This window comes from Adlercreutzia aquisgranensis (assembly GCF_943193145.1).
GTDB lineage: Bacteria > Actinomycetota > Coriobacteriia > Coriobacteriales > Eggerthellaceae > Xiamenia > Xiamenia aquisgranensis.
Window position 1 is genome coordinate 57672 of sequence record NZ_CALPDA010000001.1, and the last position, 115343, is coordinate 173014.

The 115343-nt window shown below is 64.1% G+C and carries 85 protein-coding genes and 3 tRNA genes (2 of these 88 cut by a window edge); 64 read left to right on the plus strand and 24 right to left on the minus strand.

Going from position 1 to position 115343, the window contains the following annotated elements; all coding sequences use genetic code 11:
• The 3 genes from NFR41_RS00190 to NFR41_RS00200 form a co-directional block, all read left to right on the plus strand.
• Positions 1-539, plus strand: partial view of a molybdopterin-dependent oxidoreductase gene (locus tag NFR41_RS00190; protein WP_251230212.1) — the 3' portion only. It extends 2182 nt beyond the left edge of the window; the window shows 539 of its 2721 coding nt (coding positions 2183-2721); its start codon lies beyond the left edge, outside the window; its stop codon occupies positions 537-539.
• Between the two features lie 12 nt (positions 540-551).
• Positions 552-1190, plus strand: a complete 639-nt coding sequence (locus NFR41_RS00195; RefSeq protein WP_251230213.1) for a 4Fe-4S dicluster domain-containing protein — start codon at positions 552-554, stop codon at positions 1188-1190.
• A gap of 101 nt (positions 1191-1291) precedes the next feature.
• Complete coding sequence (locus tag NFR41_RS00200; protein ID WP_251230214.1) at positions 1292-2041, plus strand: TorD/DmsD family molecular chaperone; 750 nt, start codon at positions 1292-1294, stop codon at positions 2039-2041.
• A 51-nt stretch (positions 2042-2092) separates the two neighbouring features.
• Here NFR41_RS00200 and NFR41_RS00205 read toward each other — a convergent pair whose 3' ends face one another.
• Positions 2093-3346: an ATP-binding protein gene (locus tag NFR41_RS00205; protein ID WP_251230215.1), complete on the minus strand. Its 1254-nt coding sequence runs from the start codon at positions 3344-3346 to the stop codon at positions 2093-2095.
• A 458-nt stretch (positions 3347-3804) separates the two neighbouring features.
• Between NFR41_RS00205 and NFR41_RS10560 the strand changes: the two genes are divergently transcribed.
• Positions 3805-3918, plus strand: a complete 114-nt coding sequence (locus NFR41_RS10560) for a ribbon-helix-helix protein, CopG family (protein ID WP_432762678.1) — start codon at positions 3805-3807, stop codon at positions 3916-3918.
• A 130-nt stretch (positions 3919-4048) separates the two neighbouring features.
• On the opposite strand, the gene NFR41_RS00210 is transcribed toward NFR41_RS10560, so the two are convergent.
• From NFR41_RS00210 to NFR41_RS00220, 3 genes are all read right to left on the minus strand, one after another.
• Positions 4049-4513, minus strand: a complete 465-nt coding sequence (locus NFR41_RS00210) for a zinc ribbon domain-containing protein (protein ID WP_251230216.1) — start codon at positions 4511-4513, stop codon at positions 4049-4051.
• Between the two features lie 658 nt (positions 4514-5171).
• Positions 5172-6665 (minus strand): helix-turn-helix transcriptional regulator, encoded by a 1494-nt coding sequence (locus NFR41_RS00215; RefSeq protein ID WP_251230217.1) that lies wholly within the window; start codon positions 6663-6665, stop codon positions 5172-5174.
• 216 nt (positions 6666-6881) lie between these two features.
• Positions 6882-8591, minus strand: coding sequence for an FAD-dependent oxidoreductase (locus NFR41_RS00220; protein WP_251230218.1), 1710 nt, complete (start codon positions 8589-8591; stop codon positions 6882-6884).
• Positions 8592-9544: 953 nt separating this feature from the next.
• Between NFR41_RS00220 and NFR41_RS00225 the strand changes: the two genes are divergently transcribed.
• The gene (locus NFR41_RS00225) at positions 9545-10081 is read left to right on the plus strand and encodes a PH domain-containing protein (protein ID WP_251230219.1); all 537 of its coding nucleotides are present in this window, start codon (positions 9545-9547) and stop codon (positions 10079-10081) included.
• A gap of 202 nt (positions 10082-10283) precedes the next feature.
• On the opposite strand, the gene NFR41_RS00230 is transcribed toward NFR41_RS00225, so the two are convergent.
• Positions 10284-12041 carry an FAD-dependent oxidoreductase gene (locus tag NFR41_RS00230; RefSeq protein WP_251230220.1) on the minus strand — a complete coding sequence of 586 codons (1758 nt, stop codon included), beginning with the start codon at positions 12039-12041 and terminating at the stop codon, positions 10284-10286.
• A 298-nt stretch (positions 12042-12339) separates the two neighbouring features.
• On the opposite strand from NFR41_RS00230, the gene NFR41_RS00235 reads away from it, so the two are divergent.
• The 5 genes from NFR41_RS00235 to NFR41_RS00255 all read left to right on the plus strand — a co-directional run bounded on the left by NFR41_RS00235 (position 12340) and on the right by NFR41_RS00255 (position 20393).
• Positions 12340-13890, plus strand: a complete 1551-nt coding sequence (locus NFR41_RS00235; protein ID WP_251230221.1) for a helix-turn-helix transcriptional regulator — start codon at positions 12340-12342, stop codon at positions 13888-13890.
• 913 nt (positions 13891-14803) lie between these two features.
• The gene (locus NFR41_RS00240) at positions 14804-15970 is read left to right on the plus strand and encodes an acyl-CoA dehydratase activase-related protein (RefSeq protein ID WP_251230222.1); all 1167 of its coding nucleotides are present in this window, start codon (positions 14804-14806) and stop codon (positions 15968-15970) included.
• The gene (locus NFR41_RS00245; RefSeq protein ID WP_251230223.1) at positions 15963-17192 is read left to right on the plus strand and encodes a 2-hydroxyacyl-CoA dehydratase; all 1230 of its coding nucleotides are present in this window, start codon (positions 15963-15965) and stop codon (positions 17190-17192) included. The genes NFR41_RS00240 and NFR41_RS00245 overlap by 8 nt, the downstream gene beginning before the upstream one ends.
• Positions 17189-18184 carry an acyl-CoA dehydratase activase gene (locus NFR41_RS00250; RefSeq protein ID WP_160213754.1) on the plus strand — a complete coding sequence of 332 codons (996 nt, stop codon included), beginning with the start codon at positions 17189-17191 and terminating at the stop codon, positions 18182-18184. The genes NFR41_RS00245 and NFR41_RS00250 overlap by 4 nt, the downstream gene beginning before the upstream one ends.
• Positions 18185-18446: 262 nt before the next feature.
• Positions 18447-20393: an MDR family MFS transporter gene (locus NFR41_RS00255; protein ID WP_251230224.1), complete on the plus strand. Its 1947-nt coding sequence runs from the start codon at positions 18447-18449 to the stop codon at positions 20391-20393.
• A gap of 713 nt (positions 20394-21106) precedes the next feature.
• On the opposite strand, the gene NFR41_RS00260 is transcribed toward NFR41_RS00255, so the two are convergent.
• The gene (locus NFR41_RS00260; protein WP_160213761.1) at positions 21107-21409 is read right to left on the minus strand and encodes a CDP-alcohol phosphatidyltransferase; all 303 of its coding nucleotides are present in this window, start codon (positions 21407-21409) and stop codon (positions 21107-21109) included.
• Positions 21410-22186: 777 nt separating this feature from the next.
• Positions 22187-24055 (minus strand): flavocytochrome c, encoded by a 1869-nt coding sequence (locus tag NFR41_RS00265; protein ID WP_251230225.1) that lies wholly within the window; start codon positions 24053-24055, stop codon positions 22187-22189.
• Between the two features lie 988 nt (positions 24056-25043).
• On the opposite strand from NFR41_RS00265, the gene NFR41_RS00270 reads away from it, so the two are divergent.
• The 8 genes from NFR41_RS00270 (at position 25044) to NFR41_RS00305 (ending at position 34801) form a co-directional block, all read left to right on the plus strand.
• Complete coding sequence (locus NFR41_RS00270) at positions 25044-25868, plus strand: MerR family transcriptional regulator (protein ID WP_251230226.1); 825 nt, start codon at positions 25044-25046, stop codon at positions 25866-25868.
• 127 nt (positions 25869-25995) lie between these two features.
• The gene (nirJ2, locus tag NFR41_RS00275; protein WP_251230227.1) at positions 25996-27000 is read left to right on the plus strand and encodes a putative heme d1 biosynthesis radical SAM protein NirJ2; all 1005 of its coding nucleotides are present in this window, start codon (positions 25996-25998) and stop codon (positions 26998-27000) included.
• A gap of 301 nt (positions 27001-27301) precedes the next feature.
• Positions 27302-28366 carry an ABC transporter substrate-binding protein gene (locus NFR41_RS00280; protein ID WP_251230228.1) on the plus strand — a complete coding sequence of 355 codons (1065 nt, stop codon included), beginning with the start codon at positions 27302-27304 and terminating at the stop codon, positions 28364-28366.
• A gap of 120 nt (positions 28367-28486) precedes the next feature.
• The gene (locus NFR41_RS00285; protein ID WP_160213769.1) at positions 28487-29485 is read left to right on the plus strand and encodes a FecCD family ABC transporter permease; all 999 of its coding nucleotides are present in this window, start codon (positions 28487-28489) and stop codon (positions 29483-29485) included.
• A gap of 19 nt (positions 29486-29504) precedes the next feature.
• Complete coding sequence (locus NFR41_RS00290) at positions 29505-30392, plus strand: ABC transporter ATP-binding protein (protein WP_251230229.1); 888 nt, start codon at positions 29505-29507, stop codon at positions 30390-30392.
• A 483-nt stretch (positions 30393-30875) separates the two neighbouring features.
• On the plus strand, positions 30876-31982 hold the full coding sequence (locus tag NFR41_RS00295) for a hypothetical protein (RefSeq protein ID WP_251230230.1): 1107 nt from the start codon (positions 30876-30878) through the stop codon (positions 31980-31982).
• A 252-nt stretch (positions 31983-32234) separates the two neighbouring features.
• On the plus strand, positions 32235-33410 hold the full coding sequence (locus NFR41_RS00300) for a GNAT family N-acetyltransferase (protein WP_251230231.1): 1176 nt from the start codon (positions 32235-32237) through the stop codon (positions 33408-33410).
• Between the two features lie 632 nt (positions 33411-34042).
• Positions 34043-34801 (plus strand): hypothetical protein, encoded by a 759-nt coding sequence (locus tag NFR41_RS00305; RefSeq protein WP_251230232.1) that lies wholly within the window; start codon positions 34043-34045, stop codon positions 34799-34801.
• Positions 34802-35537: 736 nt separating this feature from the next.
• Here the strand turns inward: NFR41_RS00305 and NFR41_RS00310 are convergent.
• The 3 genes from NFR41_RS00310 to NFR41_RS00320 form a co-directional block, all read right to left on the minus strand.
• On the minus strand, positions 35538-37847 hold the full coding sequence (locus NFR41_RS00310) for an ATP-dependent helicase (RefSeq protein ID WP_251230233.1): 2310 nt from the start codon (positions 37845-37847) through the stop codon (positions 35538-35540).
• A 221-nt stretch (positions 37848-38068) separates the two neighbouring features.
• Complete coding sequence (locus tag NFR41_RS00315; protein ID WP_251230234.1) at positions 38069-39313, minus strand: DUF4190 domain-containing protein; 1245 nt, start codon at positions 39311-39313, stop codon at positions 38069-38071.
• A 155-nt stretch (positions 39314-39468) separates the two neighbouring features.
• Positions 39469-39912 (minus strand): GatB/YqeY domain-containing protein, encoded by a 444-nt coding sequence (locus NFR41_RS00320; RefSeq protein WP_160213243.1) that lies wholly within the window; start codon positions 39910-39912, stop codon positions 39469-39471.
• A gap of 699 nt (positions 39913-40611) precedes the next feature.
• On the opposite strand from NFR41_RS00320, the gene NFR41_RS00325 reads away from it, so the two are divergent.
• From NFR41_RS00325 to NFR41_RS00340, 3 genes are all read left to right on the plus strand, one after another.
• The gene (locus tag NFR41_RS00325) at positions 40612-41058 is read left to right on the plus strand and encodes a GNAT family N-acetyltransferase (protein WP_160213244.1); all 447 of its coding nucleotides are present in this window, start codon (positions 40612-40614) and stop codon (positions 41056-41058) included.
• Between the two features lie 238 nt (positions 41059-41296).
• Entirely contained in the window at positions 41297-42850 is a 1554-nt protein-coding gene (locus tag NFR41_RS10535; RefSeq protein ID WP_349665459.1) for a cyclodeaminase/cyclohydrolase family protein, read from the plus strand.
• 229 nt (positions 42851-43079) lie between these two features.
• Positions 43080-44588 carry a sodium-dependent transporter gene (locus NFR41_RS00340; RefSeq protein WP_160213246.1) on the plus strand — a complete coding sequence of 503 codons (1509 nt, stop codon included), beginning with the start codon at positions 43080-43082 and terminating at the stop codon, positions 44586-44588.
• A 197-nt stretch (positions 44589-44785) separates the two neighbouring features.
• On the opposite strand, the gene NFR41_RS00345 is transcribed toward NFR41_RS00340, so the two are convergent.
• Positions 44786-47035 (minus strand): oxidoreductase, encoded by a 2250-nt coding sequence (locus NFR41_RS00345; RefSeq protein ID WP_251230235.1) that lies wholly within the window; start codon positions 47033-47035, stop codon positions 44786-44788.
• Positions 47036-47248: 213 nt separating this feature from the next.
• Between NFR41_RS00345 and NFR41_RS00350 the strand changes: the two genes are divergently transcribed.
• A complete protein-coding gene (locus NFR41_RS00350) occupies positions 47249-48679 on the plus strand; it encodes a response regulator transcription factor (protein ID WP_251230236.1) in 1431 nt (476 codons plus the stop codon).
• A 116-nt stretch (positions 48680-48795) separates the two neighbouring features.
• Here NFR41_RS00350 and NFR41_RS00355 read toward each other — a convergent pair whose 3' ends face one another.
• Both NFR41_RS00355 and NFR41_RS00360 read right to left on the minus strand, forming a co-directional pair.
• Positions 48796-49191 (minus strand): DUF488 domain-containing protein, encoded by a 396-nt coding sequence (locus NFR41_RS00355; RefSeq protein WP_251230237.1) that lies wholly within the window; start codon positions 49189-49191, stop codon positions 48796-48798.
• 131 nt (positions 49192-49322) lie between these two features.
• Entirely contained in the window at positions 49323-52280 is a 2958-nt protein-coding gene (locus tag NFR41_RS00360; protein WP_251230238.1) for an excinuclease ABC subunit UvrA, read from the minus strand.
• Between the two features lie 87 nt (positions 52281-52367).
• On the opposite strand from NFR41_RS00360, the gene NFR41_RS10465 reads away from it, so the two are divergent.
• A complete protein-coding gene (locus NFR41_RS10465) occupies positions 52368-52502 on the plus strand; it encodes a hypothetical protein (RefSeq protein ID WP_285833831.1) in 135 nt (44 codons plus the stop codon).
• 105 nt (positions 52503-52607) lie between these two features.
• On the opposite strand, the gene NFR41_RS00365 is transcribed toward NFR41_RS10465, so the two are convergent.
• Both NFR41_RS00365 and NFR41_RS10470 read right to left on the minus strand, forming a co-directional pair.
• Complete coding sequence (locus NFR41_RS00365) at positions 52608-53735, minus strand: Fic family protein (RefSeq protein ID WP_160213250.1); 1128 nt, start codon at positions 53733-53735, stop codon at positions 52608-52610.
• A gap of 127 nt (positions 53736-53862) precedes the next feature.
• On the minus strand, positions 53863-55392 hold the full coding sequence (locus tag NFR41_RS10470; protein ID WP_285833832.1) for a helix-turn-helix domain-containing protein: 1530 nt from the start codon (positions 55390-55392) through the stop codon (positions 53863-53865).
• A 264-nt stretch (positions 55393-55656) separates the two neighbouring features.
• Here NFR41_RS10470 and NFR41_RS00375 point away from each other — a divergent pair, with 264 nt between their 5' ends.
• The 5 genes from NFR41_RS00375 to NFR41_RS00395 all read left to right on the plus strand — a co-directional run bounded on the left by NFR41_RS00375 (position 55657) and on the right by NFR41_RS00395 (position 59895).
• Complete coding sequence (locus tag NFR41_RS00375) at positions 55657-57246, plus strand: molybdopterin-dependent oxidoreductase (RefSeq protein WP_251230239.1); 1590 nt, start codon at positions 55657-55659, stop codon at positions 57244-57246.
• 16 nt (positions 57247-57262) lie between these two features.
• Complete coding sequence (locus tag NFR41_RS00380) at positions 57263-57757, plus strand: hypothetical protein (protein WP_251230240.1); 495 nt, start codon at positions 57263-57265, stop codon at positions 57755-57757.
• Between the two features lie 253 nt (positions 57758-58010).
• Positions 58011-58724: a TlpA disulfide reductase family protein gene (locus NFR41_RS00385; protein ID WP_251230241.1), complete on the plus strand. Its 714-nt coding sequence runs from the start codon at positions 58011-58013 to the stop codon at positions 58722-58724.
• 1 nt (position 58725) lies between these two features.
• Positions 58726-58869, plus strand: a complete 144-nt coding sequence (locus NFR41_RS00390; RefSeq protein WP_251230242.1) for a CD1871A family CXXC motif-containing protein — start codon at positions 58726-58728, stop codon at positions 58867-58869.
• Positions 58870-58944: 75 nt separating this feature from the next.
• Positions 58945-59895: a 4Fe-4S binding protein gene (locus tag NFR41_RS00395; protein ID WP_251230243.1), complete on the plus strand. Its 951-nt coding sequence runs from the start codon at positions 58945-58947 to the stop codon at positions 59893-59895.
• 146 nt (positions 59896-60041) lie between these two features.
• On the opposite strand, the gene NFR41_RS00400 is transcribed toward NFR41_RS00395, so the two are convergent.
• Positions 60042-60305, minus strand: a complete 264-nt coding sequence (locus NFR41_RS00400) for a hypothetical protein (RefSeq protein WP_251230244.1) — start codon at positions 60303-60305, stop codon at positions 60042-60044.
• Between the two features lie 374 nt (positions 60306-60679).
• On the opposite strand from NFR41_RS00400, the gene NFR41_RS00405 reads away from it, so the two are divergent.
• Positions 60680-61009 carry a hypothetical protein gene (locus NFR41_RS00405; protein WP_251230245.1) on the plus strand — a complete coding sequence of 110 codons (330 nt, stop codon included), beginning with the start codon at positions 60680-60682 and terminating at the stop codon, positions 61007-61009.
• A gap of 184 nt (positions 61010-61193) precedes the next feature.
• Here NFR41_RS00405 and NFR41_RS00410 read toward each other — a convergent pair.
• Positions 61194-61269: transfer RNA gene (locus NFR41_RS00410), tRNA-Thr, on the minus strand.
• A 369-nt stretch (positions 61270-61638) separates the two neighbouring features.
• On the opposite strand from NFR41_RS00410, the gene NFR41_RS00415 reads away from it, so the two are divergent.
• The 4 genes from NFR41_RS00415 (at position 61639) to NFR41_RS00430 (ending at position 66885) form a co-directional block, all read left to right on the plus strand.
• Entirely contained in the window at positions 61639-61974 is a 336-nt protein-coding gene (locus tag NFR41_RS00415; RefSeq protein ID WP_160213257.1) for a FitA-like ribbon-helix-helix domain-containing protein, read from the plus strand.
• A complete protein-coding gene (locus tag NFR41_RS00420; RefSeq protein WP_160213258.1) occupies positions 61971-62399 on the plus strand; it encodes a type II toxin-antitoxin system VapC family toxin in 429 nt (142 codons plus the stop codon). The genes NFR41_RS00415 and NFR41_RS00420 overlap by 4 nt, the downstream gene beginning before the upstream one ends.
• A 364-nt stretch (positions 62400-62763) precedes the next feature.
• Complete coding sequence (gene menB / locus NFR41_RS00425) at positions 62764-63633, plus strand: 1,4-dihydroxy-2-naphthoyl-CoA synthase (RefSeq protein ID WP_251230246.1); 870 nt, start codon at positions 62764-62766, stop codon at positions 63631-63633.
• A 141-nt stretch (positions 63634-63774) separates the two neighbouring features.
• The gene (locus tag NFR41_RS00430) at positions 63775-66885 is read left to right on the plus strand and encodes an AMP-binding protein (RefSeq protein WP_285833833.1); all 3111 of its coding nucleotides are present in this window, start codon (positions 63775-63777) and stop codon (positions 66883-66885) included.
• Positions 66886-67047: 162 nt separating this feature from the next.
• Here the strand turns inward: NFR41_RS00430 and NFR41_RS00435 are convergent, their stop codons facing one another.
• Positions 67048-67563: a PDDEXK family nuclease gene (locus NFR41_RS00435; RefSeq protein ID WP_251230247.1), complete on the minus strand. Its 516-nt coding sequence runs from the start codon at positions 67561-67563 to the stop codon at positions 67048-67050.
• A 1082-nt stretch (positions 67564-68645) separates the two neighbouring features.
• Here NFR41_RS00435 and NFR41_RS00440 point away from each other — a divergent pair.
• Positions 68646-70124, plus strand: coding sequence for a basic amino acid/polyamine antiporter (locus tag NFR41_RS00440; protein ID WP_251230380.1), 1479 nt, complete (start codon positions 68646-68648; stop codon positions 70122-70124).
• 133 nt (positions 70125-70257) lie between these two features.
• On the opposite strand, the gene NFR41_RS00445 is transcribed toward NFR41_RS00440, so the two are convergent.
• Together NFR41_RS00445 and NFR41_RS00450 are read right to left on the minus strand one after the other, a co-directional pair.
• Positions 70258-71130 (minus strand): PfkB family carbohydrate kinase, encoded by an 873-nt coding sequence (locus NFR41_RS00445; protein WP_160213262.1) that lies wholly within the window; start codon positions 71128-71130, stop codon positions 70258-70260.
• A 147-nt stretch (positions 71131-71277) separates the two neighbouring features.
• Complete coding sequence (locus tag NFR41_RS00450) at positions 71278-71493, minus strand: DUF6724 family protein (RefSeq protein ID WP_251230248.1); 216 nt, start codon at positions 71491-71493, stop codon at positions 71278-71280.
• A 265-nt stretch (positions 71494-71758) separates the two neighbouring features.
• On the opposite strand from NFR41_RS00450, the gene NFR41_RS00455 reads away from it, so the two are divergent.
• The 14 genes from NFR41_RS00455 (at position 71759) to purD (ending at position 87397) form a co-directional block, all read left to right on the plus strand.
• Complete coding sequence (locus NFR41_RS00455; protein WP_251230249.1) at positions 71759-74440, plus strand: ATP-binding protein; 2682 nt, start codon at positions 71759-71761, stop codon at positions 74438-74440.
• A 244-nt stretch (positions 74441-74684) separates the two neighbouring features.
• Positions 74685-75224, plus strand: a complete 540-nt coding sequence (locus NFR41_RS00460) for a rubrerythrin family protein (protein ID WP_251230250.1) — start codon at positions 74685-74687, stop codon at positions 75222-75224.
• 628 nt (positions 75225-75852) lie between these two features.
• A tRNA-Ser gene (locus tag NFR41_RS00465) sits at positions 75853-75944 on the plus strand.
• A 29-nt stretch (positions 75945-75973) separates the two neighbouring features.
• A tRNA-Ser gene (locus tag NFR41_RS00470) sits at positions 75974-76066 on the plus strand.
• 515 nt (positions 76067-76581) lie between these two features.
• Positions 76582-77115 (plus strand): hypothetical protein, encoded by a 534-nt coding sequence (locus NFR41_RS00475; protein ID WP_251230251.1) that lies wholly within the window; start codon positions 76582-76584, stop codon positions 77113-77115.
• 539 nt (positions 77116-77654) lie between these two features.
• Entirely contained in the window at positions 77655-77948 is a 294-nt protein-coding gene (rpsF, locus tag NFR41_RS00480; RefSeq protein WP_160213267.1) for a 30S ribosomal protein S6, read from the plus strand.
• 56 nt (positions 77949-78004) lie between these two features.
• Complete coding sequence (locus NFR41_RS00485) at positions 78005-78568, plus strand: single-stranded DNA-binding protein (RefSeq protein WP_160213268.1); 564 nt, start codon at positions 78005-78007, stop codon at positions 78566-78568.
• 21 nt (positions 78569-78589) lie between these two features.
• Positions 78590-78850, plus strand: coding sequence for a 30S ribosomal protein S18 (rpsR, locus tag NFR41_RS00490; RefSeq protein ID WP_160213269.1), 261 nt, complete (start codon positions 78590-78592; stop codon positions 78848-78850).
• Positions 78851-78864: 14 nt separating this feature from the next.
• Positions 78865-79398 (plus strand): 50S ribosomal protein L9, encoded by a 534-nt coding sequence (gene rplI / locus NFR41_RS00495; protein ID WP_251230252.1) that lies wholly within the window; start codon positions 78865-78867, stop codon positions 79396-79398.
• 260 nt (positions 79399-79658) lie between these two features.
• Complete coding sequence (gene dnaB, locus NFR41_RS00500) at positions 79659-81068, plus strand: replicative DNA helicase (RefSeq protein WP_251230253.1); 1410 nt, start codon at positions 79659-79661, stop codon at positions 81066-81068.
• A 49-nt stretch (positions 81069-81117) separates the two neighbouring features.
• Entirely contained in the window at positions 81118-82395 is a 1278-nt protein-coding gene (locus tag NFR41_RS00505) for a metallophosphoesterase family protein (protein ID WP_251230254.1), read from the plus strand.
• Positions 82392-84590: an ATP-binding protein gene (locus tag NFR41_RS00510; protein WP_251230255.1), complete on the plus strand. Its 2199-nt coding sequence runs from the start codon at positions 82392-82394 to the stop codon at positions 84588-84590. Before NFR41_RS00505 ends, NFR41_RS00510 begins: the two co-directional genes overlap by 4 nt.
• Before the next feature lie 201 nt (positions 84591-84791).
• Positions 84792-86108 carry an adenylosuccinate synthase gene (locus NFR41_RS00515; protein WP_160213273.1) on the plus strand — a complete coding sequence of 439 codons (1317 nt, stop codon included), beginning with the start codon at positions 84792-84794 and terminating at the stop codon, positions 86106-86108.
• Positions 86108-87397, plus strand: a complete 1290-nt coding sequence (gene purD, locus NFR41_RS00520; protein ID WP_251230256.1) for a phosphoribosylamine--glycine ligase — start codon at positions 86108-86110, stop codon at positions 87395-87397. The genes NFR41_RS00515 and purD overlap by 1 nt, the downstream gene beginning before the upstream one ends.
• 153 nt (positions 87398-87550) lie before the next feature.
• Here the strand turns inward: purD and NFR41_RS00525 are convergent, their stop codons facing one another.
• Positions 87551-88720, minus strand: coding sequence for a DUF8462 domain-containing protein (locus NFR41_RS00525; RefSeq protein WP_251230257.1), 1170 nt, complete (start codon positions 88718-88720; stop codon positions 87551-87553).
• A 199-nt stretch (positions 88721-88919) separates the two neighbouring features.
• On the opposite strand from NFR41_RS00525, the gene NFR41_RS00530 reads away from it, so the two are divergent.
• The 7 genes from NFR41_RS00530 (at position 88920) to NFR41_RS00560 (ending at position 98731) form a co-directional block, all read left to right on the plus strand.
• Positions 88920-90440, plus strand: a complete 1521-nt coding sequence (locus NFR41_RS00530) for a radical SAM protein (protein ID WP_251230258.1) — start codon at positions 88920-88922, stop codon at positions 90438-90440.
• Positions 90441-90651: 211 nt separating this feature from the next.
• Positions 90652-90912, plus strand: coding sequence for a hypothetical protein (locus NFR41_RS00535; protein ID WP_160213276.1), 261 nt, complete (start codon positions 90652-90654; stop codon positions 90910-90912).
• Between the two features lie 538 nt (positions 90913-91450).
• The gene (locus NFR41_RS00540) at positions 91451-92650 is read left to right on the plus strand and encodes an ATP-binding protein (RefSeq protein ID WP_251230259.1); all 1200 of its coding nucleotides are present in this window, start codon (positions 91451-91453) and stop codon (positions 92648-92650) included.
• 335 nt (positions 92651-92985) lie between these two features.
• Positions 92986-94404: a helix-turn-helix transcriptional regulator gene (locus tag NFR41_RS00545; protein ID WP_251230260.1), complete on the plus strand. Its 1419-nt coding sequence runs from the start codon at positions 92986-92988 to the stop codon at positions 94402-94404.
• 170 nt (positions 94405-94574) lie between these two features.
• On the plus strand, positions 94575-97379 hold the full coding sequence (locus NFR41_RS00550) for a molybdopterin-dependent oxidoreductase (RefSeq protein WP_251230261.1): 2805 nt from the start codon (positions 94575-94577) through the stop codon (positions 97377-97379).
• Between the two features lie 13 nt (positions 97380-97392).
• A complete protein-coding gene (locus NFR41_RS00555; protein WP_251230262.1) occupies positions 97393-97971 on the plus strand; it encodes a 4Fe-4S dicluster domain-containing protein in 579 nt (192 codons plus the stop codon).
• Between the two features lie 61 nt (positions 97972-98032).
• On the plus strand, positions 98033-98731 hold the full coding sequence (locus NFR41_RS00560; protein ID WP_251230263.1) for a TorD/DmsD family molecular chaperone: 699 nt from the start codon (positions 98033-98035) through the stop codon (positions 98729-98731).
• A gap of 145 nt (positions 98732-98876) precedes the next feature.
• Here the strand turns inward: NFR41_RS00560 and NFR41_RS00565 are convergent, their stop codons facing one another.
• The 3 genes from NFR41_RS00565 to NFR41_RS00575 all read right to left on the minus strand — a co-directional run bounded on the left by NFR41_RS00565 (position 98877) and on the right by NFR41_RS00575 (position 103431).
• Complete coding sequence (locus NFR41_RS00565; RefSeq protein WP_251230264.1) at positions 98877-100292, minus strand: helix-turn-helix domain-containing protein; 1416 nt, start codon at positions 100290-100292, stop codon at positions 98877-98879.
• Between the two features lie 152 nt (positions 100293-100444).
• A complete protein-coding gene (locus NFR41_RS00570) occupies positions 100445-103000 on the minus strand; it encodes an oxidoreductase (protein WP_251230265.1) in 2556 nt (851 codons plus the stop codon).
• Between the two features lie 257 nt (positions 103001-103257).
• Complete coding sequence (locus NFR41_RS00575) at positions 103258-103431, minus strand: rubredoxin-like domain-containing protein (protein WP_160304710.1); 174 nt, start codon at positions 103429-103431, stop codon at positions 103258-103260.
• A gap of 375 nt (positions 103432-103806) precedes the next feature.
• Here NFR41_RS00575 and NFR41_RS00580 point away from each other — a divergent pair, with 375 nt between their 5' ends.
• The 9 genes from NFR41_RS00580 to NFR41_RS00620 all read left to right on the plus strand — a co-directional run.
• Positions 103807-104985, plus strand: a complete 1179-nt coding sequence (locus NFR41_RS00580; protein ID WP_251230266.1) for an FprA family A-type flavoprotein — start codon at positions 103807-103809, stop codon at positions 104983-104985.
• A gap of 504 nt (positions 104986-105489) precedes the next feature.
• A complete protein-coding gene (locus tag NFR41_RS00585; protein WP_251230267.1) occupies positions 105490-106584 on the plus strand; it encodes an S-methyl thiohydantoin desulfurase family protein in 1095 nt (364 codons plus the stop codon).
• 60 nt (positions 106585-106644) lie between these two features.
• The gene (locus NFR41_RS00590; protein WP_160213286.1) at positions 106645-107787 is read left to right on the plus strand and encodes an S-methyl thiohydantoin desulfurase family protein; all 1143 of its coding nucleotides are present in this window, start codon (positions 106645-106647) and stop codon (positions 107785-107787) included.
• Entirely contained in the window at positions 107787-109370 is a 1584-nt protein-coding gene (locus tag NFR41_RS00595; RefSeq protein WP_160213287.1) for a hydantoinase/oxoprolinase N-terminal domain-containing protein, read from the plus strand. The genes NFR41_RS00590 and NFR41_RS00595 overlap by 1 nt, the downstream gene beginning before the upstream one ends.
• Before the next feature lie 133 nt (positions 109371-109503).
• Positions 109504-110721, plus strand: a complete 1218-nt coding sequence (locus tag NFR41_RS00600; protein ID WP_251230268.1) for an acetate/propionate family kinase — start codon at positions 109504-109506, stop codon at positions 110719-110721.
• A gap of 48 nt (positions 110722-110769) precedes the next feature.
• Positions 110770-112197 carry a Sapep family Mn(2+)-dependent dipeptidase gene (locus tag NFR41_RS00605; protein ID WP_251230269.1) on the plus strand — a complete coding sequence of 476 codons (1428 nt, stop codon included), beginning with the start codon at positions 110770-110772 and terminating at the stop codon, positions 112195-112197.
• Between the two features lie 58 nt (positions 112198-112255).
• On the plus strand, positions 112256-113137 hold the full coding sequence (locus NFR41_RS00610) for an energy-coupling factor transporter transmembrane component T (protein ID WP_251230270.1): 882 nt from the start codon (positions 112256-112258) through the stop codon (positions 113135-113137).
• Positions 113110-114825, plus strand: coding sequence for an ABC transporter ATP-binding protein (locus tag NFR41_RS00615; RefSeq protein WP_251230271.1), 1716 nt, complete (start codon positions 113110-113112; stop codon positions 114823-114825). The genes NFR41_RS00610 and NFR41_RS00615 overlap by 28 nt, the downstream gene beginning before the upstream one ends.
• Positions 114810-115343, plus strand: the 5' portion of a protein-coding gene (locus tag NFR41_RS00620) for an ECF transporter S component (protein ID WP_251230272.1). The gene runs 306 nt beyond the window's last position; 534 of the gene's 840 nt are visible here — the first part of the coding sequence; its start codon is at positions 114810-114812; the stop codon falls past the right edge of the window. The genes NFR41_RS00615 and NFR41_RS00620 overlap by 16 nt, the downstream gene beginning before the upstream one ends.

Consider the following 115343-nt stretch of genomic DNA (forward strand, 5'->3'; position numbering starts at 1 on the left):
ACTGCCAGTCGCTGAAGGACTATTACGACCGCGCGTGCTTCAACGACATCGACGCGCTTCCGAAGTACAAGGCCTGCCCCGAAGGCTACGAGCGCGCCAAGACCGAGGACGAGTACTGCTTCCAGCTGATCACCGCCCATGTGATTCGCCATTCCCACAGCTCGTTCGCCCATGTGAAGCAGCTGGACGAGATCTTCGCGAACGACCTGCTCATGAGCGCTTACGACGCGAAGCAGGCGGGCTTCAAGAAGGGTGACTGGGTGCTGGTGACCACGAAGGAGGGCGGTGCGGTGGCGCGGCGCGTCAACCCGATGCCGCACCTGATGCCCGGGGTGGTCATATTGGGGCAGGGCAACTGGCGCAAGATCGACCAGCAGACCGGTGTGGACGTGGGCGCCAACGCCAACACGCTGTGCAAGAGCGATCTGCTGGGCGACGGGTACCAGTCGTACAACTCGAACTTGGTGAAGATCGAGCGCTACGTTGGCGAGGAGCTGCTGCCCGAGTACAAGCGCGCGCCGCTGACCGCGGGGCTGTAAGGAGGACCGACCATGACCCAAATGGGCTTTTACCACAACACCGACATCTGCATCGGGTGCAAGGCGTGCATCATCTCCTGCAAGGACAAGAACGACCTGCCCCTGGGCGAGAAGTTCCGCCGCGTGTACGATTACGCCAACTGCGACTGGGAGGTGGACGAGAGCGGGGCGTGCACTCCCAGCAACACCTTCGCGTACTCGGTGTCGGTGTCCTGCAACCATTGCACCGAGCCTGCGTGCGAAGCGGTGTGCCCCACCGGATCTATCGTGAAGCGCGACAAGGACGGCGTGGTGCTGCGCGACGAATCCACGTGCATCGGGTGCGGCAGCTGCGTGCAGGCCTGCCCCTACGGCGCCTCGTACGTGAGCGATGCCACGAACACCGCCCGCAAGTGCGATTTCTGTGCTGACCTGCTGGACCAGGGCGAGAAGCCCTACTGCGTGGCGTCGTGCTCCATGCGCTGCCTGGACTTCGGCGACATCGATGAGCTGCGAGCCAAGTACGGCGACGTGGCCACCATCGCGCCGCTGCCGGAGGATACCAGCACCGGGCCGAACGTGGTGTTCTCGCCGTCGCGCCTGAACCCCGACGGCGCCTTGGAGGGCGTGCTGCTGAACGAGGAGCAGGAGCTCATCTCCGAGACGGTGTAGGTTCTCGCGGCCGCCCGGCCCTGGCCCCGCCCCCTGTTGGCCGGAGCCGGGCGGCCGCTTTTCAGCTTTCAGCTTTCCACTTCCCGACGAAAGGGGTTTTCATGGACGAACGCGAAACCGTTGCGCTGGGGCTTTCGGCGCGCACGGCGGTCTACAGCCTTATGCAGGCCCTTTTTGGCCGCGAGCCGCAGGAGTCGGTGGTGGCGTCGCTGGCATCGCCGGAGCTCCTGCAGGTGACAAGCTTGTTTTTCGACGGCCAGCCGCTGGGCGGACTTGCTGGTGGCTGCTGCGCCGATGCGGCGGGCGGCGGGAGCGAGCGGGCGGCGGGCGAGCTGCTGCGGGCGCGTGTCGGCGAGCTGCAGGCAGCGGCCCAGCGGTGTGCGGACGGGGGTGCGGAGGCGCTCGATGCGCTGAGCAGCGCCTATGCGCGCTTGTTCGTGGGGCCGCGGCGTCCGGAAGCGGCTCCGTGGGAGTCGGCGCATCGCGGCGAGGACGACACGCTGTTCCAGCCCTCCACGCTGGAGGTGCGCAAGGCCTATGTCGCTCACGGGCTGATCCCGTCGCGCTACCCGCGCATCGCCGACGACCACCTGGCTATAGAGCTGGGCTTTCTGGCGTCGCTCGGGCAGCGGGCCGCGCAGGCTTTCGAGCAGGGCGACGCCGAGGCGTGGAAGGTCAACGTGTCTGCGTCCCGGGAGTTTCTGCGCGATCACGTGCGACCGTGGCTGCCCTCGTTCTGCCAGGCGCTTGACCAGGCAAGCTGCGGCGATCTCTACCGCGAAGCAGCTCGGGCGCTTGAATCGTTCACCCAGGTAGATATCTCGTTTTTGGAGACTGCTTCTTTATCGTAGCCGCTTTCGCCGTTGCTTCGTAGTTGAGAAGACGATTGTGCGTGCGAAGCGCTAAAACTGCAGAGAAGCGGGGTTGAGCAGGAAGTCGAAGACGTTCATCATGAGTATCCCCTCCTCGTTGTAGTGGGGAGCAAGGCCGTCCTTGGTGACGATAACCTTCTTGAACGAATCGTCTATCCTGACGAGGGACGCCTCCTCCTGCTTCACCTTTTCTGGCGTCGGGAGCGCGAATGCGGACTGGATGTAGTAGCGCTGGCTGCCCTGGTTGCAGACGAAGTCGACCTCGTAGTTCACCCTCTCCGTCTTCCCGGCGCCGTTTCTCCTGTAGGATGTGACGACGCCGACATCGACCGTATACCCACGCCCTCGAAGTTCGTTGTAAACGACGTTCTCAAGCATATGCGTTTCCTCAAGCTGCCGGAAGCTTAGCCTGGCATTGCGTAACCCAAGGTCAATCGCGTAGTACTTCGCATTCGCCCCAATGTATCGCCTTCCCTTCACGTCGTAGCGCACTGCCTTCTCGAAGAGGAACGACTCCTCCAGGTGCCTGATGTACTGCTCCACCGTGCGTGGGGAAAGGGTGGAGTGCTTCTCGCTTTTGAAGGTGTTCGCTATCTTCGTGGGGTTCGTCAGGGTGCCGATGTTGGAGGACAGCACGTCCACCAAGTCGCCCAAATCACCTTCGTTGCGGATTCCGTAGCGCTCGACCAAGTCGCGGATATACGTTTCGTCGAGCACGCTTTTCAGGTACGCAGCTTTGCGCTCGTCTCCTTCCCGCAGCGTCACGGGGGGAAGGCCGCCGTAGGTCACGTACTCCGCATACCCGTTACGGACGTCGCCTTCGTACTGCTCCATAAACTCCGAGAAGCTCAGCGGCCTCATGGGAATCTCTTCGCCTCGGCCCCTGAACTCGGTTGCGACGTCCCGCGAGAGAAGGCGGGCATTGCTTCCGGTAACGTAGACGTCCAGAGAGCAGGAGCGGGTCAGGTCGTTGAGAACGTCGGAGAAGGAGTCGAGCATCTGGACCTCGTCGACGAGGAGGAAGTGCTTCTCTCCGTCCCGAACACGGGAGTCAACGTAGTCGAGAAAAGCGTTCGGGTCGCGTAAGGGCCGATTCCGGAACCCGTCGAGGTCGATTTCGATGACGTGGTCCGGTCTTACTCCCCCTTCCAGCAGCTGGCGCTTGAAGAGCGTTCCCAGCAGATAGGACTTCCCGCACCGCCTGATTCCCGTGACGATCTTTATCTGGCCCGACCCGATGCTTTCCAAAAGCTTGCGTACATAGGTTTCGCGAGAATACTCCATGGTGTTCCCCAGTTCCATTTTCTGTGTATTAACACACTTTTTTGACCAGAAACGAAGTATAGCCTCTTCGCGAGGGGATGGGAAGCCGGAATGATGCGCCAGCCTGGGCTGTTGGCTACGTCAGGTCGGCTGTTCGTGAATCCGTTCTTCCGGGCGACAGCCCTCATGCTACCAGGGATTCACGCATGCAATAATCTCCTAACGTGGAGAACGAATTGCGCGCTTGTCAGGTTCTCTGAGGTGAGAGCGCATCCCCCTTGAGTTTTGGGCAATGAGACTGGCTTCGGCTCAATATGAGGCAGTTCATGGTGTTCGAGCTGATCATAGCCTTGGCTCAAAGCTTCTGCATCATGCGGGGCGGCCGTTTCTCGCTGTTCGGTCCAGACAAGGAAAAATCTGAAGCTTCGTAGATCGAGGGGCAAAATGAAAGTAGCAATCTCCAACACAAAGCGAGGAGTATCTCGGCTACGGTTTCGAGGGAATTGTACGGTCAGGTTGCAGCTTGCGCCAAAGTTAAAGATAGGTCGATGTCCTGGGTCGTTCGTGAGGCGTTGAAGGCTCATCTTGGTTAGAATCCCGATAAAGACGTCGGGAAACGCCAGCGTCGAACTGCGGGAGTGTTGGCACCTGGGCAGCTTAGAGGCGGCTAAGCAGGGGCTCGTCGGAGATGAGCGCGCCTCTGTCGGGCCCCTGTCATTTCGCCTACTGCTGCTCGGCTTCGCGCCAGCGCTTCAGGTGGGGCAGCAGCGTGGCCATGAGCGAGACGGCCTCTTCGCGCGAGATTCCCATGGCGTCGGCTTCCAGCTGGGCCGTGGCCTCGATGAACTCGTCCATGTCCACACCCTTCGCCGTGAAGTCGCCCTGCTGGTAGCAGTACTTGCAGTAGCTTTCGCTGGAGCTGCCGTCGGCTTCGGTGCCGTGCAGCGCTGGGTCGGGGATGGGCATCGAGCAGCACTGGCAGTAGTATTCCATGGGCATGTCGAAGAATCGCTCCAGCGGCACGCCGTAGGTGGTGCAGATGAGCTTCACCATGTCGATGCCCGGCTGCGTTTCGCCGGTTTCCCAGCGCGATACCGCCTGGCGAGTGACGTACAGGTCGTGGGCCATCTGCTCTTGGGTGAGCCCCTTCTCGGTGCGGATGGAAGAGATGGTGTCGCTCATAGCCATGGGGGGAGTCCTTTCGTAGGGGTGATTGTGCTGCGGCACCGTTTCATTATGAAGCTTCGCCGCGCACGCGCAAGCAACAGCCCGTTGCGGAAGCATCGGTTTGGGCGCCGGAAAAAGCAGCAGGTGCCCGCTTCCCCATGCAGCCGATGGCGTTTGTGGCACACTCCGGCCGCCCCCATGCAGTCGATGACGTTTATGGCACTTCGCCGCCCCCCATGTAACGGAAGACGGTTATGGCAGAAAACGCTGTAACGGAAGACGATTATGTACGATTTTCTGTAACGAAAGACGTTTATGGCAGGTTTCGATTGCCATAAACGTCATCGGTTACACGGGGCGTCGGCGGCGGTCTGTTACGGTTGTCGCCCGCTTCCGCGCCCTTTCGCTGCAACCTGCCTCAACCGTCGTCTGCTTCTGCCCACTCGCGCCGCAGCCTGCTCCTGCCTGCTCGCGCCGCAGTCTGCTCCCGCACCCTCGCGCTGCGGCGATCTTGAGGGAGGTCAGCGGATTGCCTTCGATGTTGAGGCGAGTCGCTTCGGCTCAGGCAAGCATCGAAGGCGAAGTCGTGGCCGGGAAAGTCGATCGCGTCGCATTCTGCAATCTCGTAGCGAATCGATTTACTGCGACATTGCAGCTTTGCGCAGCCGTTGAGCAAGGGCTAGGCTCTTTCCACGAAATCCAGCAGCTCTTGGCGGTTGTGGACGTCTAGCTTGCGGTAGAGGCCGCGCACATGGGTGGTCACGGTGCTGTTGGCCAGCACCAGCTCGTCGGCGATGCGGGGAATGGTGCGGCCTTTCGCCAGCAGAAGGAAGATCTCGGTTTCGCGCGGGGACAGGCCGCGGGCTTGCGCGATGGCCTGGATGCGGGTTTGGGCGGCCGACGCCTCGTCTTCCGGGCCGCAGGCGCGAGCGTTCGTCGAGCCGCCTTCGACGGTCGGGCTGTCGGCTGCTATGCGGTTCTTGAGCGCAGCGGTCGATCCCAGCAGCGTCACCAACACCAGAAACGCCAGCGCCGTGGGAAGCAGCAGCGATTCCACGGCGAAGGACGCGACCAGCCAGCGAGCAACCAGCAAGCCCGCCAGAACACCGATTTGCGCGGTCAGCTTTCCCAGGGCGAACACGGCAACGGGGCTGCGTCGGGAAGCGCGGGCAACGTTGGCGAAGATCATCCACATGATGAGGTCGGCAACGCGAACGGCCGCCACGATGATGGCCCACACGAACGCCCGGTCTCCGAAGTCTACGACGGAAAGCACCAGCGACGCGGCTGCAATCAAGGGAAGAGCCAGGTAAAAGACGGAATCCCAGCCCAGCGAAATCGAAAACGCCATAATGATGGCCAGCATCACGAAGGCCATGGCAGCGCTACAGAGCATTACGAGGCCCATGTCGTGGCTGCTTGGGCCGTCGGGCGATAGCAGCACGCGAAACAGCCCGAAAGCGAAGGAGAACACCAGGATGAGCGCCACCACGCTGGCGGGGAACGGCCGGTGTGGAGAGGCCTTGGCTGCGGACGTGCAGAGAGTCGGCTGACCGGGGCTTATCGTGCGGCCTTCGCCGGCAATCGTGGAAGGTGTCCCTTTGTCGCGGGCTGCGATGCCCTTCGACGCGCCGGCGGGCACAAGCAGGGCGGCTCCTAGAGGAATGACGATGGCGGCAAGCGAGGTCAGCACGCCGCGATCGAGCACAAGCGACGCCAGCACGATGGCAAGCAGGAACGAGACCACGGTGCAGGGCGCAACGTGCTTGGGTTCCAGGCTTGCGTAAAACACGCCCCATTGCAGGTAGATGACTGAAATACCCATGCCGGCCACCAGGCTTCCGCCGATGAAAACCGTATTGCCCGCGCTGCCGAACAGGCCGCTGAACGCCATGGCGGCCGTGGCCGCCGCCGCAACTACCCCGGCGCCGACCGCTGCGCTGCGTCGCTGCAGCAGCCCCGGCTTTGCCCAGGCCAGGGGAATGGCGGCGGCGTAGATGACGGCACCGGATGCGATGGTGAGGAAGCTGAGCGACGCGCCGCCCATGGGCTGGGCGGCAAAGGGCGATTGCGCGAACGTGGGGCTGAGCACGGCCAGGTAGATCCACATCCACCAAAGGCCGAACCCGAAGGCTCGCGGTGGAAGCTTTGCTATCTTCTGGAATAGAGCCATTCTGCTGCCCCTTGATGCATTCGATTCCCCTATGTCTGGTGCACGCGTGCTCTGTGCAGGTCGGCGCGCAGGTTGCACTTTCCCATTGTAGAGGTTCCGCCCTCCTACGACGAGACCCCCTTGCGACAGTCCCGTCGGGGTATCGCAAGGGGGTGGAGGGCGGTTCGGTTGCCGCCTTGCCGATGCATTCGCTTCGGCGGTTGGTTACACGCGGGTTTACAGGGTTTCGCCCTTCGCCAGCGCCTGGCCCAGCAAGCGGCCGAAGGTGACGCAGCGGCCGTGGCTGATGCCGGGGATGAGGATGGGGTAGCTGTCGGTGACGAAGTTGCCCTGGGCGTTGCCGATGGCGTACAGGCCGGGGATGGCTACGTCGTTTTGGTTGCACACCTGGGACTTCGCGTTCACGTTCAGGCCGTACATGACCACCAGCACGCCGCAGCGGTTGCGCGATGCGTAGAACGGGGGCGTGTCGATGGCGAACAGCTGCTCGGCCGGCATGGAGAACTCTTCGTCGTTGCCGGAAGCGCAGTAGCCGTTGTAGCGATCCACTTGGGCTTTGAACGCCTCGGCAGGCATGCCCATGGCTTCGGCAAGCCCTTCCAAGGTGTCGGCCTTGTACATGAGGCCCTTCTTGGTGTCCTCTTCGAAGGAGGCCTTGCGCTTGTCGCTGACCAGGTCCTCGCCGCGGAAGTCCTTGCCCGAGGGCATCATCTTCAGGATGTTGGTCTCCCAGTTGGCGTCGAAGATGGACCAGCCTTCGCTTGCCGGCTGGGGCAGCGTGGCGTGGCACAGGTTCGGGCCGGGCGAGTTTTCCTTCACGTAGCGCTCGCCGTTCAGGTTCACGGTCATCCAGGTGATGCCGCGGCCGTCGTCGGAGAGCTGGCCGCCCGCCGCTGCGCTGGAGGGCAGAGCCATGGTGGCCTGGTTGGTCTTCTGGTGTCCCGCGCCGATCCACATGCCCATGTTCAGGCCGTCGCCGGTGTTGCCGTCGATGGGGGTGTACAGGATCTGGTCGGTCTGGGCTGCCGGGGGCGCCCACATGCGTAGCATCTGCTCGTTCTGGGTGATGCCGCCGGTGGCTATGATGACGCCGTTCTTGGCGTTGAAGTGTACATATCCATTGTCGGTGGAGGCGATGCAGCCGGTCACCGGGCCGTCGCCCTCGCGGATGAGCTGCTCGGCCTTGGTGTTGTAGCGGATGTCGGCGCCGTCTTCGCGAGCGTAGCCTTCGATATAACGCACCATCAGGTGGTTCGTGTACTCGCCGTCGGCGGTCTTCTGTTCCATGCCGAACTGGATGGCCGTGGGAAACTCCTTGGTGCAGGGGTTCGTGGACTTGGCCGCCGCTTCGCCGAGCGAGCCAGCGTTGCAGGGCAGGCCGTCGGCGGTCAGGCGGTCGATGTAGTAGTCCATGACCTCGCCGCTTTTGTTCATCCAGATGTTGAACAGGCCCATGTCGGTTTTGTTGCAGGTGATCTGGCAGTAGTACTCGCGCATGAGCGCCTTGTCTATGGTTACGCCGCTGTCGCGCTGCACCTTGCAGTCCACCACGCCCACGTCGTGGCCGCGGGCGCTGAATTCGGCGCACTTCTCGATGAGCACGGTGTTCGCGCCTGCCTCGGCGGCAGATTGGGCTGCCACCACGCCTGCGGTGCCGGCGCCTATGATGAGCACGTCGCAGTCCACGGTTTCCACGATCTGGTCGGCCGGGATGGGCGCCGGCGGGTTCTGCCAGCTGTTGACGACGGCGTCACTGCTGACCGCATTGCCGTTAGCGCTGCCGTTGGAGCCGCTCCCGTTGCCGGTTGCGCTGCCCGAGCCGGGATTTCCTGCGCACCCTGCCAACCCCATCAGGCCGGCAGCCGCGAGAGCGGTGGCACCGCCGGCCAGAAAGCCGCGACGGTCCATAGTGAGTTTCTTGTCCATAGGTTCCCTCCTTTTGGCTGGATGCTCCGACGCCAGGCGACGGGTGCCGTCGCGCCGGCGCATCCAACCTTACGCGACGCGTGCAGCCAGCGATTCCACCCAAGTAGACGAAATTTCGGCAAATCGCTTATCCCCTGAAACCGATGAAGCCGCCGAACAGGGATGTTCCAGTCTTCTCGCGTGGAAGTCCGTTGCGTTTGCGGGAGAAACCCGGGTTCGCTTGCCTTTAGCGGTGGCAGGCGCCCCGAGTCCTTTCGCGGGGCGGTGCTGGGAAGCGGCAGTCGTTTAGCGCCGCCGCCGACGAGGTTGCGGGTTTCCTGCGTTCCCGCAGCGACGATCTTGCTGGCGATGCAGCTGAAGGTCGTGGCGACGCTGTAATCCGAGCGCTCACCAGCGTCGCCCAGGTCGTGGGTATGATTGCGACTTCTCGACCGGCGCAGGCTGTTCGGGAGAGCAGCGCGAAGGCTTGCCAAGAGGGGGCGTGATGGTTGCGCGCCGTCGTTGATTCGTGCGCCAAGGGCGGCTGCGGGTGGCGACCTACGTGGGGTCATCGGTTGTGACGGGCTCTGGTCGCTGCCCATGCAACGAGCGGCGTTTGTGGCACACCCGGCCGCCCCCCATGTAACCGATGACGTTTGCGGCACGCCTCAGCCGCCCCATGCAACCAATGCGTTTGTGGCGCTTTGCGGGCCTCCGGTGTAACGGGAGACGTTTGTGGCAGAAAAACCTGTAACGAACGACGGTTATGTACGATTTTCTGTAACGAAAGACGTTTATGGCAGGTTTCGATTGCCATAAACGTCTCCCGTTACATCGAACATCGGCGGCGGTCTGTTACGGTTGTTGCCCGCTTCCGCGCCCATGCGCTGCGACCTGGCACAACCGCCGCCTGCTCCTGTCTACGCCCTGAGCTAAGGTGAGGATTTCTGTAATCTGGTAAGGTTTCGTTCGCCATGATGAACGATGGCCGGGTGTTTAACGGGCTGTTCCAGGAGAGAAAGGGTTTGGTTGTGGCTTTGGGTATGAAGGACATGCTTGGCGGGATGAAGAACGCGGCAAGCGGGGTGGTGCAGGGCGGTCTTGGCAACTACAGCGAGATGTCTGTGGACCAGATGCGCAAAGAGTATGGCATGTATCTCATGGAGGGCGAGGAGATACAGGTGGGCTTCAAGCTCATCAGGGACGCGCTCATTTTCACGGATAAGAGAATTATTTTCACAGACAAGCAGGGGGCCACTGGTTCCAAGATGTCTGTGAAGTCAATCAACCTGTTCTCAATCGTCGAGGTTTCGATGGAGACGGCCGGCTTCGGATTCGACGATAGTGAGCTGACGTTTACCTATATCCAGACCGCCGATATGAAGGCCCATTCCCTTACGTACGTGTCGCACAAGCTGGAATTCCCGAAGAAGTACGATGTTCAGCCGCTTTACCGGCTCCTCCAGGAGCTGGCCTACGCAAATTGCGTTCGACTGAATGGGCTGGAATAGACGGGAGTCGCATAAAGCACGGATGTCTTCTGTTGGGGGTACGTTCTTGCTAGGCTATAGCGAAATGCACCCCCAACAGCGATAAAGGGGCTGCGAAGTCCTCGCGAGTTCTCCGCAGCCCAATCTTTGTGCGCTGACTCTTTTTTTTTCGCTGCTGACGCTTACTCGCGCCTTTTGCTCGCGGGGCCGAAGCCTGCCTCGCCTACTTTCCCGCGGCGGCGTTCTTGCCGGCGATGTAGCCGAAGGTCATGGCCATGGCGATGCTGTGGCCCTGCAGCACTTCGGGATACACCACGCTGAAACGGTTGCCCTGCACGTTGCCGGCCGCGTACAGGCCGGGAATGACATCCAGGTTCTCGTTGTACACGTGGCATTCCTCATCGCTTTCGAGGCCCGACATGGTCACCAGATTGCCAACGCCCTTCATAGACCCGTCGCCGATGTAGGTGTCGCAGAAGAACGGGGGCGTGGTCAGCCCGATCATGCGCTTCGATACCTTGCCGTAGTCCTCGTCATCGCCCTTTGCGCACAGTTCGTTGTAGCGCTTGATGCTGGCCAGCGCCGCATCCTTGTCGATGTCCATCTGGTCGACCAGCCCCTCGATCGTGTCCGAGGTCAGTAGCTTGCCCTCTTCGGCTTCTTTCTGCACCGTCTCGAACTTCACCTCAGGATGCTTGCCGTGGCCGTAGGGCATATCGTCCATGTGATCGAAGAAGCTGGCGTCGTACAGCTGGAAGACCGTCTTGTCCTTCTGCTCGTACAGGCGCTCCGTGAACTGCTGTCCTTGGATGTCCTCGTTCATAAAGCGCTGTCCGCGTTTGTTCAGCACCAGCGCGGGCAAAGTGCCCACGGTGTAGGTGCCGCCGCCGATTGCGTGGGTCATGTTGCAGCCGTCGAGCTGCATCATGGCACCTGCCCAGGCGCCCATGCGATGCCCGTCGCCTACGTTGCACTGGTTTCCCTGCGCGTCCATGACCGAGTAGATGTTCTTGATGCCGTCCTCGTCGAAGCGGCGCGACAGGAAGGCGTTGACCATGGCCAGGTTGCTGAAGAAGTCGCCCGTGGCGAGCACGACGCCCTTGCGCGCGGTGGCCTTGTAGAAGTTGCCGTCGGCATCCTGCGCTATGACGCCGGTTACGTGGCCGTTGTCGTGCAGCAGCTTTATTGCGGGCGTGAAGCGCATGATGCGCAGCTTGTCACCTGCGGCCTGCTCGGCTTTCGCGATGTTGGCCTCGAAGAACGGCGTGGCATTGGGGGCGACGCAGGCGGTGCCGGGGAAGCAGGGCCAGTATTCCTCCAGCGGGTTGTAGTTCGCGGGGTAGGGCCACGACGTTTCCTTAATGCCCGTCGCGTCCTTGGGCAGTTTGTTGCCCTCGGCCGACGACGTGAACACGACTTCGGGGTTCTCCAGCGCAGCGCCGAAGAACCAGTCGAAGGCTTCGCCGTTGGTGTTCAGCCACTTGCTCATGATGGCGTCGCTGTTTCGGTTCAGGCAGCCTTTCATGACTGCATTGATGATGGCGGTGCGGTCCCAGTACTTTTCGCTCTCGGGGTAGTGCTCAAGCCACAGCTTGCTGCCGAACGCATGGGCGTTCTTCGACGTCAGGCCGAAGTTCTCTCCCTTTTCGAAGACGACGACGGAAGCACCTTCCTCGCAGGCGGCGCGGGTGGCGCAGACGCCTGCCCAGCCTAGGCCGACCACCACCACGTCCACGTCCATTTCCTCGGCGAAGGTGTCGGGGGTTGCGGGCTCGGTGCCCAGCCAGTCATTGCTTGTGGCGGCCGGTGCGGCAGTGGGTTCGGCAGCGGCGTTCACATCTGGCTTGTCCTGTGACGGCGTGGGGCTTGCGGGGGCCTCGCTCTTCGGCGAGCAGCCGGCGGCGCCCATGGCTGCGGCAGCGCCCCCCAGCGCCATGGCCCCCAGAAAAGCGCGACGGCTCAACGATCCTTGTGCTTGCATCCCTCTCTCCTTTCCTCGCGGGTACGTTCGATACCCGGTTCATGGGGCGGATGGTAAGCTTCGAGAGCGATGACGCGGTATAGCGAAGGCAGGGTGATTTGCGATTCCCTATCGCCCATTCGTGGTGAAAACGGCCAAGCGGCACCATCGACGCGAAGAACCCCCTCTTTCGACGTGGGCCTTTCACGTACAATGGTGCCACACGCGTGCCGTCGCAGCAGAGGGCGGGCCGGAAGGTTTGCGGTTCGGGAGGAACCGCTGCGCCTGCCCGGGACGGTACGTTGGCAGAAGGGGATTTATGGGTAAACGAAAGAAACGGGAAGCGGGACGGGCGCTTGTGCTGCACCCGGCTTTCTTCGGTTTCGGGTTGCTTTTGGCTTGGAAGGCTTTCGTAGTGCCCTTTGCTGCGCCGAAAGTGTTCAGCTCGTCGCTGCAGATTCTGGTACCTGTGGTGGCGGTGCTGCTGTGGAAGCACCTACACCCCCTCGAGCGTCGTCCCGGTGTGCTGTGGGGCATCGGTGGCGCGGGAACGGCGGCAGCGCTGCTTCTGGGCTTCGCATCGGCGGGTCAGCCTTTTGCCGCGCTGCCCTTCGTCTTCGAGCTGGCCTCCTATGCTTCGTCAGCGGTCTACACGTTGTTTTTCTTGCTGTGGTGCGAGCTGTACGCAAAGCTGGACATTGCGAGCGCGGGCGTGGCCGTGGCGGGTTCGTACCTGCTGGGTTCGGCGCTGTACTTCGGGCTGGGGCCATTGGATGCCTCTATGCTATTGGGGATCGGGATGGCGCTTCCGCTGGCCAGCTCGGCCATGCTCTCTTGCGGATTAGGCTATCTGGTCCGGGCGGCAGGGTCCGGTGCCCCGAATCGCTGGCGCGGCGAGAGTCTTGCCTCGTTGTTGCACAGCCGCATCTTTCCTTGGCGCATCATCTTCGTTATAGGGGTGTTCTATTTCGCCGCAGGGGTGAGCCGAGCGGTGCTGTCCACGTCGCTCGACCTGCTGTCGGTCGGATGCGCTGGGGGGCTGGTGGTTGCGCTCGTGGCTCTTTCGTCCATGCGCTCGTCGGGCGTGTCGATTTACCGCATGATGGGCATTGCGCTGCCGGTGATGGCGGTGAGTCTTCTAGTGGGGGTTATCGCCGGCGACGGGGACGCTGCGGCCCGGGTACTCATCAGCGTCGCCCAGACCGTGGGCATGATCGTGCTGGTGATGCTTCTGTGCGACAGCTCGCACCGGTTCGGGCTGCCGGTGGTGGTGCTGGTAGCCGCCGCTCGCATCGTCACCACCGTGGCTTTTCTCGCTGGCGGGTACACGAGCGGCATGACCCTGGAGCTGGCGAACCGAACATTAGGGACGGAGCTGCTGTATGCGGTGGCCATTGTGGCTTTCGGGGTGGCGACGGCTTACTGGCTCTACGGCGTGAACGCGGCTAACGAGTTCGCCGTTCAGGAGGGCGACGCGCCGAGTAGCGCCCGTTCTCCCCTGAGGGGCGCCGTCGGATTCGGCGATTGCGAGGCGAAGGGGTCGGCTCGGGCCGAGGGCGTGCAGGAGGGGCAGCTCCCCCGGGCGCTCACCGGCGATCAGGCTTCCGAGGCGCTGCGGACCTATATCGAGCTGCGAAGCCATGCTCTTGCTGAAAGTTATGGGCTTTCTCCACGTGAGACCGATGTTCTAGTGCTGCTGGCCTGGGGAAAGAGCATTCATGCTGTGGAGGAGACCTTGGTGCTGTCGACCAACACCATTAAGACCCACGTGCGCCACATCTACTCCAAGCTGGGCATTCATTCCCGCGCCGAGCTAGATATGCTGCTCTACGACGACTCTTTGGTTGGTACGGGCTGTTCGGGAGAGTAGCGCGAAGGCTTGCCAGGGTGGCATGACGGTTGTGCGCAGCCGTTGGTTCGTGCGCCAAGGGCGGCTGCGGGTGGCTACCTGCGTGGGGCTATCGGTTGTGACGGGCTCTGGTCGCTGCCCATGTAACGAACGACGTTTGTGGCACGCCCCAACCGCCCCCCATGTAACCGATGGCGTTTGCGGCACGCCTCAGCCGCCCCATGCAACCAATGCGTTTGTGGCGCTTCGTCGGCCTCCGATGCAACGAATGACGTTTATGGCAGGAATCGCTGTAACGAACGACGGTTATGTACGATTTCCTGTAACGAAAGACGTTTATGGCATGCTCCAGCCATCCCCCGTGTAACGAACGACGTTTATGGCAGAAAACGCTGCAACCGATGACGGTTATGTACGATTTCCTGTAACGAAAGACGTTTATGGCAGGTTTCGGTTGCCATAAACGTCATCGATTACATGGGCGGTGGTTGGTGGGCGGCGTGCATCGCGATGGGGCTGCGGGCGTGGGTGGCGTGCATCGCGGTGGGGCCACGGGCGTGGGGCGCGTGCATCGCGATGGGGCCGCGGGCGCAGGAAGCGGGATGGGAGGGGTGGCTTGCTGCTGGTGAGACGGGAGTGCTAGCAGGCGGCGTGGAGGGGCGGATTGTGGGCCGCCGGTGCGGGTGGCGTGCATCACGGTGGGGTTGCGGGCGTGGGGCGCATGCATCGCGGTGGGGCCGCGGGCGGATGGCTGCGCTGGTATCGCGGGTGGATGCGATCGACGGCCCGGCGCCCTTGGGGGTGTGGCGGCGGGGTGGGGAGGCTGGGCCGACCGATGCGATGGAATGGCGGTGGAGCGAGGCGGGGGCGGCCGGCTCGGGAGGCAGGCTGTGCTAGGATGGTAAGTTGATTTGTCAACAAATGAGGAGGATTCGTGCCCCAACCCAAGGAATGGGCCGACGTCCGGGTAATCGGCATTCCCCGCGCGTTGCTCTACTATCGGTTCGGAGAGCTGTGGAAGACGTTCTTCGAACAGCTGGGCTACCAGGTGCAGCTCAGCGACCCCACAGACAAAGATATCGCCGACGAGGGCGACCGGCTTTCGGTGGACGAGTGCTGCCTGGCCTCGAAGGTGTTCATGGGCCACGTGGCGAACCTGGCGGGCCGCTGCGACGCGGTGTTCGTGCCCTGCTACTCGTCCGAACAGCCCCGCCACGGCTTCTGCACCAAGTTCCAGTCGGTGACCGACCTGGTGCGCAACACGTTCCGCGACCAGAAGCTGCGGGTGGTCTCGTGCCACATCACCGACGCGCGCAGCGAGAAGAACGTCCGCCGAGCCCTAGAGGAGATGGCGGTGCGCATGGGCGCTTCGGTCCGTGACGCGAAGAAGGCGTCGAAGGCGGCTTGGAACGCGCAGGCTGCCCACGACAAGGCGCTGGCAGATTCCCAGGAGCGCCTGGTCAAGGCCATAGAAGCCCAGCGCAAGTCGCTGCGCAAGACCGAGAAGGCCGCCATCGCCGCCAATGCCAAGGCGGAGAAGACCCTGGCCGCGGCCAACGCCAAGGCGCAGCGGGCGGCGCTTTCCGACCACAAGCTTCCCGAAGGGGCCATCTCGAAGGCTGCGAAGGCCGCCGTGGCCGCCGACGAGGCAACTGCCCAGGTCGACGCTGCTGCAGCCCCGCTCTCCATCTTGGTGGTGGCTCATCCCTACATCACGCGCGACGCGTACCTTTCTGGTGCGGTGCTGGAGGCGCTGGAATCCATGGACGTGACGGTGCTCTACGCCGAAGCCGTGGACCACGACAAGGCCTACAAGGAAAGCTTCGAGTTCTCCGACACCATGCCGTGGCTGATCAATCGCGAGCTTATCGGCGCCATCCTGCTGCTGGAGGACCAGGTGGACGGCATCGTGCTCATCAGCGCCTTCCCCTGCGGCCCCGACTCCATGACCAACGACGCCATCATGCGCTGCATCCAGGGCAAGCCCATTTTAAACCTGATGATCGACGCGCAAAGCGGCACGGCCGGCGTGGAAACCCGCGTTGAAAGCTTCGTCGACATCCTGCGCTTCCAGCAGAAGGGAGGCTACGTCCATGAGTAACGGCAATCCCGACCAGTCGCCCTCCGTGGAGCCCCAGGCCATGCTGGAACAGGTGCGCTCGTCCATTGCCTACCAGCACGAGCGCCTTCGCCCGCCCTCGCTGCACGCCGACCGCAAGGCGGCCAAGCAGGCGCGTCACAAGGCGAAGCACCACAAGTACACCAAGGCGGCGTTCTTCCGCTACTGCTACTACGAGCCGGCGTTCAAGTTCTTCTGTGAACAGGTGCTGGACGTTGACTACCTGCCACTGCCCGAAGCCACGCGCCTTACCGACGAGATGGGCGTGCAGAACTCCAGCGACTACGTGTGCACGCCGTTCAAGCACATCCTGGGCGACTTTATCGAAGCGCTCGACCGCGGCGCCGACATCCTCATCCAGTTCGGCGGCCCGTGCCGGCTGGGCTACTACGGCGAGCTGCAGGAATCCATCCTGCGCGACATGGGCTACGAGTTCATCATGCTCAACTTCTCCCACGGCATCGAGTTGGGCTACGTCGGCTGGGCGAAGGAATGCATCAAGCTGGTGAACCCCAAGATCGACATCCCCCACGGCGTGATGCAGCTGAAGGCCACGGGCAAGATGATCGAATGCCTTGACGAGCTGCGCGACTTCTACCTGGCCAACGCCGGTTTCGAAGTGGAGAAAGGGGTGTTCGACGCCGCCTGGGAGCGCGCCATGGACGCCTTCCGCACCTGCATGGACGAGCGCGACATCAACGCCGCCTTCCGTGACGCCATGGCCGAGCTGCGCGCCATCCCGCTGGACAAGCCGGCCGACCCCATCCGCATCGGCATCGTGGGCGAGCTGTTCACCGCCATCGACGAGCGGGCCAACCTGGAGCTGGACCACAAGCTGACGGCCATGGGCGTGGAAGTGCACCGCATGCTGAACTTCACGAACCGCTACCTGCGCTACAACGAGCCCAACCTGCGCGCGGGTGCCAAGGATTACCTCACCTACGACATGGGTCCCACCTCCACGATGACGGTGCTGGCGGCGAAGAAGTACGGCGAGGCTGGTTTCGACGGGGTGATACACGCGAAGTCCGCCGGCTGCACGCCCGAGATCGACTGCATCCCGGTGCTGCAGCGGGTGAGCGAGGACTTCCGCATGCCCATTCTGTACCTGACCTACGACTCCCAAACCTCCGACACCGGTTTGGACACGCGCCTCGAGGCGTTCTACGACATGCTTTCCATGAAGAAGGAGAAGAGAAAATGACGTTGGCGTATCTGGGAATCGACATCGGGTCCATCTCCACGAAGGGCGTGGTCATCGACGAGAACCGCAACATCATCGCCCGTTCCTACCTGTGGACCGAAGGCAACCCCACCGAGGCGTCGAAGAACGTGGTGCGCGAGCTGGAATCGCAGCTGGCCGAGTCGGGCGAGGAAGTGCAGATCGTGGGCGCCGGCACCACGGGAAGCGCGCGGCGGCTGGTGGGCGCGATGCTGGGCGCCTCGGTGATCAAGAACGAGATCACCGCGCATGCCGTGGGCACCACGCACCTGCATCCCAACGTGCGCACCATCCTTGAGATCGGCGGCCAGGATTCCAAGATCATCTGCGTGTCCGACGGCATTGCGGTGGACTACGCCATGAACACCCTGTGCGCGGCGGGCACCGGCTCGTTTCTGTCCAGCCAGGCGCACCGTTTGGGCGTGGAGGTAGAGGAATTCGGCGAGGTGGCCCTGACCTCGAAGAAGCCGGCGAACATCGCGGCCCGCTGCACCGTGTTCGCGGAAAGCGACCTGGTGCACAAGATTCAGGTGGGCTATGCGCGCGAGGACATTATCGCGGGGCTGTGCAACGCCGTGGCATCGAACTACCTGAACAACGTGGGCAAGGGCAAGAAGATTCTTGAGCCGGTGGTGTTCCAGGGCGGCGTGTCGAAGAACGCCGGCGTGGTGCATGCCTTCGAAGAGCAGCTGGGCATGCCGGTGGCGGTGGACCCGGACGGGCACCTGATGGGCGCTTTCGGCGTGGCATTGCTGGCGGCCGACGCGGGCCCGGTGACCAACGCCGCGGCCGGTCCCTTCGTCAGCGGCACGTTCGACTTCGACGCCATGCTGGACTTCGATTTCAAGACCCGCGAGATCGAGTGCAACAAGTGCGCCAACCACTGCGAGGTCATTTGCGTGTACCGCGACAAGGACATCATCGACAGCTGGGGCAACCGCTGCGACAAGGGAGCCGTGAAGACGGTAGCGTAAGCGGGGGAGGGCGACTCCCAAGCAAGCGACAAGGGCTGGTCTCGGGTGGCAAGGTGCCCGGGCCGGCCCTTGTTTCATAGGGGCAAGGAGCGTGCCGGAGCGCGCAAGGGTTGCCCCGGTTTTTACTAACGCCGCTTACCGATTGGCGGGTCTCAAAGGACGCATCTCCTGTAGCATAGAAACATTCGCATTTTTTCGACTTGAGAAGTGAAGAGAGGTTTGAATCGGTATGGTATTGGGTGTAGGGAAGAAGGAATTGGTCATGGTGGGCGTGCTGCTGGTGGGCGTGCTGCTGGCGGTGCTGAACCAGACGCTGCTGTCGCCGGCGCTGCCTGCCATCATGGCGGATTTGCAGGTGGACGCCACCACGGTGCAGTGGTTGACGTCGGGGTATTCGCTGGTCGAGGCGGTGGTCATTCCGCTGTCGGCCTACCTGATCGGACGCTTCAGCACCCGCCAGCTGTTCATCGCGGCGTTCGCGCTGTTCACGGCCGGCAGCTTGGCGGCCACTATCGCTCCGAACTTCTGGGTGCTGCTTCTGGGCCGCGTGCTGCAGGCGGCGTGCACCGGCATGTCCATGCCCATGGTGATGACGGTGATCCTGCTGGTGTTCCCGCGTGAGAAGCGCGGCACCGCCATGGGCGTCATCGGGCTCATCATCGGGTTCGCGCCGGCCGTGGGCCCCTCCGTTGCTGGCTTGCTGGTGGACTCCGTGGGCTGGCGTGCGCTGTTCGCCATCGTGACGGTGCTGTCCGTGGTGGTCATCGTGCTGGCGGTGGCCGTGCTGCGCAACTACGGCGACTTCGCCCGCGCTCCCTTCGACGTGCTGTCGGTGGTGCTTTCCACGGTGGGTTTGGTGTGCCTGCTCTACGGGCTTTCCACGTTCGCCTCTACCAGCAACATGGCGGTTACCGTGGGCTTGATGGCGGCTGGCCTGGTGCTGTGCGGGCTATACGTGCTGCGGCAGACGAAGCTGCCCGAACCCATGCTGCAGGTGGGCATCCTGCGTTCGCGCAAGTACGCGACGGCCGTCATCATCATCGTTGTCGTGCAGGCGGCGCTTATGGGCACCGGCGTCATCACGCCGCTCTACATCCAGGGCGTGCTGGGCTTCACGGCTACCATGTCCGGCGTGGCCATGCTGCCCGGTGCGCTCATCGGCGCGTTCATGGGCCTGGTGAGCGGGCGCCTGTTCGACCGTTTCGGCGTGCGGCGCGTGGTGGTGCCGGGCATCATCGTGGCGGTGCTGGGTGCGTCGGGCTTGGCGCGGCTGGGCATCGATAGCTCGTTCATCATGGTGACCATCACCTACACCGTGCTGATGCTGGGCCTGCAGTTCACCATGACCCCGCTGAACACCTGGGGCGTGAATTCGCTGGACAACAACGTGATCCAGCACGCTCAGGGCGTTTCCAACACGCTGAACCAGGTGGCGGCCTCGGTGGGTACGGCGGTGCTGGTGTCGGTTTCGGCGCTGGCCCCCGCTGTTGCTCCGAATGCAGCGCCCCTTGAGCAGTCTTATCTGGGCGACCACATGGCCTACATGACCACGTTCGCGCTGATGTGTGTGGCGGCGCTGGTGATCCTGTTCTTCGTGCGCGACAAGAAGCCCGCCGCGGCAACCGTCCCCAGCCAGGCCGGCGAGCTGACCGACTACGCGACCGGGCTCGATGGCGTGACCGTGAGTGCTACCCGCGTGGAGGACTTCATTTCCGCCGCCGACCCCAACCACGTGTACGTGGCCTCCGACGTCATGAACCGTCAGCCGCTGTGCGTGCGCGACAGCGCCACCATGGCCGAGGTCATCAAGCTGATGGCCTCCGACCAAACGAGCGGCCTGCCCGTGGTGAACGACGCCGGCGACCTGGTAGGGTTCGTGACCGACGGCGACGTGGCGTCCTACCTGGGCAAGACCGAGATCTCGCTGCTGGATTCCGCGCTGAACGGCTACCGCTACATCGACGACGAGACGTCGCTCACGCGCCTGCGCGAGCTGATGGCGCTGAACGTGATGGCCGTGGCCACCAAGCGCGTGGTGTCGGTGGACGTGAGCACGCCGGTGGACGAGGTGTGTACGCTGTTCGCCGCCAAGCGCATCAAGAAGGTGCCCGTGGTGAAGGACGGCAAGCTGGTGGGCGCCCTGTCGAGGCGCAACATCATGCGCTCGCTGGCCGAAACCGTGGAAGCGCTGGAGCGCCAGGAGGCGTAGCGGGTCGGCTGCAGAGCGTTTCTAGCCTGATTGGAATGCGGGCCGGCTTGCCAAGCGCGAGCCGACCCGCACCTGTGTTTACGAAGTTTTGTCCGCCCCCGACTAGCTGCATCCCGTGCACTCCGCATATCCCGCATACCCCGCGCCCACAATCTGCCGCACACCGCGCACCAGTCGCTGCATCCCGTGCGCTCCGCATATCCCGCGCCCCCTGCGACCCCGCTCTCTCACGCCCTGCACGTCTTGCATGCCCCTCTCTCGCGTTCCCCCGCGTCTTCCTACTCCATCTCTTCGCGCTTCCCGCGCCCCCAGCCTACTCCGCTCCCTCGCGTTCCCATGTGTCCCCATGCATCTTTCATCCCGCTCCCTCGCGCGTCTGCCTACTCCGCCCCCCATATTTCGAACCCTTGTATACCTTGCGTACCCTATGCCCCTTGTTTGTGTCCGGATTGCACGCTTTTGGGACTTCGACCCTGCCCGTAAGGGCGATTTCGGGCCGAATTGCACGGTTTTGGACACGTTGCCCGCGGCTAACAGTACCAAAACCGTGCGATCCGGACGCGAACAGGGCGCGGGAGCCGTGCGGAGGTGCCAAAACCGTGCGATCCGGACGCGAAGCTTCGTGGTGTTTGCAGCGCTTGCAAAAAAACCCGGCGGCCAAAACCGTCGGGCTGTTAGTGCGGGCGCATTGCCGACCGGGGCTGGCGGGCGCTCTATGCCACCTGCTTCTCGGAGGCGTAGAAGGTGGCGCTGTCGAACAGGTCGTAGACGGACTTGCCGTCGGCGAAGGGCAGGTCCAAAAATTCGCCCAAGGTGGGCACGAGTTCGGAGGCGTCGGTGTAGTGGCCCTTCTCGTTCAGGGCGTTCGTGTCCTGGGCTCGCCAGTAAGAATCGTTGGCGTCGGTGAGGTAGTACAGGGCACCGTCCACTTCCATGTAGGCAGAGTGGTTGGCGTGCAGGTAGGTCTTCAGTTCCTCGCGAGCGATTTCCAGAGCTTCCTCCGCTTTCATGCCCATAGCGAGTCCTTTCTCAAAGGGGCTGACCGATGGAATCATCATAGCAAGAAGCCGCCCCTGTTTGCGTGGGAATGGTAAACGGGTCCAGGGAATTCGGCGCGGCAGAGAGGGGACAGCGCATGAGAGTGGGGTTCCGTAGGAAATCGCGCAGAACCTCGCCCGCGTGCACTGTTGAGCCGCGGGACCGGATGTCCCCTCGATGCCTGCAGGGCGCTGGTATGCCTGCAGGGCGCTGGTATGTCTGCACGGCGCTGGTTGGTGGAAAAGAGCGACCCCCGGAGGGGAACCGGGGGTCAAAAGGAGGGGAGGATGCGATCTTCGAAAGATCGCTTCTGCTTTCTCAAGCAGTCATCGTTGGAGGGGATGGAACAACGATGATTCCTAAGTATAAATGTCGGCCTTGAATAACTCGTGATGGTAGCGTGGGCGTCTTATGGAAGCAGCCTTAAGGTTCTTTCAGGATTGCCCTTCGGCTGTTGGCCCGCCGCGAAACGAGGATTGCCCCCTCGAGCTGTCGGCTCGCCGCGATAGGAGGGGCGCGCGACACGAAGGCCGCTCCAACGCGTGGTCCGCCGCGACACGAGGGGTACTGCGACATGAGGACGCCCCCGCATCGTCGAGGGGGTTGGGACGATGCGGGGGCAGACCCGCCAAAATAATGCCGCGACGCTTGCTTGTCGTGCGATGTTTCCGCAGTTCGCACAGCCGCAGCGCCGGGTTCAAGGGGCGGCCGGGGCGGGGCAATGCGTCCGCCGTCCCGGCCGCAGTCAGCTTGCGCTAGGCCAAGGCGTACTCCGCGGCGTTGGTGCCGGCGTTGCGCCCGAAGGTCATGCAGTCGGCGATGGCGTTGCCGCCCAAGCGGTTCGAGCCGTGGATGCCGCCGGTGCATTCGCCGCAGGCGTACAGGCCGGGGATGGGGTTGCCGTCGGCGTCGCAGGCCTCGGATTCCACGTCCACGCGGATGCCGCCCATGGTGTGGTGCACGGTGGGAACCTTGCGGCATGCGTACCAGGGGCCATCCACCATTTCGGCGTCGGCGGTGTTGTTGGCCACGAAGCCGAACTCGTCCTCGGCACCGTTTACCACGGAATTGTAGGCGTCGATGGCGCCTTGCAACTTGTCCGGGTCCACGCTCATCTGGGCTGCCAGCTCGTCCACGGTGTCGGCGGCCACGATGTGCTGCAGCGCAAGCATGTTGTTGATGGTGGCACCGTTGGCGTCGGGCTCGTCGGGGTCGGGGTAGCGCAGCGAGTTCACCACCACCCAGTAGGTGCCGCCGGGCTGAGCGAAGATGGCCTTGCACAGCGTGTCGCGCTCGGCGCCTTCGTTCACGAAGCGGTTACCGTCGGTGTTCACGAAGATGCGGTTACGGCCGGAAGTACGTATGTCTTCCATGAGGCCCGTGCCCGGCGTGCCGCAGGGATGCAGCTGGATGTCGGACAGGCCGATGAGCTCGGCACCGGCGCCTTCCGCCAAGGCTAGGCCCTCGCCCTGGGCGCAGGGCTTAATATTGGTGCAGCCGATGCTGTCGTCCAAGGTGACTTCGGCCCATACGCCGTCGTTGACTTTCTGGCGGTACTCTACGTTGGCGCCGAAGCCGCCGGTGGCGATGATGACGGCGGGAGCGTCCACTTCCACTTCCTGGGTACCGTCGTAGAGGGCCTTTACGCCGGTGACCGCGCCGCCGTCGTCCACGATCAGCTCTTGGGCCTGCATGTCGTTCATGAGGGTGATCTTGTCGGCGTTATCCTCGATGAACTGCTGGAACGAGCGGATGTAGGTGTTGCCGGAAGGCGTGGCGGGGTAGTGGCTACGCTGGCCCAGCGAGCCGGTGGCCGAGCCGCATTCGTCCTTGAACTCCACGCCCAGGCTCTCCAGCCAGTGAACGGAATCCAGGGCGTTGTCGGTGAGGTAGTGCACCAGTTCCGGCGTGCCCTGCTGGTGGCCGCCTTCCATGGTGGTTTCGTAGAAGGTTTCGATGGAGTCGTCTATGCCTTGCTTCTCCTGGCGATCGGGGTCTACGGCGTTCAGCGCGCCCTCGGAGACGTTGGTGGAGCCGCCGGTGATGCCACATTTCTCCAGTACGATAACGTCGGCGCCCGCCTGAACTGCGGCGATAGCGGCAGCCAAGCCGGATCCGCCGCCGCCCACCACGCAGACGTCGCAGGTGTAAACGTATTCGGCTTCGGGCTTTTCGGGGGCCGGCTCGTCCTCCAGGTCGGCCAGGGCGCCTGCCTGCTCGGCGCAATCCTTCAGCGCTTCCTGCAGGCTCATGCTGGAAAGCGTTGCGCCCGTGACGGTGTCGATGTTGATGGTCTGGTACTCCATGGCCTCGTCAGCCAGCGCCTTCAGCGCGTCGGCGCCAACGCCCAGGGATTCCTGGTTGGCCGAGGTGTCGATGGCGGTGATGGCGTCGTCGGAGAAGGTGACTGCCACGGTGTAGGGTGCGTTATGGCCGGATACCTCGGCGGTGTAGGTTCCGGGGCACCAAGCCTCGACCACTTCCTCTTCCGGGGTACGGGGAGCGCAGCCCGCGAGCCCCAAGCCTGCGAAGCTCAGGGTGGCGCCGACGGCGGCGGCTCCCTTGATGAAAGAACGGCGACTTAGCGTCGGGCAACAGTTGGTGGGTGCGTTGGTGCGGGTCATGATGTCCTCCTTTAATGCGCGGGCGCGCGCCTTGTGCGCTTAGCAGCCGCTGCCTTAGTTCGGTTGCTCGCCCTCTTGGTTGCGCCATCGAGGGTGATCTCAGCGTTGTCAGGCCATCCTCTGCCTGGCTCGCCTGTGGTCCCGCCGCTTTCGGTTCCGGCCATCTGCGTTTCGCGCTACGTCCGTCGCGTCGCGTGTCGTCGCTGTCGACTTGCTGTCGACTTTCCTCCGAGGCGCCAGCCCGTCGTTTCTGCTTGGCGACTGTTGCCCGCGCGTTCGACTTCCGCGTGCCATCGCGTTCAGTTTCCGCGCTGCATTCAGCGTGTGGCCTGCGTTTTCCGCTTTTGAAAGGTGCGAGACCGGAGACGAATCCAACGTTGTGGGGTCATCCTTTCCGGATACTTGGATAGTAGGCGCTTGAGCATGCGGAAAACTGCATGAGAGCACGCTGTTAGAGTTGTGTAGAACTTGTGAAAAGAAAGGTAAACCACTCTGTAATCGTCGCGACAACTAGCGTTCAGAAGAGCCGCGGTAGAGGGTGGTTGTGAATCTGGGCGTCCTTCACCCGCCCCCGCCCGCCTCTGCCGTCCGCAGCTTGCAGCCTGCCCCTGATCGCCTCTGCCGTCCGCAGCCTGCCCTTAGCCCGCAGCTCTTCGGTTGCAGGCTAATCCCGCAGAATCGGAAGTTTGGTTAGGATTCGTTGATGAAGTGTACGATTTTGTGGGCATGCCTTTCGGCCCTGCTGACGCTTCCCGGCAATGCTGGCGAGTATGCGAGGTTTTCGGCGAGTGCGCGGGGGCGGCGTATCTTGCGTTTGCGCAATGCGTGTTCGGATATTATGGAGCGAATTGACGGTGACGTAGCGTCATTGACTATGCTCGAAATGTCGAGAAAGGCACTTGGCGAAAGCGGCGTGTTCGGTGCGGGGAAACACCGGGCGGGCGCTAAGAGAGACGAGCGTGCGGCTTCGGGCTGCAAAGGAGCGCATATGGCGGATGCGGAATACATGTCGGTGGGCGATTTGGCCCGGCGCGTGGGCGTTACGGTGCGCACGGTGCAGTACTACGACCAGCAGGGATTGTTGGCACCGTCGGCCAAAGGTCCCAACAACCAGCGCCTGTATTCCGAAGAGGACGCCGCGCTTCTGTACGGCATCCTCACGCTTAAGTACCTGGGCCAGTCGCTTACGGCCATCAAGGACCATCGGGCGTCCATGGGCGACGGAGAGAATCTGAAATCCCTGGTTGTTTCTCAGATTCAAGCCGTGGAAGACGATCTGCAAACGTTGCTTACCCGCATTTCCACCCTGCGGGCCCTCTACGACGATCTGGACGGCGCTGCAGACGCCCAGGTCGTCGATTGGGAGCATTTGGCCGCGCTCATCAAGGAGCGCCAGGGCGAGGATTCCCTGTTCTGGCAGCTCACCTGCATCCGCGACGAAGGCGACGGCCCGGCAGGCGCTGGGACGGACGGCCGCGGCGGCAGCAGCGCCGGCGAGTCGGCGCGGCGCAGCGAATCGGTTACCCAGTGGCATGGGCTCATTGCCGACGCCATTCGCCAGATGTCGGCTGACGAGCCGCCCACGAGCCCTCAGAACCGATCTTTGGCCGAGCGCTACCTGCGGCTTTCCGGCGAGCAGGGCTCGGCGCGCTTCGAAGAGAACCTCATCCTCATGGAAAGCAAATGTCCCCACGCCGGCCGCAAAGACGGTTCTTTTGACAAGCTGAGCCGGTCGGTCTTCGGCTTTTTGGAAACGCTGGCCCAGGCAAACGGCGACTTTGCCCGCTCGGCCGAGGAGCCGCCTGCCGTCTAGGGAGTGCGCCCGCAGGCGCCGGGGAAACCCGCGGATTTCGAATCGCAGAACCATGTTTGATAGCGGGGGAGTTGCTCCCCCTGGGACAGTGCGCTCTTCTTTCGGGGAAGGGCAGAAAGGGAAAACGATGCTCGTATCATGGATGACCACCAACCGCTGCAACCTGAAATGCGCCCATTGCTACCAGGACGCCGAAGAGGCCACGGACCAGGAGCTGACCACCAAGGAGGGTATGCGGCTCATCGACCAGATAGCTGCCGCCGGGTTCAAGGTGATGATCTTCTCTGGCGGGGAGCCGCTCATGCGCCCCGACATCTACGACTTGGTGGCCCACGCGCGCGAGGTGGGGTTGCGTCCGGTGTTCGGGAGCAACGGCACCCTCATCACGCCCGAGGTTGCTCGGCGTCTGAAGGATGCCGGCGCTTGCGCCATGGGTATTTCAGTCGACAGCCTGGACGCCGAAAAGCACGACCGCTTCCGCGGGCTGGACAACGCCTTCGAGCTGACCCGCGCCGGTATTGAGGCCTGCAAGAGCGCGGGGCTGCCGTTCCAGCTGCACACCACGGTGGTGGACTGGAACCGCGACGAGGTGTGCGCCATCACCGACTTCGCCGTGGAGGTGGGGGCCATGGCCCACTACATCTTCTTCCTCATTCCCGTGGGGCGCGGCAAGTTCATTCAGGAGACCAGCCTGGAGGTGGAGGAGAACGAGCGGCTGCTGCAGGACATCATGCGCAAGTCCGCCGAGGTGCCCATCGACGTGAAGCCCACCTGCGCGCCTCAGTTCACCCGCGTGGCGAAGCAGCTAGACGTGCCTACCCGCTTCGACCGCGGCTGCTTGGCGGGGCTGACCTACTGCGTCATCGGCTCCGAAGGCATCGTGCGCCCCTGCGCGTACATGACCGAGGAGGCGGGGGATGTGCGCCAGCAGCCTTTCGACGAGATCTGGCGCACCTCGCCGGTGTTCGAGCGCCTGCGCACCCGAGCCTACTCCGGAGCCTGCGGCACCTGCGACTTTGCCGAGGGCTGCGGCGGCTGCCGGGCGCGCGCGGCGTACTACCACGACGGCGACATCATGGCCCAGGACGACTATTGCGCCCATGGCCTGGGACTTTCCGTGGAGGCTTGTTAACCGGCCGGCTTCGCCGCGGCCGCGAACGCGCTTTGCCCGACCTCGACGCTTCCAGACGCGACGGCCCTCTGCCACGTCGTTCCAGCCCGCTGCCTCCTTGCTGCGTATCCCGCATAATCGGCAGTTTCGTGTGTTTTTCGGGCTCAAACTGTCGATTGTGCGGGATTCCGTCGCGCTTTTTTCCCAAAGAGGTTGCGCTGAGGTCGGCATGGCGGGGGTGGCGGCGCCGACGGCGTGGCGGAAGACGGCGTTCGCAGGGCGGGGAGCCTTGATGGTTTCGATGTACAGAAGGAGAAGAGACATGCGCAATCGTTGCATTTCAGTCGCAGGGGCGACGCTGTTGCTGGCAGGCACGCTGGCTTTGGCCGGCTGCACCTTGGGGCAGTCGAGTCCGAACGACTTGGTTCAGGACGAAGGTGGTGCGACCGAAGCGGCGCAGTCCGGAGGTTCCATGGAAGGGGCCGTTTCCGAGGGAGGCGCTCCCGCTGCGACGCCAGCGGGCCCTGTCACGTTCACCGACGACTCTGGCGCCGAGGTGACCGTGGAGGACCCCCGGCGCGTGGTGGCCTGCATGGGCAGCTTCGCCAGCATCTGGGAGCTGGCCGGTGGCACGCTGGTGGGCGCCTCCGACGACGCCTTCACGCTGTCCGATTACGACCTGGCATCCCGGGACGTGCAGAAGGTCGGCGACTTCTCCAGCTTGAATCTGGAGGCCATCCTGGCACTGGAGCCGGACTTCGTCATCATGACCAGCGGCACCGGCGGCCGCGGCGGCGACTCCAGCCAGACCGAGCTCAAGGAGGCCCTGGCCGCCTCGGGCATTCCCACAGCGTACTTCCAGGTGACCACCTTCGACGACTACCTGCGCATGCTGCGCATCTGCTGCGATATCACCGGTCGCGACGACCTGTACCAGCAAAACGGCCAGGCGACCGCCGACCGCATTCGGGCCATCGTGGACAAGGTTCCTGCCCCGGCCGGCGACGCCCCCACGGCGCTGGTGCTGACCACCTATTCCGGAGGAACCCGCGTGCAGGCATCGTCCACCATGACCGGTGCCATGCTGGCCGACCTGGGCGTCCACAACCTGGTGGACGACAATCCCAGCATGCTTAAGGACTTCAGCCTGGAGTCCGTCATCGAGCTGAACCCGGACTACATCTTCGTTATCCCCATGGGCAACGACGAGGAAGCGGCCCGCAAGGCGCTCGAGGACCAGACCGCCGACAACCCGGCCTGGGCCACGCTGGACGCGGTGCGAAACGGCAACTACCTGGTGCTGGACCCGCACCTGTTCCAGTACAAGCCCAACAACCGTTGGGACGAAAGCTACCAGGCGCTCTACGACGTGCTGTACGGGAACTAAAAGGTGCGCGGGCGCGGGCGCGCCAGCGGGTGCACAAGGACAAGCGCAAGCGCACCGACGGGTGCGCGACGGCAAGGCGAGCGCGTCGAATCGGGCGCGAGATTCGGAAGGGGGAGGCGAATGGTGCGGCGGATGAGCCCCGCGTTGGCGGCGGTGCTGTGTGCGGCAGCCTTGGTGATTGCCTCGGCGGCGGCCTTCCTGGTGGGGTCGTCGGCGGTGAGCGCGCCGGAGCTGGTGGCGTGGCTCACGGGCGGCGAGGTGTCCGACGCGGCGAAGAGCATCCTGGTGAACGTGCGACTGCCCCGGGTGCTGGCGGCGCTTCTGGCCGGATCGGGGCTTGCCGTGGCGGGCGCTATCATCCAAAGCGTGCTGGACAACCCGCTGGCCAGCCCCAACGTTATCGGCATCAACTCGGGGGCGGGGCTGGCTGTGCTGCTGGCCGCATCCCTGGCTCCCGGTGCGCTGTGGCTGGCTCCGTTGGCAGCCTTTGCGGGGGCCATGGTCACGGCGCTCGTCATCTTTGGCATCTCGCTGGGCGCGAACGCATCCCGGCTCACCGTGGTGCTGGCCGGCATCGCCATCACCACGGTGTTCGGGGCTGGCATGAACACCGTTCTCATCGTGGACCCGGACGCCTACGTGGGGTCGTCCTCGTTTCTGGTGGGCGGCCTTTCCGGCGTGCTCCTGGGCGACATCGGCTGGCCGGCGGCGTACCTGGTGGCGGGCATGGTGCTGGCGATGCTGCTCTCGCCGGTGCTCAACATCATGGCTCTTGGCGACGATTCCGCTCATAACCTGGGAATACATGTGGGAGCATGGCGGCTGGGGCTGCTGGCTTTGGCGGCGGTGCTGGCCGGCGCGGCGGTGAGCTTCGCGGGGCTTTTGGGCTTCGTGGGGCTGATCATCCCGCATCTGGTGCGCTTCTTCGTCGGCTACGACAACCGCTGGGTGCTGCCGCTTTCCGCTGTCGCAGGCGCGGTGTTCGTGGTGCTGTGCGACATGCTGGCCCGCGTGCTGTTCGCGCCCTACGAGGTGCCCGTGGGCATCCTCATGGCGTTTCTGGGCGGCCCCTTCTTCATCTACCTGATTTTGCGGAACAGGAGGGGCGGCCTTGACTAGGGAAGAGGAGGGGCGACGGGTGGACGTGCGAGCGCACGGGGCAGCGTTGGGGAGACGGGCCGACGTGTCGGAGGCAGCTGGCCGTTTGAACGCGGTTTCGGCTATCGTGGGGACGGAAGCCGAGGCGCATGACTCCCGGTTCGCAGCGGAGCTGAAGGACGTGGTGTTCTCCTACGGGAAGCAGCCTTTCATCCAGGGGCTTTCCGCGGGATTTCGGGCCGGCTGCATCACCAGCATCGTGGGGCCGAACGGCTGCGGAAAGTCCACGCTGGTGAAGCTGGTGAACGGGATGTTGCGCCCGTCGGCTGGCCAGGTGCTGGTGGGCGGGCGGCCCGCTGCGGGCTTCGCCCCCAAGCAGCGGGCGCTCATGGTGGCTACACTGGCCCAGTCCATGCGGCCGCCGGCTATGACCGTGGAGGCGCTGGTGGCCTGCGGGCGCTATCCCCATCAGGGGCTGCGAGGGCGCATGGGCGCCGAGGACCGGTGCCAGGTGGAGCAGGCTATGGAGCTGGCGGGCGTGGCGGATTTCCGCAACCACGACGTGCGCACCCTCTCCGGCGGCGAGCGCCAGCGGGCCTGCATCGCCATGACCCTTGCCCAGGACACGCCCACCATCATGCTGGACGAGCCCACTACCTACCTGGACATCGGCGCCTGCCACGAACTCATGGCGCTGGTGCGGCGCCTGAACCGGGAGCACAGCAAGACGGTGGTCATGGTCATCCACGACCTGGACCTGGCCCTTCGCTATTCCGATCGGCTGCTGGTCATGCAGCGGGGAAGCCGGCTGGGCGAAGGCGCCGTGGACGAGGTGCTGGCGTCGGGCTCCCTGGAGCAGGCCTTCGACGTGACCATCCGCGCCCACGACGACCCAGAGGGACGCGCCTACACGGTGTACCGGCGGTAAGGCGTGGCAGAGAGCAGTGAAGCGGCGGGCGTCTGCAAGGTGGGATAGCGAGACAGCCCCGATGCCGTGCGAGCTTCGCCTGCCCCCTCCCTATTACACGCTGTCGACTATCGGGTGCGTGGTTGTGGTGGAGAAGCTGAAAGCCCCGTTGACGGGCGTCCTTGCACAGTGCCTAGGGTTGCACGTTTTACCTGGGAACTTAGGAAGTTCAAGGTCCCCAAGTTCCCAAACAACTAGCAAAGGCTCCCAAGTAACCACCAAAACTTCTCTAGTCACTGCCGGAAGTTCCCAAGTTAGTTGGGAAACCTTTTGGAAGGCGGAGGGGGGGGTTGCGTTCGACATTTCGGCATCAGGGGAAGGTTGCATCTGCGCATCAGATTGTCGGTCGATCGCGGAGGTATGGTAGGCTCGTGCCACGTGTGCGAGGCGGGCCGAAACGGCGGTGGCGCCGCGCGCTAAGTACGAAGCGAGTCGAGGTATGTGATGGCTGAAGCGAAGAGTGACGAGAGCGCGCAGCGCAATGGGGAAGGGCGCGATGCGGATGCAGGGTCTTCGAGCGCGTCCAACGACCCTGCCAAGGAGGCGACAGTCTCGAAGAACGCCCGCAAGCGCCCCCGCTGGCCCAAGGTGCTGGGCATTGTCGCTGGCGTGCTGGTGGGCGTGGCGGTAGCGGTGATTGTCGGCGTGAACGTGTTCGTGCGCGTGGCCTACGCTCCCTTCTACCAGCAGGCCGAGGCGGCGTTTCCCATTCCGGGCATCAATTCCGGGTTCATCTGCCAGGACCTCGACTGGCTGGAGCACGGCGACGCATGGCTGTTCAGCGGTTATGCCACTGACGGCGGGCCTTCTCCCGTTTATCGGCACTCGGCCGACGGCTCGGTGCAGCGGCTGCTGTTGGCCGCGCCCGACGGCGAGCTTTACGACGGGCACGGTTCCGCCATCACCAGCAGCGGGCGCTACGTGTACGTGGCTTGCGAAGGCGGCTTGCTGGTGTTCGAGGAAAGCGACCTGGTCAACGCCGCCGATGGCGACACGGTGCTGGCCCTGGGCAAGATAGACCTGGACTTCACCCCGTCGTTCGGCAATGTGGAGGGGGAGTATCTGCTGGTGGGCAACTTCTATCGGGCGGGAAACTACGAAACGCCTGGCGAGCACCGCATAGCAACGCCCGACGGCTCCCAGAACTCGGCCGTTATCTACGCCTATCCGCTCAGCGACACCGCCCAGTGGGGCCTGGCCGACGCGCCCGAGGCGGTGCTGTCGATCCCCGAGCGCATCCAGGGCACGTGCCTGACCGCCGACGGCCGCATCGTGCTGTCGCAGTCCTACGGGCTGGCCACGTCGCACCTGCTGGCTTACGACACCGCCCGCCTGACCCAGGACGGCATGTTTACGGCCGACGGCCAGGAGGTGCCGTTGTACTGCCTGGATTCCCGCAGCCTGGTGACCGATGTGGCCGCCCCGCCCATGACCGAGGGCATCGAATCCTATGAAGGTCGCGTATACGTGAGCGAGGAATCCGCCAGCAACCGCTACATTTTCGGTAAGCTGTACGGCGCCGGCATGGTGTACGCGCTGGACATGGATTAGCAGGGCAGGCACGCTTGCGGGCGAGGACCATGCGGTCGGTGCGGCTAGCAACGTGGCCGGAAAGCCCGCATAATCGGAAGGTTCGCGACGTTTTCATGACGAAGTGGCCGATTTTGTATGGTGCCCGACGCGGGCCGGCCGTGCCGGCGGTCGACGCCGGATGCAGGGTGCATGAAAGCCGCGCCGGCGAGCGAGGCTGGCTGCAGGGAGCAAGGGCTCCCGCGGAAGGGTTCGAGAAGGAAAGGAAGCGCCATGGCGTTGGAGATTCGCCCCTATCGCGAGAGCGACCTGGAGGGCATGCGGGCCATCTGGAACGCAATCGTAGAGGCCGGGAACGCGTTTCCGCAGGTGTATCCGCTGAGTGCCGAAGAGGCGGCGAAGTTTTTCGCCCAGCAGTCGCTTTCGGCGGTGGCCGTTATCGACGACGTGGTGTTCGGCCTGTACATCCTGCATCCGAACAACGTGGGCCGCTGCGGGCACGTGGCTAATGCCAGCTACGGCGTGGCCGAGCGCAGCCGCGGGCTGGGGCTAGGCCGCGAGTTGGTGAAGGACTCGCTGGCCCAGGCGGCGCGGCTGGGCTTCCGCGGCATCCAGTTCAACGCGGTGGTGGCCAGCAACGTGGGAGCCATGCATCTGTACGAGGATCTGGGCTTCGCTCGCGTGGGCACCATCCCCGGCGGCTACCTGAACGGCTACGGCGCCTTCGAGGACATGCATATCTACTACCGCGACTGCAAGGAATGGGTCGACAGCTGCGCATGCAGTTGCGGCGGCACGCAAGCTGGCGCGGTTGATAGCGGCGACAGCGAGGAAGCGGCCGCGGCGGCAGGCGGCGATGGTGCGGTCGGCGGCGACAGTGCTGAAGCGGCTGCGGCGGCCAGCAGCAATGTTGCTGATGGGGGCGCACTCAAGTCGCCCGTTGCGACCAGCGCCGACAGCGCGGAGGCGGCCGCGGCGGCCAACGGCGACAGCGCGGAAGTGCCCGTTGCGACCAGCGGCAACAGGGCGAAATCGGCCGCGGCAGTCGGCGGCGATGGTGCTGACGAGGGCGCGCTCAAGCCGCCTGTTGCCGCCGAGCGGGTGGAAGGCCCCGCCCCTTCCAAGGTTGCGGCGGTTGCGCCGTCCAAGGTTGCAGCAGCCATGCCGACCGAGCTCGACCTGGAGGCAGCGCAGGAAATTCTGGAAGAGGCCGCTAACGAAGCGGAGGCTGCAGCTGCCCCGAGCGAGGTGCTTGCCGACGAAGCGCAGCTGGAGGCGCAGCCCAAGAAGGCCAAGGGCGAAAAGAAGCTGCAGAAGGCCGGAAAGAAGACGAAGCGCGGGAAGGGCAAGAAGGCCGAGAAGGGCAAAGACGGCAAGAACGAAGAGAAGTCGAAGGCTAAAAAGAGCAAGAAGGGCAGGAAGCGCGAAGCGGGCAAGCAGGCAAAGTAGGAGGCCGCTAAGAAGTACGAGTCGAAGCACATCGGCAAGCGGGCCGCAACCCCGGCTCCCTCGGCCCTCAGTCCCCTCGCCCCTCGATTTCTCCAGCTTCTCCAGTCCTCGGTCCCTCTGGGCCCCAGCCCGTTGGCCCCCTGCTCCTTCAGCCTTCACCCCCCCCCTTCGGTCCTCGGTCCCTTCGGCTCAAATCCCTCTGTCCCCAGCCTTCTAGCCCCCAAGGGCCCGGACCCTTTGGCTCCTGCTCCCCTCCGCCCCCGGTCCTTTCGGCTCCCATCCCCTTCAGCCCCTTCAGTCCCTTCGGCCTCTATCCCCCAGTCCCCATCCCCTTCAGCCCCTTCGGCCTCCGGCATCGTGCATAGCGGGTAGGTTGTGCAGGAAAAGCGTATGAACCTGCCTGATATGCACGATTTGGGGTGGCCCTCGCTCGATTGTCCGGCCCTTCAAAGTGCTTTTGGCGGTTGACGAGGGCGTTACCTTTTTGCTGCAAGTCCGTCCGCCGCCGCCCTGAAGTGCGTTCTGCGGCTGGCGTTCGCTACACTGGGGCTGCGGATGTTGGGCGGGCGCTGGGTATCGGCGGCCGCCTGCTAGCACTGCTCCACTCGACCTCAGAAAGCAAGGCGACCGCCATGATTCCCTTCGTACCCTCCATCGTGCCCAACATCGTTCAAGCGCTGGTGCTGGTGGTGGCGTTCGCGTTGATTGCCGCGCCGGTGCTGCGCAAGCATCCGGTGCCGTTCTACGTGTTCTACGCGGCCCTCTCCGCCGTCACGCTCATCGACGGCATTACCTGGGACCCGTGGGCCGACGTGGTGCTTGACCTGTTCGTCAGCTGCTACGTGGGTGTGGCGTTTTACCTGGCGGTCATGTTCGCCGGCGCGTTGCCGCGGAAATGGTGGGTGACCAAGCGCTTTCTTTCCGTGCGCACCGAGCTTTCCGTCATCGGCGGCTTCATCATCGCGGCCCACATCTGCCGCGTCGCGTTCATGATACCGCTGTCGTTGAGTATGTACTGGACGTTCATCTGGGGCGATGCGGCTCCGGTCATGATGGCGGCCGTTACCATCGTGGGCGTGCCGCTTCTGGTGTGTTTCGCGGTGCCGTGGCTGACGTCGTTTCGGTTCATCCGCAAGCGCATGAAGCACAGCACCTGGAAGACCATCCAGGCCATGGCCTACCCGTTCATGGGGCTGCTGGTGCTGCAGGGTATCCTGCTGAGCTTGGGCCACGCCATCTACGTGGGGCCCGGCACCGCCGAGTTCGCCGACTACATGGTTAATGCCGCAACCTACCTGTTCTTCGGCATCGCCTACGTGGCATGCAAGGTGAGCATGGCCGTGAAGAACCATCAGAAGCAAGCGAAGCGAACCTCCCCGCAAGCCTCTTAGACGGCCGAGCGCCGCCACCGTGCGGGAAGGCGGTTGCAGCTGTACGCCATCGATGTTTGCCGTGGCGTGTAGCTTGTGCCGAAGCCACTGCGCGAGCGTATCCGGAGCGATTGCTCGATGCCCTTGGGGTAGGAGCTGGCCTGCACTGTGGCGCATACCCGCATCGGAGCGACCCTTGAAGTGTTAGTCGTTCATGGGTGTTGCGCTGTGACCGTGCGTATTCTGTTTCGATGCGCCGGTGCAGAAGACGTGGCCGCAACCACGAGCCATTTATGCCGAAGCTATCGTGCGAGTGCAGCCGGCGTAGTTCTCGGTCCATCCGGAAGCGATCGCGGTGGTCCTGCTCGCGGCGATGTAACGAAAGACGATTATGGCAGCCAAAACGTGCCACAGCCGTCTTTCGTTACAAAAAATCGTACATAACCGTCATCGGTTACACGGCTTTCTGCCATAACCGTCATCGGTTACATCGGGCTGCCGCGGCCGCCGTCGGCTGCAGCGGGCTGCCATAACCGTCGTCGGGTGCACCGGGCTGCCACGGCCGGCGTCGGTTACATCGGGCTGTCACGGCCGCCGTCGGCTGCAGCGGGCTGTCACAGAAGCAATTGGCTGCAGCGGGTTGCCGGTGGTTGCGGCGGACTGCCATAACCGTCGTCGGTCGCATCGGGCCGCTACAGTCGTCGCCGGGTGCACGGCTCCCCCGGGTGCGTGTCCGATGCCCAGAACTCTAGATAGCCTAGCAGGAGCGGTGGCGCTTGGCGTGCTTGTCGTGGGCGGTTTCCTTGTCGTAGCGCGTGTCGCTGGGGATGGAGATGCCAATCGTGCAGCCCTTTTGCGCCTCTCCCTCTTCCAGCGGCGCGCGGAAGCTGAGGGCGCGCGAGGTTTCCAGGGCGTCGAATTTCACCAGGTAGGCGCGTTTCGTGAGGTCGATGGCCTCTACGGTGCCGTCGCCGAAGGTTTTATGGCGCACGCGGGCGCCCACGGCGAAGCGGGCCTCTTGCGCCAGCGCGGTCATCCACTGGTCGGATGCGGCGATGGCGGCGCGGGCCTGGTCCAGGTAGTCGTCGGCGGGACGGTCGGAGAACTGCAGAGCCGCCGGGTCGATGTCCAGCAGGAAGCGCGACGGGTAGCGTCCGCTGCCTTCGTGGGAGAACCCTTCAGCTTCGGACAGGTACAGGCCGTCGCGGGCGCGGGTCATGGCCACGAAAGCCAGCCGCCGCTCCTCCTCCATGGCTGCCGGCGTGGCGGTCTTCTTCGACGGCAGCACCCCTTCGGTCAGGGCGCACAGGAACACGTGGGGGAATTCCAGGCCCTTCGCGGCATGGATGGTCATGAGTCGCACCTGGTCGCGCTGGCTGCTTACGGCGTCGGCGTTGGACATGAGCGCCACCGACGACAGGTAGTGCTCCAGCGTCACCTCTTCGCCGCAGGAGGTTTCGAACTCGTAGATGGCCTGCTTGAGCTCGGCCAGGTTGTCCAGCCGCTCCTGGCTGCCCTCGGTGCGCAGCATGCGCTCGTAGCCGCTGGCGGTCATAAGCGCCGCAAGCACCTCGGACACGGGGCGCCCTTCGTAAGCGCCGCTGAAATCGTCCACCAGCTTCAGCAGCGCCCGAGCCTTCGTGCCCTTGAAGATGTCGTCGTCGACGGAGCGCTGCAGCGCCTGGAACAGGCTGCACCCTTCGCGGGCGGCTACGTCCTGCAGATGCGCCATGCGCCGCTGCCCCAGGTTGCGCTTGGGGGTGTTGGCCACGCGGGCGAAGGACAGGTCGTCCTGGTAGGCCACAAGGCGCAGGTAGGAAAGTGCGTCTTTCACCTCTTTGCGGCCGAAGAAGGGAACGCCGCTGGTGAGCGCGTAGGGAATTTCTGCCTTCACCAGTGCTTCCTCGACCGAGCGCGAGGCGTAGTGGGCACGGTAGAGCACGGCCATGTCGCGGTAGCGCACCCCTCCCTCGTGCAGCGCCTGGATGCCTTCCGCAATCCAAGCAGCCTCTGCCGGACTGCTCTTCGCGTGATGCCATACCGTGGGCCCGTGGTCGGTCCGCTGCGCCGTCAGCGACTTTTCCATGCGCGTGCGGTTCTTGGCGATGAGTGAGTTGGCCACGGCCACTACCTCGGGCACGCTGCGGTAGTTCTGCAGCATCATGATGGTGCGGGTGCCGGGGAAGCGCTTGTCGAAATCCAGCAGGTAGCGCACGTCGGCGCCGCGCCAAGTGTAGATGGTCTGGTCCGGGTCGCCCACTACGAACAGGTTGCCGTGGTAAGCCGCCAGCACCTCCATGAGCTGGTACTGGATGCCGTCGATGTCCTGGAATTCGTCCACCATGATGTATTCCAGCCGCTGCTGCCATTTCAGCCGCACGTCGGGGTAGGTCTCGAACAGGTGCAGCACGAACACGATCAGGTCGTTGTAGTCCAGCCCGAAGCACTTCTTCTGGTGGTACAGATAGCCGTAGAAGATGATGTCCTTGGTACCTTCGGCCTGCAGAAAGCGCTGGTGCAGCCCGTCGATGGGCATGGCCAGCATATCGCGGCAGTAATCCGGCCGCTCCTGCAGCTTGATCATCTCGATCATGTCGCGGGCGTTGGCGAAGGTCATGTCGCGCAGGGTGAGCCCGCGCTCTTCGTAGACCATGGCCAGCATGGCGTCGATGTCGCCGTTGTCCAGCACCAGGAAGCTCTTGGGGTAGTGCAGCGCGTTGCCGTCCTCTTTCAGCACGTCCACGCAGAAGCCGTGGAAGGTGTTGATGCGGCCGGTGTCGTTGTCGCCGGTGAGGCGGCGGATGCGGTGGCGCATTTCGGCGGCGGCCTTGTTGGTGAAGGTGGCGCACAGGATGTTGCCCGGCAGCACGCCCAGCTCGTTTACCAGGTAGGCGAAGCGGTGGGTGAGCGCGCGGGTCTTGCCCGTGCCGGCGCCGGCGATGACGCGCACGTATCCTTCGGTGGTGGTGACCGCCTCAAGCTGCGCCTCGTTCAGCCCGTCCAGCACCGAACGCGGCCGCAGCCCGTCGCCGGAAGCCGCAAGCGCGTTTCCCGAATCAACGGGCAACAAGTCGTCGTTGGCGTCATATGGAACAAGCGTACTATTCATGTGAGGTATTGTAGCGAACTTACGAACAGATGTCACTATCGACTGCGCATCATGTCGAAAAGCGCAACCGGGCTGGTTCGGGCAAGAAGAAGGGCCAACCGCAAACGGCTGGCCCTGAGGTTTTGCAAGGGCAGTGCCCGACGCAGCAGCTGCGCTTCGCTGCCGTTCGCGCGCCCGCCCTAGAAGTTGTTCAGGCAGAACATCAGGTCCAGGGCGGCCAGCAGGGAATCGCGGTCAACTACCCAGATGCCGTCCTGCTTGACCAGATCAAAGGCGACGCTGCAATCTTCGTCGATATCAGCGGTGCTCATGGCTTCCTGCGCGGCACTACCGATAAGCTGGATGAACTGGTCAAGGTCGGCGTCTTCGATGGCGGTCGGATCGCTGGAAAGCAGCTCCAGGATCTCGTCGGTATATTCCACCATGTCGGTGCACTCCAGGTCCAGGAACACCGTGGCCGTGCCCGCGTCTTCATCGGCCAAAGAGATAGCGGAGGACGGGTCGACCACCACGGTGCTGGCCATCCACTGGGCCAAGGCCAGCGGCTCCATTCCTACGTCTTCCAGCGAGAACTCGCCGTCGCTGAAGTGCTGGAAGCACGTGGCTGCCTTGTCGGCCACGTAGCTCATGGTCTCCTCGTCGCCGGCCAGCGTTTCCAGGGTCATCACCGACACGTCCAGTGCTGCCTGGTCGTCCTCGGTGATGGCCATCGGGCCGTCCGAGGAGCTGCTGGAATCGGAGCCGTAGGGCGTGGCGGCCGACCCGCTGGAGCTGTAGCTGTTGTAGTTGTAGTCGTAGTCGTAGTTGGCCAGCATGGCTATGCCGAAGGCGAAGAAAATCAGGTACGCGATAAGCGACAGCACCGAGAACACGATGCCGATGACGCCGCACACCTTCGCACCGGTGGTCTTGCCGTCCTTGCCGCCTGCGCGCACCACCTGGCCCGCCAGCACCAGGGCCACGATGCCCAGGATGATGCCGCCGATGACGGTCTCGGAGGTCAGGATGGCCAGGATGCCGCACACGAGCGCGCCCACGGCCTTGCCGCTGCTGGGCTGCTGGGCCTGGGGAGCCGGCGCGCCGTAGCTGTAGTCGGGCGCTGCTGCGTAGGGGCTGCCGCCCGTGGGCGCGCCAGGGCCGCCGGGAGCAGCGGCGGTGGGGGCGGTGCCGCAGGCTTGCGAGGGCATGTAGGTGGGCACGGGCTGGCGCTCGGGCGCGCCGGGGGCGGCTGCCGCCGACGTCGTCCCAACGGCCTCCGCGGTTTCGGTGCGCGTGGAGAATACCGTCGCCTCATCGGCGGTACCGGTGGAAACCGGCTGGTAGGCCTCCACGTTCTCCCAGCTCATTTCCTCCACGGTGCCAGGGTTGGCATCGGTGCCGTTCGCCCCGTCGGGCGTCTGGCCGGTCAGGTTCTCTTCTGCCATGGTCTCTCCTTCTAACCGGATGCGGGGAAGTTGCTCCCCGCAGGCTTACATATATGTAGTGCACGGACGTGCAATGCACGGCGCTCGGATTGCAAGGGGCTTCGCGCTTGCAAGCGCGCCCTCCTGGCGGGCGCTTGCTTCCCCGTTGCCGGGCGTTAGGCCAGCTTCTCGCCCAGAAGCTTCGCGGCCTGGGCCTTGTCGAAGTTGCCGCCGGTGGCCTTGGTGAGGGCCCCCATCACGCGGCCCATGTCCTTCTTCGTGGCCGCGCCGGTCTCGGTCAGGGTGGCGTCCACCAGCGCTTCCAGCTCGGCGCCTTCCACCTGGCGGGGCAGGTAGCTCTCCAGCACTGCCACCTGCTTGGTCAGCATGTCGGTGCGCTCCTGGTCGTTGCCGGCCTTGATGGACCCGTCCAGCGTCTCCTTCGTCTGCTTGATGACGCGCTTGAGCATGGCGTCCACGTCGGCGTCGGTGACGTCGCGGCGCTCGTTCACTTCTATGTTCTTGATTTCGCCGTGAACCTGGCGCAGGATGGACAGCCGCGGCTTGTCCTTCGCCTTCATAGCGTCTTTGATTGCTTCCTTCAGTTCATCGTAGGTCATGGGCTGCTCCTCTGGGTTTCCCAACGGGAATCGTGCATGGCCGTTGCGGCCGCCTGCGAGTATACCGCACCCGTGCGCCAGAGCTGACAGATTCGCTGAGATTAACCGAACCGTGATGCGCGCAGGGGGCGGCACGCGCTGGCATCACCTCCTGACGTTTCGCAAGTAGTAAGCCTATGAGCAGGGGATACTCGATTCCGTATGTTTCGGGTGGTCACAGATTTCGGCCGCTTTCCTATAGTTCGAAACGTTGATGGCGGCGGTGGCAGAACCGCTGTCGCCGCAAATGATTTCTGGTTGAAGGCGCTCTCGCCGTGCGGGCGATTTCTGGCAGAGATTGGGGGCTTGGCAAATATCGGCTTGCGGATCGCGCCTTTATTCCAGGGGTCTCGGCTTGTTTTCCCAGGTGGGAAATTCTCGCGCCCGCTCAGGCTTCCCCGGGATTGCGCTGAGATTTGCCAAACCCCCAATCTCTGCCAGAAACTGTCTGCGCTCGCTCTTTGCGGCGGGCATGCCCGAGCCCGGCCTTTGCAGCCGGCGACCCTGGAACGGGCTTGGGGCTTGGGCTTGCTGCCGACGTTGCGGTCGGGCTGCTGATTTGCGGGCTGTTTGCCGTTGGGCGTCGCTTTCGCCAAGGGGGTGTGCGACCGTGCTATGCTATGCGGACTGTTACGCGGACGACGCGGGAAGGAAGCTGGTATGGCCGTTGAATTCAAGCAGGGCGCCTTTCACGATGCGGCCCTGGTACGCACCAAGGTGTTCCTTGACGAACAGGGCTTCCAGGAGGAGTTCGACGATCTGGACATCGACCCGCGCATGGTGCATCTGTGCGCTTACGGCGACGGCGAGCTGCTCGGCTGCGCGCGGCTGTTCCCGTCCGCCATGGAAAGCGGCGTGGAAGCGCGCCCTGACCGGTGGATTCTGGGCCGGCTGGCGGTGCTGGCGTCGGGCCGCAAGGCGGGCACCGGATCGAAGCTCATGGCCGAGGCCGAGCGTATCGCGTGCGATCACGGCGCTGCCGAGATGCATCTGCATGCCCAGCTGCAGGCCCAGCCCTTCTACGAGCGCCTGGGCTATGCGGCCTACGGGCCCGTTGAGCTGGACGAGCACGTTGAGCACCAGTGGATGAAGAAGGTACTGGTCTAGCTGCCGTGCGGCCGACGAACGGCGCCGGCTGCCGTTGCCGTTGAGCGCGCTGGTCGTTGGCCGCCGTTGCGCTGGCCGTCGCGCCGCCGCTGGTTGCAGCTGATCTCCCGCGCCGCTGCTAACTGCTGGCCGTCGATGGCCGACCGCTGCCTGCGGGCCGCGACCGACTGTCTTCGGATTGTCAGCTGCTGCGAACCGCCCTCCTACCGCCCTCCTACCGTTTGAAAGGAACACTGCTATGGCCCAACTGCTGAAGGGCAAGCCTGTTGCCGATGCGCTTACCGAAGAGGTGGCCGCCCGCGTGGCCCGGCTGCGCGAGCGCGGGGTGCAGCCGACGCTGGCCATCGTGCGTGTGGGCGAGCGGCCCGACGACGTGTCCTACGAGCGCGGTGCCTCGAAGCGCTGCCAGGCTGCCGGCATCAAGCTTGAGGCGTTCGCGCTGCCGGCCGATTGCCCCCAGGCGCTGCTCATGGACACCGTCGCCCAGGTCAACGCCGACGCCTCCATCCACGGCTGCCTGCTCATGCGCCCCCTGCCGGCCCATCTGGACGAGGAAGCTGCCTGCGCGGCTTTGGATTCGGCGAAGGACATGGACGGCATCACCGGCGGCTCGCTGCTGGGCGTGTTCACCGACCGCGACCTGGGATTCCCCCCGTGCACGGCCGAGGCGTGCGTGCGCATTCTGAACTATTACGGCTGCAACCTGGAGGGCGCCGACGTGACGGTGGTGGGCCGCTCGCTGGTGATCGGCAAGCCGGTGTCGCTGCTGCTGCAGGCGAACCACGCTACGGTGACCATGTGCCATACGCGTACGAAGAACCTGAGCGAGGCCTGCCACAAGGCCCAGGTGTTGGTGGTGGCCGCGGGTCGTCCGAAGGTGATAGGGGCCGACGCCGTGGCGCCCGGCCAGGTGGTGATCGACGTGGGCATCAACTGGGACGAGAACGCCGGCAAGCTGGTGGGCGACGTCGATTTCGAAGCCGTGGAGCCTATCGTTGGCGCTATCACCCCAGTTCCGGGAGGTGTCGGGTCGGTGACCACGGCGGTGCTGGTGTCCCATGTGGTGGAAGCGGCCGAGCGGGCTTCGGACGGGGGCGCTGCCGAACCGGCTGCGGCGAACGCCGGGGAGGGGCGGCCTGCGGGCGGCTCGGCTCAGCCGGCGCCCGAGGATTGCGAGCCCGCTTTCGCGAATCTTTCCTGCAGCTCCTTCGCAGCGCGTTTGGCCGGTCCCGAGAGCGTGCCGGGCGGCGGCGGGGCGGCGGCCCTGGCGGCGGCGCTGGCGGCGGCGTTGGCTTCCATGGTGGCCAACTTCACCACGGGCAAGAAGAAGTACGCCGTCTACGAGCAGGACATTCAGCGGATTCTCGTCGAAGCGGACAGCGCCCGCGAGCGCCTGCTCAAGCTGGTGGACGAGGACGCCGCCGCATTCCAGCCGCTTTCCCAGGCCTACGCCATCCCCAAGGACGACCCGAGCCGCGCCGCCGTGCTGGAAGCTGCCACCCAGGCGGCGCTGCAGCCCCCGCTGCAGGTCATGGGCCAGGTGGCTGCGGTGGTCGATCTGCTCGAGGAGCTGAACCGGAAGGGCAGCCGCATGCTGCTATCCGATGTGGGCTGCGGTGCGGCTCTGGCAGCCGCGGCGATGCAGGCGGCCGCCATCAACGTGTTCGTGAACACGCAGGCCCTGGCCGACCGCGACTGCGCCCGCGCCATCGACCAGGAGTGCGACCGGCTGCTGGCGGACGCATCGCGGGCTCAGGCTCTTGCCGACGCGGTGACGGCCCAGCTTCGCTAACCGTTTTCGCCGCCGTTGGGGCTATGTTCGCTCGGCTGGGCTGACCGCTTGGAACGCCCGGCCGATTTCTCTGTGCAATTTCGTTCAAATTAACTACACTGTGCACGGCGTTGCGCTGCAGAGGGGGCAACGACCCGGGGCTTGCGGGCGATCAGGCGCGCTGTCCCGGCGTGGCTTGCGCGTGAGCGCGGTCACCTATCGCACGGAAGGCAAGAAGGACGAACGAATTATGACCCAACACAACGGCGTTTCCCAGCAATCCGGCCAGCAGCCCGCCCACGTTGGCGCGGCGGACCAATGGGAGCAGGCGGGCGCGGAAGCGGTAGCGGCGGCCGGTGGCTCGGCTCGCGAGAAGTTCGGGTCGCGCCTCGGATTCATCCTCATCAGCGCCGGTTGTGCCATCGGCCTTGGCAACGTGTGGCGCTTCCCCTACATCACTGGCGAGTATGGCGGAGCGGCTTTCGTGCTGCTGTACCTGCTGTTCCTGGTTATCCTGGGCCTGCCGGTCATGGTGATGGAGTTCGCCGTAGGCCGTGCCAGCCAGCGCTCGTCGGCGTTGGCCTTCGATGCGCTGCAGCCCTCGCGCCGCTGGCACTGGTTCAGCTGGTGGGGCTTCATCGGCTGCATGGTGCTCATGATGTTCTACACCACCGTGGGTGGCTGGATGCTCTCCTTCGTGGTGAAGATGGGAACCGGCACCTTCAACGGTATGACGCCCGACCAGGTGGCCGGCGTATTCGGTTCCATGCTGGGCAACCCCGGCGAGCTCATCGGGTGGATGCTCGTGGTCATTGTGCTGGGCTTTCTGGTGTGCAGCCTGGGGCTTCAGAAGGGCGTCGAGCGCATCACCAAGGTGATGATGTGCTGCCTGCTGGCCATCATGGCGGTGCTGGTGGTGCGTGCCGTCACGCTGCCCGGCGCGGCCGAGGGCCTGGCGTTCTACTTGGTACCCGACTTTGGGAAGCTCTTTGCCGGCGCCACTGCCGCCGAGCAGTGGGCCACCTTCGCCGACGCCGTGTACGCCGCCATGGGCCAGGCGTTCTTCACGTTGTCGCTGGGCATTTCCGCTATGGAGATCTTCGGCAGCTACATCGGCCGCGAGCGCTCGCTCACCGGCGAGGCCGTGCGCATCTGCGGCCTGGACACGGCGGTGGCCATCACGGCCGGCCTCATCATCTTCCCGGCGTGCTTCGCCTTCGGGGTTGAGCCGGGATCGGGGCCGGGGCTGGTGTTCATCACGCTGCCGAGCGTGTTCGAGCAGATGCCGCTGGGGCAGCTGTGGGGCGCGCTGTTCTTCGTGTTCATGAGCTTCGCGGCGCTGTCCACCATCATCGCCGTCTTCGAGAACCTCATCAGCTGGTCCATGGACAAATGGGGCTGGTCGCGCAAGGTGGCCGTGGCGCGCATGGCCATGGCGGTGACCGTGCTCAGCCTGCCGTGCGCCCTTGGGTTCAACGTGCTCTCCGGCGCCACCATCCCGGGCATCGGTGACATCCAGTCCATCGAGGACTTCATCGTGTCCAACAACCTGCTTCCCCTGGGCAGTCTGCTGTACGTGCTGTTCTGCGTGTCGAAGGGCGGCTGGGGCTGGAGCAACTTTTTGGCCGAGGCGGACGCCGGCGAAGGCATGCGCTTCCCCGCGTGGGCCAAGCCGTGGCTGAAGTACGGCGTGCCTGCGCTGATCGCCGTCATTTTCGTCATGGGGTGGATGCCGCTCATCGGCAGCTGGATAGGCTAGGCCCGGCAGCCCGGGAGTCTTGTGCAGTGCACGGGAGGCAGGTTCTGCGCATATTCCTGCGGAACCCCGCCCTCGTGCACTGTTCCATGGGTGGCGACATCCAGATGGATGGTTGCAGGGAGGCGCCGCGCTGCGTTTGCAGGAGCGGCGCCCCGTTGGAATGACCCTTGCGAAGGATAGGGCGAAGGCCGGGTGCCCTAGATTTGCCGACCCTTCAGATTGCCGGTGGCTACGGCGTTTATGATATTGGAGGGCGTCTCGGCATCGCCGACCACGATGACGTCACAGATTCCGTCAAGCTCGCGGGCCAGGGCGTCGTTGGGAACGAGCGGCTCGCAGTCCACAACGCATGCCGCCGGAAGCGTGCACTCCAATCCATAGGAGGTTGTGAAGCTCACGCCGCCGTCCACCACTGCGACGTTAGACGTGCCGTGATGAATTTGGGAACCCCTTCCTTCAAGCAGGCTTATGAGCATGGCGCGCGGCCACGGTGCCTGCTCGGGTGCCAGGTCCTCCTTCGCCCCTTCGTGCACGATGGACACGTTTTTACCTTGCTGGAGCAGGTAGTTCGCAAGGTCCAGCGCCCGCAGGTTCTCCCCGACGATGCAGACGGGACTTGTCACTTCGCTGGTAGCGGCTTCCTCCATCGAAAGGACGACCGTGCTTCCCGCGGGTTTGAGCATCACGCCCGGGTCGGACGCCCCTGTTGCCAGCACTACGACATCGGGCGACTCGCTTTTCACCAGGGAGGCATCCACCGTCGTGCCCGTCACCACGGCAACTCCGCCCGATTCCAGCTGTCGCTTTTGCCATTCCTTGAAATCTGCGATGCGCTCGTGCGGTCCTTTTACCAAGGCGGCGAAGTCGAGGGTGCCTCCGAGCGCTCCCTTGTCGTCGTAGAGCGTGACCTCGTGTCCTCGCTGGGCGGCAACGGCGGCGGCCTCCATGCCTGCGGGGCCTCCGCCCACTACCATAACCCTCTTCGAAACCTGTGCCTTTGCCGGCTCGTATCCCTCGGGCATCTCGTTGGTGAAAGCGCGGGTGTGGGCTGGATTAGCTCGGCAGAATCCGAAGCCATCGGGGTTTATGACCGACATGAAGCAGTTGGAGCAGTGGTTGCAGGGGCGGACGTCGTCGATCCTCCCGGACCGCAGCTTCTCCGGCAGATGGGGGTCGGCGACGAGGGGCCGGTTCATGACGACGAAATCAATCTTCCCATCAGCGACGGCATCGTTCACCAGGTCGGGCGCGAGTCGCGGATCCATGCCGCCGACGGTGCCCACGGGAATCCCCACGGCCTTTTTCACGTTCGCCGCTACATCGATAAGTGCGCCGATGCCCCCGTGGCTGCCGTTCACGAGTCCGCGGTAGTGGCGGCTGAAATCTACCTGGGTGCCTAGCCCGGTGTTGCCCGGGGCGCCTACGAACATGAGGTCGGTCAGGAAGTTTGCGGCGTGGTTTCCGAAGGTGCCGAAACGCACTTGCAGCATGTCGGCACCGGCTTGCTCGAACAGCTTTCCGAAAGCCGCTGCTTCCTCGGGGGTGATGCACAGCTCGCTGTCACCCAGCTGCTCGACGTTTTCCTCCACGCCGTTGTAGAGCACGTGCACGATGACCCCGGGACATGTCCGCTTGATTTCCTCGATGATCTCCGTGAGGATGCGAGCGCGGTTCTCCAGGCTTTGAGGGCCGTACTCGTCGTCGCGTTCCGTGTTCCAGAACCGCGAGAGAAACGTGTCGAAGGTATGGTCGCAGCCGGCGTTCAGCTCGATGATGTCGAAGCCCGTGGCGTAATGTAGCTGGGCGAGTGCGATCTTCTCTTGCTGGAACGCGTGCACCTCGTCGGTCGTGAGGGGCAGGTGCGGCATACCTCCCTCGACGGCGGTCTGCTCAAGTTGCGAGATGGAGTTCTTGCTGGAAGACGACTGCGTCCACATGCCCCAGATCTGGGCGCCGGCCAGGGCACCTTCCTCGTGGATCGCGTCGACGATGGGCTTGAGCGAGTTCTCGTCCTCGATCAGCCAGTCGCAGAATTCCACGCCTATCACGCCCGCTCCACCCCGAGCAAGCTCGCGGTAGTAGCCGACCGCCTGCTCGTTCACAGCTTCGTTGACCGCGTAGGACCCGGCCGCGCTCTTCACGATGCGGTTCTTGGACTGCTTGCCACCAAGCTGTATCGGCTGGAACAGTGCCGAGAAGTCGGTGGTGTTCGCCTCGAACGAGTCATCCTGCGGGTTGAGTTCGACAGCCTGTGCCGTGGTCTGGGAGGTTGCCGGCTTCGTCGTGCCGTTCGATGGTTGCGACGAGGTGCCCTTCTGGTCGGCGGATGCGCAGGCGGTCATCCCCGTCGCCACTCCTCCGATAAGCGCGCCAGCTGCGATTGCCGCCCCTCCGGTAAGAAGATTCCGGCGCGACACCGGCTTGCTGGCTAAATGCTGCATGCTCATGTCCCCTCCTTGCGTTGTCGTTTGCGGACCGGGCGATCATCTCCGATTCCGTTTGCCGACGAGGTCTACGAAAGGGGCTATTTCTTGGGGCGCTTTTTCGGCCGAGCGGGCGATAAAACGGGTGATTTGGTTTCTCATCTGGGAAAACGAGTAGCGCTTTTCGCAAGGCGATACTCGGGTTTGCTACAATGCGAAGCGAGGGAAGGGGGGAGCGTGGCGAGGTTTGGCAATACGAAGGTCTGGGTTCCCGGTGAGCTGCTCGAGACGCCGTTTCTTCTGGGCATGAGCCTGTTCATCCTCTTCGATGCACTCACCCCGTTCCTGGGCAACTCGTCGGGGGCTTCGGGACTCAATCCTGTGAACTGTGCCGAGCTCGTTCGGACACCGCTGTTCCTAATCGTTTCGCTGGTTGCAGGAAGGGCTCGGATCCTGTTCCGTAGTCCGTCGTTCCTGGCTTCGGTATGCATAGCAGCGAGCGCGGGGGTAGCCTTGATACTGTTGGCCCGCTTCGTAAGCCATTCCCTCGTAGCCTCGCTGGTGATAGTCATCGGCTCTGTGGGCGTGGGCGCGTTTTGGTGCTTTGCGTTGCTGAAGTTCTCGGAGCTGTTCACGGGCGTGTCGCTGGGCTGCACCGTTGCGACCTTCGTGTTCTGCCATTTTCTGGGATCGGCCGTGGCCAGCGTCGTCGTGTTCGCGCAGGCCCGTGTGCTCGCTGTGGTGCTGCTGGCTGCCATTCCCCTTGTGCTGCTTGTCTGGGGGCGGCGGTTCCGCGGCAAGCTGTGCGCGGCCGCCGATTCTTTGCCGGACGCCGAATCGGGCCGGCTGCGCATACCGGTGCGGCCTTATGCGTTGATGCTGGTCACGCTGTTCGTTGCGGCCATTGTGCGCAGCCACATTCCGGTCGATTTGGAACCCGCTACGTACCTGGGTGCTTTCCTGTGCGCTGCGGTCCTTACGATCGTCATGGAGGCGAAAAGGCGCTCGGTCCATCCTCGCATGCTGTACTATCTGACCCTCTTTCTGCTTATGGTGGGCCTGCTGCTCTTCACGGGAAGCGGGGACGTGGCGCTGGTGGCAGCCGGCGGAAGCGTGAACGCAGGCTATTTGTGCTTCAGCGTGCTCATCATGGCGCTGCTGTGCAACGTGTGTCGCCGCTACGCCATCAATTCCTATTGGATGTTTGGGCTGCTCGGGTTCATCGAGCGCATTTCCTACGATGCGGGGTCGGCTGCCGGAGGGCTTCTGTCCCTGCAGCCGGATGCCGTCCGTTACACCGTCGCATTCGCCTGTGCGATTGTCGTGGCCGTCGCTTTCGTCACGCTGCTGACGGAGCGAGACTACCGCACGTCGTGGGGTACTATGAAGGATGAGTCCCAGGCGAACCCGGTAGCGGCATACTACCAAACGCTGGGAGATTGCTGCTCGGCGGTTTCGGAGCAGTACGGTCTTACTCGACGCGAAGAGGAGGTGCTGCTCCTGCTTGCGCAGCGCAAGACGCTGCCTGACATCGAGCGGGAGCTGTACGTGTCTAACTCGACGGCCCGCACGCACTGCAAGAACATCTATAAGAAGCTCGGCGTGCATAAGCGCGAAGAGCTGCTGGTGATGATGGGCCATCCGTCGGTTGGTGAGCGCGCCGACTAGATTGCGGTTGTGCAGTGCACGGGAGGCAGGTTCTGCGTGAATTCCTGCAGAACCCCGCCCTCGTGCACTGTTCCATGGGGTGGAAGGAGCTGGCGGGACGGCTGTCGCAGCGGCTGTTAGCTCTTGTGCCTGGGGAGCCAGCTTGCCAGCACCACGGCTTGGTTCATGGTCTGGTTTTTGGCGCCGAAAAGCAGCGTGATGTGTGGCGGATTGTCTAATCCTTCGCTGGCCAGTTGCTTTGCGAACTCGGCGCTGCCCAGCTTGCGGGCGAATTCCAGGGCTTCGGGGTTGGCGTCCAGCTCGGCGATGTAGGCCTTCTGGAACGACTCCCAGTTCTCGGGTTTGTGCCCGAAGGCCTTGCGCACCGCCGTCGACGGCGCCAGGAACTTCGCCCACAGGTTGTAGTGCACCTTGTCCTTCGTCAGCCCGCGCGGCCACACGCGGTCCACCAGCACGCGGTAGCCGTCGGTGGGGTCGTAGGGCTCGTAGACGCGCTTGATCCGAATATCCATAGCGACCTCCTTCAACCTGGTGCGCAATACGGCGCGCCGCACCAAGCATAGGCCGATTGTGCGGCCGGCGTCCGTCGCTCTCGGAATTGTGGGGCTCCCGTTACGCCGGCTTTGCCGGGCTGTCTTCCGGGCTACAGCGCCTTTTCCAGGTAGCGGCCGGTGGCGCTGGCCGGGCAGGCCGCCACCTGGGCGGGCGTGCCGGCGCAGACGACGGTTCCGCCCTGCTCGCCGCCGCCCGGACCCATGTCCACCACGTAGTCGGCGTTGGCGATCATGTCTAGGTCGTGCTCGATGACCACCACGGTAGCTCCCTGCTCGATCAGGCTTTGCAGCACGCCGATGAGGGTCGCCACGTCCAGAGGGTGCAACCCGATGGTGGGCTCGTCGAACACGAAGAGGGCGTCGCTTTGGTTTCGCTTCATCTCGCTGGCCAGCTTCAGCCGCTGGGCCTCGCCGCCGGAAAGCGCCGGCGTGGCCTCGCCAAGCGTCAGGTAGCCCAGGCCCAGATCGTGCAGCACCTGCAGCTTGTCGTGAACGCGCTTCACGTGTGCAAGAGCGCAAATCGCCTGGTCAACGGTGAGAGAGAGCACCTCAGGAAGAGACAGCGTGTGGATGGCGGCGAAGTCGCGCGCGTGGTCGTGGGTGCCTGGGGCGGAATCTGCGCCCGGCACGGGGGCACCATGCTCAGACAGTCCTGAGCTCGCGCTCAACGCTTCGCGTTGGCGCTCGTGCGGAACTGCGCGTGGCACCCCCGTGCCGGGCGCAGATTCCGCGGGAAGCGGAGTGGTCTTTCCGGGGAGCCCCTGTGCAGACGTGCGGTTGGTCCCTTCCGCGCCTGCCTTCGCATTCCCCTCCATCTGCATCTGCACGGCGCAGGCGTCGCGGCTGTAGCGGCTGCCTCGGCAGTCGGGGCAGGGGATGTCCACGTCGGGCAAGAACTGCACGTCCAACGAGATCTGGCCGGTGCCGTCGCAGGTGGGGCAGCGCAGGCTGCCGGTGTTGTAGGAGAAATCGCCGGCCTTAAGTCCGCGGGCCTTCGCATCGGAGAGCTTGGCGAACTCGCGGCGCAGGTCGTCGAGCACGCCGGAATAGGTGGCCACGGTTGAGCGCACGTTCACGCCGATAGGGGTTGCATCCACCAGGTCCACCCGCCTGATGTCCGGGGCATCCGCGGACAGCACGTGGGCGGGCAGCGACTTCCCCGCAAGCTCGCATTTCAGGCCTTCTACCAGGCTTTCCAGCACCATGGTGGTCTTTCCCGAGCCAGAGACGCCGGTGACGCAGGTAAGACGTCCCTTCGGGATGGCCGCCTCCAGCGGCTTCACCGTATGAATGGCGCCGGTTTTCAAGCTGATGGTGCCCTCGTCGAACAGGTGGGATTCGGCGACGGGGGTCCGCACGCGCACCTTCGCTTCGCCGGACAGGAACGGCCCGATGCGGGAGGCAGGGTTCGTCTCGATGTCGGCCACGGTGCCCTGGGCTATCATGCGCCCGCCGTTCGCGCCGGAGCCGGGGCCTATTTCCACCAGCCAGTTCGCATGGCGCAGCACGTCTACGTCGTGGTCCACCATCACTACGGAGTTGCCGTCGGCCAGCAGGTCGTCCATGACCCCCAGCAGCCCTTCCACGTTCGCCGGGTGCAGTCCGATGGACGGCTCGTCCAGCACGTAGAGCACGCCGGTGGTGCGGCTGCGTACCGCGCGGGTGAGGGCCACGCGCTGGCGCTCGCCGTTGGAGAGGGTCTCGCTGGCGCGGTCGAGGGACAGATACCCCAGCCCCAGCTGCTCCAGGCGCTCTATAGGCTCGCGCATCTCGGAGGTGATGGAGGCGGCCATGGGGCGCATCTCCGCAGGCAGCCAGGGTGCCACCGTGGGCAGCCAGTCGCGCAGTTCGTCCAAAGTGAAGGCGGTCACCTGGGCAAGGTTCAATCCGTCGATCAGGCTGCTGCGCGCCTTTTCCGAAAGTCGGGTGCCGTGGCAGGCGGGGCAGGGGGCTTCGCGCAGGTACTTCGCCACGCGGGCCAGGCCCTTCTCGTCCTTGGCCTTGGCCAGGGCGTTCTTCACCGCGTTCACGGCGCTGTAGTAGGTGAAGTCAAGCTCCGTGGCGCTGCCTTTGTCCTTCGGCACGTACAGGATGTGGCGCTTCTCCATGGGGCCGTGCAGCACCATGTCCTTTTCCGCGTCGGTGAGGTCTTTGTAGGGGACGTCGGTGCGCACGCCCATTTCGCGGGCGACGTCCACCATAAGCGACCACATGAGGTGCCCCCAGGGAGCCACGGCGCCTTCGTCCAGGGTGAGGTTCTCGTCCTTGATCAGGGTGGATTCGTCCACTTCGCGCACAACGCCGGTGCCGCCGCACTCCGGGCACGCCCCGCCGCTGTTGAAGGCCAGGTCCTCCGCGCCGGGTCCGAAGAACTCCACGCCGCAGGTTTCGCAGGTGATGGGCGCCTCGGCGGCCACGTTGAGCGACGGCGGGTTCATATGCCCGTTGGGGCAGCGGTGGCTTGCCAGGCGCGAGAACATGAGCCGCAGGTAGTTGAGCAGCTCCGTGGACGTGCCGAAGGTGGAGTGCACGCCGGGGATGCCGGGTCGCTGACGCAGGGCCAGGGCGGCAGGCACGTGCAGCACCTCGTCGACGGTGGCGCGTCCGGCCTGGGAGATGCGCCGGCGCGTGTAGGTGGAAAGCGCCTCCAGGTAGCGCCGGCTGCCTTCCGCATACAGCACGCCCAGGGCAAGCGAGCTCTTCCCCGATCCCGACACGCCCGCGATGCCCACCAGCTGCCGCAGGGGCACGTCCAGGCTGAGGTTCTTCAGGTTGTGCACCCGGGCGCCGCGCACCTGGATGGTGTCGGGCTCGGTGAACTGCGCCGGCTGGGCCGCGAGCGAGGGCGCGGCGGCTGCGGAGTAGCTGGCGGCGCAATCGGCGGGCGCGACAGCGGTCGTGCAGCTAGCGGCGCGGTTGTTGTGTGCGGCGCTGGCCGTGCAGCCTGCGGTGGCGGAACGGCCCGCGGATTCTGCGGACATGCTGCTGGCGGCGCGACTAGCAGGTGTGGCAGATTTGCGGGCGTTCGACGTGTCGGTGTGTTGCATGGCGCTTCCTTTTTCTCGGACTCACCACTTTACGCCAGCGACGCCCGTTTCCGGCAGAAATCGCAGGTTTGGCAAAGAATCGTCGGGTTGCCCTTCGGCTACGGCGGGAAAGGACGGGCCAGTGGTGTCGATGCCCGCAACGCCTTCGCGAAGATGGACGTGCATTCCCAGCAAGAGCTTCTCGATGTCGCCCGCGCCGAATTCCCCGTTCGCTCGCGCTAGCCCCTACGCCGCGTCCGTTAGCGGGGCGCATTCCATGTCGTTAACCGCGCCGCCGTATCGCGTTCGCGGACATCCGGCCGGGACGTTGGGGCATTGCGTCGCTGGTCAGGATATGGCGCGGGCTTTTCGGTACTTCTGCAGGCGGCTGTTGGGTTTGTCGGGGATTGTCCTTTCGATGAGCCCAAGCGCAAGTGCGGGGTGGACGTAGGTGTATAGAAACGTAGGCCGATGCTTCAGGCCAAGTCGGTCCATGAGAGCTGCTGCGGAAAGCTCCTCGTCGCCAAGCGCATCGAGGAGCCGCGCAACTTGTTCGGTCACTTGTTCGGTCACTTGTTCGGTGCAAGCTTTCTCGCGCTCCGTGTTGCCGTCGATTGCGAGATGCCCTGCAGGGTCGCTTTGCGGCCAATCGACATGCAAGCGGCGATTTCTCAGATCGTGCTGCGTCCCCATCAGAAGATTCTCGAAGAATTCGTCCAGATACCGCGACGTCTCATGCACCCTGTGGTCGATGTTGCTGTAGTTTGCTCTTACCAGCGCATTGCGAAAGTACCAGGAGTGCTTTGCGAACGAGTCGTTATCGGTATCGATGCCCAATGTGCGCAAGTACTTAACGATAAATACTGCGGTGGCGCGCGTGTTCCCCTCGCAAAAAGGATGAATCTGCCAGATGCCGGAAGCGAAGGAGGCGATGTGATGGGCTATTTCTGCTCTTGATAATCCAGCATAGGAAAAAGAGGCTTCCTTAGCGAAATCGTAGTCAACGGTTTCGTCGATGTTCTCCCAGGGGGCATAGCGAACGGTGTCGCCTTTCAGCACCCAATCCCGCTTCGTGATGTTGTACGTTCGATACGATCCCGCGCTTTCAATCAGCCCTTCGAACAGCCGCCCGTGAATCCTTTTCCACGCCGAAGGAGAGAACGTGAACGCAGTTTCCCCGAGGATCATCGCTATGCGCGAGGAGACCACGTCCGCTTCTTTTGATTCCAGCTCTTCCTGGGTTCGATCTTGCTTTCGCTCGTAGTAGGAGTCGATTCGTTTTCGTACCTGATCAATGGTGATGAGGCCTTCGATGTGCTGTTTGGCGGTATCTATCAGGTACGTCGAGGGCGACAGTCCATCTACGGCCTGCAGGCCGATAGCGGTCGACCAGTCTCTGCCTCGCCGTGCACGTTCGGGCTCTGCTTCGCGAATATAGGGTTCAAGCTCGAAGCCCCACGGTTTCATGTCCGTCATGTGATGCTCTCTTTCCCGCAGGTGTTTACGCGGGTTTCATCTTGGAATGTGAGTTTGTTTCGTCCTTCATTATACGGCATACAGAGATGGTCGGGATCAGTGTGGAATTCCCCGTCCGCGCTAGCCCCTACGCCGCGTCCGCTAGCAGGGCGTTCAGCTCCTTTACCGAGTGGATGTCCAGCTTGCCGTAGGCGTTCTGGATGTGGGTGCGCACGGTGTTGGGCGAGATGAACAGCTGGTTGCCGATGGCGTCGGCCCGCACGCCCTGGGCCAGCAGCACCAGCACCTCCTGCTCGCGCTTGGTAAGGGACGCCTGCTGCGCCAACGCCGCCACTTTTTCGCGCACCAGCTTGTCCTGGTACTGTTTGGGCAGGTAGTCGCGGCGAAGGCCCCACAGCTTCTTGATGTCGGCGTCCGAGCCCACCCAAAAGGTCGCCAGGGTGCACAGCAGAAACGCCACGATGCGCAGCACGGCGAACAGCTCGGAGTCCATCAGCACTTGGCGGATGGTGTACTCGCAGATGATGCCGCTTACGAACTGGCCCAAGCTTGAGAACAGAATCCCCCAGGCGGCAAGGCCGGTGCCGGTGCAGTCGCTTTCCTTGTAGATGAGGCAGCAGCCCATGATGAACAGCATCTGGTACAGCACCGCCGCGCAGTCGCCGGTCACCACGGCGGGGATGGCGATGGACACGAGCGGCACCATCAGAAACTCCAGCACCGCCAGCGTGAACACTGCCTTTCGAAGTGTGCTCCACACACGGGCGAAAGTGCACTCGCGACGCGTGTGCAGCACCAGCACCAGCGCGATGGCCAGCAGCGCACCCAGGCCCAGCGGAATGCTGCCGTCCACGGCTATGGTGGGAACCCCGGCCGTGGAGAACGTCTCCCCGTACACCACGCGCCGTCCGATGGTGTGCAGGAATCCCAGCACTGCGCCGTACATGACCAGGTGGGCGATGAGGGCGCGCGGCTCCTTCGAGTCCACGATGCGCGCCTGTATCAGCAGCGACTGCAAGCGCGGGTCGGCAGTGGTGGGCAGCAGTCGCGCGAATCCGTAGGAGCACAGGCATGCTATCAGCAGAAATGCCAGGCTGCAGGACTCATCGAACCAGGGGCTGCTGGATTTGTCCAAAACGGGCACCACAACCAGGTTCACAAGGGCCAGGCCCGACGCAATGGCTATGGCGACCAGGGCCGAAAGTTGTGCAGGGCGTTCGAACAGCACTTGGGCGGCGCCGATGAAGCCGTACACCAGGATGGCGTTGGCGGCGATGTGCAGCAGTGCGGCCAGCGGGTACAGGTACAGCTCGCAGAGCGCGACGAAGTGCAGCAGGTCGATGGCCACTAGTATGGCCACCCAGGCAACCAGGGGAATTCGCCGCACCCATTCCTGACGGTTTTCGCGAGAGAGCAGCAGATAGCCGCCGGCGCCGATGAGCATGCCCAGGGCGCGGCTGGGGCAGTGGAAGGTCGTGAAGAAGCGGGCGGGCGAGGCGAACTCCTCTTGCCACGACACCGCCAGAATCCAGTTGCGCGCCAGCTCGTGAAGCAGTTCCCACCATCCGGTGAAGGCCATGAGCGCCCCTGCCAGCAGTATCAGCCGCGCCCGGTGCAGGGCGGTCGCGTTGCCCCGTATGGTGGCCAGAACTCCCATCGCGCCGCTCCTTCCCGGACAAGGCCGTACTTGTGGCCTTCTGCTGGCTGGAAAGTATAGTCCCAGATGGAATCGGCACCTCATTGATTTTTACGTAGTTTGCGTTTTGCCTGGTCAGAAAATCATCGAGGAATGACTAGGCAGCATCTGCCCGAAGTTGGTACGTTCGGGTACGGCCGTCGCCCAGAGAGAGCGGGGGAGAGGAGGAATCGGTTGCGGGGCGACGGCAGACGTATTCGAACTCTTACATGGAGGTGAGAATTCATGAGGAAGAAGGGGTTGAAGAAAGCGGCGATCGCAGCGGTGGCTCTGAGCCTGACGCTGTCGGTGTTCGCCATCGCCGGATGCGCGAACCAGCCGGCGCCTAAGGGGGACGCCGCCGACACCGCGCCCAAGACCGAGCAGCCCGCAGCCGCCGCTGCGGAGCCCGAGGCCGACAAAGCCGACGACAAGGCCGCCAACACCGCGGCCGACACCTTCGCCATGCCTGGCGATTTCCAGAACAAGGACGCCGGCTCGTTCACCAAGACCGACTACAACGTGGACTTCATCAACGACGGCAATCGCGGATGCAGCGCCTGCCATACCGACCTGTACGACGTGATGGGCGATCTGAGCCCCATCCAGCACGTGCTCTCAAGCCCGGCTGGCTACGGTCAGACTTACGACAACTTCGCCAACGACTGCATGGCCTGCCATCGCTACAACGTGAAGTTCGGCGGCCCGCGCCTGTCCGCGGTGCTGCATGCGTCCCATTACGCAAACCCCACGTTCACCGACGAGCAGAACGGCAACTGCTGGAGCTGCCACGCCACGAACCTGGCCGGCGAGATGGTCATGTGGGACGAGTACAAGTACTCCGCCGAGATGGCCGGCTACGGTGATTCGGCCGACCCGGCGGTGGCCGAGGAGTGGCTGAACCTGCGCCAGTGGAACAACGACAGCCTGACCGACGTGGTGCTCGATCGCGAGCTGTCCGTCAACGTTGAGCTGTCGCAGCCCGTGTTCGACGAGAAGGACATGTTCATCGCCGACAACTACGACGTGCCGCAGTTCACCGAAGAGAACTTCAAGCTGACGGTCAAGGGCGCCAACGAGGAGAAGACGCTGACGCTGGCCGACCTCAAGGCCATGCCGCAGACCGAGATCAAAGCCACCCAGATCTGCATGACCAACCCCGTGAACGGCACGATGATCGGCAACTTCCCCGTGAAGGGCGTCAAGGTCGAGGACTTCATCGAAGCTATCGGCGGCATCCCCGAGGGCAAGATCTCCATGGCCTGCATGGGCGAGGACAAGTGGGGCCACGAGTGCAACATCCAGTTCCTCATCGACCAGGGCGCCGTGCTGGCGCTGGAGATGTGGGGCCACGAGCTGACCGCCGACCAGGGCTATCCGCTGACCATGGTCATCCCCGGCGTGGGCGGCGCCTTCTGGGACAAGTGGATCACCACCATCACGTTCGGCGAGAACGAGAAGGCTACCGCGGGCACTTGGCCGCTCATGGCCGCCTTCCCCGACGGGTTCCAGGGCGTTCAGAGCTCCGGCTGGTTCGCTCCGAACAAGGACGGCCTTGAGTACAAGGTGGGCGATGCTGTCGAGATCAAGGGCTACTGCTTCGACAACGCGAACATGGGCCACACCATGAAGGCCGTGGCGTTCAGCGCCGACTACGGTCACAACTGGACCGAGGTCGCCATTCCCGACAGCTTCGACCAGGGTCAGTGGGTCATCTGGGAGGGCACCTGGACTCCCGAGAAGGCCGGCACCTACGTGCTGCAGGTGAAGACCATCGATTCCGAGGGCTCCGAGCCCTACCGTCCGGCGTCGGTTATCGTCAAGGTGACGGAATAAGGAAGGGGGACGCACCATGAAGAAGGATACTGCGAAGAAGTGGGGCGCCGCCATGGGCACCGTGGTTCTGGCGAGCTCGGCTTTGGCGGGCGCGGGAACCGCTGTGGCTGCGGAAGGCGCACCTGATGTGCCCCAGGCTGCGGCCGAGGCCGCCGAAGGGGCCCAGGGCTCCGGTGCGGTGAAGCAGGCCGCGGTCCAGGGCGAGTTCGCCTACGACCAGGCCGTGGTGACTCCGACCGCCTCCATCACGGGCATGTTCAACAAGGCTGCCGCCACGCTGTGCGCTGCGGCTCCGGCCTACGCCCAGCAGTGCGTGGCCGCCAACTGCCTGCATGTGACCGGCAACGGCTCTGCGTTCGACGCCACCGTGGCCGACCTGGCCGGCGAGGACGGCGCCAAGTCCATGATCATAGGCTGCGCCTGCTCCACGAACGTGGCCGGCGGCGGCGCCATCGTGAACGCCGAGGCCGAAGGCGTTGCCATCCAGACCGTGCTGGCGATGCTGTCGTAGCGGCTAGCAAGCCAACGCGCGCAACCCCAGGCGCCCTTCCGCATGGAGGGGCGCCTCTTTTTGCGCGCCTGCCGTCCGCGCACCCATCGGGAATACCTGCGGCGAGGCGCTTGAATACCGCGACAGCGGCTTTCGATAGCCTTGGCCGCTGGCTTGTCGCTAGCCGCCGGCCCGCTTCGGCTGCTTCCCTGCTGTTCTCGTGGACGGGCCGATTCGCGGGTATGATGGGCCCATGAAGACGAAAGGATGCATCATGAACGTAGACGTGACAGCGGTGCGGGGCGGTGCTCCGCGGAAGCGGATCGCAAAGGCGGCGGCCCTGACGGCCATGGCGCTGGCGGTTGCCCTGAGCGCGGGGATGCTCGCCGGCTGCGGCTCTTCTTCGGGGGCGTCGGAGGGCCAGGGAGCCGCCGGGGCGCCCGCGCAGGATAACCGGGGAGCGCAGAACGGCGGGTCTGCAAACGGTGGTGGCGCCGCCGCTGGCAGCGGCCAGTCGGGGGCGACCACGCAGCCCACTATCGGCATGACGGACTTCACCACCGCCACCATGGACGGCGCCACCTTCACGAACGAGGATTTGGCCGACTACAAGCTGACCATGGTCAACATCTGGTCCACCACCTGCCCCTACTGCATCGAGGAGATGCCCGGCCTGGAGCTTCTGTACCAGAGCTTGCCCGAGGGCGTGAACCTGGTGGGCATCTGCCTGGATGGCGACTTCAACAGGCAGGTGGCCGAGAGCATCCTGAGCGAGAGCGGCGTCACGTTCCCCGTGCTTCTGGACAGCGAATCCCTGGGGCAGTCGCTCACGGGCTATGTCAGCAGCCTTCCCACCACGGTTTTTGTGGACAGCAAGGGCGAGCTGGTGGGGCAGGGGCTGGCGGGCGTGCCGGCGCTGGGCAGCGACGAGGACGTTGCCGACGCCTACCTGGAGCTCATCGAAGAGCGTCTGGGAAGCGTGCAGTAGCATGGCGGCCCTGCGGAAGGCGGCACCCTTCGTCATCCTTGCGGCAGGGGTGGCGGCGTTGGCGTTCGGCATCGCTCGCGGCGAGCTGAACCCCCTGTTCATGGCCGCGACGAACGTTTGCCTTTCCTGCATAGGCATCGGGTAGGGCTATGGCGGTGAACTCGGCCAGGGCATCGCGGCGCGCCTGCTGCCAGGAGGCGCCTGCGACAAGGAGCGGCCTGTGAAGCTGAACTACGCCCTGCGCCGGGCGGGTATTCAAGCGGCCGCCGCCTTGGCGCAGAACCCGTTTCTGCTGAACCTCTGGCAGGGCATCATCTTCAAAGGCGACTCGAAGTACGTGTGCGCCCCCAGCCTGAACTGCTGGTCGTGTCCGGCGGCTGCGGGGGCATGTCCTATCGGGGCCTTGCAGAACGTGGCCATGGGCGCGCAGTACTCCGCGTCGTTCTACGCGCTGGGGTTCCTGGCCATCGTGGGGGTGTTCGTGGGCCGTCTGGTTTGCGGGTTCCTGTGCCTCTTCGGCTTTCTGCAGGATCTGCTGTACAAGATCCCCGCCCCGAAGCTGCGCGTGCCGAAACGGCTGGACCGCGTGCTGCGCAAGGCGAAGTACCTGGTGCTGGTGTTTCTGGTGCTGCTTCTGCCCGCTGTGGCGACCAACAACTTCGGCCTGGGTAGCCCCTGGTTCTGCGAGTACCTCTGCCCAGCCGGCACCATCGAGGCCGGCATCCCGCTTATCGCCACCAACCCCTCGCTGCAGGCCATGTTGGGCGCGCTCTTCGACTGGAAGCTGGGCGTCGCCGTTGCCGTTCTGGTGCTGGCCGTGTTCGTCAGCCGCCCCTTCTGCAAGTACCTGTGCCCGCTGGGGGCGATCTACGGCCTGATGAACCGCATAAGCTTCGTGAAGCTGACGGTGAACGACCGCGCGTGCATACAGTGCGGTCGGTGCGCGGAAGCGTGCCCTATGGACGTGGAGGCGCCCGAGCGCATTCCCACTTCGGCCGAGTGCATTCGCTGCGGCGTCTGCAAGAGCGTCTGTCCTGCGTCGGCCATTCAGTGGAGCGCTCTCAAGGCGCCCACCCTTGCCCAGGGCGAAGTGCCGCACGAGAAGGCCGCGATGGGCGGTACGGCAGCAAGCGCCAATACGGCAGCGGGCGCCAGCGCGCCGGACGAGTAGCTGGGACGAGTAAGAGAAGCGAGCGGATGGCGAAAGCCCGCACAATCGGCAGGTTCGTGAGAAAAAATGCACCAACCTGCCGATTATGCGGGCTTGCTAATGCGGGGGATGCGCTGCGCGAGAAGGGCGGAATTGCGCCGGCGCCGCTACTCGATGGTGCGGCCTTCCTCTAGGTCGGTGTTAGCCTCGTCCTTCAGATCGGCGGCTTCTTCGTGCTCCTGGCGGCGCATGCTCTTCTCGCCCACCTTCATGTCCTCTTCCCAGCTGGCCTTCTCGGCCTTCATCTCGTGATAGGACTTGTCTTCGGCTGCCTTGTGCTCGTGGCGGATCTCGTCCTCTACGCGGTCGGCCTTCTTGTCGGCGTGGATGCGCTCGTGGACTTCCTCTTCATGGCCGGCGAAATGCTTCATGATGAGCCTCCTCAGGTTGGCGGATTCGTTGGTGTCACCATTACTTTAGGCCTGGTCGAGCTAACGATTCCGAAGGAGCGCCATCTGCCATCGAACTGAAACGCCCCCATTGTTCAAGCGTTGAGGGCGTTTGATGGGCGGGGGCGGGGGAGCGTATCGCTGTGTGGCGGTCTTCGAAGACGGCTGTCGCAATCACCGGACAGGTGCAGGTTCGGGGCGGCGACCTTGTTTGGCCTGGCATCGCGGTTGTTCGGTAAGGTGAATGCGACGGTGCGTCGGTACGTGTTGCGAGCGACGGTATCCGGCGGCGCCCGCCGACGCTGGGCGGCGTGGTGGTCGTGTTACACTGGCCAGGCGAAAGGAGGCGGTGCGGCATGCGCGCTGTGGTGAGCGAGCGGCTGGCAAGGGCGATGCGCCGCAAGCGTCGGCGGGCTATCGTGCTCGATGTGGCTTTCTGCAGGAGCTGCGGCGGCGCGGTGGGTCAACTGCACGCGCGTCTTGCTGGCGAACAGGAGGCTGCGAGGCTTCTCGAAGGGGGCGCGCGGCGCATTCCGTGCGAAGAGAAGTCGGGTGCGACCTTGGTTGTGGCTGACGGCCCCGCAGAGCTGCTGGTTGCAAATCCCAGAATCGAGCTCGACGAGGTGGTTCGGGTTGATACGGGCATGCTGGGTGCGGCCGAGCTTGCCGTGACCGGTGCGCGGTAATCGAGATGCAGCACGAATAGCTTGCAGGTTTTCCAACGGTTGCAGCTGCGATACAGTTTGCCTCATGATGCGGGGGCCAAAAGCCTGCAGAAACGCGCTGCACGGCGGCAATAAAAGCCCAGGCGGCCCACAAGGTTGAAGCAAAAGAAAAGCGCCCCGCAGATGACGGGGCGCTTCGCATTCCTGGAGCCAACGAGCGGATTCGAACCGCTGACCTACGCATTACGAGTGCGTTGCTCTACCAGCTGAGCCACGTTGGCGAAAGGGCGCTTCTCGAAGAAACGCAAGGATGAAGTATAACGGAGGGGCAAGCTACCTGCAAGAACATTTCGCTGCGGGCTTGTCGACCTCTCGAATTCGCCACGAATACAGCCCAGGTGGGAGTGCATAGCGAAGGGGTTCCGCGCAAAATCCTGCAGAACCCCTTCGCTATGCACTGTATGCGCACCGCGGCGGGGGCTCGGCGAGTGCCAGATCGCTGCAAGTGCGCGCAGGCTTGTCGCTCGATGCCCAGTTCCGAGCGAGCGCCTGGTGAACTCCGACGCATGAGGAAATACAAAAAGCATGAGTTACGAATGCAGAAAGCATGCTATACTTGCGAAAACCGCAGAAGCGAGAAAGGAGCCGTCATGCCCGCGTTGCAGGTGAAGGATTGCCCTACCGAGGTCTACGAGCGGCTGCGCGCGTGTGCCGCCCGAGAGAACCGCAGCATCTCCCAGCAGGCGCTCACCATTCTTGAGGACTATCTGGGCATGCGGCCTGCGCCTGCGCGCAGCGATCGCAGGCGCCGTCAAACCAGCATCTACGAGGAGTCTTGTCGTCGCCCTGACCCGTCGGAAGGGCTGATCGAGAAACGCCGCCAGCTGTTCGAAGAAATACGGAAGCTCCCGCCGCTTCCCGAAAGCGATCAGCTGCCCAGCAGCGTCGAGCTCGTGCGCCAGTCCCGAGAGGAGGACGCGGCATGATCGTTTTGGATGCATGTGCTGCCATCGAAATGGTGCGCCAAACCCCTGTGGGCAACGGGTTGCAAAGTCTTATGCTCTGCAACGAGAAGGTTGTCGCCCCCGAGCTCTATCGTGTCGAGGTGGGCAGCGTCGTGCGCAAGATTCGCCGCAACGAGCATCTTGGCAAGGAGCTGGCCGACAAGTATTACGACAAGGCCATCGCCCTCGTCGACGATTTCGTGCCCACGCCCGAGCTTTCCACCGAGGCCTTTGCCGAAAGCCTGCGGCTCGACCACTCTACCTACGACATGCTTTACTTCGTGCTGGCTCGCCGCACCATGGGTACCCTGTTCACCCTGGACAAGCGGCTTATCGCCCTGTGCGAGCAGCACGGCGTGAACAGCATCGACCTGGTCCCCTTCAACTGCGGGGAAGCCGGCAACTAGCAACGGGACGCAGGCAGCGGCGTGGGCCTCTTGCTTGGCTGCAGCCTCGCCTTTGCTTGCAGCGGCTGCGGCAGTCCGACTCCGACCGCTCTTGCCCCCAACCCCATCCCCTGTATCTCGCGGGCGGGCGCTTGTGCGCACACAACATGTTGATTCCGCCCGGCGGCTAACTTGTGGGCGACATTTCTAGATTCGTGACTATAATAGGCCCATCGCAATCGAACCCCCTAAACGCACTCGCGACGCCGCTTCAACGCACAGCGGCTTTTTTGCTGTGGAGCGCAAACCTTGACCGAACGGCTTTCCGCAAGCGCGTCGGCCGGCAGCGCTCGGTTTGGATCGTACTTGGTGGAAAAGGGGAGCCATGGCCCACGATACGCACGATGCGTCGCAGTCCGAGACCTTCGCCTGGAAAGCGGGCAAGTCCTACCGTGAAATCATCTACGAAACCATGGACGGCATCGCCAAGATCACCATCAACCGGCCGCATCGTCGCAACGCCTTCACGCCGCTTACGGTCACCGAACTCTACGATGCGTTCTCGGAAGCGCGCGACGACGCCTCCGTCGGCGTCATCATCCTCACCGGCGCCAACCATGACGGACGCCCCGAGGACCAGGCCTTCTGCAGCGGCGGCGACCAGAAGGTGCGCGGCAACGGCGGCTACGTGGGCGAGGACAACATCCCGCGCCTGAACGTGCTCGATCTGCAGCGCCTCATCCGCGTGGTGCCCAAGCCGGTCATCGCCATGGTCAACGGCTACTCCATCGGCGGGGGCAACATCCTGCAGCTTCTGTGCGATCTCACCATTGCCGCGGAAACGGCGAAGTTCGGCCAGACCGGCCCCAAGGTGGGCAGCTTCGACGCCGGCTACGGCGCGGGCTATTTGGCCGCCGTGGTGGGGCAGAAGAAGGCGCGCGAGATCTGGTTCCTGTGCCGACAGTACACCGCCGCCGAGGCCGAGGCCATGGGCATGGCGAACAAGGTGGTGCCCTTCGACCAGCTGGAGGCGGAGTGCGTGGCTTGGGCCCGCGAGATGCTTGCCCTCAGCCCCACGGCGCTGCGCCTGATGAAGGCATCGCTGAACGCCGCCACCGACGGCGTGGCCGGCCTGCAGCAGCTCGGCGGCGACGCCACGCTGCTGTTCTACACCACCGACGAGGCGAAAGAGGGCCGCGACGCCTTCAAGGAGAAGCGCACCCCCGACTTCGGGCAGTTCCCGGTCTTTCCGTAGAAGGCGCGCCCTCGGGCTTCCTCGGGCCGCACTCGCTTCCGGCGCAGGCGGCGCGAAGGGACGTCAGGCAGGCAGCTGCGTTTTCGGCGGGAAGGCGGCAGATGACAGACGACGGATGGCAAGGAGCTGCGGCGTAGGTAGATGATCGGCGAATTCGAACAATCGGTGCGGATGCATCCCCACAGGACCTTCTTTGCCTTCGTGGCGAAGGACGGGTCCGTGGAATCCTACACCTATTGGGAGGCTCGCCTGCTCTCCGCCGCCATCGCGCGTCGGCTCATGGACCACGGCGTCCGCCAGGGCGACTACGTCGCCGTCGATTTGGCGAACCATCCCATGCTCGTGTTCCTGTCGCTTGCGGCGGCTTACGGCGGCTTCGGGCTGGTGCTGCTGAACCATCGCCTGACCGAGGCGGAGAAGATGTCGCGCCTATTCGATATGGAGCGCGCCCCCGGCGTGCGGCTGTCGTCGCGGTTGAACCAGGCCACGGCCGAGCAGCTGATGGAGACGTGCGTCGCCCAGGTGGCGGGCTTGCCTGTGGGGGCTGCGGCAGGGGCGCTGTCCCAGGGCGGCGCATCGGGCCCCCTTGCCGGGTTCGGCCGGCGCAGTGCCTCTACCAGCATCTCCTTCGACGACGCGAGCGCAACGAAGCACTACGGCATCGACATTCCCACCCGGGCCATGCGCGCTCGGGCGCGGGATGCAGCCCTGCCCCAGCCGCTGCAGGCGCGGCCGGCCCCCCATACCTCCTCGGCGTCGGTGCGGCGCGGTCGTGCCCGGCAGCAGGCGCGCGTGCAGGCCGCCACCAGCCGCGCGGAAGCGGAAAGCAGCATCGTCCATTTCGCCGAGCATGCCGTGCGCGTGTTCTCGCCGTCGGCCCGGGCGGTGGTCATGTTCACGTCAGGAAGCACCGGGCGGTCGAAAGCCGTGCCGCTGACCTGGAACAACCTGTGCTCTTCGGCGCGCATCGCCAACCGCAACCTGTCCGTTTCCGAAGCCAGCCGCTGGCAGCTGGCGCTGCCGCTCTACCATGTGGGCGGCTTCCAGATGATGGTGCGCAGCGTGCTGGCCGATGCGTCGTTCACGCTGTACGAGGGGTTCAATCCCCGCCAGCTGCTCGACGACGCTCCCCGCATCGGCGCCACCCATGTGTCGGTGGTGGACAAGATGCTGCAGGACTTGCTTGACCTGGCCGAATCGAGCGCCGCCTACAAGCAGGCTCTGCGCGGCTATCGCTGCGTGCTGCTGGGAGGGGCGGCGCCCAACCAGAGCTCGCTGACGCGCAGCATCACGCTGCAGGTGCGCCTGTTCGCCAGCTACGGCATGACCGAGACGTCCAGCATGATTGCGAACAGTCTGGTCACGCCCGGCTACGAAGGAGGCCTGCGGCTGCTTTCCGGCTACAGCGCCCATATCATCGACCCCGACGAGGACGGCGTGGGTCGCTTGGCCGTGAAGGGCTGCGGCGTGTTCGACAGCTACCTGAACGCCCGGGCCACGCGCACGGTGGACGGCTACTTCCTCACGGGGGACAGCGCGGCCTTCCGCGACGGGCGCCTGTACGTGCAGGAGCGCACGGAGGACCTGTTTGTGTCTGGCGGCGAGAACGTCTATCCCGCCGAGATCCGCAAGAAGCTGCTGGACATCCCCGCGGTGGCCGATGCCTTCGTCTTCGGAGCGCCCGACCCGGTGTGGGGTCGGCGGCCGGTGGCGTTCGTGGAGCGCAAGGCGCCTCATCCCCTTGCCGATCTGCAGCTGAGCGCGCAGACCAACCTGCAGCTGGCCGCCGAGGTGCGCGAGGGCCTGGCTCACCGGCTGTCCAGGGTGTACCTGCCCGACGCTGTGTTCGCGCTGGACGCGTTTCCCCGCACCGGCGTGGGCAAGGTCGACCGCCAGGCGCTGCTTCAGCGCTTCGACGAGCGCATCCTTGTAAAGAAGGTGGTGCTGCACCGCATCCGACTGCCGTTCAAAAAACCCTTCCGCACGTCGAAGGGCACGCTGAGGGCTCGGGAATCGCTGCTGGTGCAGGTGATCGACCACGAGGGGCGCAGCGGCCTGGGCGAGTGCGTGGCGTTCTCCAGCGACTGGTACCTGCCCGAAACGCTTCGCGACGACCTGCCTGTTCTGCGCGACACGCTGGCGCCGGCGCTCATCGGGCGGCCCATGCTCCATCCGGCCGACGCGTTCGACGCGCTGTCAGCCGTTCCCGGTGCGCTGCCGTATCCGCTGGCCATGGGAGCTATCGAGTCGGCGGTGTGGGACCTGTACGGTCGCATCACGGGCAAGCCGTTGTGGAAGCTGCTGAACGAATGCTATGCCGAGGAATGCGCCGCCGCCGTTGCCGAGAGCGCCTCCGAACCGGCTCAGCCCAGCGCCAGCGGCCCGGTTTTCGGCGCGCCCGTTACGGGGGCAGCGTCGGGCGTCGTTGTGGGCGCTTCCGCCGGGTCGCCCAGCTCGGCGGGGGCGGAAGCGGCTCCCGCCATGATCGACAGCATGCGCGCCGTGCCGGCCGGCGCGGTTATCGGCATGGGATCGGTGGCGGAGGTGCTTGCTTCGGCCCGCCAGTCGGTTCAGGCCGGCTACAAGCGCTTGAAGCTCAAGGTGGCCCCCGGTTGCGCCTACGCTCTGGCGCGTGCGGTGCGGGAGGCGTTCCCCGACATCGTCATTACGCTGGACGCGAACCAGAGCTTCTGGGAGAGCCAGGCCGACGAGCTGCGGGCGCTGGCCGATCTGGACATCGCCTGGATCGAAGAGCCCCTGCGGCCCAGCGGCCGGGCAGGCGAGGCCCCGGGCGATTTGTTCGCGCGCCTGGCCCAGCTGCAGCGCACCATGAAGACGCCCATCTGCCTGGACGAGTCCATTGCGCGACCGCGGGACCTGCTCCGGGCGCTTTCGTATCCCGAGCTGCGCTGCTACGCGGTGAAGGTGGGGAAGATGGGCGGCATCGCCCCTACGCTGCGCTTCGTGGCGCTGGCCGCCGAACGCGGGCTGCAGCTGTGGATGGGCGGCATGTACGACACTGGCATCTCCCGCCGCGTGGCCGCCGCGTTCGAGACGCTGCCCGGCATGGACGTCCCCGGCGACATCGGCTCCACCGCCCGCTACTTCCATACCGACATCGCCACGCCCCCCTACGCCGTGGAGGCAGGCAGCATCTACCTGAACCGCCCCCCGTTCGTCTCGGGCCTGGGCTGCGTTCTCAACGAGCCGGCCCTCGAGTCCGTCACTTTGGAGCGCATCGCCGTAGAATAGCGCCGCAGACGCCCAGCCGTTTTGCGCCCAGCGCTCCGCCCCCGCGCGTTCCGCCCCCTTCGCCCCCTTCGCCTATCGCCAGCGCCCTCGCGTCCTTTCGCCCTCGGCGGCCTTCTTTCATCTCGTGGAGCCCGCACAATCGGCAGGTTCATGCAGAATAATTCACGAACCTGCCGATTGTGCGGGCTCCTGCAGCAGGCTTGGCTGAGGAAGCCTCGGCGAAGGTGCATCATCAGCCGAAAAAGGCAGTTCGGGACAGTCGGTTCCGCATCCGCGGCTCGCCCACAATCGCACCTGCTGGTTGGTCCAATCCCCCAGGTCTCGCCCCTGCCCCCTTCTGAGCGCATGCGACACAATCGAGGCGAACTCCCAGAAGGCACCCCATTCGTTCACCTGGTCCTTCGTGAGCGTGATGACCGTATAGCCCATTCTCTGCAAAACGTTGCGTTTCGCGGCATCTGCGTTGAGGGAGCGCGTGTTGGCGTGCGCCCAATCGCTATCATACTCGACGAGAACCTTCTGCCGCCGCCACAGGAGGTCTGCTCTCACATACCCTCGCTTTGCGAGCCTGCGCAGGTTCGGGGGTATCGTGATTCTTGCGTTCATCTCGGGTTTCGGCAATCCCATGCCGCCCTTTTGCTTGGGAAGGCAGAGCAGCAGGGCAAGTGTCGTCTCCATAGGCGAGGCGGACGCCTCAACGATGAATGGAGCCACGCGACGGGCCGCTTTGGATCCTGTTACCCCGGAAGTTCTGTTGAGGTAGTCCCTCAGTCCTGCGATGTCTAGGACGGGGGACCGGTCATGCATCCCGCGCGGGTCTCGGGGGTCCTTTCGGTATGCCGAACATAGCTCGCTCGCGCATTCGGCAAGCTGCAAAGGGGGCAATTCTCGAGCAAGATTCGCCACGGTCAGTGCCGGAATCGGAATCAGGTACCCCTCTGGGAGGAGCGCGAAGGACCGGGGAGGGAGGGGCGTACTGCAAACGAGGCATCGGAAGATCGATGACTGACTGCGGCGATTGGGGCTGGAGACGAGGGCGCTCACGGGGTTTTCGAAGATGCCCGGGTATGCAGACTGCAGGTTTCTGACATCGGAGCAAGAGGGCATTAGTTCCATGCATCTTCTTGCGTAGTCGTCGGTTGCAGAGCCGACGGTTGCCAGAGCGCGGGCGACTTGTCGGTCGGATGCCTTCCGATAGAACGATAAAGCACTTCGTGCCGCCAAGACGAATCCCACCTTCCGGTCCTTTCGTGCGACGCCTCCGTCCCGTCCCCTGGCAACACCTTATCAGAGTGGTCTTGCGGAACCATGACAGGGATTTGCTTGCTCGCTGAACTGGTCGCATGCAGCAATCATCAAAGCAGGGGAATAGGTTCTTGCAGAAAGGGACGCTTGCCGGGAAGCGCGTCTTTCCGAGAAGCGCTATACCTGCGAAGCGATTCGCAGGGGAAGAGGGGCTGGGGCTCTTCGCGAGTTTCGGAGGGATGAAAAGGGGTGCGCCTCCGCTTGGCAAGTCTGGAATTGGCGGAAAACTTACGGTAGAGAATGAAAAATCGCAGCAAATCTGTATACAAACGGTAACAAGATGCGAAATGTTGCATAGAGGCGTGCTGCTGTCCTGATTGTTGGGGTATGATGCCACCAATGGACGAAGAGCTTGCGTCGGAGGCTGCTCGCACAAGCCAGAGAGCAGCCGAACAGGCCAAGCGCTCAGGAAAGGGGTTCAACCCATGGCAACATCGAACGGCGGAGGCGCATCCATGGCGCAGACCGCAGGTAGTGCCGGCAAGGGCGAATCGGCGGAAGATCGGGGAAAGCTCGGTCTGTTTCGCCTGGTCACTGCCGTTATTACCCTGATCATCGGCGCCGGCGTCTTCACGCTTTCCGGCGAGCAGGCCGTCGGCGGCGGCAGCGGCTGGGCCATCATCACCGCATGGGGTATCTCGGCGGTGGGCGTGCTGTGCCTGGTACTTACCTTCTTTGCGCTCTCGCGCCTGAAGCCGCAGCTCAAAGGTGGTATCTACAGCTACGCTAGCGCTGGTTTCGGCGACTTTCTAGGATTCAACAGCGCGTGGGGCTACTGGATATCGGCGCTTTTGTGCACCGTGAGCTTCTCGGCGCTCTTGTGCCAGGCCCTGGCGTACTTCTTCCCGATTTTCGGCAACGGCACCAACCTGCCCTCCATCATCGCGGCCAGCGTCATCATCTGGTTCTACGTGTTCGTGGTGTCGCGCGGCGTGAAGGAGGCGGCCGGTATCAACGCGGTGGTGACCATCAGCAAGATCGTCCCCATCTTCGTGGCGTTGGCGGCCATCATCTTCCTGCAGAAGTTCGACCCGGCTCTGTTCGTGGAGAACCTGACCCACGGCGCCGAGCCCGGCATGCCCTTCTTCGACCAGGTCATGAACTCCATGATGATCACCATCTGGGTGTTCGTGGGCATCGAGGGCGCCGTGGCCATCTCCGGCCGCGCCAAGAAGGACTCCGACGTGGGCAAGGCCACGGTCATCGCGTTCGTCTGCGTGCTGACCATCTACATGCTCATCAGCATGCTGTCCCTAGGCATTCTGCCGCTGTCCGAGCTGGCCGAGCTGCCCAATCCCCAGTTCGCTGGCGTGATGGAGGCGGCCGTGGGGCAGTGGGGTGCCATCCTTATCAACTTCGGCGTGGTGCTTTCGCTGGTGGGCGCCATGCTGGGCTACACGGTGCTCTCCGCCGAGTCGCCCTTTGAAGCTGCCGAACAGGGCGTGTTCGTCAAGGCCTTCGCCAAGACGAACAAGCAGGGCGCTCCCATCACCACGCTGATCGTGACCAACATCATCATCGAGGCGTTCCTCATCATCATGATGTTCTCCGACAGCACCTACCGCTTCTTCTACACCCTGTCCGCGGGCATGATCCTGCTGCCGTATCTGCTGTCGGCGGCGTACTTCGCCAAGCTCGCCTTCAAGGAGAAGGGCCTGTTCGCAAGCAAGATCGGCGGCAAGATCGGCCTCTGGCGCGTGATCGCCGTCATCGGCGTCATCTACAGCTTCTTCCTGGCGTGGGCCTCGGGTGCCGTGGGCGTGACCATCATGTCGCTTCTGTACGCGCCCGGTATCGTCATGTACATCGCCGGCAAGCGCGAGCGCGGCGAGAAGTACCTGGACAACACCCGCGACCGCGTTGTGGCGGCCATCATCCTGATTGCGGCCGTGGTGTCGCTGGTGCTGCTGCTCACCGGCATCGTGGCGGTGTAAGCAGGCGGCAGTTGCCATTGGTAGTGCCTGCCGAAGCGCGCAGGAGCCGCAGGCGAAAGTGTTGTGCTTGAAAGAAAGGCGGGGCTCGGACGTACCGAGCCCCGCCTTCTGCGTTGGTGAGGGATTTGCTGCGCTAGCCCAGCAGCTGGCAGACCTGGCCGAGCAGCGGCTCGAAGGACACGCCGCGGTCGCGGAAGTGGGGTTGCTGCGCGCTGACGAGCATGGCGTCGTGCACGAACGACCCGGCGAAGTCCGCCGACTCCACCAGGTTGCGTCCGGCCATGATGCCGGCCAGCAGGCACGAGGCGTACACGTCGCCGGTGCCGTGCAGGGAATAAGGCACGTACTCGTTGGACACTTCGGCAAGGTCGTAGTCAATACCAGCTACGTAGTTATGAACTACGGATTCTCCTTCGCGCTTGATGCCCTTGAGCACCACGTTCTTCGCGCCCAGGGCCATAAGCCCCTCGATCATGCGTGCCGCCTCCGCTTCGGAGATGTCGGTGCCGTGCCATTCCTCGCCCAGGATGATGGCAGCTTCCGTCAGGTTGGGGGTGAGGATGTCGGCCTGATGCGCCAGGTCGGCCATGGCGGCGCACAACTCGGGGGTGTAGGTGGGGTACACCTTGCCGTAATCGGCCATCACCGGGTCCACCATGCGCAGGGCGCCGGGGTAGGTGGCGTAGAGCCGGCGGATGGTGTCCACCTGCTCGGGCGCGCCCAGGAAGCCGGAGTACACGGCGTCTATCTGCACGTCGATCTTGCTCCAGGCCGACAGGTAGTCGTCCAGGATCTCGGTGGTATCGTGCATGTACCAGCCGGGGAAGGCGGTGTGGCTGGAGAACAGCCCCGTGGGCACCGGGCACACGTCGCAGCCGGCGGCGGAGAGCACGGGGATGGCCACGCCCAGCGAGCACTTTCCGTAGCCGCACAGGTCGTGGACGGCGGCAATACGGGGAATGTAGGCGCCTTCGCGCTGGTAGAGGGGTGCGGGCGATTCGGCCATGGGGGTCCTTTCGACGGGGTGAACGGAAAAAGCTGCGCGTCCGCCGCCCGGAGGGGTTGCGGACGCGCGATAGGGCAAAGCGAAGCCTTGGCTGCAGGCCGGGGCGCCAAATGGAGGCGCTATGGGCGTATGCGGGCAGCCCCGGCGCTACTTGGACGAACCGTCGCTGCCGTCTTCGCCTTCGTCATCGTCGTCGAAGAACGTCCAGTCGTCCTCGCCTGGTTCACGGTCAACGAACTGCTTGCGCGTGCGACGCTCCATGATGACGCTGGCGATGAGGGTCAGCACCAAAACACCGCCGATAAGGCAGCCGATGCCGGGAGCGGTTTCGAAGAGGAAGTGGTAAATGGAAGCTGCGTCCATGGTGTCCTTCTTTTTGGAGGTTAGCCTATCGGGAACGAGTATACTATGCCAAGAGGCTCCGCTTGGGCTCGCTTTCGGCGAAATCGTAACAAGTGCGAACCCCGCTGTTTACTGGAGTGCCGTCCGCAGGAAGGGATGACCCATGGGGCAAAGGCGCAGTGCGTCTTCAACCGACAGCCAACTGCGCAATGCCGCTTCCTTGGCGAGTGGGAGCCCCTCTGGCATCTTCCGTAATCTTTCCGGGGTCGAAGATCCGCGGCACAACATGATTCTAGCCGCTGTGGCAGTAGCGGCAATTCTTGCCCTGATGGCGCTCATGGTGACGCTTACCAACTATATAGAAGATGTTCTCAGCGAAAACGCTGAACAGCAGGTGGTGTCGTTCACCGAGCAGGCCGCCTTCACTTCTGCGGGCCGTTTGGGGCTTCTGCAGGACGAGATGGAGTCAGTCCAGTTTCAAACGGACGATCTTGTGGAAGTGCAGCCGTTTCTGGCCAGCATCAAGGAAAGCTTCGGCCTGACGGGCACATGGTTCATCAGGGCCGACGGCCAAGGGGTGTCGTGGAACGGCGTATCCGCCACGGCGGAGGAGTTGACTGCGGGACTGGAAATCACGCCGCTGCCCGAGCACGAGTACGGCTACTCGCAGAACTACCTCAACCACGATGGCCAGACGGTTCGCATGGGCCGCAAGCAGCTGTTCGCCGGCGGCACGTACATAGGCGACTTCTACCAGGAAGTGCCTCTCGTGCTGTTCACGATGCCCGACGAACTGAGTATGTTCGACGGGCGGGGGCAGTTCATGCTGATGGAGGCCGCCACAGGTGAGGTGCTGGTTGCGCCTACCACGCTGCCGGAAACAACGTTGACGCTAGGCGACTCGCTGTACGCCTACCTGGAAGGCGCTATCTTCTCGAGCGAGGTTCGCTCTAAGGCCGGCGGCGGTTACGACAGCCTGTCCCTGGAATCCCTCGACGCGGAACTTTCGGGGGTTGAGAAGCTGAAGAGCCTGGTAAACGATGGCGAGTGCGGCGTGATCCGCGCGGTGATAGACGATCGGCCCAGCTACATTGCCGTGGCGCCAGTGACGGGGTCCACCTGGTACGCCTGCACCATCATTCCCGAAGAGAATCTGCGCTCGCAGACCACGGTGGTGGCCGCCACGTTCCAAGGGGTGTTTGCTGTGGTGCTGCTCAGCCTGGTGGGAACCGGTGCCGCGCTGCTGATGGCGTACCAGCGTCGCCTCCGGTCCCGCAATGCGACGGCCACCATCGAGCTGTACGGAGCGCTTTCCGAAAGCGTCGAGATGGCTGTGAACCTGTACTCGCCTCGTGACCACGAGACCACCCATATCGTGGCGAAGGCCGACGGCGTCATCGGCTGCTCCTTCGACGAGCTTATGGCCGACCCGTCCGTAGCGGAGTCGCTGCAGATGTCCGAAACGGGCACGGCGCTGTTCGAGCGCGTCCGCAACGATGCGGTGAAGCAGCTGGAACGGGGGGACTTCTCGATTGTGCGCCCCCACGAGAGTACCCGCTCGTGGGTGGAGTACGCCGTGAGGCCCCTGGAGTTCGAAGGCCGCCATCAGCTGCTGATCGTGCTGCAGGACGTCACCACCGAGAAGATGATCCAGCTGTCTATGAAGGACGCCATGGAAGCCGCCGAGTCGGCCAACCGCGCCAAGACCGAGTTCCTCTCGCGCATGAGCCACGACATCCGCACCCCCATGAACGTGGTTATTGGCATGCTGCAAATCGCCGAGTCGAATATCGACAACCCGGCTAAGCTGCGCACCTGCCTTTCGAAGGTTGCCATGGCCTCCGACCAGCTGCTCGCGCTCATCAACGAGGTGCTCGACTTCTCGAAGATAGAAAGCGGCAAGATCGTGCTCGACCGGCTGCCGTTCAGCCTGGAGGCGCTCATAGGGGGAGCCGCCGACGTGGCGCGGATGCAGACCGAGGAGCGGGACCAGACCCTGGTAGTTTCCGTGGAAAACCAGATAGGGGACCGCTTCCTGGGCGACAAGGTGCGCCTGAACCAGATGCTTATGAACCTGCTGAGCAATGCGGTGAAGTACACGCCCGAAGGTGGTCGCATTGAGTTGTCGGCGTCGGTGGGGATAGAAAAGTCGGGTTACTATCCCATCACGTTCAAGGTGGCGGACAATGGCATCGGCATGTCGACGGAGTTCCAGGAGCACCTGTTTGAGCCGTTCACCATGGAAGGCCGCTCGCGGGCTCAGGGCACCGGGCTTGGCACGTCCATCGTGAAGAACATCGTTACCCTGATGGGCGGCATGATCACCGTGGAGTCTGCGGTCAATGCGGGCACCACGTTCACGGTGCTGGTGTACCTGGCGTCGGCGGACCGCCCGGCCGATGACGCGCAGGCCGATCCGCTCGATGCGCTGCGGCTGGAGGATCTGGACGTCGAGGCGGCGCTTTCCCTGGCCCGGGAGCTGGGCGCCGAACCGGTCCCTCCCGCTGCGGAGGAGGGCGAGCAGGTGGCGGGCAGGACGCTGCTCGACGAATCGCATCTGACGTCCGATTGCGGCGCGGGCCTGCGCATTCTCATGGCTGAGGACAACGACCTGAACGCCGAGATCGCTCAAGAGCTGCTGGAATCCTACGGCTTCGCCGTGGAGCGCGCGGCGGACGGCCAGGAGGCGTGCGAACGGTTCGCGGCGGCGTCCAGGGGCTACTACGACGCGGTGCTGATGGACGTGCAGATGCCGCGGATGGACGGCTACGAGGCGACGCGCACCATCCGCTCCATGGACCGCCCCGACGGGCGGCAGGTGCCCATCGTCGCCATGTCGGCCAACGCGTTCAGCGACGATGTGGCCGCATCGCTTGCCAGCGGCATGGACGAGCATCTCTCGAAGCCCATCCAGATTAAGACCGTGGTGCTGACCGTGCTGTCGCTCGTGCAGGAGCGCAGGGCGTAGGCTGCAGCGTGCGCCGCAGGTGGCGGTGCGCGGGCCGCTGCCGGGGTGCGCGGCCGAGTGCGGTCGGGCCTCCCCGGGGCGGCGGGGGGTGCGTTGCGGCTGTCCGGTGCGGGTCCTTTGTCGCCTTTCAGTTCGGTGACCGTTTTCCCACGGCGGCATGTCAGCCGCGCTCCTGCAATGCTTACCTGTTCGCTTTGATTCATGATGGTTGCGTATCCATCGGCGATAGCAACGGAGGTTCATCATGGAGCTCAAGGATTCCCAAACCTGGAAGAACTTCGAGACGGCGCTGAATTTGGAGTGTCGCGCCTATTGCGAGTACACGTTCTTCGGCCAGCAGGCCGGCAAGGACGGCTACACGCAGATCCAGGAGATCTTCAACGAGACGGCGGCCAACGAGCTGCACCATGCGAAGCTGCTGTACAAGAAGCTGCACGACGGCGCGGTGCCCGGCACCATGGAGAACCTGGAAGCGGCGCGGGCCAGCGAGGAAGCCGAGGGCGTAGAGGCGTACACCTCTTTCTCGAAAACCGCTTACGACGAGGGATTTCCCGAGATAGGCGAGTGGTTTGCCGAGCTGGCCAAGATCGAGATGTCCCACGAGCAGCGCTATGTGAAGCTTAAGGAGCGCATCGAGAACGACGAGGTGTTCAAGCGGGCGGAGCCGGTGGTGTGGGTGTGCACGGTGTGCGGCCATATCCATATCGGCACCGAGCCGCCGGAGGTGTGCCCGGTGTGCCAGCACCCGCGCGGCCACTTCGAGATCAAGGCCGAGAACTACTAGGGTTCGACGCCGCCGAAACGCATCGGCCCGGGATGCGCGCAGTCGATCAGCTTGCGCGCGCCCGGGCTGACGTACGTTCGGGGCTGTCGATGCTGACGCTTCGGCGGCGTGGCTGCAGGTCCTTTCGAGGGGGCGGCGGATGGAAGGTTTGCCGCGTGCGCGCCCGCTGCCGCTTCGGGCGGCTACTGTTCTATAGGCAGCCGGTGACGGTCGCCTCCGGCCCCCGCGCAGTCGGTGGCTGCCCCAGCTCCCGCAGCCGGTGACGGCCGCTCCGTCTCTTGCAGCTGGCGGCTGCCCCGGCTCCTGCAGCCAGTGGCCGCCCCCGGCCCACCATGGAGCTGGTGCGTCCCTTTCCGGGTCTTCGGTGTAACGAAAGACGGTTATGGCAAAAAGCACTGTAACGAATGACGGTTGTGCGCGATTTTCTGTAACGAACGACGTTTATGGCAGGTTTCGGCTGCCATAAACGTCATCGGTTACATCGGCTGGCGGTAGGAGGCAGACCGGCTGCGCCAGCGGCTGCTGGCGAACGAGTTTCTCGTGAGGGGGAAATCCGGGCTTGCGCCAGCGGCGGGTGGAGGGTAGAATACTTGTCTGCTGCGCGAAAGTCGTAGCTGTAAGCTTGCGTGGAGAGATGTCCGAGCTGGCCGAAGGAGCACGATTGGAAATCGTGTATACCCCAAAAGGGTATCTGGGGTTCGAATCCCCATCTCTCCGCCACTTTTTCAGCTAAACGGGTAGCACCCTTCGGAGGGGTGGCAGAGCGGTTGAATGCGGCGGTCTCGAAAACCGTTTCACCGGTAACCCCGGTGACGAGGGTTCGAATCCCTCCTCCTCCGCCAGTTTCAAAGAATGAAGCCCCAGGTAGCCCCTGGGGTTTTTGCTGTCCGCACCCGCAGGCCCGGCTTGTCGGCTGCTGGGTCTGCGGCCTGCGTTTGCCATGCCTCGGCCCTTTGCCCTCTGCCCGTTTCGTTGCCGCCGCTGCTGCCGCTGCTGCCGCTGCTGCCGCTGCTGCCGCTGGCGCCGCCCCATCGCTGCCCCGGGCCGGCGGAAAGCCGGTTGCGGAATGCGGCGCAGGCGTTTCCGTCGGTTGTTGGCGGCGGCCGTCGTGGTGGCGGGGTGCCGGCATGCAACGGTTGGCCTTGCGGAGCCGACGCGACGCCGGTCTCTGCGGCAGCGGCGCTCGGCCTCCTGTCGCAGCGCAGCGACGTCGGCTTGCGCGGTGCCGCATGCGCAAAGAAGCCTGTTGCGGCGCGGCGCGGGGTCTATCGAAACGATGGCATCCCGGCTGGGCGCGTTGACCGCCGCGCCGCTTTCCTCCACAATTCGGGGCAGCTACGCTGACGAAAGGACGAACATGGCTGATCGCGTTGTGGAGAGCTCCGATATCGAAGTGCCCGAAATCCCCGAACTGCTTGAGAAGGTGCTGCTATTCTGTTTGGAGGAATCCAAGGAGAAGATGCGCGCCGGCGAGGACGTCGTCCCCTTCACTGCCCTGGTGGTGAAGGAGAACCTGTTCATGGAGAACCATCCTGGCGAAACGGCCGAGCAGTGCTTCGCCTTTGCCCGCCATACGGTGGCCAATGCCCGCGGCGCCCAGGCCTACGCGCTGTGCTACGACGGCTACCTGGAAGTGGACGACGAGGTGAAGGACTGCCTGATCGCCGAAGGCGGCATCCCCGGCGAGGAGGAGGGCTACGCGGTGGGCGTCCTGTACACCGCAGGTGAGGACGGCAAGCCCGTTTTCGAGGACGAACCGGCCTACATCGGAGCGTCGCCGAACTTCATGGAAGACCTCAAGGAGGCCGAGGCCTACACCGAGGAAGAAATCGACGAGAAGTACCTGAGCGACTGCGACGAGGACGAGGCGGAAGCCGAGGAGCAGGACTAAAGGCTTCGGCGACAGGGTCGAGCCAGCAAATCAAAGGGGGCAGGGCGCGCGGCGCCGGCCTCCCGTAGCGGGACCGGGGGCGAGAGCTTCCGGTCCCATTTGCTTTGGGGCGCTGTTGGCAATGCGTTTGCGACGAGGTGATGTCGACGCTGCGCCCGGTGTGCGAACGTGCAATGTTTTCGAGAGAACCAGGTGCGCGCCGTGCAAGGAGGGGCGTGCAAGGGAAGTGGCAGGTGGTTAGGTTGGCTTCTGCCGGCGGATGCGCTCTCGCAACGGCCGAGAGGGCGTGCGGACACGCTGTCTGTCATGGAATCGCAAGGGCGTAAGGCTACCATAGGGGGCCAAGCGGTCGGCGCGCGAGGCGTCGGCATTGGCGGCGGGGACGGTTGGTCTTGTGTGAAGAGGGCGTGGGGTTCGGGCGCGGTGCGAGAATCCTTCGGCTTTGCGGGTGGGAGTCTGCTAGACTAGTACGGCTAATTCCTGCCCCGGTGTATTGCCTTCACCAGCCCGGGGCCGTACAGTCCAAAGGAGGTGAGCTGATGAAGGCTTATGAATTGCTGTTTATTGTCGCTCCGTCTATCGACGAGACCACTCGCGAAGCAGTTATGAATCGTATCCAGACCACGATCACTGCTGCTAACGGCACGGTTGACAACGTCGACAACTGGGGCAAACGCAAGCTTGCGTACGAAATCGACGGTTTGACCGATGGTGACTACACCCTTATCGATTTCCATGCCGACCCCGCTGAGGTTGCCGAGCTCGATCGCGTGCTGCGTATCACGGACGCCGTGGTCCGCCACATGATCGTGAAGCGCACCGACCGCGACTAAGGCAAAGGACAAGCCTTGGGTGTCACTGCCCAAGGTGAAACCGAAAGAGGTGGAACATGAGCATCAACCGAGTAGTCATCAGCGGCAACCTGACGCGCGATCCCGAGCTGCGGGCGACCCCGGGCGGCACCCAGGTGCTGAGCCTGTCGGTGGCGGTGAACGACCGCCGCAAGAACCCCCAGTCCGGCGATTGGGAGGACTACCCCAACTTCGTGGACTGCAAGATGTTCGGCACCCGCGCCGAGAGCGTCTCCCGCTTCCTGTCGAAGGGCCAGAAGGTCTGCATCGAGGGCAAGCTGCGCTACAGCAGCTGGGAGCGCGACGGGCAGAAGCGCAGCAAGATCGAGGTTGTCGTCGACGACATCGAGTTCATGTCCAGCGGCCAGGGCGGCAACGGGCAGGGCGGCTACAGCGCGCCTCGTCCTCAGCAGTCCTACGCCCCTCAGCAGGCCTATGCGCCCCAGCCCGCCATGCCTACCTACGATGCCTACGCGGCACCGCAGATGACGGCCCCGGCTCCCATGCCGGCGGTTGCCCCGGTTCCGGCAGCGGCTCCCATGGGTGCGCCCGAGGTTGTTGACACCTCTGCGTCGGTTTACGATGAAGAGATTCCGTTTTAGCACCTACGAAAGAGGTTGAACATGGCTGATTACGTAAAACAGCCTCGTCGTAAGTACTGCCAGTTCTGCAAAGAGGACGTGGAGTACATCGACTACAAGGACACGCAGATGCTGCGCAAGTACGTCACCGATCGCGGTAAGATCAAGCCGCGCCGCGTGACCGGTGCCTGCACCCAGCATCAGCGCGACATTGCCAACGCCGTGAAGCGTGCGCGCGAGATGGCGCTCATGCCCTACGCGGTTCCCGCCGTCAGCGGTCGTGGCGATCGCCGCGGTCGCTAAGGCAAGGAGGAACCATGAAAGTTATCCTGCTCCAAGAACTGAAGGGCAAGGGTGGTGAAGGTGACGTCGTGGAGGTTTCCCGCGGCTTCGCGAACAACTACCTGCTGCCCCAGCGCATCGCCATCCTGGCGACCAAGGGCAACCTGAAGCAGCTGGAAGAGCGCAAGCACAACATCGCCAAGCGCGAGGAAGTGCGCATCGCCAACGCCGAGCAGCTCAAGGCAGTCCTGGATGCCGCCACGGTGGTCGTGGACGCCCGCGTGGGCGACGAGGGCCAGCTGTTCGGCTCCGTCACCGCCCAGCAGGTCGCCGATGCTGCGAAGGATCAGCTGGACGTCGAGCTCGACCGTCGTCGCATCGAGATGGGCTCGCCCATCAAGACCGCCGGCGAGCACACGGTCACCGTTTCGCTGTATCGCGAGATCAAGGCCGAGCTGAAGCTGATGGTGGGCAAGGAGGTGGCCGAGGCCGAAGAGGTCGAGGTTGCCGAGGATGCCGAAGGCGACGTGGAAGTTGCCGCCGAGGAGACCGAGGTCGTGGAGGCCTAAGTCTCCAAGGCTGTTCTTCGCAAGCCAGTAACGCCTGTTGGCGCGGCGGTTTGCGGAATTCGCGTGAAGCGGGTTTCCCCCTGGTTACAACGGGGAAAACGTGGATAATCCCCCGACTCTGCATCCAGAGTCGGGGGATTGCTTTTTTGCCGGTGGGGAAAACCGCGCGACGGGCGCTGGGTGGCGCTGCGACGAGCGCTGACGGGCGCGGGGTTCTGCGCTATGATGGCCACCCTAAGCTACGGAGAGGTGATCGATTCATGGCAGCAAGCTACAATCCCGACTACGTTCCCGAAGAGGGCAACTACACAGCAGCGCCGACGAAGGCCGACCCGCAGAACATCGAGGCGGAGAAGATTGTGCTGGCCGCCTGCCTGCTGCGCCAGGACGCCATCAACGAGGTGGCTGTGAAGCTGAGCGCGTCGGACTTCTACCGCTCGTCGCACCAGATCATCTTCCAGACCATGTTCGACATGGCCACGCGCCAGATCCCGGTGGACCACATCTCGCTGGCCGACCAGCTGAAGGCCGCCGGGCAGCTGGACGCCGTGGGCGGCCCCGAGTACCTGATGGGGCTTGCGGACAACACCTTCGCGCTCACGAACTGGCAAAACCATGTGGACATCGTCAAGCGCACCTCTATGCTGCGTCAGCTCATCCGCGCGTCGGCCTCGATTCAGGCGCTGGCCTACGACGCGCCGGCCGATTTGGACGAGGTGGTGGAAGAGGCGGAGAAGACGCTGTTCGCCGTCACCGAGAAGCGCGTGTCGTCGGATTTCCAGACCATGCAGAAGCTGGTGGACGTATCGTTCGAGCAGATTCAGCAGCTGGTGGCACAGGAGAACAAGATCACCGGCGTTGCCACGGGATTCCACGACGTGGACGAGCTGTTCCACGGCCTGCGCCCGGGCGATTTGGTGATTCTGGCGGCACGACCCGGCGTGGGCAAGACCTCGTTCGCGCTGAACCTGGCCACCAACGCGGCGAAGCTGGGATCCACCGTGGCGTTCCTATCGCTGGAAATGAGTGCCGAGCAGCTGGTGCAGCGCATCATCTGCTCGGAGGCGCGCGTCAGCCTGGCGAACCTGCGCGCCGGCAAGGTGCAGGACTCCGACTGGCCGGCGCTCATCGAGGCGTGCGGGCAGCTGTCCACCTTGCCCGTGGTCATCGACGACACGCCGGCGCTTTCCATCCTCGAGCTGCGCTCGAAGGCGCGTCGTCAGCTGCGCGGGGTGGAGAAGGGCCTGATCATCGTGGACTACTTGCAGCTCATGCAGCCTCCGAAGTCCCGCGCCGACGGCAACCGCGCCGTGGAGGTGGGCGAGATCTCCCGAGGGCTGAAAGTGCTCGCCAAGGAGATGGGCATGCCGGTGATCGCGCTCTCCCAGCTGTCTCGTTCCATCGAAACGCGCACGAAGAAGCGCCCGATGCTTTCCGACCTGCGCGAATCCGGCTCCATCGAGCAGGACGCCGACATCGTTGCCTTTATCGACCGAAGCATCGACGAGGTGGAGGCGGAAAGCGAGGACCGTCCGCCGCTGGGCCAGGCCACGCTCATCGTGGCGAAGCACCGCAACGGCCCCACCCGCGACATCCCCCTGGCGTTCAAGGCGGAGTACACCCGGTTCATGGATTTCGTCGACGAGTCCCGCGTTGCCGACTTTATGTAGCATGGTCACGGGCCCGGGAATTCGCTACACTGGCCCTATGGCCGACCAGGTGACATTCATCCATGCCGCGGACCTCCACCTGGGGGCTCCCATGCGCGGCTTGCGGGCGCTTTCCGAATCGTGGGCCGACCGGGTGCGCACGGCCATCGCCGAGGCCTACGGGCGCGTGGTGCAGACGGCTATCGACCGGCAGGTGGACTTTGTGCTCATTGCTGGCGACATGTTCGACACCGCCTGCGCCTCCTATGCCGACTACCGGTTGTTCTTCCGCGGGCTGGAGCGGCTGTCCCAGGCGGGCATCCCCGTGTTCATGGTCACGGGCAACCACGACCCGTTCACGTCGTGGCAGCGTGAGTTCTTCAACTTGCCCGAGGGGGTGGAGATGCTATCGGCGCAGAAGCCCGACTTTCGGCTGGTGCGTCGCGATGGACAACCGCTGTGCCTGGTGGGAGGCAGGGGATATTACAACCAGACCTGGCCGCGCGAGCTCTGCATCGCCGACGGCGTAACCCGGCAGGCGGCCGAGGAGGCCCTTGCTGCGGCGGGGCAGCCCGATGCGGCCGACGCGCCTTTCGCCGTGGGCATGCTCCATTGCGGGCTCGACCTTGACCCGGAGAAGGCGCCGGTCTCCCCGCGCCAGCTGCTTGGAGCCGGCATGGACTACTGGGCGCTCGGGCATATCCATCTGAAGGGGCTGTTCCCGTCGGCGGACAACCCGCGCATCGGCTTTTCCGGCTGCATCCAGGGCCGCGACATACGCGAGACCGAGGAACGCGGCATCTACTGCGTGACCCTGCGCAAAGGGGAGGTTCCGGCGGTGGAGTTCGTGCCCACGGCCAGCATTGTGTGGCAGCGCATGGACGTAGACGTATCTGGCTGCGAGAGCCTGCCGGACGTGAGCGAGCGGGTCATGCGCGAGCTGTTCGCCGCCAACGGCCGAGCCCGCTGCGAGGAGATGGTCTCCCGCATCACGCTTGCGGGCACCACCAAGCTGCACGGGCTGCTGGCTCGCCCCGACGTGCGCGAGGACATGCGCGAGTCGCTGAACGACCAGTACCCGCTGTTCTTCTGCGATGCGCTGTTGGACGCCACCAAGCCTGTGCGCGACGAGGCGCTCCTTCGGGAAGAGGGGCTGTTCCCGGCGACGTTTCTGCAGGTGGCGGACGTGCAGGCCAGCGAAGAGGACGAGCTGCTGTCCTACGTGCAGGACGAGTTCCTCAGCCGTGGCGTGAAGCTGCCCGGCTCGGTGGCGCGCTCCGTGGACGAGCTGGCAGCAGAGGCCCGGTCGCTCGTGCTCGACGTGCTGCTTTCCGAGGAGTCGTCATGAGCGGCCGGCGGTATCTGCGCATCGTGCGCATGGACGCCTTCGGCGCGTTCTCGGCCAAGACCGTGGGGCCGTTCGGGCCGGGGCTCAACATCGTCTGCGGCCGCAACGAGGCGGGCAAGAGCACGGTGGCTTCCTTCGTGGGCGGCGTGCTGTTCGGGTGGGACGACGCCCGCAGCAGGCGAAACACCTACAAGCCGGCGGCTGCGGCGCAGGCCGGTGCGCTGCTGTTCGCCAAGGTAGACGGCGAACGCAGCGACGATGCAGAGCTGTTTCGCGGCCGAAACGTCGAAGGCTTGCAAGGGCCTGTCGAGCTGGTTGCCGATATAGACAAGGACACGTACCGCACCATGTTCTCGCTCACCAGCGACGAGCTGCGCGGACTTCGCAACACCCCCGACATGACGGCAAAGCTGCTCACGGCCGGGTCGGGGACGGAGACGGGGCCGGCCCAGGCGCTGGCCGCGGTGCAGGAGCGTCTGGCGGAGTGCCTGTCGCGTGCGGCGGCGTTTCCGGATTCCATCCCCAACCTGAAGGCGGAGGCCGATCGGCTGAAGGCGGCCATAGCTCAGGCCAGTCAGGAGGCGAACCGGCTGAAGACCAGCGAGCGGGAGCTGTGCGAGCTGGAGCCGCAGCAGGAGAAGGTCGCCTCGCTTCTGAAGGAGGCTCAAAGCGATATCGCGCTTCTGACCTCGTCGTTGGAGCGGCTGCGCACGGTGGGGGAGCGCATGGCGCGCGACGAGGAATCGCTCAAGGACTACGAAGCCGACGAGAAGCGGCTGGCGGAGGAAGTGCGCGTCGCTGAAGCCGCGGCGGCCGATTTCGCGGGGCTCGACGAAGCGGGCGGGGAGCAGCTGGTGCGCGAGGCGCTCGACCGGTACGGGGCGGAGCAGACGAAGCGCCAGCATGCCGTAGACGCCGCCCGGGAGCGCTACCTGGCATCGACGGCGAAGCTGGAGGCGCTCCGCGAGTCGGAGGAAGGCAGGGCCGCTGAGCGCCGCGATAGGCAAAACCGCATCTTGCAGGTTGCCATATCCATCTTGATGCCGGCACTGTTTTTGCTGGTAGGACTAGGTATTTTCATGGACGGCCATACGCGCTCGACCCTTTCGATGGTAGCGCTCGGGTCGGTGTTCATGGTGTTCGCGGCCATCATGGCCTTCGCCGCGCTGTACCTTCTGCTCCGGCCGCCCGACCGGAAGGGGGCCGAGCGCGACCGGTGGGAGAACGCCGAATGGGTGATGCTGCAGGACAAGAAGATGCTGCTCACCTGCGAGGAGGACCGCGACGCCTTCGCTGCGCAGGTGAGCGGGTATCTGGACCGGGCGGGGCTTTCCGCGGCTCGCGGGTCCGTCGGCCAGGCGCGATCGCTGCTGGACGCCTACGGGCGCGACCGGGAGACCGTGCGCGGCTTGCAGCAGCGCCTGCAGGCGATACGGTCCCAGTACCGCAAAACCGCCGACGATTTGGCGTCGGCCCAGCAGGCGCAGGAGCAGGTCTACGCTCGGCTGGAGCAGCGGCTGGGCGTGGGGATGGAGCGTTCCGTCGATGGGGTCGAGCGCGCGCTTTTCCGCAAGGAGGAGGAGCGAGCCGCCTACCAGGAGCGCAGCGATCAGCAGAACCAGCTCCTGGGCCGGCTTGCCCAGGAGCTGCGCCAGGGCGAGACGCACAGGGAACTTGACGAGCTGAAGCTGAGCTTCGAGCTGGTGTCCACGCGGCAGGCGGAGGCGGCGCGCGAGCTTGCCCGGCTGCTGATGGCCCAGCGGATGCTGCAGTCGGCCATCTCGGCCTGGGAAAGCACCAGCCAGCCGGAGGTCTACCGCAAGGCCAGCGCGCTGTTCTCGCTGATGACCGACGGGAAATGGGAGCGCGTGGCCCTGGGTCCCGACGGATCGCTTCTGGCTACCAACGCAGCTCACGTGACTCTGCCGCCGGCCAAGCTGTCGCTGAGCACCTGCCAGCAGCTGTACCTGTCGCTGCGCATCGCGCTGCTCATGAGCGCCGAGGGCGTGGGCAGCGCCATTCCCGTGCTGGCCGATGACATCCTGGTGAACTTCGACGAGAAGCGCCGAGCCGGGGCCGCCGCCGCCCTGGCCGAGCTGGCGAAGGTGCGCCAGGTCATCGTGTTCACCTGCCATGGCGATGTGGCCGAGGCCCTGAAAGCCGCCGACCCAGCGGCGCGCGAGGTGGATCTGTAGAGGGGGCTGTTTGCCTGAGGGGTAGCGGCCTGCGCCTTGGCGGCTTGGAGATGCCGTCGGGTTCGTGCGGGGCTGCCCACGGGGCTTGCTCCCTTCGCTATACTATATCGTTGCGGCTGATTGCCGCTAACAGGGGCGTAATTCCGCTTCGGGCGGATGCGCATGACGAGAGAGCGCCGTTGCGCGAAAGGATGCATTCCCATGCCGAATACGGTTCTGGTGGGGGCCCAGTGGGGCGACGAGGGAAAAGGCAAGATCACCGACCTCATCGCAAGCGACTACGACTACGTGGTCCGTTTCCAGGGAGGAAACAACGCAGGCCACACGGTCATCCACGGTGACAAGAAGCTGGCGCTGCACCTCATGCCCTCCGGAGTCATGTACGAGAACGCCGTGCCGGTGATCGGCAACGGAGTGGTGGTTGACCCGGGCGTGCTCATCAAGGAAATGGCTGTGCTGGAGGCCGAGGGCATCTCGTGCAAGAACCTGCGCATCTCCTGCGACGCCCATGTGATCATGCCCTACCACAAGGATTTGGACGGCGCCGACGAGAAGCGCCTGGGCGAGCACAAGATCGGCACCACCAAGCGCGGCATCGGCCCCTGCTACCAGGACAAGGCGGCGCGCAAGGGCATCCGCATCCAGGACCTCATGGACGAGAAGATCTTCCGCCTGAAGGTGGAGACGGCCCTGGCCCAGAAGAACCCCATCCTGAAGAACATCTACGGGCTGCACACCTACACGGTCGAGGAGATCTGCGAGGAGTACCTGCCCTACGCGAACATCCTGCGTCCCTACATGGCCGAGACGGCTCAGATGCTCAACCAGGCCATCCGCGACGGCAAGACGGTGCTGTTCGAGGGGGCCCAGGGCACGCTGCTGGACATCGACCACGGCACCTACCCCTATGTGACCTCGTCGTCCTGCTGCGCCGGCGGCGCCTGCACGGGCACCGGCGTGGGCCCGAAGAAGATCGACCGCGTGCTGGGCATTCAGAAGGCCTACGTCACCCGCGTGGGCGGCGGCCCGTTCCCGACCGAGCTCACCTACGCCGAGGACGGCGGCGAGGGCCAGGACGCCGTCGACGGCGAGACGCTGTGCCAGGTGGGCCACGAGTATGGCGTGACCACGGGGCGCAAGCGCCGCTGCGGATGGTTCGACGCGGTCATCGCCCGCTACGCCGCCGAGGTGAACGGCCTGACGGATGTGGCACTCACCAAGTTGGACGTGCTGTCGGCCTTCGACACCATCAAGGTGTGCGTGGCCTACGAATGCGACGGTCAGACCTACGACTACTTCCCCATGCAGCAGAGCGTGCTGTTCCATGCCAAGCCGGTGTACGAGGAGCTGCCCGGCTGGAAGGACGTGGACATCACGGGATGCCGCACTTTCGAGGAGCTGCCCGAGAACGCCCGCGCTTACGTGGAGCATCTTGAGAAGCTGGCCGGTGTGCCCATCAGCATCATCGCCGTGGGCCCCGACCGCGATCAGACCATATTCCGAGGATGGGACCGATAATGAACGTACTGGTTTTGGGCAGCGGCGGCCGCGAGCACGCCATCACCTGGTCCTTGGCGAAATCCCCCCTGGTGGAGGAGCTGTTCGTCGCGCCTGGCAACGGGGGGACGGCGGGAATCGCCCGCAACATCTCCGGTTTGAACGCCGAAGACGGCGAAGCGGTGCTGGGGTTCGCCCGCGACCATAAGATCGACTTGGTGGTTATAGGCCCCGAGGCCCCGCTGGTGGCCGGTGTGGCCGACGTGCTGCGCCAGGCCGGCGTGGCGGTGTTCGGGCCCGACGCCCAGGGCGCCCAGCTGGAAGGCAGCAAGAGCTACAGCAAGCGCTTCATGGACGACAACGGCATCCCCACGGCCCGTTACGCTACGTTCACGGAGCTGGAGCCGGCGCTGGCGTACCTGGACGAGCTGGGTGTGCCCGTGGTGGTGAAGGCCGACGGACTGGCGGCGGGCAAGGGCGTTGTGGTGGCCGACGACATGGAGGACGCGCAGGACGCCGTGCGCGCCTGCTTCGATGGAGCCTTCGGCGACGCGGGCAGCACCGTACTTATCGAAGAGTGCCTGCAGGGGCCCGAGTGCAGCCTTCTGGCCTTCGTGTCGAACGGCAAGGCGCACTGCATGGCCACGGCCCAGGACCACAAGCGCGCCTTCGACGGCGACCGGGGTCCCAATACCGGGGGCATGGGCGTGTACTCACCAGTGCCCATCGTTACGCCCGAGGAATACGCGGCCATGCACCAGGTGATGGAGACGGCGGCCGCGGCCACGGCCCGCGAGCCTTTCGCCCACGACTACCGCGGCGTGCTCTACGGCGGCTTCATGCTCACCGAGGACGGCCCGAAGGTGCTGGAATTCAACGCTCGTTTCGGCGATCCCGAGACCCAGGTGATTCTGCCGCGGCTGGAAAACGACTTGGCCGAGGTCATGCTGGCCGTTGCCGAGGGACGCCCCGACAACATCGATCTGCATTGGGCCGAGCAGTGGGCCGTGTGCGTGGTGCTTGCCAGCGAAGGCTACCCGGGTTCCTACGAGAAGGGCAAGGTCATCCTGGGCATCGACGAGGCCGAGGCGCTGGACGGCGTGACGGTGTTCCATGCGGGCACCGCCCACAACGCCGACGGCGAGCTGGTCACTGCCGGCGGCCGCGTGCTCAACGTGGTGGCCCTGGGCGACAGCTTCGAGGAAGCGCGCGATCTGGCCTACGAAGCCTGCGATCTCATCTACTTCGAGGGCAAGCAGCTGCGCAGCGACATCGGCCTGCGCGCGCTGCAAGGGCGGGAAGCCTGGTAAGAAACCGCTATCACGTTCGTTCGCATTGGGCTTCGAAGGCGGGGTGCTTCATCAGGAGGCGCTCCGCCTTCTATTTTCGGCGAAGCGGTTTGGGCTCGCCTCTCGCCTGCAGGCTGGGGCAAGAGGCGAATCCAGGTAGCGTGCGGGGCGGCCCTATCCAAGGCGTTCGCGCAGGTAATCCTTGAACAGGGGGATGTCGATACGCAGGTACCCCTGCCCGCAGTCAGCCAGAACGCCCTGCTCGATGAGACGCCGCTTGTATTCGGACGCGTAGTTGCTCTTCTTTCCTAGTCGAGCGGCGATGTCGGCAAGCTCGCTTGGGCCGTCGTCTTCTAGCATGGTCGCCAAGAACCGCACGTCTCCCTTCGAGAGCTCTCTGAACGTGGTGTCGAATATCTTTCGCTGCATATCGTTTCGGGCGCCATGTGCACCTGCTTCGACATCGGCCAGAGAAAGGGTTTCGGAGTCGGGGGACTCGTTCCAAGCTCGGTAACCCACAAGCTGCATCATGTAGGGAAACCCAGCGGTCACCTCCACCGCTTTTGCAAGGGCATCGGGCTGTGCCGTTCGGCCCCCGTCTTCGATGGTTAGGCGCATGGCGTGCTCGATTTCCCAATCATCGACGGTTCCTATTTCGTAGTAGTTCGCCCGCCGGAGGAACGAGACTGACTTGTTCTGTAGCAGGGCGCTCACGTGGGAGGGGAGTCCGGCCATGAACAGCGCCGCCTTGCGCCCTTCGCGAACGAAATGCTGGAATGCCGAGGCAAGCTGCACCATCTCGTCCAAGTCTTCGCGCACTTCGTCGACGGTAAGCAGCAGCCCTGTATCGGTGGCGGACAGGGCGTCGAACAGCTCACCCATACGGATGCGCCAGGTGGGGGAGGGCGCGATTGCCTCATCGAAAGAGATCTCGGCGACGGAAGGGATGCAGATGCCCTTCAGCTTGAGAGCGGTATCCGGCGCGACCAGATGCTCGGAACTCTTCCATGCCTGCTGGACAACCTCTTCCAACATGCCGGGCAGCGCGGATACGTTCACCGCGATCCAGCCGCGCGCGATGGCGAGGTCTGCAAGGTGCGCCAGCAGCGCAGTCTTTCCCGTCCCTCGTGCTCCCGAGATGATGGTGGTTAGGTTTGGGTCGCCAACGCCGTTGTCGAGGGCGGAAACGAGTTCGTGCACGATGGGCTCGCGACCTGCCATATGGGCGGGGACGCTGCCGAACGAGGGTGTGAAGGGGTTTGAGGTCATGGCTGCTCGCTTCTTTTGCATCTTTTGCATCTTTTGCATCTTTTGCATCTTTTGCATCTTTTGCAATTTTTGCATCTTTTGCAATTCTTGCAAAGCGGTATCGCGGGGAATCCTGAACTTCGGTTTCGGCCGGGCGGGCGGTTGCTTTGCTGGTGTTGTGGACGGGGTTCGCCGGTTGCCGTTATACGCCGGCGCCTTTCGGCTTGCACGCTATAATCGGGGCCTACGAAGAATCGCCGATGCGGCGCAGCGAGGTCGAGCAAGGAGCTCTTTCATGTTGGCAGAACGGTTGCTTTCCACGGTGGTGCGCGGGTGCACCGGCCAGTACCTGAAGCTGAGGCCTACCGGCCAGGACCGCATCCCCGGTCCCGTGCCCGGCCAGCGCTACATGCTGTACATGCACGTGCCCTTCTGCGAGCGCTTGTGCCCCTATTGCAGCTTCAATCGCTTCCCCTTCGCCGAGGACCGGGCGCGCCCCTACTTTGCCAACATGCGCAAGGAAATGCTCATGCTGAAGGACCTGGGCTACGACTTCGACAGCGTCTACATCGGCGGCGGCACGCCTACCATTCTGCTGGACGAGCTATGCGAGACCATCGATTTGGCCCGCGACACCTTCTCCATCAAAGAGGTGTCTTCCGAAACGAACCCGAATCACCTGATCCCCAGCTACCTGGACAAGCTGCAGGGTCGGGTGCAGCGGCTTTCCGTCGGCGTGCAGTCTTTCGACGACGGGCTGCTCAAGCAGATGGACCGCTACGAAAAGTACGGTTGCGGCCAGCAGATCATGGAGCGCATCCAGGAGGCCAGCCCCTACTTCGTGTCCATGAACGCCGACATGATCTTCAACTTCCCGGCCCAGACCGAGGATATCCTCATCCGCGACATCGAGCGCGTCATCGAGTCCGGGTGCAGCCAGACCACGTTCTACCCGCTCATGGCGTCGCCGTCTGTGGAGAGGTCGCTGGCCCGCACCGTGGGCAAGGTGGACTACGACCGCGAGCAGCGTTTCTACGAGATCATCTGCGAGCTTCTGACCCAGCCCATCTCCGGCGTGACGCCGCCCGATATGCCCGCAGGCCCCAACGGCGAGCGCGGGCTGTTCCAGCACGGCAGCGCCTGGACCTTCAACAGGAGGGTGGCTTCCTCCGGCACCGCATCTCCCCGTGCTTTCGGAGACTCGCGTACCGAAGTGCGCCACGCCTCCGAAACCCCGGGAACCTGCGGCACCGGAGAAACCCAGGATGCTGGGCGAACGGACGCATCTTCGGGCGATGTCGTCGTGACGCTCGTGGAGCCGGGGGCGCCCGCGGCCGACGAGCCGCGTGCCATGATCGACGAGTACGTGGTGGATTACGAGGAGTACCCGGCCATCGGCAGCGGCGGCATCACGTATCTGGGCAACGAGCTGTTCGTGAACACGTTTTCGGTGCGCGACTACAACGCCGCCATCGAGAGCGGCCGCATGTCGCTCATGGGCAAGACGAAGTTCTCGAAGCACCAGCAGATGCGCTACCGCTTCATGATGCAGCTGTTCGGCCTGCGCCTTGACAAGCAGCAGTTCAAGCGGGATTTCGGCTGTAGCGTGGAAGCTGGCCTACCTGCGGAGATGGCCTTCATGGCGCTAAACGGGGCCTTCGCCACCAACAACGACGAAGAGCTCACCCTTACCGCGAAGGGCCGCTACCTCATGGTGGTCATGATGCGCCAGTTCTTCATCGGCGTGAACAACCTGCGCGACCAGGCCCGAGCAGCCCTCACCGGCGAAGAGCGCACCCTGATCTTCGGGGAGTAGCGGGCCCCCGCCGCCTCAGGACGAAACGACGGCCAGGCACTGGTAGGTGCGCTTGGCAGAATGCATATATTTAGAGAACAAACGTTCATATACTATGATATAATAAATAGTATATAAGTTCGTTATGTCAATTTGCTTTCAATAGGGAAGAACGGTTTAACTGGGAAATTTTTTATCATATAATTTCATCATATAAAAGGGTGTGAGCAATGTGGCAAGCGTAGTTGTTGATGAGCACGCATTCAAGCACGGGCTGGACGAGGAAGAGATTCGGTTTGCATGGGATCATTTCGTTCGTCTTGTTCACCGGGGTTCGCCCGACGAAGGACAGATTCTTGCGGTTGGGTGGGGTTTCACGGGGAGGCTCATTCAGCTTGTAGCGGTCGAGAGGCCTTTCGGCGTGCTCATCTACCACGCTATGACGCCGCCGACGCACAACGCCCTGCGCGAGCTTGGCCTTAAGTGGAGGTGAGGATAATGGGACACGATACTCTTGCGAGATTCGGTGTGACCGATGAGCAGCTCGATGCATGGGAAGAGGATGCCTCTCGGGGGGTCTTTCCCGGAGAGCCTCGAGGCGAGATAGTGATCGGGCGGCCGCGTTTGACCGATGAGCCACTGCGCGCTGTAACCGTCACACTGCCTCAGTCGATGGTCGAGGCTATAGACCGGCAGACCAAGAACCGGTCGGATTTCATCCGGAAAGCTGTTGCGGCCTGCTTGTAGGGCGGCCGTCGAAACGATGCGCTCTCTTCCATCGGTGCGAGTGGCCTGAGCGGCTGCGCGAGCTGTAGGATGTGTCTTCGTGCCAAGGTCCTCCGGTTGTTAGTAAGCGACTTTGTCATACCGCCGCGCTTAGCCCTGCCGTTCGCCTTGCTGGTCCAGCAGCCTTAGGAGCTCGTTCTTGTTGTGGATGCTCGGCTTCCTTTGGCTGTTTCTACTTGCTATTGAGTAATTTTACTCAATATAATGATTAAAATTACTCAATAGATATAGGGAAGGGGATGCCGATGTTCGAGCGATCGCAGGTCTCCGTCATCAAGACGCGCATGGCAGAGGTGGATAACCCGCTTATGCAGGTGGTGGTGGGGCCTCGGCAAACGGGAAAAAGCACCATGATCGCCCAGGCCCTTGACAGACTTCCAGTTCTCAGTCATTCGGCGAGTGCCGACGATATTGTTTCGCCGTCGCAGGAATGGCTTCGGCAGGAATGGCAGCAGGCCCGAAATCTTGCTCGGGCTACCGGCCAGCCGGTTGTCCTGGTCCTCGACGAGGTTCAGAAGGTGCCTGCATGGCCGACCGTCGTCAAAGGTCTTTGGGATGCCGACCAGCGCGGGCGCACTACGGTCAAAGTGGTTCTCTCGGGCTCGTCGAGCCTTCTGCTGCGCAAGGGGCTCGAGGATTCGCTCAAGGGGCGCTTCGAGCTTATTCACTCCCCCCATTGGGGCTACCGGGAATGCGCCGAAGCCTTCGGTTTCGGCTTGGATGACTTCCTGTATTTCGGTGGGTTCCCCGGTGCCGCGCGCTTTGTCGAAGACCCGCCGCGTTGGCGCAGCTATCTGAGGGAGTCCATCATCGAGCCCACCATCGCGAAGGACGTTCTGGAAGAAGAGGACGTGCGCAAGCCTGCCCTCATGAAGGCGCTTTTCGAGCTTGGCGTGCGCTTTTCGTCGCAAGAGCTTTCCTATACCAAGATTCTCGGGCAGTTGGACGAGTCGGGCAATACCACCACGCTCGCTCATTACCTTGACCTTCTGGACAAGGCGGGCATGCTCTGCGGTTTGGAGAAGTACCACCCGAAGGCGGTTCGGCGGAGGAAGTCGTCGCCCCGGTTCATGGTGTACGACACCTCGCTTATGACCGCCGTAGTCGCTCGCGAGAAGTCGATGGTGCTGGGCGATACTGAGATGCGCGGCCACCTGGTAGAAAGCGCCGTGGGAGCCCATCTGCTCGCTTTGGCCCCGAGATGCGGTTTCCAGGTTTCGTGGTGGCGCGAGGGCACCAAGGAGGTCGATTTCGTCGTTCATAGCCCAGATTGCGTTGTGGCAGTTGAGGTGAAGAGCGGACGCATGAAGCCGCTCGGCGGTATGCGATCATTTCTTGCGGAATACCCTCAGGCTGTTCGCCTTGTCGTCGGCGGGGCTGGTAGCGGCTCTTGCGCCCTGGAGGATTTTCTGTCCGCCAAGGATCTTTTGTCCCTGCTGTCCTAGCCCTGCCGTTCGCCCTGCTGGTCTAGAAGCCTTAAAAGCTCGTTCTTGTTGTGGATACCCAGCTTCTTGTACAGGTCCTGGAGGCAGATGCGCGATGTCTGACCAGCTCCACCTGATTTTATGCGGTAAACGGGCGCCTTCGCAGGGCAGCGAGGCGGCTTTGCGCTAGAGTGATGTAGCGCGGAGGCTTTCTCTCTGCGGGTTTTGGATGCGGGCGGCATGCTCGATTTTCGCGCCGGCTGGCGTACGGTTGCGGCCGTGGGCTTGGCGCTGGAACCCGTTGCGGAATACGCAGGTTGGCATAGGGCGTTGTGGGCGATGGTTAGGGGGGTTCTGTGGCAGGTGGCACCTCGCTGGGCGGACGGCCTTGGTACTTGGCAGGCTTCGGGCTTCTCTGGTACTACTGGATCGTCACCATTCTCTTTCCCGGTGAGACCGGCGTGCTGTTCGCTCAGACGCCGTCGAGAATCGTCACCTTAGGTGCCACGGCTGCGGCCTCGGTTCTGATGCTGGGTGCGAGGCGCCGTTTGCCTCGGATGGTCGGCTCTGCATGGTTCTACGCTGTCGCCGCTTTTCTGCTTTCTGCGGGAACCGCGATCTGCTTTTTCGCTCCAACCTTCTTCCCCTTGCCAGATGCGGTCATGGTGGCGCCCTGCGTGATGTACGGTCTTGGTAACGGGGTGTGTCTGAACCTCTTTTTCGAGTTGTTGGAGCCTCGGTCGCTTCGGGAGGCGCGTTTCGGGATTGTGAGCTCCATATCTCTCGGGTTGGCGTTCTACCTTGTTTGCGTAGCGGTGCATCGCGTGAGCGAGATCGGTTTCGGCGCCGTGGAAACGTCGTTTGCGTTGCTGTCGATACCGTTGTATGTTTACGCGGCAAGACGACAGGGAAGGGGCGAGGCTCGAAAGAACGACCTGATAGGCAACAAGGCGCTTGCCATGTCTGTCGTGCGCGTGGCGTCCATCATGGCCGCATTCGGGGTTTTGGTGGGTGTGAGCGCGCGCGGTTTCGACGAAGGCCAGGCGGCCGTCCTGAATACGATGATGCCTGCGTTGTCCATAATCACCCTCGCGTTGTTCGCGGTTTACGTGCAGCGCAACACCAAGGTTGCCGATATCTTGCAATGCGGCAAATTCGCCGTGGTGATAGGCGCCCTGGGGTTGATGCTGCAGCTGGTTTCGTCCGCCTTCGCCATGGCCTCCGCTCTGGTCTTTTTCGTTGCTTACGTGCTGTTCCTGTCTTCGATGTTCGTTTTCTACGTCGTGATTGCGCGATACCAGGTGCGTTTCGCTTTGGTGACGCTGCTTTCCTTTGCGCTGGTGGCCGATAGCGTTGGGCTGGCCGCCGGATTCGCCCTGCACGCCTACATTGTGCTGGTGAGTCCTCAAGCTCTCCTACCCGTGTTGTTCTTGGCTGCCTCGTTCTTCATCATTGCGGGTGCCTTTTTCTTCAACAAGCACACGCTTTTTCCTGTGGGAGGCCCTGGCAAGGGGTCTTACGACGACCCCAAGGGCGTCTACGTTGCATGCGTGCAGTTGGCTGAAGAACATAGACTTACCCCTCGCCAGAAGGAAGTGCTTTGCATGCTCGGTCGCGGGAAGCGCGTGCAGGCCATCGCCAAAGAGCTCGTCTTGTCGCCCGGCACGGTGCGCAGCCATGTGCACCAGATCTACGAGAAGCTGGGTGTTCATTCGAACGGCGAGCTTATGGCTCTGATAGAGGACGCTGACGTCAAGACGGTCGACCAGCTGTAGGGCTTTCCAAGTTTTGCCTGGTAGGGGCTCTCTATCAAATTGATAGAGAGCCCCTTTTCTGCGAATCGCATCACTTTTATCGATGAATAATCCCTTCCGCTTTCCTATTGTTGATGTCCGACGCGGGCGCATGGTGCGCAGCGCGAGTAGAGGCGAGAAGGAGGAGAAGTATGTCGAGTATGCTCGAGAAAGTGAGCGGGGCAAACTTCGATCGGCGCGTGTTCCTGAAGGGGGCAGCCGTGGCTGCGGCCGGTGCCGTGACCGCTTCGGCCGTCGGTTGCTCTTCCGGCAACCAGGAGCCGCAGGAGGAGACGGTGGAGGCGTCGGCTCGACCGGAGAATACGCTTGAGGAGGTGGACCTGTGGACCGACCTTCCCGATCCCGACGCGGAGGGAACCTGGATTCCGGTTGCCTGCTGGCATAACTGCGGCGGCCGTTGCAGCAACAAGGCGCTTGTCAAGGACGGTGTCGTCCTTCGCCAGAAGACCGACGACATTTATGCCGACGAGGAGGGGCAAGGGCATTTCCAGAACCGCGCCTGTCCGCGCGGACGCTCTCAGCAGCAGCAGTGCTTCGGTGCCGACCGACTGAAGTACCCTATGAAGCGCAAGAACTGGGAGCCTGGCGGCGTGAACGTCAACGGCGAGCTGCGCGGCGTCGACGAATGGGAGCGTATCAGCTGGGAAGAGGCGCTGGACATGATCGCATCCGAGCTGCAGCGTATCTACGGGACTTACGGTGCGCGGTCGGTGTACTTCAGCACGTACGCCTACGGGCCGTACAGCAACATTCTGAACACGCTTGGCGGATACGTGTATGCCGATACGGTCGAGTCGTACGGGAACTGGAAGATGTGCTGCAGCGCGTACGGTACCCCCTTCTACAATTCGAACCCCGACATCGAAGGGGCCAACGACCGCTTCGACCTTCCGAACGCAGAGACCATCGTCATGCTGGGCGGCAATCCCAGCTGGGCATCGGGCGGCAGTCCGAGCTACCACTTCGCGCGGGCGAAGGAGGCGGGTACGAAGTTCGTGTACGTGGGGCCCTCGCGCAACATCACGGCGAGCATGCTCGATGCGCGCTGGATTCCTGTACGCCCTGCAACCGATACGGCGATGCTGCTTGCCGTTGCCTATGTCATGCTCGAGCAGGACGAGCAGAAGCAGCTCATCGACTGGGACTTCCTGCACACGTACTGCGTGGGCTTTGACGCGAAGTCCATGCCCGAAGGCGCTGTGCTGGACGAGAACTTCAAGGACTACGTGCTGGGCGTCTACGACGGCGTGCCCAAGACTCCCGAATGGGCTACCGAGATCTGCGGCACCCCGGTGGAAGACATCGAATGGCTTGCGGAAACCGTTGGCAAGCAGCACAAGGTCATGCTGCTTCATAGCTATGCCGCGGCCCGCTCCAACGGTACCGAGAACCTGTCCCAGCTGTTCCTCACCATTGGCGCCATGGGCGGTCATATGGGCAAGTCCGGTCATGCGACCGGGGCGATGTACCACTACGAGGCGGGAAACGCCGGCCCGCAGCTGGTGAAGCTGGGATCGGCTACGAGCGCCTTCGTTCCCAATCCGATTACCGAGGTCATCCCTGGTGGCGAGACGTGGAAGGCCATCGTGGACGGTCATTACACCTATTGTGGCACAAGTGGCTCTGCGGTTAACGGATGGGCTCCCAAGGAGGAGCGCGATATCGACATCAAGGCGATTATCTCTGGGGCAAACAACTTCCTGCAGTCCAAGATGAACGTCAACGACGGCATCCGCGCGTACCGGAAGGTGGAGTTTGCTTGGGCAAACGATTACAAGCTCTCGTCTAGCTGCCAGTACTCGGATATCGTGCTGCCTGTGACTACGAAGTGGGAGGGCTATACTCCCGATACGTCGTCGCCGGGCTGGATCAACCGCGAAAGCCAGGTCATCACTTCGCCGGTTCTCGAAGAGGGACTTTACGAGGCGAAGTCTGATCAATGGATTGCCGACCAGCTGGCTGATCGTTTGGGGCTCGATAGGGCCGCCCTATCCCCCGTGAGCGAGAAGCAGAACTACTTCAACATGATCGCTGGTGCCAAGTATTTCGCTGGCGGCAAGCTGATGTACAGCCAGGATTCGAGTGCTCTGCTTACGGCGGCCGCCAAGGCGAAGGCTGCAGGCGAGGATTTCGATATGTCCGGCTATACCGAGGAGTGGAAGCCGCTGGTCACCATCACGCAGGAGGACATCGACAAGTTCGGCGACGTTGTCGGCGAGCCGCAAGAGGGCGTTATCGGCTTCGACGAGATTCGGGCCCAAGGTGTCTACCAGGTCGAGATGACCGACGACAAGCGCTGGATCGGCTACAAGGACTTCATCGAGGATCCCGAGAAGTACCCGCGTCCTTCTAAGAGCGGCAAGTTCGAGATCTACTGCCAGACGAAGGCCGATGGCATCAACTCCATCGGTATCAATCCCGAGCCCATCAAGCCCTACCCGAACTACATCGTTCCCAAGGAGGGCTACGAGGAGAGCTTTACCGACTGGTCGGCCAAGGAACGCGGCGAGTACCCGTTCCAGATGTACACGCCGCATTACCTGCGCCGCTCCCATACCACCTTGGATAACCTGCCCTGGCTGCAGGAGGCCTTTGAGAATCCGGTGTTCATGAACGCTTCCGACGGCGAGGCGTTGGGGCTGAAGACCGGCGATACCGTGCTTGTTTCCAGCAAGTGGGGCCAGATTCTGCGCCATGTGAGCCTGATGGAATCGGTCATGCCCGGAGCCATCGCCGTCCCCCACGGTGTTCGCACCGACATAGACCCCGAGACGGGCATCGACACGGGCGGCAGCGAGAACACCCTGCTCGGTCCCGTGGTATCAAACTACTTCCCGCAGGTCTCCGGCTATAACACTTGCTTGGTGAAGGTGGAGAAGTGGACGGGCGAGCCCATACCGTACGACTACGAGAAGACGTTCATTCCGAGCGTGTAGGGAGGATGCAGCCATGGCAAATCTAGGATTCTATTTCGACTCTACGCGCTGCATCGGCTGCCGTGCGTGCCAGATCGCCTGCAAGGACAAGAACCGCATCATGGAGCCGGGCATCACGTTCCGGACGGTCAGCTCGTTCGAGGCGGGCGCCTATCCGAATCCGGGCATCTTCCATATGGCCACTACGTGCAACCACTGCGAGAGCCCGGCATGCACGGCGAACTGCCCGACGGGGGCCATGCGCAAGACGGCCGACGGCACTGTTCAGCACGACGACGAGCTGTGCATCGGTTGCCAGACTTGCGTGCAGAGCTGCCCTTACGGCGTGCCGAAGCTTTTCGAGGACGATATGAAGGTGCGGAAATGCGACGCATGCATTGCGTTCCGACAGGCCGGGAAGAACCCCGTGTGCGTCGATGCATGCCCGATGAGGGCGTTGGACTTCGGGGACACGGACGAGCTGAAGTCCAAGTACGGCAGCGCGGTGGTTTCCGAACTGCCCTGCATGCCCGATGGCGGCACCGGCCAGAACGTACTGGTGAAGCCGAAGGATTGCGCGCTCGAGGACGCGTTCCGAAGCGTCATCATCTAGGCCGGCATCGGGTACGGGAACTGCAAGCGTCCGCGACGACAAGTCGACGAAAGGACTGATTATGGGCCAGAGTGTTTCCGAGGGCGTAGAGAGCCTTTTTGCAGCAAGGGGATACGGGTATCGTCTGCTCCACAGGGTTTTTGGCGCAGACCCAGCCCCCGACCTGGTCTCCTTGGCGGAAGATCCTGCCTTCCTAAACCTTCTGGCCCTGTGCTCCGAATCCGAAGGGGATGCGTTCGCCCGTTTGGGAGCGGTCGTGAGCGGTTTGGGCACCGACGACGATGCGGTGGCGGCGCTGAAGAGCGAGCATACCGTTTTGTTCGTCGGTCCAGGCAAGCTGGCGGCGCCGCCGTGGGAGTCGATGTACGTCGGGCAGGAGGGGCGGCTTTTCCAGGAGAGCACCCTTGCGGTTCGTTACGCCTATGCTGAGTTCGGGTTCCGGCCCGTGGGGTACAAGAAGGTGGCCGACGATCATTTGGCCCTTATGATGGACTTCATGGCTCGGATGGCGGCGAAGTCGCTCGACGCCTTTACCTGCGGCAACAGGGACGAGCTTGGGCGCACGCTCGCGGGGCAGCGATCGTTTATCGACGAGCATCTGCTCAACTGGGTTCCCCGTTATGCGGAAGACGTGGCAGGCGCCCGGGTGTCAGCGTTCTACGAGAGTTTCGCGAACGCGGCCGTCGGCTTCTTCCGGATTGACCGAGAGGTTATAGGCGAGGTGCAGGAGGCGCTGGCCCTGAGCGACGGGGCTGCCTAGCGGCTTGATGCATAGGGTTGCAATGGGGGTCGGCGTGAAGTGCCGGCCCTTTTTGCGGTGGTTCGCGAGGGCTGCTTAGGCGACGCACCGCGGTTGCTAAATGCGCCGGCAACCTGGATGTTGCGGGCGATTCGTCTTGTCACGCCTAACCCTGCCGTTCGCCCTGCTGGTCTAGAAGTCTTAGGAGCTCGTTCTTGTTGTGGATGCCCAGCTTCTTGTACAGGTTGCGGGAGTGGACGCGCACGGTGTTGAGCGATATGAACAGGATCTCGCCGACGGCCGTCAGGGTGTAGCCCTTGGCCACCAGCAGCGCCACTTCGCTCTCGCGCTCGGAAAGCGAATAGGTTTGGGCGAGGGCGTCCACGGAGGCCTTGAGCGTTTCGTCGGGCGACAGGGTCTGATCGCCGGCAGTCTTCGGCGCATTCGACCGCATGACGACGGCGAACGTGCCGCCTATCACCGCCAGCGCCAGGATCGACGTGGTGATGACGGTCAGCACCTCCTGGTTCTCGAAGCCCACCCGCAGTCCGTTGACGGTGATGAACGAGGTGATCAGGTAGGGAATCTGCGAGATGGCGAGCTGGCCTAAGCAGAAGACGGGGATTGCCGGCAGACGCCGCTGGTATATCGCGCTGGCCAGGAACACCCAGGAGAAGAGCATGATGGTATTCTGCGTGGCCCTCAGAAACGTGCTTGCGAAGTCGGGAGCGAGCGCCGAAAGCGACGAACAGGCGAACAGCCCGGCGAACACGATCAGCATGAGGAAAGGCCATAGGCGGTCGGGGTCGCGGTGCTTCAAGACGCATATCCAGGTGAAGTATGCCAGGAATATTCCCAGGTAGATGACTATGCTGATGAGCAGACGCAGCGAGGTGGCCTCGCTGTGGGGGATGGGCGTGAACAAGGCGAGGGCCACCTTCGACGTTGCGCAGATGACTAGCAGGCAGACGCATTCGATGATGCTTCCCCTTGACTGCGCGGGACCGTCGTCCTCGCGAGCGTCGGTGCTGGATCTGAGCTTGCGGATGACGAAGAAGAGACATGCCGCGTCGATGACGGGAAGCAGGCAGAGCAGGAAGGGGGTGACAGCGGACGGAAGTCCGTTGCCTATCTGCGGAACCAGGTAGGCCAACAGCTGACCGCCCACGATGCACAGTGCCGAGCACGAAGGCTTCATAGAACCCAGCACCCACCCGATGGCCAGTAGGAACGGCGCGCTTCCCGCTCCGCGCAGCCCGAAGGCGATCGACGCCTGAAGCGGGCTGCTTTCTAGGGGAAACGCCAGAAGCGCCGAACCTGTCGCCTGGGCGACGACCCCTATGGCAAGCACGGCGACCACCTGTCGGGTGGAACCTTGGCTCAAGCGCTCTAGAATGACCAGCAGCATCATGACGAACGCTTGCGAGAGGATTTCGACCAGGCCGTCCGAGCCGGAAGGCACGATCTGCCACGAGAGCTCCGAATGGAAAGGCAGCTTGAAGGCGGCTATGGCAAAGCAGGTCAGCAAGAACGTTTCGGAGACCAGAAAGCGGGGGCTCAGCGCAGGCCGATTCGTTGTCATGAGCTACCTTCCCGCTAATCCGGTATCCACAGGGTTTCCCTTCCGATTATACCCCAGCTGGTTCTCAAGCGCTTTCGGGTGCACCGCAACGAGAAGGCCCTGCAACCCTTGGAAAGGGCTGCAGGGCCGGAGGAGGGGCTTGCGCAGTGCGCTTACAGGGCGCGGGCGCAAAGGTTGCCCGTGGTGACGGCGCGCTGGATGTTGTGCGGTTCGGCGGCGTCGCCGACGGTGTACACTTCCACGCCGGCCTTCTGAAGCTCGTTGGCCAGAGCGGTGTTCGGCTGCATGTCGTAGAACTCCACCACGCTGTCGCAGGCGACGGTCTTGTCCAGGCCGGCTGCGGTCTTGAACGCCACGCCGGAGCCGTCCACGGACGCGATCTGCACGTTGCTGTGAATCTGGGTGCCGTTCGAGCGCAGGTAGGGAAGCATGTAGGACTTGAACCAGCCCGACTGCCCCTTGTCGAGCGCCGCGGCGTCGCCCTCGTTGAGGATGACCACGCTCTTGCCCTGGGAGACCAGGAACGCGGCGAAGTCGATGGCCTGCACGCCCGAGCCCAGCACGGCCACCTTGTCGCCCGTGGCGGCAGGGGAGAACGCATCCTTGGGATCCAGGACGTTGGCGCCCGAGAAGCGGCTCTCGCGCACGCCGCCTGTGGCCACCACCACGGCATCCGGCGCCTGCTCCTTGACCAGGGCGGCGTCCACGGTGGTGCCCAGCTGGACATCAACGCCGTTCTTCTCCAGCTGCGCGGCCATGTAGGTCAGGTAGTCGTCGAAGCGCTCGTGGCCGCCCTTCACGCCCTTGGCGAAGGGGATGAGACCGCCGAGGGACATCTCGGAATCGTAGAGGGTGACGCTGTGGCCTCGCTCCGCCGCAACGCGCGCTGCTTCCATGCCCGCCGGGCCTGCGCCGACCACCATGATCTTGCGCGCCTTCTGCGCTGGGGTGGGCACCATGCCCTCGGGCATGGTGTCGGTGAGCGAGTTGAAGGAGGATGCGTTCATGCGGCAGCTGGAGGGCACGGCCCTGTTGGAGCCGATATTGTCGTGGCAGTGCATGCACTTCATGCAGGGGCGTACGTCTTGGCGGCGGCCCTCCTGGATCTTGGAGACCAGCTCGGGGTCGCAGTTGAGCGGACGGTTCATGAACACCAGGTCGATGTCGCCCTGGGCGATGGCGTCGTTGATGTAGTCGGGCCCCAGGCGCAAATCCAGGCACGCGGCGCAACCCACAGGCACGCTCACCTGCTGCTTGATGGCCTTGACCATGGGCAAAAACGATGCGAACCCGGAGCGGCTGCCGTCCACCACGCCGTCGAAGTGCGAGGCGTAATCGAACACGGTGCCGTAGCCGGTGAGGCCGTCGGCGCCAGGGGCGATATGCTGGACGTCCGGCGCCCAGATGTTCATCTCGCCGCTCTTGGCGCCCACGCGCACCTGGATCCAGTCAGCGCCGGCCGCTTCCACGGCCTTTGCGATCTCGATGCCCTCGTCAAGCGTCATGAACAGCTCGTTGTCGCCCAGTTCGGAGTCGTTCTCCTCAACGCCGTTGATGAGCGCGCCCACGGGGAAGTCGTCGCCGTTGACCTCCTTGATCTTCTGGATCATGCGGCTAAACAGGCGGGTGCGGTTCTCGATGGACTGCGGACCGTACTCGTCCTCGCGCTTGTTCACGCGGCGGGTGAGGAAGCCGTTCAGGGCGTCGGCGCTGGCGCCCTTGATCTCGATGCAGTCGAAGCCGGCGGTCTTGGCGCGTTCGGCCGAGGTGCCCACGCGGTCGATGAAGGCGTCCAGGTCTTCCACCGGGGTCTCGTTGATAACCTCGTCGGGCACGCTGGGGGCCAGGCCGCCGAAGCACATCTGGAAGCCCACCTTGCCGCCGCCCGCATGGATGGCGTCGGTCAGCTCGGCTGCGCGGGCAAGGGCCTCGTCCAAGGTGCCGTCGATCTTGTCCAGGGAATCGGGCAGGATGCCGAAACCGCTCAGGTTGCCGCCGGCCAGCAGGTTCAGGGCCACGCCGTTTTCCGCCATGGTGCCGTAGAGCTCCTTGGCCACGGGCAGCTTGTCCTTGTTCGCGTCGGCCCACACGCCGCTGCCGGCGCTCTTGACCACGCGGTTGGGAAGCTCCATGGCGCCCAGCTTGATCGGCGAGAACACCTTGTCGCAGGTGCCTTCGAAGGTGTCCCAGCCTGCTTGCTGCGGGTTCAGCTGCTCGGGCCGGGGCGCCGTTACTTCCAGCGCCTGCAGCGTGCAGGCGTCCACGCCATCCAGGATGGCGTTGCTGCAGAACGTGGCCCCGCTCACCGCGTCCACGCCGGCGGTCTTGCCGGCGGCCGCCACGGTTTCGCAGAGCTCTTCCAGCGCCGGGGCGTACAGCGGGAAGTAGTCCTTTTCGGACGTGGCCGTCACGGTGTAGGAGGCGCTTCCCAGCCCGGTGCCGTCGAAGGTGCAGGTCACTTCGGCAGTGGCGTAGGGGGTATGCTGCGTGCTCGTGTAGGTGCCCTCCTTGAAGGAGGCGTTTCCGCTTGCCAGGGCGGTGGTTTCCTTTTCGCCCTTGGCGGAGCTGGCCGGAGCCTGTTGCCCGCAGCCCGACAGCGACGCCAGCGTAGCGGCCCCCAGGGCGGTGGCTGCCATGCCGCCCAGGAATCCCCTGCGGCTCACACCGGTCTTCGCCGACGCGCTCAGCGGCGTTTCGTTCGTTTCCATGGTTCTCCCTTCCTCCGGTTCTCGCTTGCCGTCTCTCGTGTGCTACGGCATGAAAGAAAGGTATTCCCTACCGGCGAAACGGGGAATCGCATAATGCGGCTGAAAACGAAAACAGGGGCTCGCATTATCGATGCGAGCCCCTTGTCGCCTGGGGAAATGACTGGTGATGCAAGGGAAGGGCCTGCTGCGGTACACCAGAGTTCTTCGGCGTATCGCAGCAGGCCCTTGGCGGCAAGGACGGCCGGCTCAGGTGTTCGCTACGCCTCTTCGATAACCTCGATGACCTCTTCGGTCTCGTCGATGAGCACTTTCTCGAACATGTCGGGGCCCACGCCGCATTCGGGGCAGAGGTAGTCCTCGGGCAGGCCTTCGGGGTAGCCGGTCTCGATGTAGCCGCATACGGTGCAGCGCCAGGCAACGCGATTCTCCATGATGGTTCCTTTCCTTGGGGCCGACGGCTACTGGGCGGACGTTGCGCAGTGCGAGCGCACGCGGAGCCCGGCAGCCGGACGGCCGGTTTCCCATGGCGCCATGTTACTGCTGCCCGCCCCTTTGCGGGCGCGCGTCCCGCGTCTGTCGCGAAACCGTTTCAAGAGCCGCGTCGTCCTCGCCTTTCGGGTGTCCAGGCTTCGCGGCGTGCGCTTTGCTTGCGGTGTGGGACGTTGGGGCGCATGCGCTTTTCGTTCTTTTGGCAGAGCGTCGCTTTCCGACGTGAAACGGGTGGGAAACGACTCTTCCGTCTGTGTGCAGGCGTGCAGCGGCGGGGCTATAGTCGGCGGTAACGTTTGCCGATGAAAGGGGCCATCATGCTAGAGGCGGTTCGGATCGCGCCCGACGTGTACTGGGTGGGCGCCATCGATTGGAACGAGCGCAACTTCCACGGCTACACCACCGAGCGCGGCACCACCTACAACGCCTACCTCATCATGGACGAGCATGTGACGCTTGTTGACAGCTGCAAGGCACCGTTTGCCGACGACCTGGTGCAACGCGTTGCCAGCGTGGTGGATCCGTTGCGCATCGAGTACCTGATAGCAAACCATGGGGAAATGGACCACTCCGGCGCGCTGCCTAGGCTGCGCGAGCTGGCGCCCAATGCGAAGATCGTCTGCAGCGCCCCGCAAGGGCAGAAGAGCCTGGAGGCGTTCTACGGCGATTTGGGCTTCACCGGCGTGAAGACCGGTGACACCCTGTGCATCGGCAAGCGCACGCTGAAGTTTGTCCAGGTGCCCATGGTGCACTGGCCCGACTCCATGGTCACCTACAGCGCCTACGACCGCATCCTGTTCTCCAACGACGCCTTCGGGCAGCACCTGGCCTCAAGCGAGCGATTCGACGACGAGGCGGGCTTTCATCAGGTCATGTACCAGGCGCAGAAGTACTATGCGAACATCGTCATGCCCTACGGGCGCCAAGTGCGTGCGGCGCTGGATGCACTGGCCGGTCTGGATGCGTCCATGATCGCGCCGGCCCACGGTGTTGTGTGGCGCTCGCATGTGGCGGATATTCTGAAGGCCTACGGGCAATGGAGCCGCAACGTCAGCCGCCAGGAGGCGCTGGTGGTGTACGACTCCATGTGGGGGACTACCGAGGCCATGGCTAAGCAGATCTGCGAGACCTTCGTTGAGCTGGGGATTCCCGCCAAGTTGCTTGACTTGAAGGCGAACCATATCTCCGACATCATGGCCGACGTGCTGACCAGCCGCTATCTGGTCGTGGGGTCGCCCACTCTCAACTCGTCCATGATGCCTACGGTGGCGTCGTTTCTGTGCTATCTGGGAGGGCTTGCGCCGAAGGAGCGCGTGGGCCTGGCCTTCGGCTCCTACGGTTGGGCGCCGCTGGGCCCGAAGAAGGTGGATGCTGCCCTGCGAGAAGCCGGCTTCCTCATGCCGGACGGCCCCTTCGCCCGCCAGTGGACCGAGGACGAAGCGGGCCTTTCCGACCTGCGTGACCAGGTGGCTGCCTATATAGAAAGCCAGCGGTAGGGAGAAGCCGGCAGCAGGGAGCAGCGTCAGCTAGCTGCATGGTCAAGTGCAATTAACCTGGTAAAGTCGGGTTGGCTTGGGCGCGCGATAACCTGCTTTCGTCGCGGACTCCTGCGATTTGTGGCGCGGATTCAGGGTTTGGCAAATCTCTTCGAAGTAATTGCGCAGTCCTGATCTTCTGAACTGGGGAAATGATGGGCTATTTCACTGGGAAGCCCTGAAGTCGGCCAAAATCGCGCTGAGGAATTTGCCAAACCCCGAATCCGTGCCACAAATCGGTGCGAGATGGCTCTTGCGGTTGCTCGGGCGGTGGGACGGGTGCTTCAGGGCGGATTGTTTCCGCTGTGGAAAAACCTATGCGTTCGACGGATGTGCGGGGGAGACCGCCTCGTCTTGGCGGATAATGCAGTGCTACAGTGTGCTAAAGCAAGAGCCGATTGCGCGGGGTTGCGGTTTCGGCGGGTTGCGCGGTCTTGGTCTTATGGGGAAAGGCGGTTGCTGCTTATGGGCAGGACGATCGGCATACAGGACATTCGGGACATGGCCCTGGGCGCCACGGTGCTGGGCGCCGGCGGCGGTGGCGACCCGTACGTGGGCAGCCTCATGGCCATCGAGGCCATCCGCAAGTACGGCGACGTAGAGTTGATCGAGCCCCACGAGGTGCCCGACGACGCCATCGTGGCGGTGTCCGAGCTCATGGGCGCCCCCACGGTTTCCGTGGAGAAGATCCCCGCCGGGTTCGAGGCCGGGGCCGCCTACGACGAGATGACCAAGGAGCTGGGGGTTGCCCCCTTCGCCACGTTCTCGGTGGAGGCCGGCGGCGCCAATTCCATGTTCCCGTTCGTGCTGGCCGCCGCGCGTCGTATCCCGGTGATCGATGCCGACCTGATGGGCCGTGCGTTTCCCAACATGGAGATGACCACCCTGGGCATCCATGGCGTGCCGGGAACGCCTACGGTCATGGCCGACGCCCACGGCAATACGGTCACGGTGCGCACCGTGGACGACGTGTGGTTCGAGAAGATTGCCCGCGAGGTTACCTTCGCTATGGGCGGCTACAGCATCCTGTGCAGCTACCCGTGCACCGGCCGTCAGCTGAAGGACTTCGGCGTGCTGGGGACGGCCAGCCTGTGCCAGCGGATCGGGCGCGCCATTCGCGAAGCCCGCGAGGCTCACGGCGACCCCATTCAGGCGGTGCTGGCTATTACGAAGGGGTATCGCCTGTTCAAGGGCAAGATCGTGGACGTGAACCGCCGCACCGACGGCAAGTTCGCCCGCGGCCAGGCAGTGCTGCAGGGCCTGGACGACGACAAGGGAAGCCGGATGGTCATCGACTTCCAGAACGAGAACATCATCGCCTGGCGCGACGGCGAACCGGTGTGCACGGTCCCCGACCTGATTGTGCTGCTGGATTGCGAGTCGGGCACGCCCATCACTACCGAGGGCTTGAAGTACGGCGCCCGCGTGGTGGTGTGCGGCCTACCGTGCGACCCGCAGTGGCGCACTCCCGAGGGACTGGCGGTCGTGGAGCCCCGCTACTTCGGATACAATGTGGACTACATCGCAATCGAGGAGCGCATGGGGGCGGCGGGCCGGTAGCCCGGGCCCTTGGAACGGCCGTTTCGGCGGACGGCGCGGGAAAGGCAGGAGCCTGGTTCTATGAGAAGACGAATCGGCATTGAAGACATCGAGGACATGGCCCTTGGCGCCACGGTCCTGGGCGCGGGCGGCGGCGGCGACCCCTACGTGGGCAAGCTCATGGTCATCGAGGCCATCCGCAAGTACGGCGACATTGAGTTGATCAGCCCCGATGAGGTGCCCGACGACGCCACCGTGGTGGTGTCGCAGATGATGGGCGCCCCCACCATCATGGTGGAGAAGGTGTGCAGCGGCGTTGAGCCCATGGTCACCTACGACGAAATGGTGAAGGAGCTGGGCGAGGAGCCCTACGCCATCTACGCTGTGGAGGCCGGCGGCGTGAATTCCATGATTCCGTTCATCCTGGGCGCCACGCGCCAGATTCCCGTGGTGGACGCCGACCTGATGGGCCGCGCGTTCCCCGAGCTGCAGATGACCACGCTGGGCATCAACGGCGTGAAGGGTATGCCCGCGGTGCTGGCCGACGAGAAGGGCAACACCGTCACCGTGCGCGCCGTCGACGACGTGTGGCTGGAGCGCATCGCTCGTCAGGCCACCTCGGTCATGGGCGGCTACACCATTCTGGCCAGCTACCAGTGCACCGGCCGCCAGCTGAAGGAGTTCGGCATCCACGGCACGCCCACCCTGTGCCAGGAAATCGGTCGCACCCTGCGCGAGGCGCGCGAGAACCATACCGACCCCATCGATGCGGTGCTGGAGGTAACAAAGGGATTCCGCCTGTTCAAGGGCAAGGTTGTGGACGTCGACCGCAAGACCGACGGCATGTTCGTGCGCGGGCAGGCCGTGGTGGACGGCCTTGATGACGACAAGGGCAGCCAGCTGGTCATCAAGTTCCAGAACGAGAACATCATCGCGCTCAAGGACGGCGAGCCGGTGTGCACGGCGCCCGACCTTATCGTGTCGCTGGACGCCGAGTCGGGCACGCCGGTGACCACCGAGGGCCTGAAGTACGGCGCCCGCGTGGTGGTGTGCGGCCTGCCATGCGACCCGCAGTGGCGCACGCCCCAGGGGCTCAAGGTAGTGGGGCCGCGCTACTTCGGCTACGACGTGGACTACGTGCCCATCGAGGAGCGCGCGGCAGCGGCAGGTCTTTCGGGAGCCTGCGGCAACGGAAAAACTGACGGGGAAGGAGCGTGCGCGTAATGGCATCGAGCAACGAGCGCACCTGGCGTCTTGGCATCGACGTCGGCGGCACGAACACCGACGCGGTCATCATCGACGGCAATCTGAAGCTGGTGGCCGCCACGAAAAGCCCCACCACCGAGGACGTGATGAGCGGCATCGAGGCCGCCATGCACGAGGTGGTGAGCCAGATTGGGCCCGAGGCGGCGAAGAACATCGGCTTCGCCATGCTGGGCACCACCCACTGCACCAACGCCATCGTGGAGCGCAAGCGCCTGAACAAGGTGGTGGCGCTGCGTATCGGCGCGCCGGCCACCACGGCTATCAGCTGCATGGCCGACTGGCCTCAGCAGCTCAAAGACGCCATGAGCGTGCGCGACTTCATCGTGCACGGCGGCCACGAGTTCAACGGCCAGCTCATCAACGACCTGGTGGATCAGGAGATTCGCGAGGTGGCCCGCACCGTGCGCGATGAAGGCTTCGAGTCCGTGGCGGTGACCAGCGTGTTCTCGCCCGTGTCCGACGCCCATGAGGTGCGCGCCGGCCAGATTCTGCGCGAGGAGCTGGGTGAGGACTTTCCCATTTCGCTGTCGAGCGAGATCGGCACGCTCGGGTTCCTGGAGCGCGAGAACGCCACCATCCTTAACGCCGCGCTGCACGACGTGGCCATCACCACCGCGACTAGCTTCGAGGCGGCGCTTGCGGCCGAGGGCCTGACCGACGTGGCCGTGTACCTGGGCCAGAACGACGGCACCCTCATGAGCGTGGACTATGCGAAGCGCTATCCCATCTTCACCATCGCCTGCGGTCCCACCAACTCCATCCGCGGTGCGTCGTTCCTTACCAAGGAAAAGGACGCCGTTGTGGTCGATATCGGCGGTACCACCACCGACGTGGGCGTGCTGACGCACGGCTTCCCCCGCGAGTCCATGGTGGCGGTCGAAATCGGCGACGTGCGCACGAACTTCCGCATGCCCGACCTGGTGAGCGTGGGTCTGGGCGGCGGCTCCATCGTGCGGCAGCAGCCCGACGGTTCCGTGACCGTGGGCCCCGACTCCGTGGGCTTTCGCGTAACCCGCGACGCGCTCTGCTTCGGCGGCGAGGTGCTTACGGCTACCGACATCGTGGTGGCGAAGGGCATCGCGCCCGGAGTGGGCGACCCGTCCCTGGTGGCCGGTCTGGACCCGGCCCTGGTGGAGGTGGCCTACGCCGAGATCACCCGCATCATCGAGGACGCGGTGGACGCCATGAAGACTTCCGCCGGCGACATCACCGTCATCCTGGTGGGCGGCGGCTCCATCCTGGCTCCGTCGAAGCTGGAAGGCGCCGGCGAGGTGCTGCGCCCGGAGAACTTCGGCGTGGCTAACGCCATCGGCAGCGCCATCTCCCAGGTGTCCGGCCAGGTGCAGAAGGTCTACTCGCTCACCGACACGCCCCGCGACCAGGCCATTGCCAACGCCAAGGCGCTGGCTTGCGAGAACGCCATCGCCGCCGGGGCCGACCCTGACACCGTAGAGGTCATCGACGTGGAGGACATCCCGCTAGCTTACCTGGGCGACGCCCTGTGCGTGCGCGTGAAGGCCGTGGGCGACCTTATGCTGTAGGGCGCGACGCCGGCAAGCTCGGTATTCAAGCTGGTTTCAGGTGCAGGCCCCTGCTTCGGCGGGGGTCTGCTCGTGTTACGCTGAAAATGCTATGGGTCGGCAGGATCAAGCGGTTCCCAGGAAAGGACGCGCCATGATAGTCCTCGTGGTCAATGCGGGCAGTTCCACGCTGAAATGCCAGCTTATTCAAACGGACGGCAAGATTCGCCTGATGAAGAGCCTGGCCGAGCGCATCGGGGACGCGGATGCCGTCATGGAGGTGGCTTTCGCGCCGGACTTCCAGAAGCAGGTGTTTCCCGTGCCCGGGCTTACGGTGGAGCAGTGCCTGGGCCGCCTGCTGGACCTGCTGTCCACCGATCCGGCGTCTCCCATAGGCAGCCTGTCCGAAATCCAGGCCGTGGGCAACCGCATCGTGGCCGGCGGCGAGTACTTCAGCGAATCGGTGCTGGTGGACGACGAGGTGTTCGCGAAGCTGCTGCGCTGCGAGGAGCTGGCGCCGCTGCACAACCCCCACGCCGACGCCTGCATCCGCCTGGTGGCCGAGCGCCTGCCCGGCGTGCCGCAATCCGCTGTGTTCGACACCGCTTTCCACCAGACCATGCCGCCGAAGGCATACATGTACCCGCTGCCCATGCACTACTACACCGACGAGGGCATCCGCCGCTACGGCGCCCACGGAACCAGCCACCGCTACGCGGCGCAGCAGGCAGCCAACCTGCTGGAGCGGCCGCTGGAGGACTTGGGGCTCATCACCTGCCACTTGGGCAGCGGCGGCTCCATCACGGCGGTGAACCACGGGCGCTCCGTCGACACCACCATGGGCTTCACGCCGCTTGAAGGGCTCATGATGGGCACGCGCTCCGGCTCCATCGACCCGGCCATCGTCACCTACATCATGCGCCGCGACGGCCTCAGCTTCGACGAGATGGACGCCATCCTGAACAAGGAGTCGGGCATCTTGGGAATTTCGGGCATCAGCTCGGACATGCGCACGGTGCTGCAGGCGGCCGAGGGCGGCGACGAGAACGCCGAGCTTGCGGTGGACATGTACGTGTACAAGGTGCAGAAGGCCATCGGCTCGTTCTATGCGGCTATGACCAGGACCGACGCCGTGGTGATGACGGCGGGCATTGGCGAGAACTCGGCCCAGCTGCGTGAGCGCATCTTCGCGGGCCTGGCGCACATGGGCATGATCTTGGACAAGGAGAAGAACCACGTGGTGGGCGCCATCGGCACGAACCGCATCGTGAGCATCGACGACAGCCCCATTAAGATCTGCGTGGTCACCACCGACGAGGAGATGCGCATCGCCCGCGAAACCGACGCGCTGGTGGAGGCAATGCGCGGGTGACCGTGCGGCAATGGTAGACTTGCGAACGCTCAGAAAGGCGGTCAGCTTATGAATCAGGACGAAATTACTCAGCGAATCGACGCGTATCTGGATGCCCACTGGGACGACATGGTGGCCGACATCGATGCGCTGGTGCGCATTCCCAGCTACTTGGAAGAGGACAAGGCGGATGCTGCCGCGGCTGCGCCTTTCGGGCCCGGGCCTCGTGCGGCGCTGACGGCGGCACTTGACCGGGCGGCGGCCATGGGCTTTGCCACCCAGGACGTGGACGGCTACATGGGCATCGCCGACCTGTCTGGCGAAAGCGACACGCAGATCGGCATCATCGGACATATGGACGTGGTGCCCGAAGGCCCTGGCTGGACCTTCCCGCCGTTCCAGGTCACGCGCAAGGACGGTTACCTTATCGGCCGCGGCGTCATCGATGACAAGGGGCCGTCGGTGGTGGCGCTGTGGGCCATGAAGTTCTGGAAGGACCTGCAGGACGAAGGTACGGCGGCGCGCTTCCCCTACACGGTGCGCTTTCTGTTCGGCACCAACGAGGAGACGGGCATGGGCGACGTGCCCTACTACCTCGAGCGCTACGACGACCCGGCCTTCCTTTTCACTCCCGATGCGGAATTCCCCGTGTGCTACGGCGAGAAGGGTACCTTCCACGGGCGCATCCTAAGCGAGCCCATGGTCGAGCGAAACGTGCTGGAACTGCATGGCGGGGCCGCCGAGAACGCGGTGCCCGGCCAGGCCGAGGCGCTGGTACGGGTGGCGCCCGGCACGAAGCTTGAAAGCACCGATCGCGTGCAGGTGCTGTGGCCTGTCGACGACCAGGTGCGCCTGGTGGCCTCGGGCAAGAGCGCTCATGCCTCCCTGCCCGAGGGCGGCGTGAACGCCATCGGCCTGCTGGTGGATTACCTGCTGGAGAATCAGCTGCTCACGAACAAGGAGCGGGCGTTCTTTGGCTTCGAGAAGAAGCTGCTCGACCACACCGACGGAAGCGGCGTGGGCCTTGCGTGCGCCGACGAGCACTTCGGGCCGCTGACCATCGTGGGCGGCACGGTGGATACGGAAGGCGACCGCTTCGTGCAGACCGTGGACAGCCGTTTCCCCACCGCCACCTCGGCCGACGAGGTCTTGGAGACGCTGCAGCTGGAAGCGGGCAAGGTGGGCGCCGCAGTGGACCGGACGCTGGCCATGGACCCGTTCCTGGTGCCACCGGACAGCCCGGTCATCCAGGCGCTGCTGAAGGCATACAACGAGGCTACCGGCGACAATGCGAAGCCCTTCACCATTGGCGGCGGCACCTACGCGCGCAAGTTCGCCTGCGCCGCCAGCTTCGGCCCGGAGATGCTGGGCCAGCGCAACCCCGACTGGGTGGGCGCCATGCACGGCCCCGACGAGGGCGTGTCCGAGGAGCTGCTGCGCCAGGCGTTTCGCATCTACGCGCTGACCTTGGGCGAGCTGATGGCGCTGGATTTGTAGGCTGCGGCAGGCGGGGAAGTACGTGGCGGCAGGGCGGCGAAGAGAGGCGAGGCGGCGGGTGGCCATGGAATCGTGGCATCCGGCGGCGCTGCTTGGCTTCTTCGCGGCGGCCCTGGTGCTGACGGTGGTGGTGCAACGGCCGGCGTTTCAGGTGGCGGCCGCGGCCGCGGCTTTAGCGCTGCTGCTTTCGGTACGCGGTGTGGCGGCGTGGCGGACGGTTGGGACGCTGGTGCCGGTGGTTCTGGCGGTCGCACTAGTGAATCCCCTGGTGAACAGCCAGGGCGCCACGGTGATCGCGATGCTCCCCTGGGGACGTCCCTACACGTTGGAGGCGTTGCTGTTCGGCGTGCAGACAGGCACCATGCTGGCCACCATGCTGTTGTGGTTCGCGAGCTTCAACGCGCTTGTGGCCGGCGAGAAGCTGTCGTATCTGATCGGCGGATCGGCTCCGGGCGCTGCGCTGGTGTTCACGATGGTGCTGCAGCTGGTACCGCGGTTTCAGCGGCGGGCGCAGACGGTGTTCGCCGCCTTCGACGGGCTTGGCATGGGGCACGGTCGCGGCAGTGCGGCGCAGCGCGTTCGCCAGGGCGCCCGGGAGCTTTCGGCGCTCACCGGCTGGGCGCTCGAAGGATCCATCGTGACGGCCGATTCCATGCGCGCGCGGGGTTTCGGCAGCGGACGTCCCATGCGCTTGACGGTGTACCGGGTGGGTGCGGCGCAGGCGGCGACTTGGGCGGCCATGGGGCTGCTGCTGGCGGTTGCGGTGGTGGGCATCGCGGGCGGATGCGCGACGGCGCAGTTCGTTCCTGTGGTTTCCTTCCCGCCGCCCGACGGGCTCTTTTGCGCGAGCTTGGTTTCGTTTACGCTGTTCCTAGCAATGCCTTCCCTGGTCAACGCCGCAGAAAGGCTCCGATGGCGCTTATCGCTTTCCAGAATCTGACGTTTCGCTACCCCGGTGCGGGCGAACCGGCCCTGGACGACGTGTGCCTGGAGGTGGGGCGGGGAAGCCTGCTGTGCCTTATGGGCCGAAGCGGCTGCGGAAAGACCACCCTGGTCAGGCAGCTGAAAACGGCGCTGGTGCCCAAGGGCGCGCGCAGCGGGCGCGTGCTGCTTAACGGCGCCGACGTGGATGCCGTAGGCCTGCGCGACCAGGCGCGGCTTGTGGGCTACGTGGGGCAGGCCCCCGATTCGCAGCTGGTGTGCGATACCGTCGGCCGAGAGCTGGCCTTCGGTTTGGAGAACGTGGGCGCTCCGCGCGAAGAGGCCGCCGTGGCCGTGGCGGAAACGGCCAGCTACTTCGGGCTGCAGGAGCTGATGGACTGTCCGGTGGCCGAGCTTTCGGGCGGTCAGAAGCAGCTGGTGAACCTGGCTGCGGTGCTGGCGCTGCGGCCGCAGGTGCTGGTGCTCGACGAGCCCACGAGCCAGCTGGACCCGGTGGCCGCTGGGGAGTTCCTGGCCACCGTTCGGGCTGTAAACGACGATTTGGGGCTGACGGTTATTCTGGTGGAGCAGCGTTTGGAGGCGGCTTTCGCCATGGCCGACCAGGTGGTTGTGATGGCGAACGGGCGCGTGGCGTTTCAGGGCAGCCCGGAGGAAGTCGCCGCTAGCCTGGGGAAATGCAATCACGAACTGTGCCGCTGCCTTCCCTCGGCTGCGCGCATCGCCCTTGCGCTTTCGGGCGGGACGTTGCAGCCGTGCCCGCTGACTGTGCGCGAGGGACGGCGCTGGCTCGAAGGGCATCTGGGCGGTTGTCAGGTGTGGGCGTGCTCGGCGGCCGACCCTGCGGCTGGCACGGCAGAGAGCGCGGGTTCGGCGAGGTCGGGTGCAGGAGAGCGGCCTGTTTGCCGTCCCGCCTTGCGGCTGCGCGATGTGTGGTTTCGCTACGGGCGCGATTTGCCGGACGTGCTACGCGACTTGTCGCTGACCGTGGAAGCGGGACAGCTGTTCGCACTGGTGGGCGGCAATGGGGCGGGGAAGTCCACGCTGCTTTCCCTGGCTTGCGGTCTGCGCACACCTTATCGCGGGCGCGTGGAGACGTTCGGGAACCGCTGCGCGCTTCTGCCCCAGGACCCGCAGGCGCTGTTCAGTTGGGACAGTGTGGCTCAGGAGCTTGACGACATGGTTGGGGCTGACGTTGCGGGCGCGGCGAGCGCGGGTGGTGCGGGCGATTCCGCCTATGGAGGCAATGCGGCCGTTACGACCGAAGAGGTGGCGGCCCTCTGCCACCTGGAGGGCCTGTTCGACCGGCATCCGCTTGATCTGTCCAGCGGCGAGCAGCAGCGGGTCGCCCTGGCCAAGGCGCTGCTGGTAAACCCGTCGGTGCTGCTGCTGGACGAGCCCACCAAGGGTCTTGACGCCCTGTTCAAGGCGGAGCTGGGCGCCTTGCTGCAACGGTTGGCCCAGCGGGGCCTTACCGTGGTGGCGGTCTCTCACGACGTGGAGTTCTGCGCCGAATGGGCCGACCGGGCGGCGCTGCTCTTCGACGGCGCCATCGTGGCCTCGGGCGCGCCCTCGCAGCTGTTCGCCGCCTCGGCGTTCTACACCACCGCCGCCAGCCGCATCGCCCGCGACGCGGTTCCGGGCGCCGTGACCGTGGAGGACGTGGTGAGCGCATGTCGAAACCTGTAGAGCAGGGAGCGCCAACAACGCAGGCGGTTCAGCCCGAAGTGCTGCAGTCCTTGCCGCCGCGGCCGACGTTGCCGTCCGAGTCGCCCACGCCCATCGGTCGCCCTGGCCGTTCGCCGGCCCGCGCAACGCTTCTGGCCACCGCGGTCTCCATCCTGGGCGCGGTGGTTGCGGTGGTGGCGTGCGCTCTGGTGGGCGGGCGCAGCTACGTGGCGGGCAGCATCGCGGTGGTGCTCTGCTCCCTGGTGCCGTTTTTGGTGCGCTTCGAAAGCCGCAGGTTACAAGCCCGCGAGCTGGTCACCGTGGCGGTTATGGCCGCGCTTGCCGTGGCGTCGCGGGCGGCGTTCGCCTGGGCTCCCGGCTTCAAGCCCATCTTCGCCGTCATCATGGTGGCCGGGGTGGCGCTGGGGCCGTCGTCGGGCTTCTTCGTGGGGGCGGTATCGGCGTTGGCCAGCAATTTCCTGTTCGGGCAGGGGCCGTGGACCCCGTGGCAGATGCTGGGCTACGGTTTGTGCGGCTTC

Coding starts and splice junctions, on each gene's coding strand:
- NFR41_RS00565 (WP_251230264.1), bottom strand. CDS start 100,292: ATGACAACGAATCGGCCTGCGCTGAGCCCCCGCTTTCTGGTCTCCGAA.
- NFR41_RS00615 (WP_251230271.1), top strand. CDS start 113,110: ATGGCGCTTATCGCTTTCCAGAATCTGACGTTTCGCTACCCCGGTGCG.
- rpsF (WP_160213267.1), top strand. CDS start 77,655: ATGAAGGCTTATGAATTGCTGTTTATTGTCGCTCCGTCTATCGACGAG.
- rplI (WP_251230252.1), top strand. CDS start 78,865: ATGAAAGTTATCCTGCTCCAAGAACTGAAGGGCAAGGGTGGTGAAGGT.
- NFR41_RS00305 (WP_251230232.1), top strand. CDS start 34,043: ATGATTCCCTTCGTACCCTCCATCGTGCCCAACATCGTTCAAGCGCTG.
- NFR41_RS00210 (WP_251230216.1), bottom strand. CDS start 4,513: ATGGCTATGAGCGACACCATCTCTTCCATCCGCACCGAGAAGGGGCTC.
- NFR41_RS00195 (WP_251230213.1), top strand. CDS start 552: ATGACCCAAATGGGCTTTTACCACAACACCGACATCTGCATCGGGTGC.
- NFR41_RS00325 (WP_160213244.1), top strand. CDS start 40,612: ATGGCCGTTGAATTCAAGCAGGGCGCCTTTCACGATGCGGCCCTGGTA.
- NFR41_RS00235 (WP_251230221.1), top strand. CDS start 12,340: ATGGGTAAACGAAAGAAACGGGAAGCGGGACGGGCGCTTGTGCTGCAC.
- NFR41_RS00415 (WP_160213257.1), top strand. CDS start 61,639: ATGCCCGCGTTGCAGGTGAAGGATTGCCCTACCGAGGTCTACGAGCGG.
- NFR41_RS00320 (WP_160213243.1), bottom strand. CDS start 39,912: ATGACCTACGATGAACTGAAGGAAGCAATCAAAGACGCTATGAAGGCG.
- NFR41_RS00530 (WP_251230258.1), top strand. CDS start 88,920: ATGTTGGCAGAACGGTTGCTTTCCACGGTGGTGCGCGGGTGCACCGGC.
- NFR41_RS00360 (WP_251230238.1), bottom strand. CDS start 52,280: ATGCAACACACCGACACGTCGAACGCCCGCAAATCTGCCACACCTGCT.
- NFR41_RS00590 (WP_160213286.1), top strand. CDS start 106,645: ATGAGAAGACGAATCGGCATTGAAGACATCGAGGACATGGCCCTTGGC.
- NFR41_RS10470 (WP_285833832.1), bottom strand. CDS start 55,392: ATGGGAGTTCTGGCCACCATACGGGGCAACGCGACCGCCCTGCACCGG.
- NFR41_RS00375 (WP_251230239.1), top strand. CDS start 55,657: ATGAGGAAGAAGGGGTTGAAGAAAGCGGCGATCGCAGCGGTGGCTCTG.
- NFR41_RS00435 (WP_251230247.1), bottom strand. CDS start 67,563: ATGGAGACGACACTTGCCCTGCTGCTCTGCCTTCCCAAGCAAAAGGGC.
- menB (WP_251230246.1), top strand. CDS start 62,764: ATGGCCCACGATACGCACGATGCGTCGCAGTCCGAGACCTTCGCCTGG.
- NFR41_RS00200 (WP_251230214.1), top strand. CDS start 1,292: ATGGACGAACGCGAAACCGTTGCGCTGGGGCTTTCGGCGCGCACGGCG.
- NFR41_RS00255 (WP_251230224.1), top strand. CDS start 18,447: ATGGTGGGCGTGCTGCTGGTGGGCGTGCTGCTGGCGGTGCTGAACCAG.
- NFR41_RS00215 (WP_251230217.1), bottom strand. CDS start 6,665: ATGGCTCTATTCCAGAAGATAGCAAAGCTTCCACCGCGAGCCTTCGGG.
- NFR41_RS00340 (WP_160213246.1), top strand. CDS start 43,080: ATGACCCAACACAACGGCGTTTCCCAGCAATCCGGCCAGCAGCCCGCC.
- NFR41_RS00550 (WP_251230261.1), top strand. CDS start 94,575: ATGTCGAGTATGCTCGAGAAAGTGAGCGGGGCAAACTTCGATCGGCGC.
- NFR41_RS00515 (WP_160213273.1), top strand. CDS start 84,792: ATGCCGAATACGGTTCTGGTGGGGGCCCAGTGGGGCGACGAGGGAAAA.
- NFR41_RS00285 (WP_160213769.1), top strand. CDS start 28,487: ATGGTGCGGCGGATGAGCCCCGCGTTGGCGGCGGTGCTGTGTGCGGCA.
- NFR41_RS00345 (WP_251230235.1), bottom strand. CDS start 47,035: ATGAGCATGCAGCATTTAGCCAGCAAGCCGGTGTCGCGCCGGAATCTT.
- NFR41_RS10535 (WP_349665459.1), top strand. CDS start 41,297: ATGGCCCAACTGCTGAAGGGCAAGCCTGTTGCCGATGCGCTTACCGAA.
- NFR41_RS00390 (WP_251230242.1), top strand. CDS start 58,726: ATGGCGGCCCTGCGGAAGGCGGCACCCTTCGTCATCCTTGCGGCAGGG.
- NFR41_RS00245 (WP_251230223.1), top strand. CDS start 15,963: ATGAGTAACGGCAATCCCGACCAGTCGCCCTCCGTGGAGCCCCAGGCC.
- NFR41_RS00380 (WP_251230240.1), top strand. CDS start 57,263: ATGAAGAAGGATACTGCGAAGAAGTGGGGCGCCGCCATGGGCACCGTG.
- NFR41_RS00450 (WP_251230248.1), bottom strand. CDS start 71,493: ATGGACGCAGCTTCCATTTACCACTTCCTCTTCGAAACCGCTCCCGGC.
- NFR41_RS00580 (WP_251230266.1), top strand. CDS start 103,807: ATGCTAGAGGCGGTTCGGATCGCGCCCGACGTGTACTGGGTGGGCGCC.
- NFR41_RS00280 (WP_251230228.1), top strand. CDS start 27,302: ATGCGCAATCGTTGCATTTCAGTCGCAGGGGCGACGCTGTTGCTGGCA.
- NFR41_RS00230 (WP_251230220.1), bottom strand. CDS start 12,041: ATGCAAGCACAAGGATCGTTGAGCCGTCGCGCTTTTCTGGGGGCCATG.
- purD (WP_251230256.1), top strand. CDS start 86,108: ATGAACGTACTGGTTTTGGGCAGCGGCGGCCGCGAGCACGCCATCACC.
- nirJ2 (WP_251230227.1), top strand. CDS start 25,996: ATGCTCGTATCATGGATGACCACCAACCGCTGCAACCTGAAATGCGCC.
- NFR41_RS00460 (WP_251230250.1), top strand. CDS start 74,685: ATGGAGCTCAAGGATTCCCAAACCTGGAAGAACTTCGAGACGGCGCTG.
- NFR41_RS00540 (WP_251230259.1), top strand. CDS start 91,451: ATGTTCGAGCGATCGCAGGTCTCCGTCATCAAGACGCGCATGGCAGAG.
- NFR41_RS00400 (WP_251230244.1), bottom strand. CDS start 60,305: ATGAAGCATTTCGCCGGCCATGAAGAGGAAGTCCACGAGCGCATCCAC.
- NFR41_RS00355 (WP_251230237.1), bottom strand. CDS start 49,191: ATGGATATTCGGATCAAGCGCGTCTACGAGCCCTACGACCCCACCGAC.
- NFR41_RS00605 (WP_251230269.1), top strand. CDS start 110,770: ATGAATCAGGACGAAATTACTCAGCGAATCGACGCGTATCTGGATGCC.
- NFR41_RS00205 (WP_251230215.1), bottom strand. CDS start 3,346: ATGGAGTATTCTCGCGAAACCTATGTACGCAAGCTTTTGGAAAGCATC.
- NFR41_RS00250 (WP_160213754.1), top strand. CDS start 17,189: ATGACGTTGGCGTATCTGGGAATCGACATCGGGTCCATCTCCACGAAG.
- NFR41_RS00445 (WP_160213262.1), bottom strand. CDS start 71,130: ATGGCCGAATCGCCCGCACCCCTCTACCAGCGCGAAGGCGCCTACATT.
- NFR41_RS00405 (WP_251230245.1), top strand. CDS start 60,680: ATGCGCGCTGTGGTGAGCGAGCGGCTGGCAAGGGCGATGCGCCGCAAG.
- NFR41_RS00225 (WP_251230219.1), top strand. CDS start 9,545: ATGATGAACGATGGCCGGGTGTTTAACGGGCTGTTCCAGGAGAGAAAG.
- NFR41_RS00485 (WP_160213268.1), top strand. CDS start 78,005: ATGAGCATCAACCGAGTAGTCATCAGCGGCAACCTGACGCGCGATCCC.
- NFR41_RS00265 (WP_251230225.1), bottom strand. CDS start 24,055: ATGACCCGCACCAACGCACCCACCAACTGTTGCCCGACGCTAAGTCGC.
- NFR41_RS00525 (WP_251230257.1), bottom strand. CDS start 88,720: ATGCAAAAATTGCAAAAGATGCAAAAGATGCAAAAGATGCAAAAGATG.
- NFR41_RS00270 (WP_251230226.1), top strand. CDS start 25,044: ATGGCGGATGCGGAATACATGTCGGTGGGCGATTTGGCCCGGCGCGTG.
- NFR41_RS00560 (WP_251230263.1), top strand. CDS start 98,033: ATGGGCCAGAGTGTTTCCGAGGGCGTAGAGAGCCTTTTTGCAGCAAGG.
- NFR41_RS00510 (WP_251230255.1), top strand. CDS start 82,392: ATGAGCGGCCGGCGGTATCTGCGCATCGTGCGCATGGACGCCTTCGGC.
- NFR41_RS00385 (WP_251230241.1), top strand. CDS start 58,011: ATGAACGTAGACGTGACAGCGGTGCGGGGCGGTGCTCCGCGGAAGCGG.
- NFR41_RS00475 (WP_251230251.1), top strand. CDS start 76,582: ATGGCTGATCGCGTTGTGGAGAGCTCCGATATCGAAGTGCCCGAAATC.
- NFR41_RS00455 (WP_251230249.1), top strand. CDS start 71,759: ATGATTCTAGCCGCTGTGGCAGTAGCGGCAATTCTTGCCCTGATGGCG.
- NFR41_RS00430 (WP_285833833.1), top strand. CDS start 63,775: ATGATCGGCGAATTCGAACAATCGGTGCGGATGCATCCCCACAGGACC.
- dnaB (WP_251230253.1), top strand. CDS start 79,659: ATGGCAGCAAGCTACAATCCCGACTACGTTCCCGAAGAGGGCAACTAC.
- NFR41_RS00295 (WP_251230230.1), top strand. CDS start 30,876: ATGGCTGAAGCGAAGAGTGACGAGAGCGCGCAGCGCAATGGGGAAGGG.
- NFR41_RS00570 (WP_251230265.1), bottom strand. CDS start 103,000: ATGGAAACGAACGAAACGCCGCTGAGCGCGTCGGCGAAGACCGGTGTG.
- NFR41_RS00420 (WP_160213258.1), top strand. CDS start 61,971: ATGATCGTTTTGGATGCATGTGCTGCCATCGAAATGGTGCGCCAAACC.
- NFR41_RS00300 (WP_251230231.1), top strand. CDS start 32,235: ATGGCGTTGGAGATTCGCCCCTATCGCGAGAGCGACCTGGAGGGCATG.
- NFR41_RS00440 (WP_251230380.1), top strand. CDS start 68,646: ATGGCGCAGACCGCAGGTAGTGCCGGCAAGGGCGAATCGGCGGAAGAT.
- NFR41_RS00585 (WP_251230267.1), top strand. CDS start 105,490: ATGGGCAGGACGATCGGCATACAGGACATTCGGGACATGGCCCTGGGC.
- rpsR (WP_160213269.1), top strand. CDS start 78,590: ATGGCTGATTACGTAAAACAGCCTCGTCGTAAGTACTGCCAGTTCTGC.
- NFR41_RS00220 (WP_251230218.1), bottom strand. CDS start 8,591: ATGGACAAGAAACTCACTATGGACCGTCGCGGCTTTCTGGCCGGCGGT.
- NFR41_RS00575 (WP_160304710.1), bottom strand. CDS start 103,431: ATGGAGAATCGCGTTGCCTGGCGCTGCACCGTATGCGGCTACATCGAG.
- NFR41_RS00260 (WP_160213761.1), bottom strand. CDS start 21,409: ATGGGCATGAAAGCGGAGGAAGCTCTGGAAATCGCTCGCGAGGAACTG.
- NFR41_RS00555 (WP_251230262.1), top strand. CDS start 97,393: ATGGCAAATCTAGGATTCTATTTCGACTCTACGCGCTGCATCGGCTGC.
- NFR41_RS00365 (WP_160213250.1), bottom strand. CDS start 53,735: ATGACGGACATGAAACCGTGGGGCTTCGAGCTTGAACCCTATATTCGC.
- NFR41_RS00595 (WP_160213287.1), top strand. CDS start 107,787: ATGGCATCGAGCAACGAGCGCACCTGGCGTCTTGGCATCGACGTCGGC.
- NFR41_RS00600 (WP_251230268.1), top strand. CDS start 109,504: ATGATAGTCCTCGTGGTCAATGCGGGCAGTTCCACGCTGAAATGCCAG.
- NFR41_RS00315 (WP_251230234.1), bottom strand. CDS start 39,313: ATGGCAGAAGAGAACCTGACCGGCCAGACGCCCGACGGGGCGAACGGC.